Annotated in this window: 82 protein-coding genes, 1 tRNA gene and 1 rRNA gene (1 of these 84 cut by a window edge); 54 read left to right on the forward strand and 30 right to left on the reverse strand. The window is 65.9% G+C overall.

Features of this window, described 5'->3' with window-relative positions:
- From rsfS to upp, 6 genes are all read right to left on the reverse strand, one after another.
- Window positions 1-84, reverse strand: partial view of a ribosome silencing factor gene (gene rsfS / locus BME24068_RS02415; protein WP_174925043.1) — the beginning only. It extends 363 nt beyond the left edge of the window; only the first 84 of its 447 coding nucleotides appear in the window; the start codon lies at window positions 82-84; the stop codon falls past the left edge of the window.
- A gap of 4 nt (window positions 85-88) precedes the next feature.
- Entirely contained in the window at window positions 89-802 is a 714-nt protein-coding gene (locus BME24068_RS02420; RefSeq protein WP_174925084.1) for a nicotinate-nucleotide adenylyltransferase, read from the reverse strand.
- 41 nt (window positions 803-843) lie between these two features.
- Complete coding sequence (gene hemF, locus BME24068_RS02425; protein ID WP_174925044.1) at window positions 844-1,764, reverse strand: oxygen-dependent coproporphyrinogen oxidase; 921 nt, start codon at window positions 1,762-1,764, stop codon at window positions 844-846.
- A 129-nt stretch (window positions 1,765-1,893) separates the two neighbouring features.
- Window positions 1,894-3,174 (reverse strand): phosphoribosylamine--glycine ligase, encoded by a 1,281-nt coding sequence (purD, locus tag BME24068_RS02430; protein WP_174925045.1) that lies wholly within the window; start codon window positions 3,172-3,174, stop codon window positions 1,894-1,896.
- Between the two features lie 105 nt (window positions 3,175-3,279).
- Window positions 3,280-4,008 carry a YebC/PmpR family DNA-binding transcriptional regulator gene (locus tag BME24068_RS02435; protein ID WP_096507660.1) on the reverse strand — a complete coding sequence of 243 codons (729 nt, stop codon included), beginning with the start codon at window positions 4,006-4,008 and terminating at the stop codon, window positions 3,280-3,282.
- 219 nt (window positions 4,009-4,227) lie between these two features.
- The gene (upp, locus tag BME24068_RS02440; RefSeq protein ID WP_043188934.1) at window positions 4,228-4,878 is read right to left on the reverse strand and encodes a uracil phosphoribosyltransferase; all 651 of its coding nucleotides are present in this window, start codon (window positions 4,876-4,878) and stop codon (window positions 4,228-4,230) included.
- Between the two features lie 213 nt (window positions 4,879-5,091).
- On the opposite strand from upp, the gene BME24068_RS02445 reads away from it, so the two are divergent.
- Entirely contained in the window at window positions 5,092-5,871 is a 780-nt protein-coding gene (locus BME24068_RS02445; protein WP_096507659.1) for an SDR family oxidoreductase, read from the forward strand.
- A gap of 55 nt (window positions 5,872-5,926) precedes the next feature.
- On the forward strand, window positions 5,927-6,319 hold the full coding sequence (locus BME24068_RS02450; RefSeq protein ID WP_096507658.1) for a methylglyoxal synthase: 393 nt from the start codon (window positions 5,927-5,929) through the stop codon (window positions 6,317-6,319).
- Window positions 6,320-6,454: 135 nt separating this feature from the next.
- On the opposite strand, the gene BME24068_RS02455 is transcribed toward BME24068_RS02450, so the two are convergent.
- Window positions 6,455-6,922, reverse strand: a complete 468-nt coding sequence (locus BME24068_RS02455; protein ID WP_174925046.1) for a T6SS effector amidase Tae4 family protein — start codon at window positions 6,920-6,922, stop codon at window positions 6,455-6,457.
- 15 nt (window positions 6,923-6,937) lie between these two features.
- Window positions 6,938-7,291: a Rap1a/Tai family immunity protein gene (locus BME24068_RS02460; protein ID WP_174925047.1), complete on the reverse strand. Its 354-nt coding sequence runs from the start codon at window positions 7,289-7,291 to the stop codon at window positions 6,938-6,940.
- A gap of 407 nt (window positions 7,292-7,698) precedes the next feature.
- Between BME24068_RS02460 and BME24068_RS02465 the strand changes: the two genes are divergently transcribed.
- From BME24068_RS02465 to BME24068_RS02530, 14 genes are all read left to right on the forward strand, one after another.
- Window positions 7,699-8,673 carry a quinone oxidoreductase family protein gene (locus BME24068_RS02465; protein ID WP_096507656.1) on the forward strand — a complete coding sequence of 325 codons (975 nt, stop codon included), beginning with the start codon at window positions 7,699-7,701 and terminating at the stop codon, window positions 8,671-8,673.
- Window positions 8,674-9,000: 327 nt separating this feature from the next.
- Window positions 9,001-9,093: a K(+)-transporting ATPase subunit F gene (gene kdpF / locus BME24068_RS02470; RefSeq protein ID WP_006752209.1), complete on the forward strand. Its 93-nt coding sequence runs from the start codon at window positions 9,001-9,003 to the stop codon at window positions 9,091-9,093.
- The gene (gene kdpA, locus BME24068_RS02475) at window positions 9,090-10,895 is read left to right on the forward strand and encodes a potassium-transporting ATPase subunit KdpA (RefSeq protein ID WP_096507654.1); all 1,806 of its coding nucleotides are present in this window, start codon (window positions 9,090-9,092) and stop codon (window positions 10,893-10,895) included. The genes kdpF and kdpA overlap by 4 nt, the downstream gene beginning before the upstream one ends.
- Window positions 10,896-10,950: 55 nt before the next feature.
- Window positions 10,951-13,035 (forward strand): potassium-transporting ATPase subunit KdpB, encoded by a 2,085-nt coding sequence (kdpB, locus tag BME24068_RS02480; protein WP_174925048.1) that lies wholly within the window; start codon window positions 10,951-10,953, stop codon window positions 13,033-13,035.
- A gap of 27 nt (window positions 13,036-13,062) precedes the next feature.
- Window positions 13,063-13,644, forward strand: a complete 582-nt coding sequence (gene kdpC, locus BME24068_RS02485; RefSeq protein WP_174925049.1) for a potassium-transporting ATPase subunit KdpC — start codon at window positions 13,063-13,065, stop codon at window positions 13,642-13,644.
- A 142-nt stretch (window positions 13,645-13,786) separates the two neighbouring features.
- Entirely contained in the window at window positions 13,787-16,636 is a 2,850-nt protein-coding gene (locus BME24068_RS02490) for a sensor histidine kinase (RefSeq protein WP_174925050.1), read from the forward strand.
- Window positions 16,629-17,327 (forward strand): two-component system response regulator KdpE, encoded by a 699-nt coding sequence (gene kdpE, locus BME24068_RS02495; protein ID WP_096507650.1) that lies wholly within the window; start codon window positions 16,629-16,631, stop codon window positions 17,325-17,327. Before BME24068_RS02490 ends, kdpE begins: the two co-directional genes overlap by 8 nt.
- A gap of 140 nt (window positions 17,328-17,467) precedes the next feature.
- Window positions 17,468-17,752, forward strand: coding sequence for a putative hemolysin (locus BME24068_RS02500; protein WP_174925051.1), 285 nt, complete (start codon window positions 17,468-17,470; stop codon window positions 17,750-17,752).
- A gap of 201 nt (window positions 17,753-17,953) precedes the next feature.
- Window positions 17,954-18,274 carry a quaternary ammonium compound efflux SMR transporter SugE gene (gene sugE, locus BME24068_RS02505; RefSeq protein WP_096507649.1) on the forward strand — a complete coding sequence of 107 codons (321 nt, stop codon included), beginning with the start codon at window positions 17,954-17,956 and terminating at the stop codon, window positions 18,272-18,274.
- A gap of 222 nt (window positions 18,275-18,496) precedes the next feature.
- The gene (locus BME24068_RS02510) at window positions 18,497-19,114 is read left to right on the forward strand and encodes a DUF4126 domain-containing protein (protein WP_096507648.1); all 618 of its coding nucleotides are present in this window, start codon (window positions 18,497-18,499) and stop codon (window positions 19,112-19,114) included.
- 107 nt (window positions 19,115-19,221) lie between these two features.
- Complete coding sequence (locus tag BME24068_RS02515; protein ID WP_174925085.1) at window positions 19,222-21,729, forward strand: ABC transporter permease; 2,508 nt, start codon at window positions 19,222-19,224, stop codon at window positions 21,727-21,729.
- Window positions 21,730-21,771: 42 nt separating this feature from the next.
- On the forward strand, window positions 21,772-22,182 hold the full coding sequence (locus BME24068_RS02520) for a group II truncated hemoglobin (RefSeq protein ID WP_096507647.1): 411 nt from the start codon (window positions 21,772-21,774) through the stop codon (window positions 22,180-22,182).
- 103 nt (window positions 22,183-22,285) lie between these two features.
- Window positions 22,286-23,017, forward strand: a complete 732-nt coding sequence (locus BME24068_RS02525) for an alanyl-tRNA editing protein (protein ID WP_174925052.1) — start codon at window positions 22,286-22,288, stop codon at window positions 23,015-23,017.
- The gene (locus tag BME24068_RS02530) at window positions 23,014-23,631 is read left to right on the forward strand and encodes a DUF924 family protein (RefSeq protein ID WP_096507645.1); all 618 of its coding nucleotides are present in this window, start codon (window positions 23,014-23,016) and stop codon (window positions 23,629-23,631) included. Before BME24068_RS02525 ends, BME24068_RS02530 begins: the two co-directional genes overlap by 4 nt.
- Before the next feature lie 106 nt (window positions 23,632-23,737).
- Here the strand turns inward: BME24068_RS02530 and BME24068_RS02535 are convergent, their stop codons facing one another.
- The 11 genes from BME24068_RS02535 to BME24068_RS02585 form a co-directional block, all read right to left on the reverse strand.
- Window positions 23,738-25,636 carry an ArnT family glycosyltransferase gene (locus BME24068_RS02535; RefSeq protein ID WP_174925053.1) on the reverse strand — a complete coding sequence of 633 codons (1,899 nt, stop codon included), beginning with the start codon at window positions 25,634-25,636 and terminating at the stop codon, window positions 23,738-23,740.
- A 232-nt stretch (window positions 25,637-25,868) separates the two neighbouring features.
- Entirely contained in the window at window positions 25,869-26,630 is a 762-nt protein-coding gene (locus tag BME24068_RS02540; RefSeq protein ID WP_174925054.1) for an SDR family oxidoreductase, read from the reverse strand.
- 16 nt (window positions 26,631-26,646) lie between these two features.
- Window positions 26,647-27,228, reverse strand: a complete 582-nt coding sequence (locus BME24068_RS02545) for an LOG family protein (RefSeq protein ID WP_096507642.1) — start codon at window positions 27,226-27,228, stop codon at window positions 26,647-26,649.
- The gene (locus BME24068_RS02550; protein ID WP_096507641.1) at window positions 27,225-27,980 is read right to left on the reverse strand and encodes a TetR/AcrR family transcriptional regulator; all 756 of its coding nucleotides are present in this window, start codon (window positions 27,978-27,980) and stop codon (window positions 27,225-27,227) included. Before BME24068_RS02550 ends, BME24068_RS02545 begins: the two co-directional genes overlap by 4 nt.
- 181 nt (window positions 27,981-28,161) lie before the next feature.
- Window positions 28,162-28,698, reverse strand: coding sequence for a diacylglycerol kinase (locus BME24068_RS02555; RefSeq protein ID WP_096507640.1), 537 nt, complete (start codon window positions 28,696-28,698; stop codon window positions 28,162-28,164).
- Complete coding sequence (locus BME24068_RS02560; protein WP_096507639.1) at window positions 28,695-29,729, reverse strand: glycosyltransferase family 4 protein; 1,035 nt, start codon at window positions 29,727-29,729, stop codon at window positions 28,695-28,697. The genes BME24068_RS02555 and BME24068_RS02560 overlap by 4 nt, the downstream gene beginning before the upstream one ends.
- A 28-nt stretch (window positions 29,730-29,757) precedes the next feature.
- The gene (locus BME24068_RS02565) at window positions 29,758-30,696 is read right to left on the reverse strand and encodes a UDP-2,3-diacylglucosamine diphosphatase (protein ID WP_096507638.1); all 939 of its coding nucleotides are present in this window, start codon (window positions 30,694-30,696) and stop codon (window positions 29,758-29,760) included.
- A 270-nt stretch (window positions 30,697-30,966) separates the two neighbouring features.
- Window positions 30,967-31,476, reverse strand: a complete 510-nt coding sequence (locus BME24068_RS02570) for an RDD family protein (protein WP_174925055.1) — start codon at window positions 31,474-31,476, stop codon at window positions 30,967-30,969.
- Window positions 31,477-31,482: 6 nt separating this feature from the next.
- Complete coding sequence (locus BME24068_RS02575; protein WP_174925056.1) at window positions 31,483-32,250, reverse strand: DUF3106 domain-containing protein; 768 nt, start codon at window positions 32,248-32,250, stop codon at window positions 31,483-31,485.
- A 26-nt stretch (window positions 32,251-32,276) separates the two neighbouring features.
- Window positions 32,277-32,702, reverse strand: a complete 426-nt coding sequence (locus tag BME24068_RS02580) for a DUF3619 family protein (protein WP_096507635.1) — start codon at window positions 32,700-32,702, stop codon at window positions 32,277-32,279.
- Complete coding sequence (locus BME24068_RS02585; RefSeq protein ID WP_027784998.1) at window positions 32,699-33,262, reverse strand: RNA polymerase sigma factor; 564 nt, start codon at window positions 33,260-33,262, stop codon at window positions 32,699-32,701. Before BME24068_RS02585 ends, BME24068_RS02580 begins: the two co-directional genes overlap by 4 nt.
- 351 nt (window positions 33,263-33,613) lie before the next feature.
- On the opposite strand from BME24068_RS02585, the gene BME24068_RS02590 reads away from it, so the two are divergent.
- From BME24068_RS02590 to BME24068_RS02615, 6 genes are all read left to right on the forward strand, one after another.
- Window positions 33,614-35,377, forward strand: coding sequence for an acetolactate synthase 3 catalytic subunit (locus tag BME24068_RS02590; protein ID WP_096507634.1), 1,764 nt, complete (start codon window positions 33,614-33,616; stop codon window positions 35,375-35,377).
- Between the two features lie 110 nt (window positions 35,378-35,487).
- The gene (ilvN, locus tag BME24068_RS02595) at window positions 35,488-35,979 is read left to right on the forward strand and encodes an acetolactate synthase small subunit (protein ID WP_006750445.1); all 492 of its coding nucleotides are present in this window, start codon (window positions 35,488-35,490) and stop codon (window positions 35,977-35,979) included.
- Window positions 35,980-36,074: 95 nt separating this feature from the next.
- Window positions 36,075-37,091, forward strand: coding sequence for a ketol-acid reductoisomerase (gene ilvC / locus BME24068_RS02600; protein WP_006491032.1), 1,017 nt, complete (start codon window positions 36,075-36,077; stop codon window positions 37,089-37,091).
- A 127-nt stretch (window positions 37,092-37,218) separates the two neighbouring features.
- On the forward strand, window positions 37,219-37,863 hold the full coding sequence (locus BME24068_RS02605; RefSeq protein WP_096507632.1) for a phosphatidylserine decarboxylase: 645 nt from the start codon (window positions 37,219-37,221) through the stop codon (window positions 37,861-37,863).
- Window positions 37,864-37,877: 14 nt separating this feature from the next.
- Window positions 37,878-38,750 (forward strand): CDP-diacylglycerol--serine O-phosphatidyltransferase, encoded by an 873-nt coding sequence (gene pssA / locus BME24068_RS02610; RefSeq protein WP_096507631.1) that lies wholly within the window; start codon window positions 37,878-37,880, stop codon window positions 38,748-38,750.
- 320 nt (window positions 38,751-39,070) lie between these two features.
- Window positions 39,071-40,615 carry a 2-isopropylmalate synthase gene (locus BME24068_RS02615; RefSeq protein WP_096507630.1) on the forward strand — a complete coding sequence of 515 codons (1,545 nt, stop codon included), beginning with the start codon at window positions 39,071-39,073 and terminating at the stop codon, window positions 40,613-40,615.
- Between the two features lie 76 nt (window positions 40,616-40,691).
- Here BME24068_RS02615 and BME24068_RS02620 read toward each other — a convergent pair whose 3' ends face one another.
- The 3 genes from BME24068_RS02620 to BME24068_RS02630 form a co-directional block, all read right to left on the reverse strand.
- A complete protein-coding gene (locus BME24068_RS02620) occupies window positions 40,692-42,242 on the reverse strand; it encodes a SulP family inorganic anion transporter (protein ID WP_174925057.1) in 1,551 nt (516 codons plus the stop codon).
- A 39-nt stretch (window positions 42,243-42,281) separates the two neighbouring features.
- Window positions 42,282-42,923: a carbonic anhydrase gene (locus tag BME24068_RS02625; RefSeq protein WP_096507628.1), complete on the reverse strand. Its 642-nt coding sequence runs from the start codon at window positions 42,921-42,923 to the stop codon at window positions 42,282-42,284.
- 372 nt (window positions 42,924-43,295) lie between these two features.
- A complete protein-coding gene (locus BME24068_RS02630; RefSeq protein WP_096507627.1) occupies window positions 43,296-43,808 on the reverse strand; it encodes a hypothetical protein in 513 nt (170 codons plus the stop codon).
- 180 nt (window positions 43,809-43,988) lie between these two features.
- On the opposite strand from BME24068_RS02630, the gene BME24068_RS02635 reads away from it, so the two are divergent.
- The 28 genes from BME24068_RS02635 (at window position 43,989) to BME24068_RS02770 (ending at window position 70,728) form a co-directional block, all read left to right on the forward strand.
- Window positions 43,989-45,248: a branched-chain amino acid ABC transporter substrate-binding protein gene (locus tag BME24068_RS02635; protein ID WP_174925058.1), complete on the forward strand. Its 1,260-nt coding sequence runs from the start codon at window positions 43,989-43,991 to the stop codon at window positions 45,246-45,248.
- A gap of 118 nt (window positions 45,249-45,366) precedes the next feature.
- The gene (gene rpsO / locus BME24068_RS02640) at window positions 45,367-45,636 is read left to right on the forward strand and encodes a 30S ribosomal protein S15 (RefSeq protein ID WP_006398792.1); all 270 of its coding nucleotides are present in this window, start codon (window positions 45,367-45,369) and stop codon (window positions 45,634-45,636) included.
- A gap of 290 nt (window positions 45,637-45,926) precedes the next feature.
- A complete protein-coding gene (gene pnp / locus BME24068_RS02645) occupies window positions 45,927-48,074 on the forward strand; it encodes a polyribonucleotide nucleotidyltransferase (protein WP_096507625.1) in 2,148 nt (715 codons plus the stop codon).
- Between the two features lie 140 nt (window positions 48,075-48,214).
- Window positions 48,215-49,234 (forward strand): NAD(P)H-quinone oxidoreductase, encoded by a 1,020-nt coding sequence (locus BME24068_RS02650; RefSeq protein ID WP_174925059.1) that lies wholly within the window; start codon window positions 48,215-48,217, stop codon window positions 49,232-49,234.
- 140 nt (window positions 49,235-49,374) lie between these two features.
- Complete coding sequence (tpiA, locus tag BME24068_RS02655) at window positions 49,375-50,130, forward strand: triose-phosphate isomerase (protein WP_174925060.1); 756 nt, start codon at window positions 49,375-49,377, stop codon at window positions 50,128-50,130.
- Between the two features lie 72 nt (window positions 50,131-50,202).
- Window positions 50,203-50,580 (forward strand): preprotein translocase subunit SecG, encoded by a 378-nt coding sequence (gene secG, locus BME24068_RS02660; protein ID WP_096507622.1) that lies wholly within the window; start codon window positions 50,203-50,205, stop codon window positions 50,578-50,580.
- A 111-nt stretch (window positions 50,581-50,691) separates the two neighbouring features.
- Window positions 50,692-50,776 (forward strand) — tRNA-Leu (locus BME24068_RS02665).
- 155 nt (window positions 50,777-50,931) lie between these two features.
- Window positions 50,932-51,291 carry an NADH-quinone oxidoreductase subunit A gene (locus tag BME24068_RS02670; RefSeq protein WP_096507621.1) on the forward strand — a complete coding sequence of 120 codons (360 nt, stop codon included), beginning with the start codon at window positions 50,932-50,934 and terminating at the stop codon, window positions 51,289-51,291.
- Window positions 51,292-51,353: 62 nt separating this feature from the next.
- Window positions 51,354-51,833: a NuoB/complex I 20 kDa subunit family protein gene (locus BME24068_RS02675; RefSeq protein ID WP_004186402.1), complete on the forward strand. Its 480-nt coding sequence runs from the start codon at window positions 51,354-51,356 to the stop codon at window positions 51,831-51,833.
- Between the two features lie 22 nt (window positions 51,834-51,855).
- Entirely contained in the window at window positions 51,856-52,458 is a 603-nt protein-coding gene (locus BME24068_RS02680) for an NADH-quinone oxidoreductase subunit C (RefSeq protein WP_096507619.1), read from the forward strand.
- Window positions 52,459-52,467: 9 nt separating this feature from the next.
- The gene (locus BME24068_RS02685) at window positions 52,468-53,721 is read left to right on the forward strand and encodes an NADH-quinone oxidoreductase subunit D (protein WP_096507618.1); all 1,254 of its coding nucleotides are present in this window, start codon (window positions 52,468-52,470) and stop codon (window positions 53,719-53,721) included.
- 168 nt (window positions 53,722-53,889) lie between these two features.
- A complete protein-coding gene (gene nuoE, locus BME24068_RS02690; protein ID WP_096507617.1) occupies window positions 53,890-54,375 on the forward strand; it encodes an NADH-quinone oxidoreductase subunit NuoE in 486 nt (161 codons plus the stop codon).
- Window positions 54,372-55,682 (forward strand): NADH-quinone oxidoreductase subunit NuoF, encoded by a 1,311-nt coding sequence (gene nuoF / locus BME24068_RS02695; RefSeq protein WP_096507616.1) that lies wholly within the window; start codon window positions 54,372-54,374, stop codon window positions 55,680-55,682. The genes nuoE and nuoF overlap by 4 nt, the downstream gene beginning before the upstream one ends.
- Before the next feature lie 85 nt (window positions 55,683-55,767).
- A complete protein-coding gene (nuoG, locus tag BME24068_RS02700; RefSeq protein WP_174925061.1) occupies window positions 55,768-58,098 on the forward strand; it encodes an NADH-quinone oxidoreductase subunit NuoG in 2,331 nt (776 codons plus the stop codon).
- Entirely contained in the window at window positions 58,099-59,166 is a 1,068-nt protein-coding gene (gene nuoH / locus BME24068_RS02705; RefSeq protein WP_096507614.1) for an NADH-quinone oxidoreductase subunit NuoH, read from the forward strand.
- A gap of 15 nt (window positions 59,167-59,181) precedes the next feature.
- The gene (gene nuoI, locus BME24068_RS02710; protein WP_006398806.1) at window positions 59,182-59,670 is read left to right on the forward strand and encodes an NADH-quinone oxidoreductase subunit NuoI; all 489 of its coding nucleotides are present in this window, start codon (window positions 59,182-59,184) and stop codon (window positions 59,668-59,670) included.
- 104 nt (window positions 59,671-59,774) lie between these two features.
- The gene (locus BME24068_RS02715; protein ID WP_096507613.1) at window positions 59,775-60,425 is read left to right on the forward strand and encodes an NADH-quinone oxidoreductase subunit J; all 651 of its coding nucleotides are present in this window, start codon (window positions 59,775-59,777) and stop codon (window positions 60,423-60,425) included.
- Window positions 60,426-60,444: 19 nt separating this feature from the next.
- A complete protein-coding gene (gene nuoK, locus BME24068_RS02720) occupies window positions 60,445-60,750 on the forward strand; it encodes an NADH-quinone oxidoreductase subunit NuoK (protein ID WP_084904490.1) in 306 nt (101 codons plus the stop codon).
- A gap of 17 nt (window positions 60,751-60,767) precedes the next feature.
- Window positions 60,768-62,822 (forward strand): NADH-quinone oxidoreductase subunit L, encoded by a 2,055-nt coding sequence (nuoL, locus tag BME24068_RS02725; protein ID WP_174925062.1) that lies wholly within the window; start codon window positions 60,768-60,770, stop codon window positions 62,820-62,822.
- Between the two features lie 16 nt (window positions 62,823-62,838).
- Complete coding sequence (locus BME24068_RS02730) at window positions 62,839-64,329, forward strand: NADH-quinone oxidoreductase subunit M (RefSeq protein ID WP_174925063.1); 1,491 nt, start codon at window positions 62,839-62,841, stop codon at window positions 64,327-64,329.
- A 36-nt stretch (window positions 64,330-64,365) separates the two neighbouring features.
- The gene (nuoN, locus tag BME24068_RS02735) at window positions 64,366-65,820 is read left to right on the forward strand and encodes an NADH-quinone oxidoreductase subunit NuoN (RefSeq protein ID WP_172441934.1); all 1,455 of its coding nucleotides are present in this window, start codon (window positions 64,366-64,368) and stop codon (window positions 65,818-65,820) included.
- Entirely contained in the window at window positions 65,820-66,116 is a 297-nt protein-coding gene (locus BME24068_RS02740; RefSeq protein ID WP_174925064.1) for a DUF2818 family protein, read from the forward strand. The genes nuoN and BME24068_RS02740 overlap by 1 nt, the downstream gene beginning before the upstream one ends.
- Before the next feature lie 43 nt (window positions 66,117-66,159).
- The gene (locus tag BME24068_RS02745; protein ID WP_096507608.1) at window positions 66,160-66,750 is read left to right on the forward strand and encodes an NUDIX domain-containing protein; all 591 of its coding nucleotides are present in this window, start codon (window positions 66,160-66,162) and stop codon (window positions 66,748-66,750) included.
- Between the two features lie 135 nt (window positions 66,751-66,885).
- Window positions 66,886-67,308 (forward strand): DUF1178 family protein, encoded by a 423-nt coding sequence (locus tag BME24068_RS02750; RefSeq protein ID WP_174925065.1) that lies wholly within the window; start codon window positions 66,886-66,888, stop codon window positions 67,306-67,308.
- Window positions 67,309-67,362: 54 nt separating this feature from the next.
- Window positions 67,363-68,559, forward strand: a complete 1,197-nt coding sequence (locus BME24068_RS02755) for an acyl-CoA dehydrogenase family protein (protein ID WP_096507606.1) — start codon at window positions 67,363-67,365, stop codon at window positions 68,557-68,559.
- A 66-nt stretch (window positions 68,560-68,625) separates the two neighbouring features.
- A complete protein-coding gene (locus tag BME24068_RS02760; RefSeq protein ID WP_096507605.1) occupies window positions 68,626-69,759 on the forward strand; it encodes an acyl-CoA dehydrogenase family protein in 1,134 nt (377 codons plus the stop codon).
- Between the two features lie 34 nt (window positions 69,760-69,793).
- Window positions 69,794-70,255 carry a MaoC family dehydratase gene (locus tag BME24068_RS02765; RefSeq protein ID WP_096507604.1) on the forward strand — a complete coding sequence of 154 codons (462 nt, stop codon included), beginning with the start codon at window positions 69,794-69,796 and terminating at the stop codon, window positions 70,253-70,255.
- On the forward strand, window positions 70,252-70,728 hold the full coding sequence (locus BME24068_RS02770; RefSeq protein ID WP_096507603.1) for a MaoC family dehydratase: 477 nt from the start codon (window positions 70,252-70,254) through the stop codon (window positions 70,726-70,728). The genes BME24068_RS02765 and BME24068_RS02770 overlap by 4 nt, the downstream gene beginning before the upstream one ends.
- Before the next feature lie 51 nt (window positions 70,729-70,779).
- Here BME24068_RS02770 and BME24068_RS02775 read toward each other — a convergent pair whose 3' ends face one another.
- The gene (locus BME24068_RS02775) at window positions 70,780-71,472 is read right to left on the reverse strand and encodes a glutathione binding-like protein (RefSeq protein WP_096507602.1); all 693 of its coding nucleotides are present in this window, start codon (window positions 71,470-71,472) and stop codon (window positions 70,780-70,782) included.
- 173 nt (window positions 71,473-71,645) lie between these two features.
- Window positions 71,646-72,437 carry an oxepin-CoA hydrolase, alternative type gene (locus BME24068_RS02780; protein WP_096507601.1) on the reverse strand — a complete coding sequence of 264 codons (792 nt, stop codon included), beginning with the start codon at window positions 72,435-72,437 and terminating at the stop codon, window positions 71,646-71,648.
- A 210-nt stretch (window positions 72,438-72,647) separates the two neighbouring features.
- Here BME24068_RS02780 and BME24068_RS02785 point away from each other — a divergent pair, with 210 nt between their 5' ends.
- Window positions 72,648-73,304, forward strand: coding sequence for a glutathione S-transferase (locus BME24068_RS02785; protein WP_174925066.1), 657 nt, complete (start codon window positions 72,648-72,650; stop codon window positions 73,302-73,304).
- A 38-nt stretch (window positions 73,305-73,342) separates the two neighbouring features.
- On the opposite strand, the gene BME24068_RS02790 is transcribed toward BME24068_RS02785, so the two are convergent.
- Window positions 73,343-74,515: a pyridoxal phosphate-dependent aminotransferase gene (locus tag BME24068_RS02790; RefSeq protein WP_174925067.1), complete on the reverse strand. Its 1,173-nt coding sequence runs from the start codon at window positions 74,513-74,515 to the stop codon at window positions 73,343-73,345.
- A 32-nt stretch (window positions 74,516-74,547) separates the two neighbouring features.
- Entirely contained in the window at window positions 74,548-75,045 is a 498-nt protein-coding gene (locus BME24068_RS02795) for a putative toxin-antitoxin system toxin component, PIN family (RefSeq protein WP_096507599.1), read from the reverse strand.
- Window positions 75,046-75,102: 57 nt separating this feature from the next.
- Here BME24068_RS02795 and yaaA point away from each other — a divergent pair, with 57 nt between their 5' ends.
- Together yaaA and BME24068_RS02805 are read left to right on the forward strand one after the other, a co-directional pair.
- Entirely contained in the window at window positions 75,103-75,885 is a 783-nt protein-coding gene (gene yaaA, locus BME24068_RS02800) for a peroxide stress protein YaaA (RefSeq protein WP_096507598.1), read from the forward strand.
- An 88-nt stretch (window positions 75,886-75,973) separates the two neighbouring features.
- Window positions 75,974-77,128: a M14 family metallopeptidase gene (locus BME24068_RS02805; RefSeq protein ID WP_174925068.1), complete on the forward strand. Its 1,155-nt coding sequence runs from the start codon at window positions 75,974-75,976 to the stop codon at window positions 77,126-77,128.
- A gap of 83 nt (window positions 77,129-77,211) precedes the next feature.
- Here BME24068_RS02805 and BME24068_RS02810 read toward each other — a convergent pair whose 3' ends face one another.
- The 4 genes from BME24068_RS02810 to BME24068_RS02825 form a co-directional block, all read right to left on the reverse strand.
- Window positions 77,212-77,856 carry a BspC domain-containing protein gene (locus BME24068_RS02810; RefSeq protein WP_096507596.1) on the reverse strand — a complete coding sequence of 215 codons (645 nt, stop codon included), beginning with the start codon at window positions 77,854-77,856 and terminating at the stop codon, window positions 77,212-77,214.
- A 139-nt stretch (window positions 77,857-77,995) separates the two neighbouring features.
- A complete protein-coding gene (locus BME24068_RS02815; RefSeq protein WP_096507595.1) occupies window positions 77,996-78,670 on the reverse strand; it encodes an energy-coupling factor ABC transporter permease in 675 nt (224 codons plus the stop codon).
- Between the two features lie 70 nt (window positions 78,671-78,740).
- The gene (locus BME24068_RS02820) at window positions 78,741-79,577 is read right to left on the reverse strand and encodes a LuxR C-terminal-related transcriptional regulator (RefSeq protein WP_096507594.1); all 837 of its coding nucleotides are present in this window, start codon (window positions 79,575-79,577) and stop codon (window positions 78,741-78,743) included.
- 209 nt (window positions 79,578-79,786) lie between these two features.
- Complete coding sequence (locus BME24068_RS02825; protein ID WP_096507593.1) at window positions 79,787-81,004, reverse strand: DUF2863 family protein; 1,218 nt, start codon at window positions 81,002-81,004, stop codon at window positions 79,787-79,789.
- Window positions 81,005-81,569: 565 nt separating this feature from the next.
- Here BME24068_RS02825 and BME24068_RS02830 point away from each other — a divergent pair.
- A 16S ribosomal RNA gene (locus BME24068_RS02830) occupies window positions 81,570-81,861 on the forward strand; the annotation flags it as partial.

Here is an 81,861-nt window from a genome sequence, read left to right on the forward strand (position 1 = left end):
GCTGGTGTTGAACACCTTGATGTCTTGCGCCTTGATGTCTTCGAGTGCGTCGACGATCACGCGCTGCAGTTTGCGGATATCCATGGAATCAGGAATGGTAGAGACGATGTTGAAGAATATAGGCCCAGACGGCGGCCGGCACATGTTCGGCCGACGCATCGGGCATTTGCGCATGACGCGCGATGCATTCGCGCAAGTGTGCACGGATGTCGGTTGCGGCGATATCGAACGCGAGCGTCCTGTCGATCAGCAGATGGCCGCTCGGCGTGGCTTGCAGTATGTCGGCGCCGGCCTGCCGCCGCGCGATTTCCTGCGCGACGTCGGGCGGCGCCGCGTCGAGTTCGAAGCCCGGACGCGTCGACGCGCAGATGTGCGCATAGTCGAACAGCTCGCGCCAGTCGCGCCACGTGTCGAGGCGGACCAGCTGGTCCGCGCCGATCAGCAGCGACAGCGACGCGTCGGGGCCGATGCGCTCGCGCCAGCGCGCGAGCGTCTCGACCGTATAGGTCGGACCCTCGTGCTCGATCTCGTCGGTCGCGACGGTGACCGTCACGCCCGGCAGGGTCAGCGCGCCGGCGGCGGCGCGCGTCATCGCGAGCCGATGCTCGGCGGCCGACACGTCGCGCTTCTGGTACGGCTGCCCGGCGGGCAGCAGCGCGAGCTCGGTCAGGCCGAGCACGTCGGCGAAACGGCGCGCGAGTGCGAGATGGCCGTCGTGGATCGGGTCGAACGTGCCGCCCAGCAGGCCGATACGACGTAACAGCGGGCGCGGCAGCGGGGCGGAGCGGGCGGTGGTGTCCAGAAAAACGTGTCCTGTTCTTGAGACGGCGGTGCGCGGCGGGCTCAGACCCAGTCGCGCGGCACGAGGAAGTCGGTCAGGCGCGCCTCCGGCGAGCCCGGCTCGGGCTGCCAGTTGTAGCGCCAGTTCGCGACCGGCGGCATCGACATCAGGATCGACTCGGTCCGGCCGCCGCTTTGCAGGCCGAACAGCGTGCCGCGGTCGAATACCAGGTTGAATTCGACGTAGCGGCCGCGCCGGTAAGCCTGGAAGTCGCGTTCGCGTTCGCCGTACGGCAGCGCGACACGGCGCTCGACGATCGGCAGGTACGCGTTCAGGAACGCGTCGCCGACGCTTTGCATCATCTCAAACGCGCGTTCGAAATCGGGCTCGGCGAAATCGTCGAAGAAGATCCCGCCGATGCCGCGCGTCTCGTTGCGGTGCTTCAGGAAGAAATACTCGTCGCACCACGTCTTGAAACGCGGGTAGAGCTCGGCGCCGAACGGATCGAGCGCGTCCTTGCAGGTCTGGTGGAAATGCCGCGCGTCGTCTTCGAACGGATAAACCGGTGTCAGATCCATCCCGCCGCCGAACCAGAAGATCGGCGCTTCGCCCGGTTTCGTCGCGATCAGCATCCGCACGTTCATGTGCACGGTCGGGCAGTACGGATTGCGCGGGTGCAGCACGAGCGATACGCCGAGCGCCTCGAAGCCGCGGCCCGTGAGCTGCGGGCGTGCCGCGCTCGCCGACGGCGGCAGCGCGTCGCCCGCGACGTCGGAAAAGCCGATCCCCGCCCGCTCGAACACGCGTCCGCCTTCGAGAATCCGCGTGCAGCCGCCGCCGCGCAGGCGCTCTTCGGGCCCGCGCTGCCACGCGTCGGTCGCGAGCGGCGTGCCGTCGAGCGCGCCGAGCGCGTCGGCGATGCGTGTCTGCAGGTCCTGGAGGTACGTGCGCACGCGTGCCACGTCGTAGGTCGAATCGGTCATGTCTGGACTGGGCGCCCCCGCGCGAAGCGGGGGCCGTAAAAAAGGCATCTGCCGGGCATTCTATCGAACCCGGCAGAGGAGGCCGCCGCCTGCGCGGGCAGGGCGGCGGTCAGGGCAGCGACCGGGGCCTCAGGCGCTCTTGCGGTTCAGTGCGCGAAAGCCGATGTCGCGGCGGTACTGCATGCCTTCGAAATGGATCTGGTTGATCGTGTCGTACGCATGCTGCTGCGCTTCGCGCACCGAATCGGCGAGGCCGACCACGCACAGCACGCGCCCGCCCGACGTGACCAGTTTGTCGCCTTCGGCGAGCGTCGTGCCCGCATGGAACGTCACCGCCTGTTCGGTCTCGGCCGGGATCCCGTTGATGCGGTCGCCCTTGCGCGGCGCGTCCGGATAGCCGTGCGCGGCCAGCACGACGCCGAGCGCGGTGCGGCGGTCCCAGTCGAGCTCGACCGTGTCGAGCGTGCCCGCGATCGCCTGTTCGACGACCTTCGAGAAATCGCTCTTCAGGCGCGCCATGATCGGTTGCGTCTCGGGGTCGCCCATCCGGCAGTTGAACTCGAGCGTGCGCGGATTGCCGTCCTTGTCGATCATCAGGCCCGCATACAGGAAGCCCGTGAAGCGGATGCCGTCCTTCTCCATCCCGCGCACCGTCGGCATGATGATTTCGCGCATCACGCGTGCGTGCATCTGCGGCGTGACGATCGGCGCGGGCGAGTAGGCGCCCATGCCGCCCGTGTTCGGGCCGCGATCTTCGTCGAGCAGGCGCTTGTGGTCCTGGCTCGAGGCCAGCGCCAGCGCGTGCTTGCCGTCGACCATCACGATGAAGCTCGCTTCCTCGCCGTCGAGGAATTCCTCGATCACGACCCGCGCGCCGGCGTCGCCGAGCTTGTTGCCCGACAGCATCATGTCGACCGCGGCATGCGCCTCTTCCAGCGTCATCGCGACGACGACGCCCTTGCCGGCCGCGAGGCCGTCGGCCTTCACGACGATCGGCGCGCCCTTCGCGTCGATGTATGCGTGTGCCGCCGCCGCATCGGAGAGGGTTTCGTAGTCGGCGGTCGGAATGCCGTGGCGCTTCATGAACGCCTTCGCGAAATCCTTCGAGCTTTCGAGCTGCGCGGCTTCGCGGGTCGGACCGAACACCTTCAGGCCGCGCGCGCGGAACAGGTTGACGATGCCGGCCGCGAGCGGCGCTTCCGGCCCGACGAGCGTAAACGCAACGCCTTCGCTTTCCGCGAAATCGGCGAGCGCGTCGAGCGACGTGATGTCGACGTTCTTCAGACGCTCGTCCTGCGCCGTGCCGCCATTGCCCGGCGCGACGTAGACCATCTGGACGCGCGGCGACTGCGCGAGCTTCCACGCCAGCGCATGTTCGCGGCCGCCGGAACCGACGACGAGTAGTTTCATGGGATTCCCCGCAGACTAGAAAACAGGGCGGCCGGCACGCTCAGGCGCGCCGGCCGCGAAATCGGTCGGGCTGCCGTCGCAACGCTGCGCACGGCGGCCCGCATGTCATTCCTCGACGATGACGGCGTTCGTATACACCTCCTGCACGTCGTCGAGGTTCTCGAGCGCGTCCAGGAGCTTCTGCATCTTCGCCGCATCGTCGCCGGTGAATTCGACTTCGTTCTGCGGCTTCATCGTCACTTCGGCGAGTTCGGCCTTGAAGCCCGCGGCTTCGAGCGCGTCCTTCACCGCCGAGAAGGTCTGCCAGTCGCACAGCACTTCGATCGAGCCGTCGTCGTTCGTGCTGACGTCGTCCGCGCCGGCTTCGAGCGCGGCTTCCATCAGCGCGTCTTCCGACGTGCCGGGCGCGAACAGGAACTGGCCGACGTGATCGAACATGAACGCGACCGAACCGTCGGTGCCCATGTTGCCGCCGAACTTCGAGAACGCGTGACGGACTTCCGCGACCGTGCGGATGCGGTTGTCGGTCAGCGTGTCGACGATGATCGCCGCGCCGCTGATGCCGTAGCCTTCGTAACGGATTTCTTCGTAGTTCGCGCCGTCCGCGCCGCCGACGCCGCGATCGATCGCGCGCTTGACGTTGTCCTTCGGCATGTTGGCGTCGGCTGCCTTGTCGACTGCCAGGCGCAGGCGCGGGTTCGAGCTCGCGTCGCCGCCGCCGAGGCGGGCCGCGACCTGGATTTCCTTGATCAGACGGGTCCAGACCTTGCCGCGCTTCGCGTCAGCTGCTGCCTTCTTGTGCTTGATGTTGGCCCATTTCGAATGACCAGCCATACCTTTCTCCGTGCCCGGGCGCGCTGCGCGGGCGATTGTGCCAATGTGTCGTTGAATCGGCGGCCGTATTGGCGGGCGTGATGCCGCGGGGCCGCGCGTGTCGAGTGGAACGAGATTTTATCACGCGGCGACCGCCGTTTCGGGGCCGCCGCGCATGGCCGAACGGCCGGGCGGCCGTCGCGGCGCGCCGGGCCCGTACGGCCCGGCCGTGCCGGTGCGTCAGTTCTTGGTGCCGAACAGGCGGTCGCCCGCGTCGCCCAGGCCCGGCACGATGTACGCGTGCTCGTTCAGATGCGAGTCGAGCGACGCGACGAACAGCTTCACGTCCGGGTGCGCGTCCTGGAACACCTGCACGCCTTCGGGCGCGGCGACCAGCGCGACGAACATGATGTTCGCGGCCGGCACGTTGCGGCGCTTGAGCACGTCGACCGCGTGCACGGCCGAATAGCCGGTCGCGACCATCGGATCGCACAGGATGAAGATGCGATCCTCGAGATCGGGCAGGCGCACCAGGTATTCGACCGGGCGGTGATCTTCCGCGCGATACACGCCGATGTGGCCGACGCGCGCGGACGGCACCAGGTCGAGCAGGCCGTCCGACATCCCGATGCCGGCGCGCAGCACGGGCACGATCGCCAGTTTCTTGCCCGCGATCACCGGCGCGTCGACTTCCACCAGCGGGGTTTCGACCCGTTTGGTCGTGATCGGCAGGTTGCGGGTGATCTCGTAGCCCATCAGCAGCGTGATCTCGCGCAGCAGCTCGCGGAACGTGCGCGTCGACGTGTCCTTGTCGCGCATGTGCGTGAGCTTGTGCTGGATCAGCGGGTGATCGGTGATGAAGAGATTCGGGAAACGGCTGTCCTGTTTCATGACGGGGTGCCTTGGCGGCAAAAGGGGATCGGGGAGCGGCGGTGGGCGCGAGGCTGGCTGCCGCTTATGGCCGCAATTTTACCAAGGCGCGCCACGCGATCCGGATATTATCGACGTCTCACGACAATCCGCGCGCCGCGCATGCCCGTTGCCGCCCGTCCGGCGGCGCGGCCGGGCCGCGCCGGCGCGCGTCGCCATAAAGAGGAATCGACGATGGATCTCGGCATCGAAGGAAAGACCGCGCTCGTGTGCGCGGCCAGCAAGGGACTCGGGCGCGGCTGCGCGGAAGCGCTGGCCGCCGAGGGCGTGAATATCGTGATCGTCGCGCGCACGCGCGACACGCTCGAGGAAACCGCCGAGGAGATCCGCGCCGAGTCGAACGTGTCGGTCACCGCGGTCGCGTGCGACATCACGACGCCGGACGGGCGGGCGGCCGCGCTGGCCGCGTGCCCGCAGCCCGACATTCTCGTGACGAATGCCGGCGGCCCGCCGCCCGGCGACTTCCGCGATTTCTCGCATGACGACTGGATTCGCGCGCTCGAGGCGAACATGCTTACGCCGATCGAGCTGATCCGCGCGACCGTCGACGGGATGATCGCGCGCGGCTTCGGCCGGATCGTCAACATCACGAGTTCGGCGGTGAAGGCGCCGATCGACGTGCTCGCGCTGTCGAACGGCGCGCGCTCGGGGCTGACCGGCTTCGTCGCCGGGCTGTCGCGCAAGGTGGCCGGGCAGGGCGTGACGATCAACAACCTGCTGCCGGGGCTGTTCGACACCGACCGGATTGCGACGACGCTCGCCTCGTCGGCGAAAGCGCAGGGCGTGACGGTCGACGAATTGCGCGCGCGGCGCGCGAAGGAGATCCCGGTCGGGCGCCTCGGCACGCGCGCCGAATTCGGCGCGGCGTGCGCGTTCCTCTGCAGCGTGCACGCCGGCTACATCACCGGGCAGAACTGGCTGCTCGACGGCGGCGCGTATCCGGGCACGTTCTGACGTACGCGCCCGCCATTTACCCCACGACAACAATCGAAACACGAAGGAACCGGAGATGAGCAAACCCCGCATCGCATTGATTGCGCACGACGCGAAGAAGGACGAGATCGTCGCGCTCGCAGGCCAGTACCGTACGACGCTCGCGCAATGCCGGCTGGTCGCGACGGGCACGACCGGCGGGCGCATCGCTGCCGCGCACGGGCTCGAGGTCGAGCGCAAGCTGTCGGGGCCGCTCGGCGGCGACCTGCAGATCGGTGCGGAGCTGGCCGACGGCCGCGTCGACATCGTCGTGTTCCTGCGCGACCCGATGACCGCGCAGCCGCACGATCCGGACATCACCGCGCTGGTGCGCGCATGCGACGTGCACGACGTGCCGGTGGCGACCAACGTGGCGACCGCGCGGATGCTGCTCGACGATCTGGCGCGGAACATGCAGGACGTTTGCTAGGGCGTCGACCACGGATGAGCGCGCCCACTCGACGTCATCTGCCGCGTGGAGGATGCGACAGGCGACGCCGAGCATTAAGGGGGCGGTGTGTCGATATGGGTGCCGGTTGCGACGGGCGAGATCGGGGACCGGCGGTCATCGTAGCGGCCAGAACCACACGGTCGATGCCGTCCAGTAGCAATCCGAGCTGCAGAGGGCGCGTGCACCGTCAATCAGGTCGATGTGGCCGCCACGGCCGTTCATGTAGCCTGGGATATTCCAGAACGCCACTACGCCTTTTCTGCCGGCAATGCCGGCTGCCGCGTCGTCCCGCCGGAACACTTCGGCTTTGCCGAAATACGCCGGCTCTGCCAGCATTCTGGCCAGTCTGGCTTGTCCGGCTTCAATGCGCCGACCCCGGTGCAGACCTTTCTGAATCACGAGCCCGCCGCGCAATGTCATGCCGCTCCTGACGAGCGCCAGGCTGACCCGGATGGCGCAGGTATTCGCATACGACGGATTGGAGATCAGGTCCTGCCAGCCCAGTGCTTCGTAAAGCGCTTCCCGCGAAACGGTTCTGTTGCTCGGGTAGTGGCTGCTCAGCAAAGAAAAGTGTGGTTTCAAACAAATGTTCTCCGATCAACGGCAAGGATATTTTTGTCGCAGGATGCGGGTGACCAGTCCTGCTGCGTTTGCCCGCAACGCAACGTTCGGCAGCTTCCGGAGATCGCTGAGTACTTCGGAATCGATTTCTCCCGGTTTGACGCGCCCGTTGTCGCACCAGTCCTTGCCTTCGGAGGTATCGGCCACGCCGGCCAGATAACCGGTCATGGCATGACGCTCGGCGTCGGCGTACGGCGTGTTGTCGGCGCGACTCATACCGTTGAGTAGTCGGGTGCCGTCGACACGCGGTAGCGCGGCACCGTGTGCGATGCCGATGCTTGCCGACAACGACGCGAAAACAAACACACTTCGGATGACAAAGACGTTCATGGCATGGGGCTCGTGGATTCGGCGAAAAGCAAAATAGCACGGCCGTCTCCCCTTCAATTTCCTTCGACGCTCCATTGCGGGGCACGGCACACGGGTCGGCCAGGCGACAGCGCTTTGCCGTCGCTTACTTGGCGGCCATTTCATCCATCCTGCAGGTCGTGACTTGAAGGTGACAAAGTGTTGCGCTTGGCATGTGCGCCATGCACCAATAACGGCGACCAGCTGGACGTCGTACCATCCGTCTTCCGCGAAAACCCTACGGACGTGAAGGGATTTCGACGACGCGCTGCATGACCATGCGCGACGCGCGAGAATCACGCGCTGAGCCCCGCGTCTGCATGCATCGCTTTTGAGCGGCATCGACGCGTTTGCCGAACCCGATTTCCAGACAAACAAGGAGCGAAACGATGCCGAAAGCAATCCGATACGACCAGCCGGGCGGCCCGGACGTGATGAAGTGGGTCGATGTCGAGGTCGGCGAGCCGAAGACGGGCGAAGTCCGCATCCGGCAGCACGCGGTCGGGCTCAACTACATCGACGTGTATTTCCGCACGGGCCTCTATCCGCAACAACTGCCCGCCGGCCTCGGGATGGAAGCGGCGGGCGAGGTGACGGCCGTCGGCGAAGGCGTGAGCACGCTGAAGGCGGGCGATCGCGTCGCCTACGTCGGGCAGCCGCCGGGCGCCTACGCGCAGGAGCGCGTAATGCCGGCCGAGCGGCTCGTGAAGCTGCCGGACGGAATCAGCTACGACGACGCGGCATCGGTGATGCTGCAGGGCCTGACCGCGCACTACCTGCTGCGCCGCACGTACCCGGTGAAGGCCGGCGACACGATCCTGATCCACGCGGCGGCCGGCGGCGTCGGCCTGCTCGTATGCCAGTGGGCGAAGGCGCTCGGCGCGACCGTGATCGGCACGGTCGGCTCCGACGAGAAGGCCGCGCTCGCCAAGGCGCACGGCTGCGATCATCCGATCGTCTATACGCGCGAGAACTTCACGCAGCGCGTGAAGGAGATCACGAACGGCGCGGGCGTGCCGGTCGTCTACGATTCGATCGGCAAGGACACGTACATCGGCTCGCTCGACTGCCTCGCGCCGCTCGGCTACTTCGTGAGCTTCGGCAATGCGTCGGGCCCGCTGCCGGCGATCGACTCGAAAGAATTCTCGTCGCGCGGCTCGCTGTTCTTCACGCGCCCGACGCTGTTCTCGTACATCGCGAAGCGCGCCGATCTCGAAGCCGCGGCCGCCGAGCTGTTCGACGTGATCCTGTCGGGCAAGGTGAAGACGAGCATCAACCAGCGTTATCCGCTCGCCGAAGTCGCCCGCGCGCACGCCGACCTCGAGTCGCGCAAGACGACCGGCTCGACGATCCTCGTTCCCTGACGCATCCCTTCGTGCCGGCTTCACGCCGGCACGCCCCCCCGGGCGGCGCCGGCGTGCCGCCCGTCCTGTCCCCGGTCTCCTGTCCCGCCCGACGTCCCGTCCGCTGTTTCCCGCTTTACGCGTTTACACGTTTTTTATATCCGCCCGAGCACCTTTGACCTGTCCTTTACGCGCGTTCCCATAAGGTTCTAGTCGTCCGATTTCGACGACGGAGAACACAAAAATGGATGGGGTTTTCATCGGCGCACTGGTGCTCTTCACCTCGCTGATCCTCGGTTTGCTTGGCGGTTGCGAGCAGCTTTCGCAATACGGCCGCGGAGGGCGCGCATGACCTGGATGCTTTGGCTGGCGGGTGCCTCGACGGCCCTGCTGTTCGCGTATCTCGTCTTTGCGCTGTTGCGCGCGGAGGACATCGAATGAACGCGAACAATCTGCTGCAGACGCTGCTGTTCATCGTCGTGCTGCTCGCGGCGGCCGTGCCGTGCGCGCGCTACCTGACGAACGTGATGGACGGCAGCGCGCGCGTGGTGCGCGTGTTCGGGCCGCTCGAACGCGCGCTGTACCGCATCGCCGGCGTCGATGCCGGCACCGAAATGAACTGGAAGCAGTACGCGATCGCAACGATCGCGTTCAACGCGCTCGGCGCGCTGTTCCTTTACGGCTTGCTGCGGCTGCAGGGCCTGTTGCCGGGCAATCCGCAGCAATTCGGCGCGATGACGGCCGACGGCGCATTCAACACGGCGGTGAGCTTCGTCACCAACACGAACTGGCAGGACTACACGCCCGAACAAACGGTCAGCTACCTGACGCAGATGCTCGGCCTGACCGTGCAGAACTTCCTGTCGGCGGCCACCGGCATCGTCGTCGTGATCGCGCTGATCCGCGGCTTCGCGCGCCACACCGCGCAGACGATCGGCAACTTCTGGGTCGACCTCACGCGCGTGACGATGTACGTGCTCGTGCCGATGGCGATGGTGATCGCCGCGCTGCTGATGAGCCAGGGCGTGATTCAGAACATGCAGGCGTACCAGGACGTGCCGGTGCTGCAGACGAGCACCTACGCAGCGCCGAAGCTCGACGCGCAGGGCAGCCCGGTGAAGGACGACAAGGGCAACCCGGTGACGGTGCCGACGCCGCTCGCGAAGCAGACGCTCGCGATGGGCCCGGTGGCATCCCAGGAAGCGATCAAGATGCTCGGCACCAACGGTGGCGGCTTCTTCAACGCGAACTCCGCGCATCCGTACGAGAACCCGACGCCGTTCTCGAACTTCATCCAGATCTTCGCGATCCTGATCATCCCGGCCGCGCTGTGCCTGGCGTTCGGCCGCGTGATCGGCGACCGCCGGCAGGGCGTCGCGGTGCTCGCGGCGATGACGGTCGCGTTCGCGGTCGCGATCGGCGTCGAGGTGAGCGCCGAGCAGGCCGGCAACCCGGCGTTCGCCGCGCTGCACGTCGACCAGTCGGCAAGCGCGCTGCAGCCGGGCGGCAACATGGAGGGCAAGGAAACGCGCTTCGGGATCGCGCAGACCGGCATCTTCACGGTCGCGACGACGGCCGCGTCGTGCGGCGCGGTCGACACGATGCACGATTCGCTGACGCCGCTCGGCGGCCTCGTACCGATGCTGCTGATGCAGCTCGGCGAGGTGATCTACGGCGGTGTCGGTTCCGGTCTCTACGGGATGCTCGTGTTCGCGCTGCTCGCGGTGTTCGTCGCCGGCCTGATGATCGGCCGCACGCCGGAATACGTCGGCAAGAAGATCGAGTCGTACGAGATGAAGATGGTGTCGATCGTCGTGCTGCTCACGCCGCTGCTCGTGCTGGTCGGCACGTCGATCGCGGTGCTTGCCGACGCGGGCAAGGCCGGCATCGCGAACCCGGGCCCGCACGGCTTCTCGGAAATCCTGTACGCGTTCAGCTCGGCCGCGAACAACAACGGCAGCGCGTTCGCGGGCCTGACGGTCGGCACGCCGTTCTACAACTGGATGACCGCGATCGCGATGTGGTTCGGCCGCTTCGGCACGATCGTGCCGGTGCTGGCGATCGCCGGCTCGCTCGCCGCGAAAAAGCGCATCGCCGTGACGAGCGGCACGCTGCCCACGCATGGTCCGCTGTTCGTCGTGCTGCTGCTCGGCACAGTGATGCTGGTGGGCGCGCTGACCTACGTGCCGGCGCTGGCGCTCGGCCCCGGCGTCGAGCATCTGATGATGTGGCTGGGCGCGTGAACGCGCGCCCGCATGGCGACACCTTGAAAAGACTGAAGAGATTGAAGAGATCGCAATGACTCAACATTCCGCAACACGGTCCATGTTCGATCCGGCGCTGCTGCGTCCGGCGATCGTGGATTCGTTCAAGAAACTCACGCCGCGCACGCAGTTCCGCAACCCGGTGATGTTCTGCGTGTACGTGGGCAGCATCCTCACCACGATCCTGTGGATCGCGGCGCTCGCCGGCCAGGCCGAGGCGCCCGCGGGCTTCATCCTCGCGATCGCGCTGTGGCTGTGGTTCACGGTGCTGTTCGCGAACTTCGCCGAAGCGCTCGCGGAAGGGCGCTCGAAGGCGCAGGCCGCATCGCTGCGCAGCGCGAAGAAGGACGTGATGGCGAAGAAGCTCAACGAACCGCATCCGAAGTCGCCGATCCGCATCATGACCGCGTCCGACCTGCGCAAGGGGGACGTCGTGCTGGTCGAGGCCGGCGACGTGATCCCGGCCGACGGCGAAGTCGTCGACGGCGTCGCATCGGTCGACGAATCGGCGATCACCGGCGAATCCGCGCCGGTGATCCGCGAATCGGGCGGCGACTTCTCGTCGGTGACGGGCGGCACGCGCGTGCTGTCGGACTGGATCGTCGTGAAGGTCACCGCGAACCCCGGCGAGGCGTTCCTCGACCGGATGATCGCGATGGTCGAAGGCGCGAAGCGCAAGAAGACGCCGAACGAAATCGCACTGACGATCCTGCTCGTCGCGCTGACGATCGTGATGCTGCTCGCGACCGCGACGCTGCTGCCGTTCTCGATGTTCTCGGTGGAAGCGATGAAGGCCGGCCATGTGGTGACGATCACCGCGCTCGTCGCGCTGCTCGTGTGCCTGATCCCGACGACGATCGGCGGGTTGCTGTCGGCGATCGGCGTGGCGGGGATGAGCCGGATGATGCAGGCGAACGTGATCGCGACGTCGGGCCGCGCGGTGGAAGCGGCCGGCGACGTCGACGTGCTGCTGCTCGACAAGACCGGCACGATCACGCTCGGCAACCGTCAGGCGTCGGCGTTCGTGCCCGCGCCGGGCGTGACCGAGGAAGCGCTGGCCGACGCCGCGCAACTGTCGTCGCTCGCCGACGAAACGCCGGAAGGCCGCAGCATCGTGGTGCTGGCCAAGGAACGTTTCAACATCCGCCAGCGCGACATGGCGCAACTGCACGCGACGTTCCTCGGCTTTTCCGCGCAGACGCGGATGAGCGGCGTCGATCTTCCGGGTCGCGAGATCCGCAAGGGCGCGGCCGATGCGATCCGCCGCTATGTCGAGACGCACGGCAGCCGCTTCCCGGAAGAGGTGCGTCGCGCGGTCGACGAGGTCGCGCGGCGCGGCAGCACGCCGCTCGTCGTGGCCGACCTGCATGACGGCGCGGCGCGCGTGCTCGGCGTGATCGAGCTGAAGGACATCGTGAAGGGCGGCATCAAGGAGCGCTTCGCGGAGCTGCGCAAGATGGGCATCAAGACCGTGATGGTGACGGGCGACAACCGGCTGACGGCCGCGGCGATCGCGGCGGAAGCGGGCGTCGACGATTTCCTCGCGGAAGCGACGCCGGAAACCAAGCTCGCGACGATCCGCGAGCACCAGGCGGCCGGCCGGCTCGTCGCGATGACGGGCGATGGCACCAACGACGCGCCGGCGCTCGCGCAGGCCGACGTGGCGGTGGCGATGAACACCGGCACGCAGGCCGCGAAGGAAGCCGGCAACATGGTCGACCTCGACTCGAATCCGACCAAGCTGATCGAGATCGTCGAGATCGGCAAGCAGATGCTGATGACGCGCGGCTCGCTGACGACCTTCTCGATCGCGAACGACATCGCGAAGTACTTCGCGATCATCCCGGCCGCGTTCGTGACGACATACCCGCAACTGCGCGTGCTCGACATCATGCACCTCACGTCGCCGGCATCGGCGATCCTGTCGGCGGTGATCTTCAACGCGCTGATCATCGTCGCGCTGATCCCGCTCGCGCTGAAGGGTGTCACGTACCGGCCGCTCGGCGCCGCGTCGCTGTTGCGCCGCAACCTGCTGGTGTACGGCCTGGGCGGCGTGCTGCTGCCGTTCCCGTTCATCAAGCTGATCGACATGACGCTCGCCGCGCTCGGCTGGGCCTGATGCGCCGCATTTGAAGGAAGATCCATCATGAAAACGTTGATTCGCCCGCTCGTCGTGATCTTTGTCGTGCTGACCGCCGTGACGGGGCTCGCTTACCCGGCCGTGATGACCGTGTTCGGCCAGGCCGTGTTTCCGTCGCAAGCCAACGGCAGCCTGATCGAGAAGGACGGCAAGGTGGTCGGCTCCGCGCTGATCGGCCAGTCGTTCGATGCGCCGAAGTATTTCTGGGGCCGGCTGTCGGCCACGTCGCCGATGCCGTACAACGCGGCCGGCTCGGGCGGCTCGAACCTCGGCCCGCTGAACCCGTCGCTCGCCGACCAGGTGAAGGGGCGCATCGCCGCGCTGCGCGACGCCGGCACCGACCTGTCGAAGCCGGTGCCGGTCGACCTCGTGACGGCGTCCGCCAGCGGTCTCGATCCGGAGATCACGCCGGCTGCCGCCGCGTACCAGGTCGAGCGCGTCGCGAAGGTGCGCAACCTGACGCCGGACGCGGTCGCGCAACTCGTCGCCGCGAACACGACGGGCCGCCAGTTCGGCGTGCTCGGCGAGCCGCGCGTGAACGTGCTCAAGCTGAACCTTGCGCTCGACGCGGCGCAGGCCGCGCACTGAACGCCGGGGCAGCCCGGCGCGGCTGGCTGCGCGCCGGGCCCGATTCGTGACCGACGGCGCATGCGCCGTCTTTGCCTTTGCGGCGATTTGGAACAACAATGCCTGTACTCGCGCGTAACCCAGCGCACCGCCTTCCCGACGCATGAACCGCCCCGATCCAGACCAACTCCTCGACAAGCTGCAGCGAGACGAAGAAAAGCAGCGGCGCGGCCAGCTCAAGATCTTCTTCGGCGCGTCCGCCGGCGTCGGCAAGACCTACGCGATGCTGCAGGCCGCGCGCCAGCGCCTGCAGGACGGCGTCGACGTCGTCGTCGGCATCGTCGAGACCCACGGCCGCGGCGAAACCGCCGCGCTGCTCGACGGGCTGGACGTGCTGCCGCTCGCGCGCATCGACTATCGCGGCCGCACGCTCGCCGAGTTCGATCTCGATGGCGCGCTCGCGCGTGCGCCGCAATTGATCCTCGTCGACGAACTCGCGCATTCGAACGTGCAGGGCGCGCGGCACCTGAAGCGCTGGCAGGACGTCTACGAACTGCTCGACGCGGGCATCGACGTATATACGACCGTCAACGTCCAGCATCTCGAAAGCCTGAACGACGTGGTCGGCGCGATCACCGGCATTCGCGTGTGGGAGACCGTGCCCGACCGTGTGTTCGACGCGGCCGACGAGGTTACGCTGGTCGACCTGCCGGCCGAGGAACTGCTCGAACGGATGCGCGACGGCAAGGTCTATCTCGCGCAGCAGGCCGAACGCGCGGTGCGCAACTTCTTCCGCAAGGGCAACCTGATCGCGCTGCGCGAGCTGGCGTTGCGGCGCACGGCCGATCGCGTCGACGCGCAGATGCGCGAGTACCGCGCGGACCGCTCGATCCAGCGCATCTGGCAGGCGCGCGAGCGGCTGCTCGTGTGCGTCGGGCCCGGCCCCGAGGCGCCGACCCTCGTGCGCGCGGCCGCACGGCTCGCCGCGAGCGTGAAGGCCGACTGGATCGCCGTGTATGTCGAGACGCCGCGGCTGCAGCGGCTACCCGACGCGCAGCGGCAACGCACGCTCGATGCGCTGAAGCTCGCGGCCGAGCTCGGCGCGGAGACGGCCACGCTGGCCGGCGACGACGCGGTCGCCGCGCTGATCGGCTATGCGAAGGTGCGCAACGTGTCGAAGGTCGTCGCCGGCGGCTCGCCGAAGGTCGGGCTCGCGCGCCGCTTCGCGCGGCCGTTCGGCGAGAAGCTGGCCGAACGCGCGGGCGACGTCGACCTGATGCTGATCCGCGCGTCGGCGAGCGACGACGCGCGCGTGGCGCCGCTCGACCCGCGCGTGCGCGACTGGCGCAATGCGTTCGCGCAGTTCGGCACGCACCGTTCGCCGCCGCGGCACTACGCGTATGCGGCCGCGATCTGCGCGGCGATCACCGTCATCGCGAGCGTCGTGTCCGAGCGGCTCGATCTCACGAACCTCGTGATGCTGTACCTGCTCGGCGTCGTGTTCTCGGCCGTGCGGCTCGGGCGCGGCCCGGGCGTGCTGCAGTCGTTCCTGTCGGTCGCCGCGTTCGACTTCTTCTTCGTGCCGCCGCGCATGTCGTTCTCGGTCAGCGATACACAATACCTGCTGACCTTCTTCGGGATGCTGCTGACATCGCTCGTGATCAGCCACCTGACGTCGACGCTCACGCGCCAGGCGAGCGTCGCGCAGCGCCGCGAACGCCGCACCGGCGCGATCTATGCGATGGCGCGCGAACTGGGCGCCGCGCTGACGACCGAGCAGATCGTCGAGATCGGCAGCCGCCACGTCGGCGAGGTGTTCCGCGCGCGCGTCGCGTTCCTGCTGCCCGACAGCGCGGACCAGGTCCGGCAGAAGATCGAGGATCCCGACGCGGCCGTCACGCTGACGGGCGCGGAACTCGACAGCGACGTCGGCCAGTGGGTGTACGACCAGCAGAAGGCGGCCGGCCGCGGCACCGACACGCTGCCCGCGACCGCCGCGCTGTACCTGCCGTTGAAGGCGCCGATGCGCACGCGCGGCGTGCTCGCGGTGGCGTCGCGCGAGCCGCGCGAACTCGAGGTGCCCGAGCAGCAGCGGATGCTCGACGCGTTCGCCGCGCAGATCGCGCTCGCGCTGGAGCGTGTGCACTACGTCGAGATCGCGCGCGATGCGCTCGTCAACATGGAGTCCGAGCGGCTGCGCAACTCGCTGCTGTCGGCGATTTCGCACGACCTGCGCACGCCGCTCACGACGATCGTCGGCTTCTCGTCGATGCTCGCGAACGCGCGCGCGGCCGCGCCGCGCACGCAGACCGACGCCGCCGCGGCCGAGCGCGGTGCGCAGCGCGAAGGCGAGCTCGTCGATGCGATCCACGACGAGGCGCTGCGCATGACCGGCATCGTCACGAACCTGCTCGACATGGCGCGGCTGCAGGCCGGCAGCCTGCAGCTCAAGCGCCAGTGGTCGCTGCTCGAGGAAACCGTCGGCGCGGCGCTGGCCGCATGCAAGCGCGTGCTCGCGCACCATCCCGCGCGCGTGTCGCTGCCGGCCGACCTGCCGCTGTTGCGGATGGACGCGGTGCTGATGGAGCGGCTCTTCACGAACCTGTTCGAGAACGCGGCGAAGTACACGCCGTCGGGCGCGCCGCTCGACATCGGCGCGGAGTGTGTGACCGATGACGGGCAACCGTACGTGCGCGTGCACGTCGACGATCACGGCCCGGGCCTGCCGGCCGGGATGGAGGCGCGAATCTTCGACAAGTTCACGCGCGGCGAGAAGGAATCGGCGACGCCGGGCATCGGGCTCGGCCTCGCGATCTGCCGCGCGATCGTCGAGGCGCACGGCGGTAGAATCGGCGCGCTCAACCGTACCGGGCCCGACGGCCGCGTGACGGGGGCGCGCTTCTGGTTCACGCTGCCGGTCGATACGCCGCCGGCCGTGCCTGCCGTACCCGACGACGATATCGACGCGCCCGGCGCATCGTCCCCATCCGAGCCCTTGCCAGACCATGAGTGAACCGAGCCTGACCGTCGTCCTGATCGAGGACGAAAAGCAGATCCGCCGCTTCGTGCGCGCCGCGCTCGAAGAGGAGGACATCGCCGTATTCGAGGCGGAGACGGGCAAGCAGGGGCTGATCGACGCGGCGACGCGCAAGCCCGACCTTGTGATCGTCGACCTCGGCCTGCCCGACACCGACGGCCTCGACGTGATCCGCGAGCTGCGCGGCTGGTCCGAAGTGCCGGTGATCGTGCTGTCCGCGCGCACGCAGGAGGAGGAGAAGGTTGCCGCGCTCGACGCCGGCGCCGACGACTACCTGACCAAGCCGTTCGGCGTGTCCGAGTTGCGTGCACGGATGCGCGCGCAACTGCGCCGGCGCAACCAGGGCGGCGCGAGCGAGTCGCCGAAGGTGAGCTTCGGCGGCGTGACTGTCGATCTCGCGCTGCGCCAGGTCTGGCGCGACGGCGAGATCGTGCACCTGACGCCGCTCGAATACCGGCTGCTCGCGACGCTCGTGCGGCACGCGGGGCGCGTGCTCACGCACCGCCAGCTGCTGCGCGACGTATGGGGGCCGTCGCACGTCGAAAGCCATCACTATCTGCGCATCTACATGGCGCATCTGCGCCAGAAGCTCGAACGCGATCCCGCGCAGCCCGAGCACATCGTGACCGAGACGGGCGTCGGCTACCGGCTCGTCGGCGCTGCGTGACGTTCGCGGCCGGAAAGCAAGCGCGCTCGGTGTCGAAGTTGCATCGGCGCGACATCGCCGGCGCGCGCGCCGGCCGCGCACACCGGTTGCGGATTCCCCGCTATGCTGACCGTTCCGAGAACGAAACCGAGGAGCGTGCAATGTCCGTCCGTCTGGCCGTCATCTGTGCGCTGGCGCTTGCTGCGCCCGGCGCGTTCGCGCAGCCGCTTCCTCCCGGTCAGCCGCCTTCGTCGTCGCAGCCCGCGCTCGCCAATCCCGCGTCGGTCAACTGCGAGAAGCTCGGCGGCCGCCACGTGATCCGCAACCTGCCGCGCGGGCAGGTCGGGATGTGCGTGTTCAAGGATGGCCGCGTATGCGACGAATGGGCGCTGTATCGCGACGACCGCTGCGTCGGCGGCGCGGCCGCCAAGCGCGTGTCGAACTGAGCGGTTGAACCGCCGAACCGCCGCGCGCGGCAGGCGCACCGGCGCCCGCCGCGCGATGCCGCGGCCGGATTCCCCGTGCGGGCGTGGCCGGCAGCATCCGGCGCGCCCGTAAGCATCTTGTTATACTCGGCGCCGCCCGGGGACGACCCCGGGTCATTCGCTTCAACGGGGACGGCCTCATCCGATACGGAGTACGTCGAGATGGCGTGGGGATTGTTGTTGATCGCCGGTTTGCTGGAAGTGGCCTGGGCGGCCGGCATGAAATCGTCCGAGGGCTTCACGCGGCTCGGACCGTCGGTGTTTACGATCGTGACGGCGCTGGCCAGCTTCGGGCTGCTCGCGGTCGCGATGCGCCAGTTGCCGCTCGGCACGGCGTATGCGGTGTGGACGGGCATCGGCGCGGTCGGCGCGTTCGTGTTCGGCATCGTGATGATGGGCGAGGCGCTGACTGTCGCCCGCGTCGCGAGCGCATCGCTGATCGTGCTCGGGCTGATCGGCCTGAAACTGTCGTCGGCCGCCTGAGGCCGGCATGCCGGGCGCGCTCGCGCCCGGTCGCCCGGCCGTGACGCACTGCGGAATTGCGCCGGCCATCCCGATAGCCTGTCTATAATGGAACGCATTCGGGCCTGAATGCCGTTTCGCCGTCCCCGGCGGGCGGCGCCGGTCGCCACGCGCCGCGCGGCCGGTCATGCGACCCGATCCGATCAATCGGCAAAAGCGCACGGAAAGTGCAAGGAGAGGGCCATGATCGAAGCCATTTCGCTCGGCGCGGGGCTCGCGTGGGCGAGCGGGCTGCGCCTGTACCTGACGGTGCTGATCGCCGGCGTGCTCGCGCGGGCCGGCTGGCTTCATCTGCCCGATACGCTCGCCGTCCTCACGTCGCCGTGGGTCATCGGCGCCGCAGCCGTGCTCGCCGTTACCGAATTCCTTGCCGACAAGATTCCCGCGTTCGATTCGCTGTGGGACGCCGTGCATACGTTCATCCGCATCCCGGCCGGCGCGGTGCTGGCCGCCGGTGCGCTCGGCCATGCCGATCCGACCGTGCTCGCGGTCGCCGGGCTGGCCGGCGGTTCGCTCGCCGGTGCCGCGCACATCACGAAGGCCGGCACGCGCGCACTGATCAACCTGTCTCCCGAACCGATCTCGAACTGGATCGCATCGTCGACCGAGGACGGTCTCGTGTTCGGCGGCCTCGCGCTCGCGTTTTTCGTTCCGCTGGCGTTCCTCGTGCTGCTCGCCGCGTTCATCGTCGCGTCGGCGTGGGCGCTGCCGCGCTTGTGGCGCGGCGTGTCGGGCGGGTTCCGCGGGATGGCGAACCATATGGTGTCGCGGCTCAACTCGATCGGAGGCAAGCGCGATTGAAGGCGCAGTCGTCCGTCGAGCGGCAGCACGCTGATTCGTCCGCACCCGGGCCGCGCGGCCACGCCGGCCGCTTCGGCTGGCACGACCTGATCCGCCAGGCCGCGCGGATGACCGCGCGCGACTGGCGCGCCGGCGAGCTGACGCTGCTCGTGCTGGCGCTGGTGCTCGCGGTCGCGGCGCTGACGAGCGTCGGTTTTCTCGCCGACCGGCTGCGTCAGGGGCTCGAGCGCGATGCGCGCCAGATGCTCGGCGCCGATTTCGTCGTGCGCGCCGATCATCCCGTCGATCCGTCGTTCGATCGCGACGCGCGCGCACTCGGCCTGCGTACCGCGACGACCGCCATTTTCCCGAGCATGATCGCTGCGGCTGCGGGTGGTGGGCCGGCGGCCGGTGCCGCGCCCACGCGCCTCGCGGCGGTGAAGGCCGTGTCGCCCGGGTATCCGCTGCGCGGTGCGGTCGAGATCGTGCCGGCCGGCGCCGCCGCCGCGCACAAGGCGACCGCGATTCCGGCGCCCGGCACCGTGTGGGCCGATCCCGCGCTGCTCGATGCGCTGCATCTGCGAGCAGGCGACACCGTGCGCGTCGGGCTGCGCACGTTCACGGTCGCCGCATCGATTTCCCGCGAGCTCGATCGCGGTTTCTCGTTCGTCAATTTCTCGCCGCGGCTGATGATGCGCGCGGACGAACTCGCCGCGACCGGGCTCGTCGGTTATGGCAGCCGCGTCACGTACCGGCTGCTGGTTGCCGGCGACCCGCAGGCAGTTGCGCGCTTCGAGGCGTATGCGCACGGGCGCGTCGACGGCGGCAAGCTGCGCGGCGTCGGACTCGAATCGCTGCAGGAAGGGCAGCCGCAGGTGCGGCAGACGCTCGATCGCGCGCGCCATTTCCTGACGCTCGTCGCGCTTTTGACCGCGCTGCTCGCGGCGGTCGCGATCGCGATGGCCGCGCAGCGCTACATGCGGCGCCATCTCGACGGCTGCGCGACGATGCGCTGCCTCGGCGTGAGCCGCCGCACGCTCGGCGCGCTGTTCGCGCTCGAATTCGTCGGCATCGGCGTCGTCTCGGGCGTCGCGGGCGCGCTGCTCGGCTATGGCGGCCACTGGGCGCTGCTGGCGGCGCTCGGCGGCCTGATCGACGTCGTGCTGCCGCCGCCGACGCTGTGGCCGGCGCTCGTCGGCATCGGCGCCGCGCTCGTGCTGCTGCTCGGCTTCGCGCTGCCGCCGCTCGTGCCGCTCACGCGCGTGCCGCCGGTGCGCGTGCTGCGGCGCGACTGGGGCGGCGCGTCGCGCACCGCGTGGGCCGCTTATGCGATCGGCGTCGTGCTGTTCGCCGGGCTGCTGATCGTCGCCGCGGGCAACCTGAAGCTCGGGCTGATCGTCGCGGGCGGGTTCGCAGGCGCCTTGGTCGGCTTCGCGCTGATCGCCCGGCTTGTGCTGTACGCGGCGGCGCGCGCGGTGCGCAACGCGCGCGTGGCCGCGGGCATCGGCTGGCGTTATGCGCTTGCATCGCTGCACCGGCGCGGCACGGCCAGCGCGCTGCAGATCACCGCGCTCGCGCTGGGCCTGATGTGCCTGCTGCTGATCGCGATCACGCGCAACGACCTCGTCGCCGGCTGGCGGGCGTCGACGCCGCCCGATGCGCCGAATCAGTTCCTGATCGACATCCAGCCCGACCAGCGCGACGACGTCGCGGCGTGGCTGGCCGCGCACGGCGTGCGCGATGCGGTGCCCGCGCCGATGGTGCGCGGCCGGCTCGTCGCGATCAACGGCAAGCCCGTGAACCCGGACGCGTATCCGTCCGACGAAGCGCGCCGGCTCGTCGATCGCGAATTCAACCTGTCGTATACGACCGATCTGCCGTCCGACAACCGGATCGTTGCCGGCGACTGGTTCGGCACGTCGGCCACGCCGCAGATCTCGATCGAGGCCGGGCTCGCGAAGACGCTGAACGTGAAGCCGGGCGACGTGCTGCGCTTCGACGTGACCGGGCTGACGGTCGATGCGCCGATTACCAGCGTGCGCAAGCTCGACTGGGGCACGTTCCGCGTCAACTTCTTCGTGCTGATGCCGCCGCCGGTGCTGAAGGATTTCCCGGCCGTCTACCTGACGAGCTTCCATCTGCCGGCCGATCGGGCGGCGCTGCTCGACCCGCTGATCGCGCGCTACCCGAACCTGACCGCGATCGACGTTGCGCCGATCCTCGCGCAACTGCAGCGGATGATGCTGCAGGTGGTGGGCGCCGTACAGTTCCTGTTCGCGTTCACGCTCGCGGCCGGCGTGCTCGTGCTGTACACGGCGCTTGCCGGCTCGCGCGACGAGCGCGTGCGCGAGGCCGCGCTGCTGCGTGCGCTCGGCGCGTCGCGCGCGCAGGTCAATGCGGTGCAGCGCGCGGAATTCGTCGTCGTCGGTGCGCTGGCAGGCGCGCTGGCATCGGCGGGCGCCATCGCGGTCGGCTGGGTGCTCGCATCGCGCGTGTTCGATTTCCGGCTCGCGGTCGATCCGTGGCTCGTGCCGGCCGGCATCGCGGCCGGCGTCGCGTGCGCCGCTGCGGCCGGCTGGCTGAGCCTGCATAATGTGTTGCGGCGCCCCGCGCTGCAGTCGCTGCGCGACGCCTGAGCGTCGCCGGCGGCCCCGACTATCCCGTTTCCGATTATCCGTATGACCGATGTGAATGATGATGCGCCGTCACAGCCGACGGCGTTCGAGCTCGTGGGCGGCGAAGCCCGCGTGCGCGACATGGTGGACCGCTTCTACGACCTGATGGATCTCGAGCCCGAGTTCGCGGAGATTCGCGCGCTGCACCCGGCGTCGCTCGATGGCTCGCGCGACAAGCTGTTCTGGTTCCTGTGCGGCTGGCTCGGCGGCCCCGACCACTACATCAGCCGGTTCGGCCATCCGCGGCTGCGCGCGCGGCACCTGCCGTTTCCGATCGCATCGGTCGAGCGCGACCAGTGGCTGCGCTGCATGGCGTGGGCGATGGAGGACGTCGGGCTGCCCGAGCCGCTGCGCGAGCGGCTCATGCATTCGTTTTACGATACGGCCGACTGGATGCGCAACCGGCCCGGTTGATCGACCGGTACGCTGCTGTCCGGGCGCCGGACGATCTGCGTCTGGGCGCCTGTCCGATGCGGCGCGACACTGACCGTTTCCCCATCGATACGAGGTTCGCCCGATGACGACCCAGGCCCTGTTTCGCGAAGACGCCTACCTCACGCAATGCGACGCCGTCGTCGCGGCCGTCGGCGATGACGGCATCCGGCTCGACCGTACCGTGTTCTATCCGCTCGGCGGCGGGCAGGCCGGCGACAGCGGCACGCTGACGCTGTCCGACGGCAGCACGATCGTGATCGCCGACACGCGCAAGGCGAAGTTCGACGGCGCGACGCCCGACGACGCCGTGCACGTGCCGGCAGCGGGACAGGAAGCGCACCTGGCGGCGCTTGCGACCGGCGCGCGCGTGGTCGCGGACATCGACTGGCTGCGCCGTTATCGTCACATGCGGCTGCACACGGCCGCGCACCTGATGTGCGCGGTGCTGCCGTATCCGGTCGACGGCTGCAGCGTGACGGCCGACTACGTGCGGCTCGATTTCGCGACGTCCGACGCGATCGACCGGCAGGACGTCGAACGCCGTCTCGCGGCGCTGGTCCACGGCGCGCATCCGGTCACGACCGAATGGATCACCGACGCGGAGATGGCCGAGCGGCCCGAACTGGTGCGCACGATGAGCGTGAAGCCGCCGATGGGGCTGGGCCGCGTGCGGCTGCTGCGCATCGTCGGCGTCGACCTGCAGCCGTGCGGCGGCACGCACGTGCGCAATACGGCGGAAATCGGCGACCTGCGGGTCGCCAAACTTGAAAAGAAGAGCGCGCGGACGCGGCGCCTCGTACTGGAGTTTGCATGACGATCGACACCCTGACGGATGGCGCCGCGGCGCTCGATCCGCGCGCGCGAGAGATTCTCGATTTCTGGTTCGGCGCGCCGGATTCGGCCGAGTTCGGGCACGCACGCAAGGTATGGTTCAACGGCGGCGCGGCGTTCGACGACGTGCTGCGCACGCGCTACGGCGCATTGCTCGACGCCGCATGCGACGGTGCCTGCGACCGCTGGGCCGGCTCGCCGTCGGGCGCACTCGCGCTGATCGTGGTGCTCGACCAGTTTTCCCGCAACATTCATCGCGGCACGCCGCGTGCGTTCGCTGCCGACCCGAAGGCGCTGGCGCTCGCGCGCCGCGTCGTCGCGGCCGGGTGGGACGCGCAATTGCCGAGCGGCCATCACCGCGCGTTCGCGTATCTGCCGTTCGAACATGACGAGTCGCACGAGAGCCAGCGCGAAGCCGTGCGTCTGTGTGCGGGCATTCGTGATGAAGCGGGGTGCGAGAGCTATCACGACTTCGCGTTGCGGCACGCGGCCGTGGTCGAGCGCTTCGGGCGCTTTCCGCACCGGAACGCGATTCTCGGCCGTGCGTCGACCGACGAGGAAACGGCATTTCTGCGCGAGCCTGGCTCGTCGTTCTGACGCGTCTGGGCAGCGGGCGGGGCGGGCATGAAGCCGCGTGCGCGTGGCGAGTGCGGGTGAAGCCTCTGCCGAAAATGACGACGGCGCCCGTGGGCGCCGTCTTGCATTACGGTGTCGCGCGCTCTTCAGGCGTGCGCACGTACACGCGCAGCAGTTCCTCGCCGTCGCCCGGCCGCGCGCCGGTCCAGAACAATTTCCACTCGCTGCCGGGTGCGGGATCGACTGCCCGTACGCCCTGGACGATCATCCACGTGCAGCGCGTCGCCTTCGCGTCGTTGATCGGCGTGTGCTGGATGCCCGAGAAGTAGTACAGCATCGGCGCTTCCGACTCGCCGAGCCCGTGCAGGCTTGCCATGCAGTCGCCGTCGTTCCATTCGAGCGCGAGATGCGCGTTGAGGTCTTCGAACACCGACCGGTAGCTCTTCGCGACGTCGAGCCACGGCAGCAGCAGCGTGTACACGAGCCCCCACGCGACCAGCGCGCCCGCGCCCCACGACAGCGCGCCGCGCCACCGGCCGGTCGTGCGCAGCTTCGGCAGCAGCCACAGCCAGCCGACCGTCAGCACGAGCGCGCCGATCACGAACCCGGGCACGATCGGCATCGTCCAGTCGAGCGGCAGCCAGCGGCCGAGCAGTGCGAGGTTCGCGTGCGATGCGCGCGGATCGGCCATCACCGCCCAGATCCCCCACGCGAGTGCGACGACGGCGCCGAACAGCAGGCGGCTCAGGTAATCCCACGCGAGATGCAGGCCGCGCGGCAGCCGCTCGATCGCCTGTGCGGCGACCAGCGCGAGCGGCGCGAAGAACGGCAGGATGTAGAGCTGGCGCGAGGTCGCGGACACTTGCAGCACCGCGAGGCCGATACCGGTGAACAGCACGGGCAGTGCGACGCGCGGCGTGCGCCAGTCGCGCCAGGCGCCGCGCGCCAGCGCGACGATCGCGAGCGGTGCGACCGGGAAACCGACCAGCAGGAACGCACGCAGGATGAAGAACGGCTTGTCGTTTTCCGCGCCGAGTTGCGGCACGGAGAAACCGAAGAAACGGCCGACGTTGTTGTCCCAGAACCACGTCATGAACAGCGTCTCGGAGCGCAGGAACAGCGCGGTCGGCCAGATGAGCGCGAACGGCGCGCACACGAGCACGGCGACGCCGAGCGAGCGTGCGAACGCGCGGGTGCGGCAGGCCGGGTAGAGCACGAGCGCGCCCGTGAGCGTGGCCGCGAACACGAGCGGCACGAACAGGCCTTTCGCCATCAGCGCGATGCCGACGCCTGCGCCCAAGATCGGCGCGGCCCAGCAGCCCGACGGCCGTACCGGCAGCCCGTGCCGCATGTGCTGCGCGCGCGCGAGGTGCCGCATCACGAGTTCGAGCATGCCGCAGAAACCCATCGCGGTGCCGGCGAACAGCGCGACGTCCGTCATCATGTCGTGCACGTGCTTGATCACGACGAGCGTGCCTGCGCTCAGCACGACGGGGCCGATCACGCGCAGGTCGAGCCAGTTGTCCGCGCGGTTTGCGCTGCGTGCCGCGCGCGCGATGAAACCGAACCCGAGTGCCGCGAACAGCGCGCTTGCGAGTCGTGCCGCGTCGTGCAGCGGCATCACGCGCTGCAGCAGCCACGCGAGACTCGTCGCGACCCACGCGTAGAGCGGCGGCTTTTCCATGAACGGCTGGCCGGCATTGGTCGGCACGACGAAGTCGCCGGTCTCGAGCATGTGCTGGATGATGCCGAACGTATAGGTCTCGTCCTGCTTCCACGGATCGTGACCGAGCACGCCCGGCAGCGTGTAAGCGCAGACCAGCGCGGCGACCAGCAGCCACGCCTGCCAGCCGAGCCGGGAGACGCGCTCGCGCGCCGCATGCGTTGCGGCGGCGGGGCCGGCCACGGCCGGCGTAGCGGCGGCATCGAGCGTCGCGCCGAAGTCGGAATCGGCGGCTGATCGGGCATGATGAGCCGAAGCGGGCACGGACGTGCGTCGCCGGCCGGGCGCTGCGGAACCTGGCATGGAAAAGATCTCGGTCGGGTCAAGCCGGTCCGGCGACATGGGCCGGGACCGATACGGGTCGCGTCGAGGCGAAATGACAGCCGGATGATCCGGCTGTTTGATGTGGCGCTAGTAGAGCACGGAATTGTTACCGATGTTTACTGAAACTGTCGCGATATTGTGGAGATTTGTGGTGTCGTGACGATGGACGGTTTCAGTGGGCGGTTTTTGCCGCCCTGCACGGTCGGCGCGGTTAGCGGCCGCCGCCCACGTCGAGCAGGGCGCCCGTCGTGTAGGACGCCGCGTCGCCGAGCAGCCAGACGACTGCTTCGGCGATCTCCCGCGCGTCGCCCGCGCGGCCGAGCGGCGTCTGGGCGCCGAGGCGGGCCGCCCGGCCCGGCTGGCCGCCGCTCGCATGGATTTCGGTTTCGATCAGGCCGGGGCGCACCGCGTTGACGCGCACGCCGTGGGGGCCGAGTTCCTTCGCGAGGCCGATCGTCAGCGAGTCGACCGCGCCTTTCGAGCCGGCGTAGTCGACGTATTCGTTCGGCGAACCGAGCCGGGACGCGATCGACGACACGTTGACGATCGCACCGCCGCGGCCGCCGCGGTTGGTGGACAACCGGCGGGCGGCTTCGCGCGCGCACAGATACGCACCGAGCACGTTGGTGTCGAACATCCGCCGCAGCCGGTCCGCCGGCATGTCGGCGAGCGGCATCGACGGCGCGACGATACCTGCATTGTTGACGAGCGCGTCGAGGCGCCCGAACGCCGCCGCGACGGTGTCGAACATCGCGATGACGTCCGCTTCGTTCGCGACGTCGCCGGCCACGATGCAGGCGCGTGCACCCGCGTCGCGAACGGCCTGCGCGGTCAGTTCGGCCGCGGCCGCGTCGCGCGCGTAGTTGATGCCGACGTCCCAGCCGCGCTCGGCGGCGAGCACGGCGGTCGCGCGGCCGATGCCGCGGCTGGCGCCGGTGATGAGGACGGCCTTGCGATCGGACGGGGCGGTCATGGGCTTCCGATGAGCGTTACTTGGCTGCGTCGGGTGCCCACTTGTCGCGGGCGGGTGGCTGATAGCGGCGCAGCCGGTCGATCAGCGCGACGGGTTCGGACTCGACGCACAGCGCGTCGAAATAGGCCGGGCGCATGAAGCCTTCGTCGACCGTATGGCGCAGCAGCGCGATCAGCGGATCGTAGAAGCCATCGATGTTGTACACCGCGACCGGCTTGCGGTGATAGCCGAGCTGCGCCCACGTATAGACCTCGAACAGCTCCTCGAGCGTGCCGGCACCGCCGGGCATCGCGACGAACGCGTCGGAGAGGTCGGCCATCATCTTCTTGCGGTGGTGCATGTCTGGCACGACGTGCAGTTCGGACAGCCCCGTATGACCGACTTCCTTGTCGACGAGCAACTCGGGGATCACGCCCACGGCACGGCCGCCGACGGCCATCACTTCATCGGCGATCACGCCCATCAGGCCGACGCGGCCGCCGCCGTAGACGAGCGTGAGGTCCGCCTCGACGAGTGCGCGGCCGAACGCGCGCGCGGCGTCCGCATAGACCGGCCGCACGCCGGACGACGAGCCGCAATAAACGCAGACTGCCTTCATTGTTTCGTGTCCTTCGCGGCGGGCTTGGCGGCGACCGGGCTGCCCGCGGCGCGTGGCGAACCGTCGCGCGGCGGCAGGTAGTCGGTGAATTCGCGCTTGGGCAGCTTGCCGGAGACGAGATCGTCGAATAGCTGGCGCGAGCGGCCGCGCAAGTAGGGCGCCATGACGGAGATCACGTGCATGCTCACCTGGTGCAGCTCTTCGCGGATCGCATCCTGGTCGTTGTATTTGCGCGGATGCATCACGTACTGATACGACAGCCAGTACGTGGAGATCACCGCCATGTTGGTGGCGATGACTTCGATCTCGGCGGGCGTCGCGACCATTTCGGCGTCGGAGACGAGCAGCTCGCACATGTCGTGCGCGAAGCGCACCTTGTGGCTGATGATCTGCTTGAAGTGCGTCTCGAGCGTGCGGTTGCGCGCGAGCAGGTCGTTGAGGTCGCGATACAGGAACCGGTAGGTCCACATGAAATCGGCCATGTACTGCAGGTACGACCAGGTCTCGTCGATCGTCGGACGGTGATCTTCGGGAAAGCGCAGCCGCCGTTCGATCTGCTGCTCGAACTGCGCGAAGATGCTGTTGATGATGTCGTCCTTGTTGCGGAAATGGTAGTACAGGTTGCCTGGACTGATTTCCATTTCCTCGGCGATCGTCGTGGTCGTGACGTTCGGCTCGCCGATCTCGTTGAAGAGTTTCAACGACAACTCGAGAATCCGTTCGCGCGTGCGGCGGGGAGGTTTCGCTTCCATGTCGTCCGGCCCTGTGTGTGCCGGACTGGCGGGCGCTGCAATCGATGCTGCGAGATTCGTCCGGCGCGGGTTGCTGTTCTAAGTCTAGCGGACGATTATAAACCGCGGTTTCCTTACATCGGGCGCATTTCGTCATCGCAATGCGTGCGGCGCATGGTGCGCCGCCGCATGCAGGCGTCCGCTAGAAGCCGAGCCAGTGCGCGACCACCGGGCCGAGCACGAAGCCCCACGTCGTCACGCACGCGAACAGCGCGACCGTGACCGCCGCGCTGCCGAGGTCCTTCGCGCGCTTCGACAACTCGTGGCGCTCGAGCGAGATGCGGTCGATCGCGGCCTCGACGCTCGAGTTCAGCAGCTCGACGATCAGCACGAGCAGCACCGAGCCGATCAGCAGCGCGCGCGATGCGGCCGGGACCGGAGAAAACGCGCCGATCGGCAGCATCACCGCGGCGAGCGTCAGCTCCTGGCGAAACGCGCTTTCCTCGCGGATCGCGACGCGAAAACCGTTCAGCGAATGCTTGAGCGCGTACCACGCACGGGTGATGCCGCGGTGGCGCTTGTACGGGTTCGGTGCGAGCGGCGCCAGACGATCGTCGGGGCCGAGCGGCTCGTGCGGATGCACGTCCGCGTCGGCGTGCGGCTCTTCTTCGTCGAACGGCCGATGCGGTTGCGCCGCGGTGGCAGGGGGCGGGGTCTTGTCGTTCAGGTCTCGTTTCAAACGGCGGCACCTTCGGCGGGCGAGTACGCGGTCTTCGGCAGCGGCTTCAGATGCGACGCGAATTGCTCGGACGCCGCGCGCCACGAGAAGCGTTCCGCCCATGCGCGCGCGGTTTCGCGTTCGATCTTCAGCGCTTCGAGGCAGGCTTCCTGCAGATCCTCGTGCATCGCGCCGGCGTCGCCCCCGCCGAGCACGTCGATCGGGCCTGTCACGGGGTACGCGGCAACCGGCGTGCCGCATGCGAGGGCCTCGAGCAGCACGAGGCCGAACGTGTCGGTGCGACTCGGAAACACGAACACGTCGGCCGCAGCATACACCTTGGCGAGCTCGGCTTGCGACAGGACGCCGAGATAGTTTGCTTCCGGGTAGCGCGACTTCAGTTCCGCGAGCGCGGGGCCTTCGCCCGCGACCCATTTCGAGCCGGGCAGGTCCAGCCGCAGGAATGCCTCGACGTTCTTTTCGATCGCGACGCGTCCGACGTACAGGAAGATCGGTCGTGCGGTATTGAGCACTTTCGACTCCATCGGCCGGAAGATGTCGAGGTCGACGCCGCGCGTCCACAGCACGACGTTCGTGAAGCCGAATTTCTCGAGGTCCTGCTTCACGACCGGGGTCGGCGCCATCACCGCGAGCGACGGCCCGTGGAACCAGTGCAGGAAGCGGTAGGTTGCCGCCAGCGGGATGCCGAAGCGCGCCTGCACGTATTCCGGAAAGCGCGTGTGATACGCGGTCGTATACGGCAGCTTGCGGGCGCGCGCATAGCGTCGCGCGGCGAGGCCGAGCGGGCCTTCGGTCGCGATGTGCAGCGCATCGGGCGCGAACGCGTCGATCCGCGCGCGCAGCTTGCGGTACGGCAGGATCGACAGGCGGATCTCGGGATAGGTCGGGCAGGGCAGCGTGCGAAATTCCAGCGGCGTCAGCATTTCGACCCGATGGCCGAGCGCGGTGAGTTCGTGCGTCGTGCTCTTCAGCGTGCGCACGACGCCGTTGACCTGCGGTTCCCACGCGTCGGTGACGATCATGATCTTCATCGCGGCATGTGTCCTGTAAGTGGTTGTGTCAGGCGGTGGCCTTGGCCTTGCGCGACGGGGCTGCGGTCGGCGCGGTGCGCATCGCCGTCCAGTAGACGATCTTCAGTTCGCCTTCCGTCGTTTCGACGAGCGCGGACAGGCTTTCGACCCAGTCGCCGTCGTTGCAGTACAGCACGCCGTCGATGTCGCGGATCTCCGCCTTGTGGATGTGTCCGCATACGACGCCGTCGCAGCCGCGGCGGCGTGCTTCGTCGGTCATCACGGTCTCGAACTGCGAGATGAAGTTGACCGCGTTCTTCACCTGGTGCTTCAGGTACTGCGACAGCGACCAGTACTGAAACCCGAGGCGGCTGCGGATCCGGTTGAACCAGCGGTTCAGCACGAGGATCAGCGTATAGAGCGTGTCGCCGAGGTACGCGAGCCATTTCGCGTGCTGGATCACGCCGTCGAACAGGTCGCCGTGCACGATCCACAAACGTTTTCCCGCGAGCGTCGTGTGAAATGCCTCGCCGCGCACCTGGATGTCGCCGAACGCGAGGTCGCAGAACTGGCGCGCACCTTCGTCGTGATTGCCGGGGATGTAGACGACCTGGGTGCCCTTGCGCGCCTTGCGCAGGATCTTCTGCACGACGTCGTTGTGCGCCTGCGGCCAGTACCAGCCCTTCTTCAGTTGCCAGCCGTCGATGATGTCGCCGACCAGGTACAGGTATTCGGAATCGTTGTGGCGCAGGAAGTCGAGCAGGTACGGCGCCTGGCAGCCGCTCGAGCCGAGATGGATGTCGGACAGCCAGATGGTGCGGTAGCGATGGGTGGACGAGTCGGAGTCGTCGCGCTGCGACGCATGCGCGGCAGGGGGCTCATCCGACGACAGCGCGTCGGTTGTGGCCGCCCCGGACAGGAAGGCGGTGGCGGCGCGGGCGCCGAGCGGTTGACGGAACAGGGAGGTCGCGGACGTTTTCTGGCCCATGCATGACTCGCGCCGGTTGACAGTACAGGCATTGCGCCATGCGGGCGTGACTGTGCCGTGACAGTCACGAGACGTTCTTATTACCACCGTTGCGGCATGTTTAGCGGTGAGTGCGGCGGCGTTGCGTAACCTGCCGAACCGACGGATTTTTCTTCGACGGATAAGTCGCGCGCAGCGGCCGCGCAAGCGTCTTCGTGGATTTTCGTCTGATGGATGCGCGCAGGCGGCTGCGGCGGCGCGGGCCGCGCGATGCGTCGGTGCGTGAGCCGCTCAGCGTGGAATGGCGACGATGCGCGTACGGGCGAGACGGTCGTGCGGGAACTGGCGATCGCCGTGCAGACGGGCCGCGCCGGCCCACACGGCGATCCATGCGGCGGTGAGCGCGAGCGTGACGGGCACCGACAGGCCGAGCAGCGGGTGCAGCGCGAGCGGCGGCAGGAACCACAGCCAGCCGAGCACATAGCGAACGAGCGCGTGAACGGCGTTCAGCGGCCTGCCGCTCGACGACTCGAGCCGCAGCCGCCACGTCTTCATCGGCAGCGTCTGGCCGCCGTGGGTCCAGAACCAGACGAAATACGCGCCGACGACGAGCGCGATCCACGCGGCGAGGAGATTGTGGTGAACGAGGCCGTTGCGCTGCTGCGTCGCGAGACCGAACGCGAGCCCCGCGAAGAACACGATGCCGAACAGCAGCACGGCTTCGTACAGCAGCGCCGCGAGACGCCGCCGCACGGACGGCGTGGCGACGGCCGTGGCCTGGGGCGCGGGGGCGTTCGCCACGGCCGCTCAGGAACCCTTGAAGAGCGACGGCGCGTCGGCGGGCGACACGGGCGTGACGGCGGCCGGCGCCGGGGCAGCCCCCGACGTGGACGACGCGGCGGCGGGCGACGCGCCTGCACCGGCCGACGCGGGTGCAGGCGCCGGTGCGGGTGCCGGATTGCTGGCCGGATGCTCGTGCGAATTGACGAGGCGGCGCACGTCGCGGTCGGCGACGGTCGGCGGCGCACTGACGACGCTCGGCCGGCGGCGGCGCTCGGCCGCCGCGAGGCGTTCCTTCTGTTCTTCGGGCAGTTGCTGATAGGCCTTCCATGCACGCTCGCGCGCCTGCGCGGACAGTTCCTTCGCGCTCTGGTAGTTCTCGCGCGCGACGCGGCGCTGCTCGGGCGTCATCCGCACCCACTCGGACATCCGGTCCTGCAGTCGCTTTTGTGCATCAGGCGTCAATTTCGCGAAACGCGATGCGATCTTCAGCCATTTCCGCTTGCGGGCGTCGCTGAAGCCGTCCCATTGATCGGCGAACGGCGCGAGCGCCGCATGCTGCGCGGGCGTCAGGCGCGCCCACGACAGCGGGCCGTTGGCGGCCGGCAGCGGCAGGGGCAGTTGCGGGAGTTCGGGGGTCAGCCCGGCAGCGGCCGAGGTTGGCGCGGGCGCACTGCTGGCCGCGGCGGAAACCGTCGCGGGGGGCGGGTTGAATCGCGAATAGGTGGCGACGTAGGAAACGGCGATCGCGATCACGCATCCGAAAAATACGGCCAGGCCGCGCTTCTGACTCACCCGTGCGATCCCCTCGTTATTGTCTGTTAGCGTGTGTGCGAAAGATACGCGTTGAACCCGTGATCGAGGTACGCGTTCAGCGGCAGGTCGTCGCTGAGCATCGCCGCGTCGATGTCGGCGAGTTCCGCGGTCCGTTGCATGTCTTCCCAGTATGCGATGCCGACGAGCCCCGCGAGCAGCACCGCGAGCGGCCATGCGCGCAGCAGGCGGCGTGTGAACGACGCCGGCGGGCGGCTCGCGGGCGTCGTGCCGTATGCGCCGGCCGTGCCGGCGAAGGCGGGCACGAACACCGGCGCGGTCGCGGCTTCGGGCTTCTTGCGCGCGAGCGCGGCCCGGCGCGCGGCGGCCAGACGGTCGGTGGTCGCGGCAGGCAGCGCTGCGGCACGTTCGTCCAGCGCGCGGCGAACCTTCAGCGCGAATTCATGTTCTCGATTTACGGGAGCGGAGCTCATAGCGTGATTCCTTTGGCCTTGAGCGCTTGCGCCAGGGTGTGGGTGGCTCGCGAGCAGTGCGTCTTGACGCTGCCTTCGGAGCACCCCATTGCGGCGGCAGTCTCGGCGACATCCATATCTTCCCAATAACGCATCAGGAACGCTTCCCGTTGACGCGTCGGAAGTTTCTGGATTTCTTCGTCGATCAGGGCCAGAACCTGCTCGCGTTCGAGACGGTGCTCGCTGCTCTCGACACCTGCATTGTCGTCCGCGGATTCGAGCGTTTCCAGTGGATCGAAGTCGTCGTCGTCGGTGTTGTTCAGCGACGAGAAGAGCGTGACCCAGGTATTGCGGACCTTCTGCCGGCGGAACCAGTCGTGGATCGCGTTCTGCAGGATCCGCTGGAACAGCAGCGGCAGTTCGGCCGCCGGCCGGTCGCCGTACTTCTCCGCCAGCTTGATCATCGCGTCCTGGACGATGTCGAGCGACGCATCGTCGTCACGCACGGCGTACGCAGCCTGCTTGAACGCGCGCCTTTCGACGCCCGCCAGAAAGTCGGCGAGTTCCTTGTCTGATGCCATTCCGTAAAGGTATGCGCTGCGGACTGCGGCGTGTGAAAGGTCGAAAAATTTCGTAAAACCCGCGGATGCTAACAAATTTTCGCGTGACTGGGCACCGGTGGCGGCGCGCTACGTTGCGCGCGAGCCGCGTCCGCGGGCCGTGCGGCGGCGCGCATGATGCGCTGCGGGATATTTTGCTTGACGGCCCCATCATGACCCGCTATCGTCAGCGATTCGCAACATGAAGTGATGGTCTCATTTGAGGCTGGCCCAAGAAGCCCGCCCTTCAACTGGACGCGCCGCTTGAACCCGAGCCACAAGCCCGGCAGAGAGCACCCGATCAATTTTTTGCCGAAAATTCGAAAGGTCAAAATGAACATGCCCAGCGCGGAATTCTCCACGTCGGAACCCCTTTCCCCTCCCGATAGCGACTCCATTGGCGGCACCGTGCTCATGAAGGCACTGGCCGACGAGAACGTCGAATTCATCTGGGGCTACCCCGGCGGCTCGGTACTCTACATCTACGACGAGCTTTACAAGCAGGACAAGATTCAGCACGTGCTGGTGCGCCACGAACAGGCGGCCGTGCACGCAGCCGATGCGTATGCGCGCTCAACCGGCAACGTCGGCGTCTGTCTCGTGACGTCCGGCCCCGGTGTCACCAATGCGGTGACCGGCATCGCGACGGCCTATATGGATTCGATTCCGATGGTCGTGATCAGCGGCCAGGTGCCGACTGCCGCGATCGGCCAGGACGCATTCCAGGAATGCGATACGGTCGGCATCACGCGTCCGTGCGTGAAGCACAACTTCCTCGTGAAGGACGTGCGCGACCTCGCGGAAACCGTCAAGAAAGCGTTCTACATCGCCCGTACCGGCCGTCCCGGCCCGGTGCTGATCGACATCCCGAAAGACATCTCCAAGACGCCGTGCCAGTACGAGCCGATCAAGAACGTGTCGCTGCGTTCGTACAACCCGGTCACGAAAGGTCATTCGGGCCAGATCCGCAAGGCCGTGTCGCTGCTGCTGTCGGCGCAGCGTCCGTACATCTACACGGGCGGCGGCATCATCCTCGCCGACGCGGCACGCGAACTGAACCAGTTCGCCGACCTGCTCGGCTACCCGGTCACGAACACACTGATGGGCCTCGGCGGCTATCGCGCGTCGGACAAGAAATTCCTCGGCATGCTCGGCATGCACGGCACCTACGAAGCGAACATGGCGATGCAGCACTGTGACGTGCTGATCGCGATCGGCGCACGCTTCGACGACCGCGTGATCGGCGATCCGGCGCACTTCGCGTCGCGTCCGCGCAAGATCATCCACATCGACATCGACCCGTCGTCGATCTCGAAGCGCGTGAAGGTCGACATCCCGATCGTCGGCGACGTGAAGGAAGTGCTGAAGGAGCTGATCGAACAGCTGCAGACGGCCGAGCATGGCCCCGACACCGAGGCGCTCGCGCAATGGTGGAAGGACATCGAAGGCTGGCGCTCGAAGGACTGCCTGAAGTTCGACCGCAACAGCGAGATCATCAAGCCGCAGTACGTGGTCGAGAAGGCGTGGGAGCTGACGGACGGCAATGCGTTCGTGTGCTCGGACGTCGGCCAGCACCAGATGTGGGCGGCGCAGTTCTACCGTTTCAACAAGCCGCGTCGCTGGATCAACTCCGGCGGCCTCGGCACGATGGGCTTCGGCCTGCCGGCAGCGATGGGCGTCAAGATGGCGCACCCGGACGACGACGTGCTGTGCATCACGGGCGAAGGCTCGATCCAGATGTGCATCCAGGAACTGTCGACCTGCCTGCAGTACGACACGCCCGTGAAGATCATTTCGCTGAACAACCGCTATCTCGGCATGGTTCGCCAGTGGCAGCAGATCGAATACAGCAAGCGCTATTCGCATTCGTACATGGATGCGCTGCCTGACTTCGTGAAGCTCGCCGAAGCGTACGGCCATGTCGGCTTGCGGATCGAAAAGACTTCGGATGTGGAGCCGGCGCTGAAGGAAGCGCTGCGCCTGAAGGACCGCACCGTGTTTCTCGACTTCCAGACCGATCCGACCGAAAACGTCTGGCCGATGGTACAGGCCGGCAAAGGCATCACCGAGATGCTGCTCGGATCGGAAGATCTGTAACGGCGCGACGCGCGCCCGGCCCCGCGCGGCCGCCTTCACGAAGGGCGGTGCGGCATCGGGCGGCGCGCGGCGCGAGTGAATCGACACGGCACATTCTGGAAGAAGCGAACATGAGACACATCATTTCCGTCCTGCTGGAAAACGAACCGGGCGCGCTGTCGCGCGTGGTCGGTCTGTTTTCCGCACGCGGCTACAACATCGAAACCTTGACGGTGGCGCCGACCGAAGACCAATCGCTGTCGCGGCTCACCATCGTTTCCATTGGCTCGGACGACGTGATCGAACAGATCACGAAGCATCTGAACCGCCTGATCGAGGTGGTGAAAGTGGTGGACCTGACCGACGGTGCACACATCGAACGCGAGCTGATGCTGATCAAGGTACGTGCAGTGGGCAAGGAGCGCGAAGAAATGAAGCGGATGTCGGATATTTTCCGCGGCCGCATCATCGACGTGACCGAAAAGACCTACACGATCGAATTGACGGGCGCGAGCGACAAGCTCGACGCATTCATCCAGGGGCTGGACGCGAGCGCGATCCTGGAGACCGTGCGTACCGGCAGCTCCGGCATCGGACGCGGCGAGCGCATCCTGAAGGTGTGATGCCGAAAAGGCACGCCGGGTGCGCCGTCATGTCCCGGCCCGCAGTACCCAATCCGAACGAATTGTTGAATTTTTGAATTAGCGAAGGAACCATCATGAACGTTTTCTACGACAAAGACGCTGACCTCTCCCTCATCAAGGGCAAGCAAGTCACGATCATCGGCTACGGCTCGCAAGGCCATGCACACGCACTGAACCTGAAGGACAGCGGCGTGAACGTGACGGTCGGCCTTCGCAAGGGCGGCGCGTCGTGGAGCAAGGCCGAGAACGCAGGCCTGTCGGTCAAGGAAGTCGCGGAAGCGGTGAAGGGCGCAGACGTCGTCATGATGCTGCTGCCGGACGAGCAGATCGCCGACGTGTACGCGAAGGAAGTGCACGCGAACATCAAGCAGGGCGCGGCGCTGGCATTCGCACACGGCTTCAACGTCCACTACGGTGCGGTGATCCCGCGCGCCGACCTCGACGTGATCATGATCGCGCCGAAGGCTCCGGGCCACACCGTGCGCGGCACGTACTCGCAAGGTGGCGGCGTGCCGCACCTGATCGCGGTTGCGCAGAACAAGTCGGGCGCGGCACGCGACATCGCGTTGTCGTACGCGGCAGCGAACGGCGGCGGCCGTGCCGGCATCATCGAAACGAACTTCCGTGAAGAGACCGAAACCGACCTGTTCGGCGAGCAGGCCGTGCTGTGCGGCGGTACCGTCGAGCTGATCAAGGCTGGTTTCGAGACGCTGGTCGAAGCGGGCTACGCGCCGGAAATGGCGTACTTCGAGTGCCTGCACGAGCTGAAGCTGATCGTCGACCTGATCTACGAAGGCGGCATCGCGAACATGAACTACTCGATCTCGAACAACGCCGAGTACGGCGAGTACGTGACGGGCCCGCGCATCGTCACGGAAGAGACGAAGAAGGCGATGAAGCAGTGCCTGACCGACATCCAGACGGGCGAGTACGCCAAGAGCTTCATCCTCGAGAACAAGGCGGGTGCCCCGACGCTGCAGTCGCGCCGCCGCCTGACGGCCGAGCACCAGATCGAGCAGGTCGGTGCGAAGCTGCGCGCGATGATGCCGTGGATCGCGAAGAACAAGCTCGTCGACCAGACGAAGAACTAAGCATCGCGAGCTGTTCCGGCCCTTCGAGTGGAGGGTCGGTATCAAAAAGCCGCCCGAAGGCAGCAGTGCCCCGGGCGGCTTTTGCTATCCTACGGGCTTTGCAATTCACCGAACACCGAACGAACCCATGAACTATCCTCATCCGATCATCGCGCGCGAAGGCTGGCCGTTCATCGCGATCGCAGCCGTCCTCGCGTTGTTGATCCACGCCGTCGGGGGCTTCGGCTTCGCGTGGCCGTTCTGGCTGCTGCTCGTCTTCGTCGTCCAGTTCTTCCGCGATCCGCAGCGCCCGATCCCGGCGCAGCCGAACGCGGTGCTGTGCCCGGCGGACGGCCGCATCGTCGCGGTCGAGACCACGCAGGACCCGTACGCGAATCGCGAAGCGCTGAAGATCAGCGTGTTCATGAATGTCTTCAACGTTCATTCGCAGCGTTCGCCGGTCGATGGCGCGATCTCCAAGGTCGAGTACTTCCCGGGCGCGTTCCTGAACGCGGCGATCGACAAGGCGTCGACCGAGAACGAGCGCAATGCGGTCGTGATCCAGACGGCGAGCGGCAAGACCGTCACCGCCGTGCAGATCGCCGGCCTCGTTGCCCGCCGGATCCTCTGCTACGTGCGCGCGGGCGAACCGCTGTCGCGCGGCCAGCGCTACGGTTTCATCCGCTTCGGCTCGCGCGTCGACGTGTACCTGCCGCTCGGCAGCCGCGCGAAGGTGTCGATCGGCGAGAAGGTCTACGCATCGTCGACGATCCTCGCCGAGCTCGAACAGTAAGCGGCGGACGCACGATGGCCGCATTCAAACCGCGCCGGCCGCGCAACGGCGCCAACCAGACTCCGCGCCCGTTCCGCCGCAACAAGGTGATGGCGCCCGATCCGCTGCCCAGCGAAAGCCGCCGTGCCGCGCGCCAGCGGTTCCTGAAGACGCGCGGCATCTACCTGCTGCCGAACGCGTTCACGACCGCCGCGCTGTTCTGCGGTTTCTTCGCGGTTGTGCAGGCGATGAACGTGCGTTTCGAGATCGCCGCGATCGCGATCTTCGTCGCGATGGTGCTCGACGGAATGGACGGGCGCGTCGCGCGGATGACGCATACGCAAAGCGCATTCGGCGAGCAGTTCGACAGCCTGTCGGACATGGTGTCGTTCGGCGTCGCGCCCGCGCTCGTGATGTACGAGTGGGTGCTGAAGGATCTCGGCCGCTGGGGCTGGCTTGCCGCGTTCGTCTACTGCTCGGGCGCCGCGCTGCGCCTCGCGCGCTTCAATACGAACATCGGCGTCGTCGACAAGCGCTTCTTCCAGGGGCTGCCGAGCCCGGCCGCCGCCGCGCTGATCGCCGGCTTCGTGTGGCTCGCGACCGACAACCGCGTGCCGATGAAGCTCGGCTGGCTGCCGTGGGTCGCGTTCGTGCTGACGATCTATGCGGGCGTGACGATGGTGTCGAACGCGCCGTTCTACAGCGGCAAGGCGCTCGACGTGCGGCACCGCGTGCCGTTCGCGGCGATCCTGCTGGTCGTCGTCGCGTTCGTGCTCGTATCGTCCGATCCGCCGTTGATGCTGTTCTGCCTGTTCGTGCTGTACGGGCTGTCCGGCTACGTGTTCTGGGCCTACATGGCCGTGCGAGGGCGCGCGAACCCCGCGCGATCGTCGCAGCGCGATCACTGACGCGCAACCTGCTCCCGCAACGGCGGCCCCGGTTTCGAGGCCGCCGTTTTCATTTGCCCCTTTTTTGAATGACGCAGCGCGGCATCCCGGGTGTCGTCCGATTGCGCACCCGGCGGAATGTCGCTATAGTCTTCGGCATGACTGCATCTTCCCGCCTCTCCCTCCTTCTAGCCGGTGCGCCGCTACGCGCGCTAGCTTTGGCGCGCCTGCCGCGCTGACCGTTCTCGCCCTCCGTCAAGCCTCGTCTGTTGTTGAGCGTCGCCAGCGGTGGCGCGATCTCATTACGTTTGATTTCCGTATAAAGAGCCCTGGAGCCCCCCATGACAGACAAGCTGATCATTTTCGATACGACGTTGCGTGACGGCGAACAATCGCCCGGTGCGTCGATGACGAAGGAAGAGAAAATCCGCATCGCGAAGCATCTCGAGCGGATGAAGGTCGACGTGATCGAGGCAGGCTTCGCGGCCAGCTCGAACGGCGACTTCGACGCGATCCACACGATCGCCGGTCTCGTGAAGGACAGCACGATCTGTTCGCTGGCGCGCGCCAACGACAAGGACATCCAGCGCGCGGCCGACGCGCTGAAGCCGGCCAACAGCTCCCGGATCCACACGTTCATCGCGACGTCGCCGCTGCACATGGAGAAGAAGCTGCGGATGACGCCCGACCAGGTGTTCGAGCAGGCGCGCCTCGCGGTGCGCTTCGCGCGCAAGTTCACCGACAACGTCGAATTCTCGCCCGAAGACGGCAGCCGCTCGGATCTCGACTTCCTGTGCCGCGTGCTGGAAGCGGTGATCGCCGAAGGCGCGACGACGATCAACATCGCCGACACGGTCGGCTACGGCGTGCCGGAACTCTACGGCAACCTCGTGAAGACGCTGCGCGAACGCATTCCGAACTCGGACAAGGCGATCTTCTCCGTGCATTGCCACAACGACCTCGGGATGGCGGTGGCGAACTCGCTCGCCGGCGTGAAGATCGGCGGCGCACGCCAGATCGAGTGCACGATCAACGGTCTCGGCGAGCGCGCGGGCAATACGTCACTCGAAGAAATCGTGATGGCCGTGAAGACGCGCAAGGACTACTTCGGCCTCGACGTCGGCATCGACACGACGCAGATCGTGCCGACGTCGAAGCTCGTGTCGCAGATCACCGGTTTCGTCGTGCAGCCGAACAAGGCCGTGGTTGGTGCGAACGCATTCGCACACGCGTCGGGCATCCATCAGGACGGCGTGCTGAAGGCGCGCGACACCTACGAGATCATGCGCGCGGAAGACGTGGGCTGGACCGCGAACAAGATCGTGCTCGGCAAGCTGTCGGGCCGCAACGCGTTCAAGCAGCGCCTGCAGGAGCTCGGCGTGTCGCTCGACAGCGAAGCCGAACTGAACGCCGCATTCATGCGCTTCAAGGATCTCGCCGACCGCAAGGCCGAGATCTTCGACGAGGACATCATTGCGATCGTCTCCGAAGAGTCGGCGCTGGCGCAGGAGCAGGAGCACTTCAAGTTCGTGTCGCTGTCGCAGCGTTCGGAAACCGGCGAGCAGCCGCACGCGAAGGTCGTGTTCGCGGTCGAGGGCAAGGAAGTGACCGGCGAGGCACGCGGCAACGGTCCGGTCGATGCGACGCTGAACGCGATCGAGAGCGAAGTCGGCAGCGGTTCCGAACTGCTGCTGTACTCGGTGAACGCGATCACGACCGGCACGCAGGCGCAGGGCGAAGTGACCGTCCGGCTGTCGAAGAGCGGCCGGATCGTCAACGGCGTCGGCACCGATCCGGACATCGTCGCGGCTTCCGCGAAGGCGTACATCGCCGCGCTGAACAAGCTGCACTCGAAGGACGACAAGCTCAACCCGCAGCGTTCATAACCTGCGCGTCGGGCGCCGAACGCCTGAAACGCCCCGTGCGGCCTTGCGCCGCCCGGGGCGTTTTTTCATGTGCCGCTCATTCCGCGGCCGGCGCGCGGAGCAGCCGGCGGCGCGCGGCCGGGCGCGGCGCCGGGCGGCGGCGGCGGAATTCGACCGTGATGGCGCGCCGCGGCGCATCGGCGACGAATGCGTCGATCAGCTCCAGCACGTCGTGATCGATGTAGTCGGCGCGCGTCGCGTCGATGATCACGGCCGCACGGTCCGGAATGTGCCGCAGGTGATGCTTGACCTGCACCTTGCCGACGAACGAGACGTCCTTGCGGAACGACAGCAGGAAGTGATCGTCATGCTGTGCGAGCGTGACGGGGCTCTTCAGGTTCGCGACCGCGATCGCCAGCACGCTGCACGCGAGGCCGAGTGCGATGCCGAACAGCAGGTCGACCGCGAGCACGCCCGCAATCGTCGCGGCGAACGGCACGAACGCGGCCGGACCCTGCTTCAGCACCGAGCGGAACAGCGCCGGTTTCGCGAGCTTGAAGCCGGTGTGGATCAGGATCGCCGCGAGGCTCGCGAGCGGGATCAGGTTGATCAGGCCGGTGAGCGCGAACACGCTGGCAAGCAGCAGCACCCCGTGCACGATCGCCGACATCCGGCTTTGCGCCCCCGCATTCACGTTGACCGAGCTGCGCACGATCACCGACGTGATCGGCAGCCCGCCGACCGCACCCGCGACGAGGTTGCCGACACCCTGTGCCTTCAGCTCGCGATCCGGCTGGGTCGGCCGGCGCTTCGGGTCGATCTGTTCGACCGCTTCCAGGCTCAGCAGCGTCTCGAGGCTCGCGACTACCGCAATCGTGATCGCGACGCGCCACACGTCCGGGTTCACGAGCTGCCCGAAGTTCGGGCCGAGCTCCGCGTGCTTGAGCGATGCGGCGAGCGCCGCGAACGATTCGAGTTCGGGCAGTGTCACGCGATGCGCGGCGCCCGGCGCGACCGACGGCGCGATCGCGCCGAGCAGCAGCGTCGCGCCGATGCCGAACAAGACGACCGCAAGCGGCGCGGGAACCGCGCGGGCCCATGCGAAGCGCTTGAGCGCCGGCGTGTCCCATGCGGCGAGCAGCGCGACGGACACGAGCGCGATGACCGTGGCCGCCCATGCGGTCGGCAGGCCCGGCCATGACGCAAACGATTGCGCGGCCGCGCCGCCGATACCGAATGCGAACGGAATCTGCTTCACGATCAGCAACAGGCCGATCGCGGCAAGCATGCCCTTGATGACGGGCGACGGCACGTAGGCGGCGAAGCGGCCGGCGCGCAGCATGCCGAAGCCGAACTGGAGGACGCCGGACAGCAGTACCGCGAGCAGGAATGCGGAGAAGCTGCCGAGTTGTGCGATCCCTTCGACGACGATCACGACGAGGCCGGCCGCCGGCCCGCTCACGGACAGCGACGAGCCGCTCAGCAGCGCGACGACGATTCCGCCGACGATGCCGGACACCAGCCCGGCGAACGGCTCGACGCCGGATGCATTGGCGATGCCGAGACATAGCGGCAGCGCGACGAGGAAAACGACGATGCCGGCGACGATGTCGCGCGGCAGAGTGGACAGGCGCTCGTTCAGTTTCATGGTTAGGGCGTTTTCATGGGCGTTGGGGTAGGGCGCGGGTCAGCCGAATGCGACGGCCGTGGCGGTGTGCTGTGGTTCGGCCGCGACCGGCGGCGCCGTGTAGCCGGAATCGAGCTCCGTCAGGCGGCCGTCGGCGACGGAGAAGATCCAGCCGTGCACGAGGGGCGGTCGGGGGCGGCCCTGCACGATCGGCGACGCACGCAGCAGCTTCACTTGTTCGAGCACGTTCAGCTCCGCGAGGCGGTCGGCCGCCGCCGCGTCGTCGAGCCCGCCGAGCGTGTCGCGATGGCGCCGCGCAAGCGCGCGGAGCGGCGCGATGCGGCGGGCGACGTGCGGCAGGTCGGTCGGCGGCGGCAGCAGCGATGCGCGTACGCCGCCGCAGCCGTAGTGGCCGCACACGATCACGTGATCGACCTCGAGCGCGCGCACCGCGTACTCGAGCACGCTTGCGGCGTTGTCGTCGTCGGGATGGAACAGGTTCGCGATGTTGCGATGGACGAACAGTTCGCCCGGCGCGCAGTGCGTGATGGTTTCGGCCGGCACGCGGCTGTCGGCGCAGCCGATCCACAGCACGCGCGGATTCTGGCCGCGCGCGAGTGCGTCGAAGAAGCCGGGCGTGTGTTCGCGCGTCTCGCGGGCCCAGGCGATGTTGGCGACCAGCATGCTCTTGGGGCGATTCATGAGGAATCCTTTTAAATTGGGATAGACAACGCACACTCGAAATGGCGCCGCCGAATCCTTTCGGAATTGAAAGGTCTATTCCGACCGATATTAGGGGTATGCCCTAGCACTCGGTGCCACAGATACAAATTGTTTCAAATAGGAATGTCGAGGTGCGCCGCATGCATCCATGCACCGAATGACATGCATTGCGCATGCTGGTTTCCCTTCCGGTAAGGGATTCCGCTCGACGACATCGCGACAGCGAGTCGATCGGAAAGGATTGCCGATCTCTTTTCCGGATCAACCGGATAGGGCGGAAAAATGAAATGGCCATTCACGTGTTTATTCGTGAATGGCCATCGGGAAATTGCGCGGAAATTGCGTAATCGTTCAGAACAGATTGCGGCGGTCGGGGTCGTGCAGCGGGTCCGGTGTTTTCTGCGTGATGCGCAGGATGCCCTGCGGATCGAAGTAGAAGCTGTACATCATGTACCAGACGTTGTCTTCCAGATACCGGTAGGTCCACACTTCGCGCTTCATCAGCGGGAAGTAGGAAGTCTCGACCGGCCGGCCGAAATTGACGAGCACGTCGGTCTTCGTCCATTTGCCGATCTCCGCGCGATAGAACTCGCTCGGCTGCAGGACCTGGCGCACGTTGACGATCTTGTGGGCTGCGTCGACGTCGGCCGCGACGGTGGTCTCGCCCATCGGCTGGGTCGGCCACATCAGGCGCTTGCCGCCGCCGGGCAGATCGTAGATCTCGCGCGGCGGGCCCATGCGTGCGACGATCGCCGACTCGTCCTGACCGGCCTGGTATTGCTGCCACGGTTGCGCGCAACCGGCGAGCAGCGCCGCCGCACTGGCGACCAGCACCGGCAGGCGCACGGGAATGCGAATGCGCATGGGATCCTCCAGAACTCTCTGACAGTTCCGTTGTATCACGGACGGCGCGCGCCGGCGCATCGCGCCGAAAAAACCGGTGCGGGATCGCCGCCGGCGTGTCGTGTCTCGCCATGCTTGCGGGCGACGGGGCCGGCGGCCTATGATCCGCGCTTCTCGACCGGATTGAAGGGCAGGTAGCCGATGCAGCTGTGGAAGCGGTGTGCGCTCGCGTTGAGCGTGGGGTGGATGCTGGCGTCGTCCGCGTACGCGACGGGCGAGCCGGTGCGGATCGCGCTGGTCGAAGGCATGTCCGGCCCGTTCGCGAACGCGGGCGCGGCCGTCGAGCGCAACCTGCGCTTCGGTGTCGAACAGGTCAACGCGGCGGGTGGCGTGAAGCTGCGCGATGGCGCGCATCCGCTGGAGCTGGTCGTGCTCGACAGCAAGGGCAGCCCGGAAGAAGCGCTCGTCCAGTTGCGCGTGGCCGCGGACCGGCACATCGGATTCGTCGCGCAGGGCAACAGTTCGGCGGTCGCGGCGGCACTCGTCGCGGCGCTCGACAAGCTGAACGCGCGCAATCCCGACAGCCGGATGCTGTTCCTCAACTATTCGGCCGACGATCCGGCGCTGACCGGCGCGCATTGCAGCTTCTGGCATTTCCGTTTCGACGCGCACGCGGGGATGCGGATGGCCGCGCTGGCCGACGTGATGGCGCGCGATCGTACGTTGCACAAGGTTTATCTGCTGAACCAGGACTACAGCTTCGGCCACGACGTCAGCGCGCTGGCGCGGCAGGCGCTGGCCGGGCGGCGTCCCGACGTGACGATCGCCGGCGACGAATTTCATCCGATCGGCCGGATCAAGGATTTCTCGCCGTATATCGCGAAGATCCGCGCGAGCGGCGCGGACGCGGTCGTGACCGGCAACTGGGGCAACGATCTCACGCTGCTCGTGAAGGCCGCGCGCGAGCAGGGGCTCAACGCAAAGTTCTATACGTTCTACGGCAACAGCCTCGGCGCGCCGGCCGCGCTCGGCGACGCGGGCGTCGGGCGGGTGGTGGCCGTCGCGGACTGGCATCCGAACGCGGGCGGCGCGAAGTCTGACGCGTTCTACCGTGCGTTCCGGACCCGTTTCCCGGCACCGCAGGACGACTACCCGGTGCGCCGCATGAGCCTGATGGTCGAGATGCTCGCGGCCGCGATGAATCGGGCCGGCTCGGCCGACCCCGTCGCGGTGGCGCGCGCGCTGGAGGGGCTGTCGTTCGACGACGGTTTCCATGCGTCCGCCATGCGCGCGCAGGATCACCAGCTGATCCAGCCCCTTTACGTGATGGAAATGGACAAGGTCGGCACGCCCGGCGTGCGCTTCGACAACGAGGGCTCCGGCTACGGTTTCCGGACGGTTCTCGCGGTGCCCGCGCAGCGCACGCAGATGCCGTCGACCTGTTCGATGACGCGCCCGTGACAGGGGGCGGTAGGAACGGCGTGCAGTTGTGCTACAATGCCCGCCGGTTGTAAGTCACGGCACGGCCATTCTTCCGTGTCCGCCTGTTAGCTAGCAAGTAGGAAACAAAGGAAATCACATGTCTGTTGCAGATATCAAGAAGTCGGAAGTCGTTGCTCAGTTCGCCCGCGGTACCAACGACACGGGTTCGCCCGAAGTCCAGGTCGCACTGCTGACCGCACGTATCGTCGAACTGACGGGTCACTTCAAGACCCACGCGAAGGACCACCACAGCCGCCGCGGCCTGCTGCGCATGGTGAGCCGCCGCCGCAAGCTGCTCGACTACCTCAAGGGCAAGGATGCCGACCGTTACCGCGCACTGATCGAGAAGCTGGGTCTGCGTAAGTAATCGAGGCGATTGCCGCCAGCAAGATGCCTGTGTCAGTCCGCTGATGCAGGCATTTTGTTTTTGCGCGGTGCGTAGCGTCACGCGCACCGCAGGTCGTTCGGCACGTGGATGCCGGGCTGCCGGAACGGCTGATGCCGGGGTCGGGATTTGTGTCATTCCAGCGCGCTGCTCTTCGAGCGACGCACTGGAATGGCATAAAAAACACACCTTGCTCTGGTGATTCAGTCGGGACGCCGCCGCGCGGGATGGCCCGGGCGGCGAATGAAATGAATGAATTCAAAGGAGCAACCATGTCCATGTTCAACAAGGTCGTGAAGGAATTCCAGTGGGGCCAGCACAAGGTGCGCCTCGAAACCGGTGAAGTCGCCCGTCAGGCGAGCGGTGCCGTGATCGTCGACGTGGAAGATACCGTCGTGCTGGCAACCGTCGTCGGCGCGAAGTCGGCGAAGCCGGGTCAGGATTTCTTCCCGCTGACCGTCGACTACCTCGAAAAGACCTACTCGGCCGGCAAGATCCCGGGCGGCTTCTTCCGTCGCGAAGGCCGTCCGTCGGAGCACGAGACGCTGACGTCGCGCCTGATCGACCGTCCGCTGCGTCCGCTGTTCCCGGAAGGCTTCTACAACGAAGTGCAGGTCGTGATCCACGTGCTGTCCGTGAACCCGGAAATCCCGGCGGACATCCCCGCGCTGATCGGTGCATCGGCTGCGCTCGCCGTGTCGGGCCTGCCGTTCAACGGCCCGGTCGGTGCCGCGCGCGTCGCCTACATCGACAACGCCTACGTGCTGAACCCGACGCGTGACCAGATCAAGGCATCGAGCCTCGACCTCGTCGTCGCCGGTACGGAGCGCGCGGTGCTGATGGTCGAATCGGAAGCCGATCAACTGCCGGAAGACGTGATGCTCGGCGCGGTCGTGTTCGGTCACGAGCAAATGCAGACGGCGATCGACGCGATCCACGAACTCGTGCGCGAAGGCGGCAAGCCCGAGTGGGACTGGCAGCCGGCGCCGAAGAACGAGGCGCTGATCGCACGCGTGACGGAACTGGCGCAGAACGACCTGCTCGCGGCTTACCAGCTGCGCGACAAGCAGGCGCGTTCGACGAAGCTGAAGGAAGTCTACGCGGCGACCTCGGCGAAGCTCGAGGAAGACGCGCTGGCGGCCGGCACGGTCGCGGCCGACAAGGCCACCGTCGGCAACGTCCTGTTCGACATCGAAGCGAAGATCGTCCGTTCGCAGATCCTGAACGGCGAGCCGCGTATCGACGGTCGCGACACGCGCACCGTGCGTCCGATCGAGATCCGCACCGGCGTGCTGCCGCGCACCCACGGTTCGGCGCTGTTCACGCGTGGCGAAACGCAGGCGCTCGTCGTCGCGACGCTCGGCACGAAGGGTGACGAGCAGATCATCGACGCACTCGAAGGCGAATACCGCGAGCGCTTCATGCTCCACTACAACATGCCCCCGTTCGCGACCGGCGAAACGGGTCGCGTCGGCTCGCCGAAGCGCCGCGAAATCGGCCACGGCCGCCTCGCGAAGCGCGCGCTGGTCAAGTGCCTGCCGAGCGCCGACGAATTCGGCTACTCGATCCGCGTCGTGTCGGAAATCACCGAATCGAACGGTTCGTCGTCGATGGCCTCGGTGTGCGGCGGCTGCCTCGCGCTGATGGACGCCGGCGTGCCGATGAAGGCACACGTCGCGGGTATCGCGATGGGCCTGATCCTCGAAGGCAACAAGTTCGCGGTGCTGACCGACATCCTCGGCGACGAAGATCACCTCGGCGACATGGACTTCAAGGTGGCCGGCACGGAACAAGGCGTGACGGCACTGCAGATGGACATCAAGATCCAGGGCATCACGAAGGAAATCATGCAGGTCGCGCTCGCGCAGGCGAAGGAAGGCCGCATGCACATCCTCGGCAAGATGACGTCGGCGGTCGCGGGTGCGAACACGCAGCTGTCGGAATTCGCGCCGCGCATGATCACGGTCAAGATCAACCCGGAAAAGATCCGCGACGTGATCGGCAAGGGCGGTTCGGTGATCCGCGCGCTGACCGAAGAAACCGGCACGACCATCGACATCTCGGACGACGGCGTCGTGACGATCGCGAGCACGAACAGCGAAGGCATGGCCGAAGCGAAGAAGCGCATCGAGCAAATCACGGCCGAGATCGAAGTCGGCCAGGTATACGAAGGCACGGTGCTCAAGCTGCTCGATTTCGGTGCGATCGTGAACCTGCTGCCGGGCAAGGACGGCCTGCTGCACATCTCGGAAATCGTCAACGAGCGCGTGAAGGACATCAACGACTACCTGAAGGAAGGTCAACAGGTCAAGGTCAAGGTGATCCAGACGGACGAGAAGGGGCGTGTGCGTCTGTCGGCCAAGGCGCTGCTGAACGAAGCCGCTGCCGCGTCGCAGTCGGATACGCCGCCGCAGCAGTAAGCGGACAGGCGTGAAAACGGCCGGCAGTGCGAAAGCGTGCCGGCCGTTTTTTCTGTAGCATCGTTGTGCGGCGCAGCAGCGCCGGCGAGCGGCCCGTGCGGCGTACGGGCCCGTCCCCGATTCCGATCCTGGAGGCCACCATGAAAGCCATCGAAATCACCGAATTCGGCGCCCCCGACGTGCTGAAGCTCGCGGAGCGTCCGCGCCCCGAACCGAAGCGCGGCGAGGTGCTGATCAAGGTGACGGCTTCCGGCGTGAACCGGCCGGACGTATTCCAGCGCAAGGGCGCGTATGCGCCGCCGCCGGGTGCGTCGGACCTGCCCGGGCTCGAAGTGGCGGGCGAGATCGTCGGCGGCGACTTGTCGGATGTCGCGTCGAATCCGTTCGGCCTGAAGCTCGGCGATCGCGTCTGTGCGCTGCTCGCGGGCGGCGGCTATGCCGAGTATGCGGTGGCGCCGCTGCCGCAATGCCTGCCGGTGCCCGACGGGCTCACCGACATCGAAGCCGCATCGCTGCCCGAGACGTTCTTCACGGTGTGGAGCAACGTGTTCGATCGCGCGCAACTGGGTGCGGCCGAGGGCGGCGGGCAGGAAACGCTGCTTGTGCAGGGCGGCTCGAGCGGGATCGGCGTGACGGCGATCCAGATTGCGCACGCGCTTGGTTTTCGCGTGTTCGCGACGGCCGGCAATGCCGACAAATGCCGCGCATGCGAGGCGCTCGGCGCCGAACGTGCGATCGACTACAAGACCGAGGATTTCGTCGGGGTCGTGAAGTCGCTGACGCACGATCGCGGCGTCGACGTGATCCTCGACATGGTGGCGGGCTCGTATGTGCCGCGCGAATTGTCCGCGCTTGCGGACGGCGGCCGGCTCGTGCTGATCGCGCTGCTCGGCGGCGCGAAGGCCGAGGTGAACCTCAACGAGATCCTGCGCCGCCGGCTGACGGTGACGGGCTCGACGCTGCGCCCGCGTCCGGTCGAGTTCAAGGCGCGCATCGCTGCGCAGTTGAAGGCGCGCGTGTGGCCGCTGATCGCCGAGGGGCGCATCAAGCCGGTCATCTACCGCGTGCTGCCGGCCGGCGAGGCCGCGCAGGCGCATGCGCTGATGGAAAGCGGCGAGCACATCGGCAAGATCGTGCTCGATTGGGGCGCGAACGTGTGAGGGCCCGCGCAGCGGGCTTGACATGCGCGGTTTGACCGGTTCAAGTCGCGCGCAGTAAAATCGCGGGTTTGCTTCGCCAGATCCAACCTGACGGCCGGTTACCGGCGCGTTGATGACAAGATAGTGACGAGACAGACACGATGTCGAAACAAAGAACGAAGCGAGTGATCGGCAACTGGAAGATGCATGGCCGACTGGCCGGCAACCAGGCATTGCTGAACGAAGTGGTGCAGGGTGCGGGCGCGGTGGTGGCTGAAACGTCGATCGGCGTGTGCGTGCCGTTCCCTTACCTCGCGCAGGTTCAGGCGCAGCTCGGCGATGGCCGTGTCGCGTTCGGCGCGCAGGACGTGTCCGCGCACGAGCAGGGCGCGTTCACGGGCGAAGTGGCGGCCGCCATGGTTGCGGAGTTCGGCGCGCAGTATGCGATCGTCGGTCACTCGGAGCGTCGCGCGTATCACGGCGAGCGCAACGAGACGGTTGCAGCGAAGACGCAGCGCGCGCTCGCGGCAGGCCTTACGCCCGTCGTGTGCGTCGGCGAAACGCTCGACGAGCGCGAAGCGGGCGCGACCGAGCAGGTGGTCGGTGCGCAGCTCGACGCCGTGCTGGCCGTGTTGACGGCTGACGAATCGGCGCGCATCGTCGTCGCGTACGAGCCGGTCTGGGCGATCGGCACGGGCAAGAGCGCGACGTCGGCGCAGGCGCAGGACGTGCACGCATTCCTGCGTGCGCGTCTCGCGACGAAGGGCGCGGCGGACGTGTCCGTGCTGTACGGCGGCAGCGTGAAGCCGGACAACGCGGAAGAGCTGTTCGCGCAGCCGGACATCGACGGCGGCCTGATCGGCGGCGCGTCGCTGAAGGCGGAAGATTTCCTGGCGATCTGCCGGGCTGCACGTTGAGCGGCTCGGGATCGAATTGAACCATGATGGCGGCCGGTCGGTCCGGTCGCCTGATCCAATCGGGTGGGTGTGATGCTGTTATTCAAGACGCTGATTATTGTCGTGCAGGTACTGTCTGCACTCGGTGTGATTGGTCTCGTGCTGCTGCAGCACGGCAAGGGCGCCGACATGGGCGCCGCATTCGGCAGCGGCGCGTCGGGTAGCCTGTTCGGTGCGACCGGCTCGGCGAACTTCCTGTCGCGCACGACGGCCGTGCTCGCGACGGTCTTCTTCGTTGCGACGCTCACGCTGACGTATCTCGGCTCGTACAAGTCGACGCCGTCGGCGGGCGTGCTGGGCGGGGTCGCGACCGCACCCGCATCGGCGCCTGCTGCGTCGGCGCCGGCTGTTGCTGCGTCCGCCGCGACGGCTTCGGCCGCGAGCGCGCCGGGCCAGGATGTTCCGAAATAAAAAACTGAAATATTTGCCGTTGTGCGTTGAACAATTTTGAAAGTCAGGTTAGAATTTAATTCTTGAAGCGATTCGCGGGAAACAGGCAGTACGACCCGAGTTGCATGCAGTGCCGACGTGGTGAAATTGGTAGACACGCTATCTTGAGGGGGTAGTGGCGAAAGCTGTGCGAGTTCGAGTCTCGCCGTCGGCACCAAAGTTACTCAATGCCAGCCGCTTCCGAGTGGCTGGCATTTTTCATTTCTGGGGTGTGTCTTGCGATTGTCTTGTGATTGCAGGCACTCCGAAATGATTCCTTTCTCCGGAAGTGGTATTCTCCGGACGCTCAGAACTAACCGATAGAGGATTGCCTTGAACCTCGCAGCCTATTACCCCGTCTTGTTGTTCCTCCTCGTGGGCACTGGTTTAGGTATAGCGCTGATCAGCATCGGCAAGCTTCTTGGTCCCAACAAGCCGGACGTCGAGAAGAACGCACCGTACGAGTGCGGCTTCGAAGCCTTTGAAGACGCCCGGATGAAATTCGACGTCCGGTACTACCTCGTCGCCATCCTGTTCATCATCTTCGATCTCGAAACCGCATTTCTGTTTCCGTGGGGCGTTGCGCTGCGGGACATCGGCTGGCCCGGTTTCATCGCAATGATGATTTTCCTGCTCGAATTCCTGTTGGGCTTTGCCTACATCTGGAAGAAGGGCGGCCTCGACTGGGAGTGATGGGCTAATCGCCGGTTTGCATGGGCGGCCACGCTGGGTCGCCCGTCTGGAGTGGAAAGCAAATGAGTATCGAAGGGGTCTTGAAGGAAGGGTTTGTCACCACGACGGCTGACAAGCTGATCAACTGGACGCGTACCGGCTCGCTGTGGCCGATGACGTTCGGGCTCGCGTGTTGCGCCGTCGAGATGATGCATGCGGGCGCGGCCCGTTATGACCTGGACCGGTTCGGTGTCGTGTTCCGTCCGAGCCCGCGTCAGTCCGACGTGATGATCGTTGCCGGCACGCTCTGCAACAAGATGGCGCCGGCACTGCGCCGCGTGTATGACCAGATGGCCGAGCCGCGCTGGGTGATCTCGATGGGGTCGTGCGCGAATGGCGGCGGCTACTACCACTACTCGTACTCGGTGGTCCGCGGCTGTGACCGGATCGTGCCGGTCGACGTCTACGTGCCGGGTTGTCCGCCCACTGCCGAGGCGCTCGTCTACGGCGTGATCCAGCTTCAGGCGAAGATCCGCCGCACCAGCACCATCGCCCGTCAATAAAGCCCCCGAGCGTCCCCTCAATATGGCAAGCAAAATCGAGACCCTCAAGGCAAACCTCGAAGCCGCGCTCGGCGCGCGCGTGGTGAGCCTCACCGAAGCGATCGGTGAACTGACGCTCGTCGTGAAGGCGAGTGATTACCTCGAAGTCGCAAAGACGCTGCGCGACGATCCGAAGCTCCGTTTCGAGCAGCTGATCGACCTCTGCGGCGTGGACTACCAGACCTACGGCGACGGCGCCTACGACGGCCCGCGTTTTGCCGCCGTGTCGCAGCTGCTGTCGGTCACGAACAATTGGCGCCTGCGCCTTCGCGTATTCGCGCCGGACGACGATCTGCCGATCGTGGCATCGGTCGTCGACATCTGGACCTCCGCAAACTGGTACGAGCGCGAAGCGTTCGACCTGTACGGCCTGGTGTTCGAAGGGCACCCCGATCTGCGCCGCATCCTTACCGACTACGGCTTCATCGGTCACCCGTTCCGCAAGGACTTCCCGGTGTCGGGCTACGTCGAAATGCGTTACGACCCGGAAGAGAAGCGGGTGGTCTACCAGCCGGTGACGATCGAGCCGCGCGAAATCACGCCGCGCGTGATCCGCGAGGATCGCTATGGCGGTCTGAAACATTAAGGGGGCGTCATGGCAGAAATCAAGAACTACACCCTCAACTTCGGCCCGCAACACCCGGCGGCGCACGGCGTGCTGCGCCTGGTGCTCGAGCTCGACGGCGAAGTCATCCAGCGCGCCGATCCGCACATCGGCCTGCTGCACCGCGCGACTGAAAAGCTCGCGGAAAACAAGACCTTCATCCAGTCCGTGCCGTACATGGATCGTCTCGACTACGTGTCGATGATGATCAACGAGCACGGTTACGTGCTCGCGATCGAACGTCTGCTCGGCATCGAAGTGCCGGAGCGCGCGCAGTACATCCGCGTGCTGTTCGACGAGATCACGCGCGTGCTGAACCACCTGATGTGGATCGGCGCTCACGGACTCGACGTCGGCGCGATGGCGGTGTTCCTGTACGCATTCCGCGAGCGCGAAGACCTGATGGACGTGTACGAAGCGGTGTCCGGCGCACGGATGCACGCGGCGTACTACCGTCCGGGCGGCGTCTATCGCGACCTGCCTGACGCAATGCCGCAATACAAGGCGTCGAAGATTCGCAACGAGAAGGCGCTCGCGAAGATGAACGAAGCGCGCAGCGGCTCGGTGCTCGACTTCATCGACGACTTCTTCACGCGCTTCCCGAAGTGCATCGACGAATACGAAACGCTGCTGACCGACAACCGGATCTGGAAACAGCGTCTGGTCGGGATCGGCGTCGTCAGCCCGGAACGTGCGCTGCAGATGGGCATGACCGGCCCGATGCTGCGCGGCTCGGGTATCGCGTGGGATCTGCGCAAGAAGCAGCCGTACGAAGTGTACGATCGCATGGATTTCGATGTGCCGGTCGGCGTGAACGGCGATTGCTACGACCGCTATCTGGTGCGCGTCGAAGAAATGCGCCAGTCTGTCCGTATCGCGAAACAGTGTATTGAGTGGCTCCGCAAGAATCCGGGCCCGGTGATGACCGACAATCACAAGATTGCGCCGCCGTCGCGCGTCGGCATGAAGACCAACATGGAAGACTTGATTCACCACTTCAAGCTCTTCACCGAAGGTTTTCACGTGCCGGAAGGCGAAGCGTACGCGGCAGTCGAGCATCCGAAGGGCGAATTCGGCATCTACCTCGTGTCGGATGGTGCCAACAAGCCGTATCGCCTCAAGATTCGCGCACCGGGCTTCGCGCATCTCGCGTCGCTCGACGAAATGGCGCGCGGTCACATGATTGCCGACGCCGTCACGATCATCGGTACGCAGGACATCGTGTTCGGCGAAATCGATCGCTAATGGTTGCGCCGCCTGCGCGAGCGGGCGGCGAGCAGTCAGTCACACGCGATGCGCGCTGAACCGGCGCGGCTTCGCAAGCTGTCAACAGTGAGCGCCAGGTCTGCCGTGCATGCACCGCAGTGCGGCAGGTTGTTCGTTCGGTAGGAATTGAAAGAGTCGTGTCTGAAAATGATCTCAGCTGAAGGCCTGAAAGAAATCGATCGAGCGTTGACGAAGTATCCCGCCGATCAGAAACAGTCCGCCGTGATGTCGGCGTTGGCCGTTGCTCAGGAAGAGCACGGCTGGCTGTCGCCCGAACTGATGCAGTTCGTCGCGAACTATCTCGGCATGCCGGCCGTCGCGGTGCAGGAAGTCGCGACGTTCTACACGATGTACGAGCTCAAACCGGTCGGCAAGCACAAGATCACGCTCTGCACGAACCTCCCGTGCCAGCTGGGCCCGCACGGTGGCGCCGAAGCGACGGCCGACTACCTGAAACAGAAGCTGGGCATCGACTTCGGCGAGACCACGCCCGATGGCAAGTTCACGCTGAAGGAAGGCGAATGCATGGGCTCGTGCGGCGATGCGCCGGTGCTGCTGGTGAACAATCACAGAATGTGCAGCTTCATGAGCCGCGAGAAGATCGACCAGCTGCTTGAGGAGCTTTCGAAATGACGTCCCTCCACGACCGTCACATCAAACCGCTGATCCTCGCTGGTCTGAACGGCGAGAACTGGCACCTCGAAGACTACGTTGCGCGCGGCGGCTACAAGCAGCTGCGCCGCATTCTCGAAGAAAAGATCACGCCCGAGCAGGTGATTGCCGACGTGAAGGCGTCGGGCCTGCGTGGCCGCGGCGGTGCGGGCTTCCCGACCGGCCTGAAGTGGAGCTTCATGCCGCGTCAGTTCCCGGGGCAGAAGTATCTCGTCTGCAACTCGGACGAAGGCGAGCCGGGCACGTTCAAGGATCGCGACATCCTGCGCTGGAACCCGCATGCGCTGATCGAAGGCATGGCCATCGGCGCGTACGCGATGGGCATCACCGTCGGCTACAACTACATCCACGGCGAAATCTTCGAAGTGTATCGACGCTTCGAGGCAGCGCTCGAGGAAGCGCGCGCCGCGGGTTTCCTCGGCGACAACATCATGGGCTCGGAATTCTCGTTCCAGCTGCACGCGCACCACGGTTACGGCGCGTACATCTGCGGCGAGGAAACGGCACTGCTCGAGTCGCTCGAAGGCAAGAAGGGCCAGCCGCGCTTCAAGCCGCCGTTCCCGGCGAGCTTCGGCGTGTACGGCAAGCCGACCACGATCAACAACACCGAGACGTTTGCCGCGGTGCCGTTCCTGCTGTCCATCGGGCCGCAGAATTACCTCGAGATCGGCAAGCCGAACAACGGCGGCACGAAGATTTTCTCGGTCTCGGGCGACGTCGAGCGTCCGGGCAACTACGAAGTGCCGCTCGGCACGCCGTTCGCGACGCTGATGGAGCTCGCCGGCGGGATGCGCGGCGGTCGCAAGATCAAGGCCGTGATTCCGGGCGGCTCGTCGGCGCCGGTGATTCCGGGCGAGATGATGATGCAGACCGATCTCGATTACGACTCGATCGCGAAGGCGGGCTCGATGCTCGGTTCCGGCGCGGTGATCGTGATGGACGAGACGCGCTGCATGGTGCGTTCGCTGCTGCGTCTGTCGTACTTCTACTACGAGGAATCGTGCGGCCAGTGCACGCCGTGCCGTGAAGGCACCGGCTGGCTGTATCGCGTCGTGAATCGTATCGAGCACGGCGAAGGTCGCCAGGAAGATCTGGACCTGCTGAATTCGGTTGCGGAGAACATCATGGGCCGCACGATCTGCGCGCTCGGCGACGCAGCGGCGATGCCGGTGCGCGGGATGCTCAAGCACTACTGGGACGAATTCGCATACCACGTCGAGCACAAGCATTGCATGGTCGGCGGTCACGCACACGCGGCAGCGGCCTGAAGCGAAGCACCGGGTTGCGGAATTTGAGCGCACGGTCGGGCCAAGGCGCGAGCGGGCGAAAATAGGTTAAGGACCATTCACCATCATGGTTGAACTTGAAATAGACGGCAAGAAGGTCGAGGTGCCCGAAGGCAGCATGGTGATCCAGGCTGCACACAAGGCTGATACGTACATTCCTCACTTCTGCTATCACAAGAAACTGTCGGTTGCGGCCAACTGCCGGATGTGTCTTGTCGAAGTCGAGAAGATGCCGAAGGCCGTGCCTGCCTGCGCGACGCCCGTGTCGGCCGGCATGATCGTCCGCACGCAGTCCGAGAAGGCCGTGAAGGGTCAGCAGGCGGTGATGGAATTCCTCCTCATCAACCACCCGCTCGACTGCCCGATCTGCGATCAGGGCGGTGAATGCCAGCTGCAGGATCTGGCGGTCGGCTACGGCAAGTCGTCGTCGCGCTACTCGGAAGAAAAGCGCGTGGTGTTCCACAAGAACGTCGGCCCGCTGATCTCGATGGAAGAAATGTCGCGTTGCATCCACTGCACGCGCTGCGTCCGCTTCGGCCAGGAAATCGCCGGCGTGATGGAGCTCGGCATGCTGGGCCGCGGCGAGCACTCGGAAATCACGACGTTCGTCGGCAAGACGGTCGATTCCGAACTGTCGGGCAACATGATCGACCTGTGCCCGGTCGGCGCGCTGACCAGCAAGCCGTTCCGCTACAGCGCCCGTACGTGGGAACTGTCGCGCCGCAAGTCGGTGAGCGCGCACGATTCCGTCGGCGCGAACCTCGTCGTGCAGGTGAAGAACAACCGCGTGATGCGCGTGCTGCCGTTCGAGAACGAAGCGATCAACGAATGCTGGATCTCGGACAAGGATCGTTTCTCGTACGAAGGCCTGAACAGCGAAGAGCGCCTGACCAAGCCGATGCTGAAGCAGGGCGGCCAGTGGATCGAAACCGACTGGCAGACCGCGCTCGAATACGTCGCGAAGGGGCTGAAGGGTATCGCCGCGGATCACGGCGCGAACGCGCTGGCGATGCTCGCAAGCGCGCACAGCACCGCCGAAGAGCTGTTCCTCGTGAAGCAGCTCGCCAACGAACTGAAGACGCCGAACGTCGACTTCCGTCTGCGTCAGCAGGATTTCTCGGCACCGGTCCAGGGCGCACCGTGGCTCGGCATGCCGATCGCCGACCTGTCGAACGTGGATGCCGCGTTCATCGTCGGGTCGTTCCTGCGCCGCGACCATCCGCTGTTCGCCGCACGCCTGCGTCAGGCCGCGAAGAACGGCGCGCAGTTGCATTTCCTGCATGCGACCGCCGACGACTCGCTGATCCGTACCGCGAAGCGCATCGTCGCCGCGCCGTCGGCATGGCTCGACGAACTCGCTGGCATCGCTGCGGCCGTCGCGCAACTGCGCGGCGTCGCGCTGCCCGACACGCTCGCGGGCGTCACGGCATCGCCGGCCGCCCAGGCTGTCGCACAGTCGCTCGCGAACGGCGAGCGCCGCGCGGTGCTGCTCGGCAACGTGGCCGTCCGTCATCCGGAATTCGCGAAGCTGCATGCCGTTGCACAGTGGATCGCCGAGAACACCGGCGCTACGTTCGGCTTCCTGACGGAAGCGGCGAACACGGTCGGCGCGCACGTCGTCGGCGCACTGCCGGGCGAAGGCGGCCTGAACGCACGCGAAGCGTTCGCGCAGCCGCGCAAGGGCTACGTGCTGCTGAACGTCGAACCGGAATTCGACACGGCCGATCCGGCGCAGGCGCTTGCCGCGCTGAACCAGGCTGAAATGGTCGTCGTGATGTCGCCGTTCAAGCACGGCCTCGATTACGCGGACGTCGTGCTGCCGATCGCTCCGTTCACGGAAACGGCCGGTACGTACGTGAACGCCGAAGGCTCGGTGCAGAGCTTCAACGGCGTCGTGCGCCCGCTCGGCGACACGCGTCCGGCGTGGAAGGTGCTGCGCGTGCTTGGCAGTCTCCTCGGCCTGCCGAACTTCGAATACGAGACCGCGGAAGAAGTGCGTCTTGCCGCGCTCGGCGATGCCGGCGTCGCGGGCAGCCTGTCGAACAAGACGTCGGTCGCGCCGGTGCGCGTTGCGGCGAATGCCGCGAACGGCAGCTTCGAGCGTCTCGCCGATGTGCCGATCTATCATGCCGACGCACTCGTGCGCCGCGCGGGTGCGCTGCACCTGACGGCTGCCGCGAAGGCGGCGAACGTCGCAGCCCTGCCGGCCGCGCTGTTCGACAAGCTGGGCTTGAAGGAAGGCGACGCGGTGCGCGTGCGCCAGGGCGAGCGTGCGGTGCAGTTGCCGGCCGTGCGCGACGCGAATCTTGCGGAGACGGTCGTTCGCGTGTCGGCGGCAACGCCTGCCGGCGCAGCGCTCGGCAGCCTGTTCGGTGAACTGGTGGTGGAGAAGGCGTAAATGAGCTTGTTCGATACGATCAACGCGGGCGGGGCCCAGCTTCTCGGCTTCGCGTGGCCGACGGTGTGGGCACTCGTGCGCATCCTCGTCGTCGCCGTCGTCATCCTGCTGTGCGTCGCGTACCTGATTCTGTGGGAACGCAAGCTGATTGGCTGGATGCACGTGCGTCTCGGCCCGAACCGCGTCGGCCCCGGCGGCTTGTTGCAGCCGATCGCCGACGTGCTGAAGCTGCTGCTGAAGGAAGTCATTCAGCCGAGCGCCGCCAGCCGCTGGCTCTACCTGGTCGCGCCGATCATGACCGTCGTGCCGGCGTTTGCCGTGTGGGCAGTGATCCCGTTCCAGGCCGAAGCCGTGCTCGCGAACGTGAACGCCGGCCTGCTGTATGCGATGGCGATCTCGTCGATCGGCGTCTACGCGGTGATTCTCGCCGGCTGGGCGTCGAACTCGAAGTACGCGTTCCTCGGTGCGATGCGCGCAGCAGCCCAGATGGTTTCGTACGAAATCTCGATGGGCTTCGCACTGGTGCTCGTGCTGATGACGGCAGGCAGCCTGAACCTGTCGGAAATCGTCGGCTCGCAACAGCACGGCTTCTTCGCCGGCCACGGCGTGAACTTCCTGTCGTGGAACTGGCTGCCGCTGCTGCCGGCGTTCGTCGTCTACTTCGTGTCGGGCATCGCCGAAACGAACCGTCACCCGTTCGACGTGGTGGAAGGCGAGTCGGAAATCGTCGCGGGTCACATGATCGATTACTCGGGTATGGCGTTCGCGCTGTTCTTCCTCGCCGAGTACATCAACATGATCGTGATCTCGGCGCTGGCCGCGACGCTGTTCCTCGGCGGCTGGGATGCGCCGTTCGAATTCCTGTCGTTCATTCCGGGCATCTTCTGGCTGGTGCTGAAGGTATTCGCGCTGCTGTCGGTGTTCATCTGGGTTCGCGCGACGTTCCCGCGCTACCGTTACGACCAGATCATGCGCCTGGGCTGGAAGGTGTTCCTGCCCGTCACGGTGATCTGGGTGGTCGTGGTCGGCTTCTGGATGATGTCGCCGCTCAACATCTGGGTGAAGTAAAGATCGGACGAAATCATGACGGCAATCCAACACTTCTTTAAGACCTTCTTCCTGACGGAGCTGCTGAAGGGGCTCGCGCTGACCGGCCGTTACACGTTCCGGCGCAAGTTCACCGTGCAGTTCCCGGAAGAGAAGACCCCGATTTCGCCGCGTTTCCGCGGGCTGCATGCACTGCGCCGCTACGAGAACGGCGAAGAGCGCTGCATCGCGTGCAAGCTCTGCGAGGCCGTGTGCCCCGCACTGGCGATCACGATCGAATCGGAAACGCGCGCGGACAATACGCGCCGCACGACGCGCTACGACATCGACCTGACGAAGTGCATCTTCTGCGGTTTCTGCGAAGAGAGCTGCCCGGTCGATTCGATCGTCGAGACGCAGATTCTCGAGTACCACGGCGAAAAGCGCGGCGACCTGTATTTCACGAAGGAAATGCTGCTCGCAGTGGGCGATCGTTACGAGAAGGACATCGCAGCGGCGAAGGCTGCCGACGCGCCGTATCGTTGATTGTGTTTGCAGTGCCGGCCCGGCATCAACGGGCCAGCCGCCGCGACGGGTGCGGGCGTCCCGCAAGCCGCGCCTGACTATGGCCTAACGATGAACCGGTAATCATGGAATTCACGACCGTACTGTTCTACATCTTCGCGCTGCTCCTGGTGGTATCAGGGCTGAAGGTGATCACTTCGCGCAACCCGGTGGCGTCTGCGCTTTTCCTTGTGCTGGCGTTCTTCAACGCCGCCGCGATCTGGATGCTGCTGGAAGCGGAGTTCCTTGCGATCCTGCTGGTGCTGGTGTACGTGGGCGCGGTGATGGTGCTGTTCCTGTTCGTCGTGATGATGCTGGACATCAACGTCGATTACCTGCGTCGCGACTTCAAGCGCTTCGTGCCGATGGCAACGGTGGTCGGCGCGATCATCGTGGTCGAGACCGCGCTGATCCTGTGGCGCGGCTACGGCGACACGCACTCGGCGCATGCGATGGCGACTGGCGCGATGGCCGACTGGTCGAACACGCGACTGATCGGCAAGGTGATCTACACCGACTACATCTTCGCGTTCGAAATCGCCGGCCTCGTGCTGCTGGTCGCGATCATCGCCGCGATCGGGCTGACCGAGCGCAAGGGCAAGGACAGCAAGCGCCAGCGCGTGTCGGATCAGGTCAAGGTGCGTCGCGCCGACCGCGTGCGCCTCGTGAAGATGGAAGCGGAAAAGCCGCAGCCGGAAACGGCGCAGAGCGAAGCCGGTACGAGCACCAACGGCTAAGCGGAGGAAAAAGAAAACCATGTTGACTCTTGCTCACTACCTCGTGCTCGGCGCGATCCTCTTTGCGATCGCGATCGTCGGGATCTTTCTCAACCGCCGCAACATCATCATCATCCTGATGGCGATCGAACTGATGCTGCTGGCGGTGAACACCAACTTCGTCGCGTTTTCTCACTACCTCGGCGATATACACGGCCAGATCTTCGTGTTCTTCGTGTTGACCGTCGCAGCAGCGGAAGCGGCGATCGGTCTCGCGATTCTGGTGACCCTGTTCCGTAAGCTCGACACGATCAATGTCGAGGATCTCGATCAGCTCAAGGGCTAATTTCAGGTAACGCTGTTATGTCAACGACACTCAATGAAAACCTGCTGCTGGCGATTCCGCTCGCTCCGCTGGCCGGCTCGCTGATTGCGGGGCTGTTCGGGAACGCTGTAGGGCGTAAGGGCGCACACCGGATCACGATCCTCGGCGTATTGATCGCGTTTCTGCTGTCGGCGAAAGTCTTCCTCGACGTGATGGGGGGCGCGAGCTTCAACGCGACCATCTATCAATGGATGAACGTCGGCTCGCTGAAACTTGAAATCGGCTTCCTCGTCGATTCGCTGACCGCGATGATGATGGTCGTCGTGACCTTCGTCTCGCTGATGGTGCACATCTACACGATCGGCTACATGTCGGAAGAAGACGGCTACCAGCGCTTCTTCTCGTACATCTCGCTGTTCACGTTCTCGATGCTGATGCTCGTGATGAGCAACAACTTCCTGCAGCTGTTCTTCGGCTGGGAAGCGGTGGGTCTGGTGTCGTACCTGCTGATCGGCTTCTACTTCACGCGTGAAAGCGCGATCTACGCGAACATGAAGGCGTTCCTCGTGAACCGCGTGGGCGACTTCGGCTTCCTGCTGGGCATCGGCCTGCTGCTCGCGTTCGCGGGTTCGATGAACTACGGCGAAGTGTTCGCGAAGCGCGCGGAGCTCGCGAGCCTGCACTTCCCGGGCACCGACTGGGGCCTGCTGACCGTCGCCTGTATCTGCCTGTTCATCGGCGCGATGGGCAAGTCGGCACAATTCCCGCTGCACGTGTGGCTGCCTGACTCGATGGAAGGCCCGACCCCGATTTCCGCGCTGATTCACGCGGCGACGATGGTGACGGCCGGCATCTTCATGGTGGCGCGCATGTCGCCGCTGTTCGAGCTGTCGGACGCCGCGCTGTCGTTCATCACGGTGATCGGCGCGATCACGGCGCTGTTCATGGGCTTCCTCGGCATCATTCAGAACGACATCAAGCGTGTCGTCGCGTACTCGACGCTGTCGCAGCTCGGCTACATGACGGTTGCGCTCGGCGTGTCCGCTTACCCGGTCGCCGTGTTCCACCTGATGACGCACGCGTTCTTCAAGGCGCTGCTGTTCCTCGGCGCCGGTTCGGTGATCATCGGCATGCACCACGACCAGGACATGCGCAACATGGGCGGCCTGCGCAAGTACATGCCGATCACGTGGATCACGTCGCTCGTCGGTTCGCTGGCGCTGATCGGTACGCCGTTCTTCGCGGGCTTCTACTCGAAGGACTCGATCATCGACGCCGTGAAGCTGTCGAACCTGCCGGGTTCGGGCTTCGCATACTTCGCGGTGGTCGCGAGCGTGTTCGTCACGGCGCTGTACTCGTTCCGCATGTACTTCCTGGTGTTCCACGGCGAAGAGCGTTTCCGCAAGCCGAAGCATCCGGAATCGCCGATGGGCATGGCGGCCGCACACGGTCACGACGATCACGGCCATGGCCACGGTCATGACGACCACGCGCACGAGCCGCACGAGACCCCGTGGGTCGTGTGGGTGCCGCTGGTCCTGCTGGCGATCCCGTCGGTGATCATCGGTGCGATCGCGGTCGGCCCGATGCTGTTCGGCGACTTCTTCCAGCACGGCGTCGCGTTCGACAAGGTGATCTTCATCGGCGCGAATCATCCGGCACTGGCCGAAATGGCCGAGGAGTTCCACGGCTGGGTGGGCATGGGCCTGCACTCGGTGTCGGGCCTGCCGGTGTGGCTGGCGCTCGCCGGCGTGGTTGTCGCGTGGTTCCTGTACCTGAAGCGTCCGGAACTGCCGGCGTCGATCCGCCGCGCGTGCGGTCCGATCTACACGCTGCTCGACAACAAGTACTACATGGACAAGATCAACGAGGTGGTGTTCGCCCGTGGTTCGGTGGCGCTCGGCCGAGGCCTGTGGAAGGAGGGTGACGTCGTGGTGATCGACGGCCTCGTGAACGGCAGCGCCCGGTTCATCGGCTGGTTCGCCAGCGTGATCCGCTTCCTGCAATCCGGTTACATCTATCACTACGCGTTCGCCATGATCATCGGCATGCTGGGGCTCCTGACCCTGTTTGTGACGCTGGGCGGCAAATAAGACGGGGGACAACTTAATGCACGCTTTTCCGATTCTCAGTACCGCGATCTGGCTGCCGATCGTTTTCGGCCTCCTCGTGCTCGTGGTGGGTAACGACAGAAAGCCGGGGACGGCCCGCTGGGTCGCGCTGGTCGGTTCGCTGCTCGGGCTCGCGGTCACGATTCCGCTGATCACGGGCTTCGACTCGAGCACGGCAGCGCTGCAGTTCGTCGAGCATTCGACCTGGATCGAACGCTTCGACATCTCGTATCACCTGGGGGTCGACGGCCTGTCGATGTGGTTCGTGGTGCTGACCGCGCTGATCACGGTAATCGTCGTGATCGCCGCGTGGGAAGTGATCACCGAGAACGTCGCGCAGTACCTCGCGGCGTTCCTGATCCTCTCGGGGATCATGATCGGCGTGTTCTCGTCGGCCGACGGCCTGCTGTTCTACGTGTTCTTCGAAGCGACCCTGATCCCGATGTACATCATCATCGGTGTGTGGGGCGGTCCGAATCGCGTGTATGCGGCATTCAAGTTCTTCCTGTACACGCTGGCCGGTTCGCTGCTGATGCTGGTCGCGCTGATCTACCTGTACACGCAGACGCATTCGTTCGACCTCGCGACGTGGCAGGACGCGAAGATCGCGATGACGCCGCAGATCCTGCTGTTCATCGCGTTCTTCCTCGCGTTCGCGGTGAAGGTGCCGATGTGGCCGGTGCACACCTGGCTGCCGGACGCGCACGTGGAAGCGCCGACGGGCGGCTCGGTCGTGCTGGCAGCGATCATGCTGAAGCTCGGCGCGTACGGTTTCCTGCGTTTCTCGCTGCCGATCACGCCTGACGCAAGCCACTTCCTGGCGCCGGTCGTGATCACGCTGTCGCTGATCGCGGTGATCTACATCGGCCTCGTCGCGATGGTGCAGGCCGACATGAAGAAGCTGGTCGCGTATTCGTCGATCGCGCACATGGGCTTCGTCACGCTCGGTTTCTTCATCTTCAACCAGCTCGGCGTCGAAGGCGCGATCATCCAGATGATCTCGCACGGCTTCGTGTCGGGTGCGATGTTCCTGTGTATCGGTGTGCTGTACGACCGCCTGCACTCGCGCCAGATCGCCGACTACGGCGGCGTCGTGAACGTGATGCCGAAGTTCGCGGCGTTCGCGATGCTGTTCTCGATGGCCAACTGCGGCCTGCCGGGCACCTCGGGTTTCGTCGGCGAGTTCATGGTGATTCTCGCAGCCGTCCAGTACAACTTCTGGATCGCGTTCGGCGCAGCGTTCACGCTGATCCTCGGCGCCGCCTACACGCTGTGGATGTACAAGCGCGTGTACTTCGGCGCGGTTGCGAACGATCACGTTGCCAAGCTGAAGGACATCGGCCGTCGCGAGTTCCTGATGCTGGCCGTGCTTGCCGCGTTCACGCTGTTGATGGGCCTGTATCCGAAGCCTTTCACCGACGTGATGCACGTTTCCGTGGAAAACCTCCTCTCCCACGTCGCGCAGTCCAAGCTGCCGCTGGCGCAGTAATCGCGAGCGGAGGAAATCAAAATCATGAATGCTCCTATGAATGTCCTGTTGCCTGACGCGCTGGTGATGGTCGCCATCGTCGTCGCATGGCTGAACGACACCTTTACGGGTGCCGCCGGCCGCCGCCTCACCTATCTGATCGCGGTGGTTTCGTCGGTCGTCGCAGGCGTATGGTTCGCCGTGCAGGCGCTGGATCCGCAGCAGTACTACTTCTTCTCGCGGATGGTCGTCGTCGACTCGTTCGCGAGCATGATGAAGGCCGTCGTGTCGATCGGCTTCGCGGTCACGCTCGTCTATTCGCGCAAGTACCTCGAAGACCGCGACATGTTCCGCGGCGACGTGTTCCTGCTCGGCATGTTCTCGCTGCTCGGTCAGTTGGTGATGGTGTCGGGCAACAACTTCCTGACGCTGTACCTCGGCCTCGAACTGATGTCGCTGTCGCTGTACGCGATCATCGCGCTGCGCCCCGATGCCACGCAGTCGAGCGAAGCCGCGATGAAGTACTACGTGCTGGGCGCGCTCGCGTCGGGCTTCGTGCTGTACGGCATCTCGATGCTCTACGGCGCGACCGGCTCGCTCGAGCTGGGCGAGGTGTACAAGGCGGTCGGCGGCAACACCGACGCTGCCGTGCTGATGTTCGGCGTGATCTTCATCGTCGCCGGTATCGCGTTCAAGCTCGGCGCCGTGCCGTTCCACATGTGGGTGCCGGACGTCTACCAGGGCGCACCGACCGCGATGACGCTGTTCGTCGGCGGCGGCCCGAAGGTTGCCGCGTTCGCGTGGGGCCTGCGCTTCCTGGTGATGGGCCTGCTGCCGCTCGCGCAGAACTGGCAGACCGCGCTCGTGATTCTCGCCGCGTTGTCGCTGATCGTCGGTAACATCACCGGTATCGTCCAGCGCAACATCAAGCGGATGCTCGCGTACTCGGCGATCTCGAACATGGGCTTCGTGCTGCTCGGCCTGCTCGCCGGCATCGTGAAGGGCGACGCGGCCGCACCGGCGGGTGCGTACAGCTCGGCGATGTTCTACGCGATCGTCTATCTGATCACGACGCTGGGTTCGTTCGGCGTGGTGATGCTGCTCGCGCGCCGCGATTTCGAGGCGGAAACGATCGACGACTTCAAGGGGCTCAACAAGCGCAGCCCGGTGTTCGCGTTCGTGATGATGGTCATGATGTTCTCGCTGGCCGGCATTCCGCCGACCGTCGGCTTCTACGCGAAGCTCGCCGTGCTCGAGGCGACCGTCAACGCGGGTCTGACGTGGCTGGCCGTGCTGGCCGTGATCACGTCGCTGTTCGGCGCGTTCTACTACCTGCGTATCGTCAAGCTGATGTACTTCGATGCGCCGCAGGACACGGCTCCGATCACCGGCGACTTCTGCAAGCGCACGCTGCTCGTGGTGAACGGTCTCGCGGTTGTCGTGCTCGGCCTGATCCCGAGCCCGCTGCTGACGGCCTGCCTGCAGGCAATTCGTCATACGCTGCCGCTGTAATGTCGGCAGCCGGCTGGTTCATTGTGCTGTTGGCGTTCGTATGCGCCAACGTGCCGTTCCTGAACCAACGCGTCTTTGCCGTCGTGCCGATCGGTGCGGCGAAGAAGAACGCGTGGGTTCGGATCGGCGAGCTGATCGTGCTGTATTTCATCGTCGGCGCACTCGGCTTCTGGCTCGAGTCGCGCGCCGGCAACCGCTTCGAACAAGGCTGGCAGTTCTACGCGATCACGTTCAGTCTGTTCGTCGTGTTCGCGTTCCCCGGCTTCACGTTCCAGTATCTAGTCAAACGACGCTGACCGGCCTTCGGCCGTCGCGTGCCCACTTCCCCGGAGCAGCCCGATGGCCGAACTACCCAATCACGATGCCGCACTGACCGAAACCTGCGTCGAGAGCGAGGCGATTTTCGAAGGCTCGTTCCTCAAGCTCAAGCGCGATACCGTCCGCCTGCCGGACGGCAAGCAAGCCACGCGCGAATACGTCCAGCACCCGGGCGCCGTGATGGTGATCCCGCTGTTCGACGACGGCCGCGTGCTGATGGAAAGCCAGTATCGCTATCCGATCGGCAAGGTCATGGCCGAATTTCCGGCCGGCAAGCTCGATCCGAACGAAGGTGCGCTCGCCTGCGCGGTGCGAGAGCTGCGCGAAGAAACCGGCTACACGGCGCGCGAATACGTGTTCCTGGCCCGGATCCACCCGATCATTTCCTACTCGACCGAATTCATCGACCTGTACCTCGCGCGCGGGCTGACCGCCGGCGAGCGCAAGCTCGACGAAGGCGAGTTTCTCGAAACCTTCACGGCGACGCAGGCCGACCTGCAGGAATGGGTGCGCACGGGCCAGATCACCGACGTGAAGACGATCATCGGCACGATGTGGCTCGACAAGGTGCTGTCCGGCACGTGGCCGCTCGGCCCGGTTCAGAAGCCCTGACGGCACGTCAGCGGCGGGCAGGGCGCCGCGTTACAATCGTATGACGCGGCCGCCTCCGGCCGCGCGATCCTGGTTTAGCACGATCGTTCACAAAAGCGCTTTTTGCGCTACACTCGTCACACGCCCTGATTCAGCATGAAGGTCCTCGATTTACAGTGCCCGCACGGTCATCGGTTCGAAGGCTGGTTCGCTTCCGCCGATGAGTTCGAAGCGCAGTTGTCCCGCAAGCTGGTCGAATGCCCGGTGTGCGGGACGACCGAGATCAACCGGATGCCGTCGGCGCCGCGCCTGAACCTGTCTGGCGCGACGCAGGCCAAGCCGGCCGATCCGCGTGCGCTCCAGGCGCAGGCGATGCGTGCGCTGCGCGAGGTGCTGGAGAAGACCGAGAACGTGGGCGAGCGCTTCGCCGAGGAAGCGCGGCGCATCCATTACAACGAGGCGCCCGCGCGCAGCATTCGTGGCGTCACGACGCCGGCGGATGCGCAGTCCCTCGCCGAAGAAGGCATCGAAGTGATGCCGTTGCCGATTCCTGCCGCGCTGAAAGAACCGCTGCAATGACGTACGCAGCGTGTCCTCGCCGGGCCGGATGGCCGCGGCCAGGAGACACTGCGCATGGATCTGGATTATTCCCCCGCCGACGACGCATTCCGCGTTGACGTCCGCGCCTGGCTCGAGGCGAATCTGCCTCACGCACTGCGCGCCAAAGTACTCGATCACAAACGACTCGGCCGCGAGGACTTCGCGAGCTGGCACCGCATTCTCGGCCAGCGCGGCTGGTCCGCGCCTGCCTGGCCGACCGAATACGGCGGCCCGGGCTGGAACGCGACGCAGCGGCACATCTGGGACGAGGAGTGCGCGCGCATCGGCGCGCCGACCGTGCTGCCGTTCGGCGTGTCGATGGTCGCACCGGTGCTGATGAAATACGGCAGCGAAGCGCAGAAGCGCCATTACCTGCCGCGCATTCTCGACGGTACCGACTGGTGGTGCCAGGGCTACTCGGAGCCGGGCTCCGGGTCGGATCTCGCGTCGCTGCGCACGCGTGCCGAGCGCCACGGCGACCACTACGTCGTCAACGGTCAGAAGACCTGGACGACGCTCGGCCAGTATGCCGACATGATGTTCTGCCTCGTGCGTACCGACCCGGCGGCGAAGAAGCAGGAGGGCATCTCGTTCCTGCTGATCGACATGAAGACGCCCGGCATCACGGTGCGCCCGATCATCACGCTCGACGAGGACCACGAGGTCAACGAGGTGTTCTTCGAGGACGTGAAGGTGCCCGTCGAGAACCTCGTCGGCGACGAAAACCGCGGCTGGACCTACGCGAAGTACCTGCTGGGCCACGAGCGTACCGGCATCGCGCGCGTCGGCGCGTCCAAGCGCGAGCTCGTGTTCCTGAAGCGCGTGGCGTCGAACCAGCGCAAGAACGGCAAGCCGTTGCTTGCCGACCCCGTGTTCGCCGCGAAGGTCGCGGCGCTCGAAGTCGAGCTGATGGCGCTCGAGGTGACGGTGCTGCGCGTCGTGAGCCGCGAGACGAGCGGCAAGGGGCCGGGCCCCGAGGCGTCGATGCTGAAGATCAAGGGTACCGAAGTGCAGCAGGCGCTCACCGAACTGATGTTCGAGGCGATCGGTCCGCTTGCCGCACCATTCGACGTGCCGTTCCTCGAAGGCGAGCGTGAGCACGGCATCGCGGGCGACGACGATGCGGCGCCGCTCGCCGCGTACTACTTCAACTATCGGAAGACCTCGATCTACGGCGGTTCGAACGAGATTCAGAAGAACATCATCGCGCAGATGATTCTGGGGCTGTGAGCCGGCCGCGACGCATGGGGCGAGAGTCGGGCGCCAAAGCGCCGCTCTGGCCAACAGGAGACAACGATGGATTTCAGCTTTACCGATGAGCAGCAGCAATTCGCCGACGCGCTGCGTCGTTATCTCGGCGAGCAATACGGGTTCGACGCGCGCCAGGCCATCGTGCGCAGCGACGCGGGCGTGTCGGACACGCAATGGAGCGCGTTTGCGGAACTCGGGTTGACCGCGTTGCCGGTACCGGACGCGCAAGGCGGATTCGGCGGCGGTCCGGTCGACATGCTGGTCGCGATGCAGGCGCTCGGCCGCGCACTCGTCGTCGAGCCGTACTGGGCGACGGCGGTCGGCATCGAGGCGCTGCGTGTCGCGGGTTCCGGCACGGGCGACGATGCCGCGTTGCTGGAGGCCGTCGCGCAGGGGCAGAAGCGGCTGGCGGTCGCATTCCACGAACCGCGGGCGCGCTACGATCTGTACGAACTCGATACGCACGCACATGAACAGGGCGGCACGTACCGGTTGACCGGCACCAAGTCGGTCGTTCAGCATGGCGCACAGGCGCATGCGTGGATCGTGCCCGCGCGCGTCGATGGCGGCGGCATCGGTCTGTTCGTCGTCGAGCGCGATGCAGCGGGCGCGCAGGCGATCGACTACCGGACGATCGACGGGCAGCGCGCCGCGACCATCGAACTGAACGAAACGCCGGCGCGGCTGCTCGCGGGCGGTGCGCGCGATGCGGCCGCACTCGAGCAGATCGCCGACTATGCGACCTTCCTGCTGTGCGCGGAAGCGGTCGGCGCGCTCGACGAACTGAACCGGGCGACGGTCGAATACACGAAGACGCGCGAGCAGTTCGGCGTACCGATCGCGCGTTTCCAGGCGCTGCAGCACCGGATGGTCGACATGCTGATCCATGCGGAGCAGGCGCGTTCGCTGACTTACCTGGCCGCGGTGCGTTACGCGGCCGGCGACGCCGATGCACGCCGCAAGGCGGTTTCGGCCGCGAAGGCACGCGTCGGCGCAGCCGCGCGCTTCGTCGGCCAGCAGGCGGTGCAATTGCACGGCGGCATGGGCGTGACCAACGACGTTGCCGCCGCGCATCTGTTCAAGCGGCTGTCGATCATCGAAACGACACTGGGCGACACCGATCATCACCTTGCGCGGATTGCGGCACTGCCGGATTTCGCGCAAGCCGACGCGGCATGACGGCGACGCGCGAGCGCGCCACAGGAGATATACAGTGGGTATCAGTTACGAAGATCTGGCGGTAGGCAGCAACACGGAGATCGGCCGCTACACGTTCGAGGCCGACGACATCAAGGCGTTCGCGCAACGCTACGATCCGCAGCCGTTCCACCTCGACGAGGAAGCCGGCAAGGCATCGCCGTTCGGCGGACTGGTCGCGAGCGGCTGGCATACGTGTTCGGTGTTCATGAGCCTGCTCATCAAGAAGCTGGGGCCGGACTCGACCAGCATGGGGTCGCCCGGCATCGACTCGATTCGCTGGCTCAAACCTGTGCGCGCGGGCGATACGATCACGATGTACCAGAAGATCCACGACAAACGCGTGTCGGCGAGCAAGCCCGATCGCGGCATCGTGTCGACGGAGTGGGTCGGCATCAACGGCGACGGCGAGACCGTGATCACCGTGCATACCAAGGTGATCTTCGGGTTGCGTCATCCGGAAGGGGCGAACGCATGACGGACGTGACATTGCCGTTGATCGCGTCACCCGAGGCGCTGCATGCGCGGGTCGGTGCGGAGCCGCTCGCGAGCGGCTGGGTCGAGATCGACCAGCCGCGCGTGGACCGCTTCGCCGACGCAACGGGCGATCACCAGTGGATTCACGTCGATCCCGAGCGCGCACGCAAGGAGTCGCCGTTCGGCGGTCCGATCGCGCACGGGTTCCTGACGCTGTCGCTGATTCCGGCGCTGATGGTCGACGCGATGCGCTTCGAGCAGAAGATGGGCGTGAACTACGGACTGAATCGCGTGCGGTTCCTGAAGCCGGTGCCGGTCGGCACACGCGTGCGCGCGTTGTTCGCGGTGAAGGAAACCTCGGAAGCCGCGCAGGGCGGCGTACAGGTGACGTGGTCGGTGTCGGTGCAGGCAGAGCGCCCCGACGCACCGCTGCTCGTTTGTGCGGCGGAGTTCATCACGCTGCATTACTTCTGACGCACGCAGCGGCATCCACGGATGCCGCTGCGTCGTCCGGCGCATGTTCGTTCAGTGCTTCGCGTATTGCGTTGCGCCGAACAGCACCTCGCGCGCCTTGTCGTCCTGCAATGCCTTGCGCAGCGATGCGAGCACTTCGACGCCGCGCTGCACGGCCGGTCGCGCGGCGATCGCCTCGTGCCAGCGCTTCACGTTCGGCAGTTCGTCGAGCACGATGCCCTGGTTCTGCCATGAACGCGTCCACGGGAACGTCGCGATGTCCGCGATCGTATACGCGTCGCCGGCGAGATATTCGGATTCGCCGAGGCGTTTTTCCATGACGTTGTACAGGCGCTTCGCTTCGTTCGTGTAGCGATTGACCGCATATTCGATCTTCTCCGGCGCGTACAGGCGGAAGTGGTGCGCTTGTCCGAGCATCGGGCCGACGCCGCCCATCTGGAACATCAGCCATTCGAGTGTCGCGTAGCGCGCGGCCGGATCGGTCGGCAGGAACTTGCCGGTTTTTTCCGCGAGGTAGACGAGGATCGCGCCCGATTCGAACAGCGAGATCGGCTTGCCGCCGGGCCCGTCCGGATCGACGATCGCGGGGATCTTGTTGTTCGGGCTGATTTTCAGGAATTCGGGCTTGAACTGGTCGCCGGCGCCGATATCGACCGGGTGTGCACGATACGCGAGGCCGGTTTCCTCGAGCATGATGTGTACCTTGTGGCCGTTCGGGGTCGCCCAGCTGTAGACGTCGATCATCTCAACTCCTTCATGGCATGCGCGAAAACGGCGCCGACGGGGCGCCGCGACAGGCGGTCATTAGAGCATGGATCGACGCGGGCTGCAGACGGCGGGAACGTGCGGCTGCGTGGCTGCGCCTGCGTGCCGTTGCGGCAGCGTCGACGCTGTTCGAACGGCGTCGACGCGCCGGATCAGCGTTTGTAGCGAGGCTGACGCTTCTCGAGAAATGCGGTGATGCCTTCGAACGCGTCCGCATGATGCAGCGATGCGACGAAGTGATCGCGCTCGGTGCCGAGATGCGCTTCGAGCGGCTGCGCGGTTGCATCGTCGAGCAGCGACTTGATACGCGTGAGTGCGTTCGGCGAGATGCCGGCGAGCGAGTCGGCCCACGCGAGCGCGTCGGACAGCGCCGCGCCGGGTATGGCGAGGCGATTGACGACGCCGAGCGCATGCAGGCGTTCGGCCGCGACCGGTTTGCCTTCGAACAGGATTTCGGCGGCAAGCGCGCGCGGCAACGCACGGGCGAGGAACCACGAACCGCCGCCATCGGGCGTGAGGCCGACGCGCGCATACGACATCACGAATTTCGCGTCATGCGCGGCAACGATCAAGTCGCAAGCGAGTGCGAGCGAGAAGCCCGCGCCGGCGGCCGCGCCTTCGACCGCCGCGATCACGGGTTTCGTCGATGCGCGGATCGCGCTGATCCACGCAGCGAGCTGGTCGATGCTGTCGGCCTGGTAGGACGGATCCTTCGAACGGTTGTCGAGCAGCCGGTTCAGGTTGCCGCCCGCGCAAAAGAAACGATCGGCCCCCGTGAGCACGACGGCGCGAATCGCGGGATCGCGCTCGGCGGTAGCGAGCGCTTCGACGCCGGCCGCGTACATGTCGGGATGCAGCGCGTTGCGCGCACCGGGATTGGACAGCGTGAGGACGAGCGTCGATTCGCTCTCGGGCGGACGCGAAGCCAGCAGTTCAGCGCTCATGCGAGTGTGTCTCCATCGGATGGTGCGGCTGCGGTGCCGTGCATTGCGCGCGTGCCGGCGCATGCACATGAAGGTGTTGCTGCAGCGGATGCAATGTTGTCATGACGGACGCGAAACTGCTTTAGACTAGCACGAACGTGCTTTTCAGCGCGACGCATCCCGATGCGGCCGGTATCGCAGCGGCCGCGCTTCGCAACGAAGGAGACTCCGATGCTACAGCTGTGCGGTATTCCGTTGTCCAACTACTACAACAAGGTGAAGTTCGTTCTGCTCGAGCACGACATCCCGTTCGAGGAAGTGACATGCGGTCTGCCGATCAGCGATCCGGCACTGCTCGTCGATTCGCCGCTCGGCAAGATTCCGTTCGTGAAGACCGAAGAGGGCGCGCTGTTCGAATCGCAGGTGATCGTCGAGTACCTGGCCGCGCGTTATCCCGAGAAAGCCATTTTCCCGCCGAGCCCGTTTGCCGCCGCAAAGGTGCGTGAGCTCGTCGAGACGCTCGAGCTGTATCTCGAATGGACCGCGCGCGAGGTCTATACGGAGGCGTTTTTCGGCGGCAAGGTCAGCGACGGCATGAAGGCGCATGTCGAGAAGCGCTTGCCGCGCGCGATCGATGCGTTCAAGCGGATGGCGCAGTTCTCGCCTTACGTGCTCGGCGATTCGTTCAGCCTCGCCGACATCGCCGCGTCGATTCATCTGCCGGTGATCGGGATGGCGACGAAGGCGATATACGGCCGCGATTTCCTGGTCGACGCGGGGATCGACTGGAAGGCGCACGCGAAGATGGTCGGCGAGCGGCCGGCCGCGCAGCGCGTGGCGGCCGATCGCAAGGCGTATATGGAGGCGATGAACGCCGCGCGTTCGTAGTAAGCGCGGCCCGGGCGCGGCGCGGCGCCGCGCCTGACTTACAGGCGCGCGAGCCGTTCGAGTGCGGCCGCGAGCGTGCTTTCCTGCTTGGCGAAGCAGAAGCGCACGACGCCCGATTCGTGCGGCGCGTGATAGAACGCCGACACCGGAATCGCGGCCACGCCGATCTCCGACGTGAGCCACTTCGAGAACTCGGCTTCCGGCAGGTCGCTGATCGCCGAATAGTCGACACACTGGAAGTACGTGCCCGGGCACGGCAGCAGCTTGAAGCGCGTGCGCTCGAGACCGGCACGGAAGAAGTCGCGCTTCTTCTGGTAGAAGTCGGGCAGCGTCAGGTACGGCGCCGGGTCGCGCAGATAGTCGGCGAGCCCGATCTGCATCGGCGTGTTCACCGTGAACACGTTGAACTGATGGACCTTGCGAAACGCCGCGGTCAGTGCGGCAGGCGCCGCGACATAGCCGACCTTCCAGCCCGTCACGTGATAGGTCTTCCCGAAGCTCGACACGATGAAGCTGCGCGCGGCCAGTTCCGGGTAGCGCGCGACGCTCTCGTGCCGTGCGCCGTCGTAGACCATGTGCTCGTAGACCTCGTCCGACAGGATCAGTACGTTGGTGCCGCGCACGATCTCCTCGAGCTTGCGCATGTCGGCCTCGCGCCACACGGTGCCGGTGGGGTTGTGCGGCGTGTTGATCATGATCATCCGCGTCTTCGGCGTGATCGCGGCGGCGAGCCGATCGAACGGGATCGCATAGTCGGGCGCTTCGAGCGTGACGAATACCGGTTTGCCGCCCGCGAGTTCGATCGACGGCAGGTAGCTGTCGTAGGTCGGTTCGATGACGATCACTTCGTCGCCCGGATGCACGGCGCACAGGATTGCCGTCAGTAGCGCCTGCGTCGCGCCGGCCGTCACCGTGATCTCGGTGGCCGGATCGTAGCGCCGGCCGTACATCTGCGCGATCTTGTCCGCGATCGCGTCGCGCAACGGTGCGACCCCTGCCATCGGCGGATACTGGTTGTGGCCGTTGCGCATCGCGGTCGCGACCGCGTCGACGATGCGCGGATCGCAGTCGAAATCGGGGAAGCCCTGGCCGAGGTTCACGGCGCCTTTCTCGGCGGCGAGCGCGCTCATGACCGTGAAGATCGTCGTGCCGACGTTCGGCAGGCGCGAGGGGAAAACGGGAGTCGTAGGCATGTCGGAAGGAGCGTTCATCGATACGGTCGCAATCGGTGGCGCCAGGCGCGTCAGGCCGGCGTGGTGGTGTTGGCCGACGCGGCGTCGAGCGCGCAGGCCTCGGTAAACGGGGCGGGTTGCGCGATCCGGAAGCCGAAGTCGCGCGCGGTGCGCTTTGCGAGCTTGAGCAGCGCACGATCCTTCGACACGAGCCATTCGGCCTGTGCGGCGCGGGCAAGCTCGAGAAACTTCTGATCGTCGCGATCCTTGCATTTCGGCAGCGGCGGTGCGTCGGCGTCGACGGGCGGCGGCTCCACGAGGCTCGTCAGGCGGGCGACGGTCGCGAGCGCCGCGGCCTTGTCGATTGCGCGCGACTGGAACTGCGGATAGTCGAGCACGAGTTCGAGCTCGTTCAGGCAGCGGCCGTCGATCACGGCGGCCAGCGTGCCGCGTTCGAGTGCCGCCCGGATCGGGCGTGTGGCAGGGTCGTCGAATACGAGTATGTCGATCCAGACGTTCGAGTCGAGTACGACGCGATGTGCGGCGTGTGGGGCGAGGGAGCGGGTCATTCGTTACAATCGGTGGTTTTCGTCTGACCGCAAGGCACGGCGTGCCAGCGAGCCTCTATGATAATCGTTCTCTCTCCAGCCAAATCCCTCGACTACGATACGCCCGCGCACGTGCCGTCTTACACGAAGCCTGCATTCGTCGACGACGCGTCGGAATTGATCGACGGCCTGCGCAAGCTGTCGCCGCAGGATATCGCGACGCTGATGGATATTTCCGATCCGCTCGCACGCCTGAACTTCCAGCGCTACGCGGACTGGTCGCCGGTCTTCACGCCGGCCAATGCGAAGCAGGCGGTGCTCGCATTCAATGGCGACGTGTACGAAGGGTTCGACGCGAAATCGCTGTCGGCCACCGATCTCGACTATGCGCAGCAGCACGTGCGCGTGTTGTCGGGCCTGTACGGGCTGCTGCGTCCGCTCGACCTGCTGCAGCCGTACCGGCTCGAAATGGGTACCCGTTTCGCGAACGCGCGCGGCAAGGATCTGTATGCGTTCTGGGGCGACCGGATCACGCGCGCGCTCAACGAACAGCTCGAGACACGCACCGGCGCGGCGCGCGTGCTGATCAACTGTGCGTCGACCGAGTACTTCAAGTCGGTCAAGCCGAAACTGCTGGCCGCGCCCGTCGTGACGCCGGTATTCGAGGACTGGAAGGGCGGCCGCTACAAGATCATCAGCTTCCACGCGAAGCGCGCACGCGGCCTGATGGCGCGCTATATCGTCGAGAATCGCATCGCCGACCCGGCGGCGCTGAAGGATTTCGCGGTGGAAGACTACGCGTTCGATGCAGCCGCATCGAACGATTCGACTTACGTATATCGCCGGCGAGTCGGCGAGTGACCCTGCTGGCCGTTCACGAGACGGCCGGTGCATGCATGCGGCCGGGCAGGCGGCAAACAGTCCGTTCCGGCCGCACCAGGAGAGATAGATGGCCCTTTCGATCACCAGCAATTTCGACGCGGGCGCAATCGACGTCGTGTCGTGCGACAGCCCGGACGCGATCCGGCTGCGCGTGCGCGGCGACAGCCGCTCGGAATTCGCGCAATGGTTCTACTATCGCCTGACGGGCGCGCGCGGCGAGCGGTGCGTGATGTCGTTCGAGAATGCCGCCGAGTGCGCGTATCCGTCCGGATGGCGCAACTACGGCGCGGTCGCGAGCTACGACCGGGTCGACTGGTTCCGCGTGCCGACGACGTTCGACGGCAAGACGATGACCATTGACCACACGCCTGAATTCGACAGCATCTACTACGCGTATTTCGAGCCATATTCGGAAGAGCGTCATGCGGCGTTTCTCGGTGCGGTCCAGCAGTTGCCGCAAGCGAGCGTCGTCGAGCTCGGACGCACGGTCGAGGGCCGTCCGATGTCGCTGCTGACGCTCGGCACGCCCGAAGTCGACGGCGCGCCGAAGAAGAAGGTGTGGATCATCGCGCGCCAGCATCCCGGCGAGACGATGGCCGAGTGGTTCGTCGAAGGGCTCGTCAAGCGTTTGGCCGGATGGGGCGACTGGGCGGGCGATCCGGTGGCGCGCAAGCTCTACGATCACGCGACGTTCTACATCGTCCCGAACATGAATCCGGACGGTAGCGTGCACGGCAACCTGCGCACCAACGCGGCAGGCGCGAACCTGAACCGCGAGTGGATGGCGCCCGACGCCGAGCGCAGCCCCGAAGTGCTGGCCGTGCGCGATGCGATCCATGCGATCGGCTGCGACATGTTCTTCGACATCCACGGCGACGAGGATCTGCCGTACGTGTTCGTCGCCGGTTCGGAGATGCTGCCGAGTTTTACCGAGCAGCAGGGCAAGGAGCAGACCGCGTTCATCGAAGCATTCAAGGTCGCGAGCCCGGACTTCCAGACCGAGCATGGTTATGCGGCGAGCAAGTACAAGGAAGATGCGCTCAAGCTCGCATCGAAGTACATCGGTCATCAGTTCGGCTGCTTGTCGCTGACGCTCGAGATGCCGTTCAAGGACAATGCGAACCTGCCCGACGAGCGGGTTGGCTGGAACGGCGAGCGTAGCGCGGCGCTGGGTGCGGCCATGCTGGCGGCGATTCTCGTGCACGTCGAGAAGTTCGCGTAAGCGCGCTTTTGCTGAAATGAAAAAGGCCGGGGCATCATGCGATGCCTCGGCCTTTTTGCTTCTGTCGTTGCCGCTCCGTCGTATCAGGACTTCTTCGCGGTTCTCTTCTTCACGGCTTTCTTCTGGCCGCCTGATTTCTTCGCTGCAACCGCCTTCTTGCCGGTGCGGCCTGTTGCCTTGACCTTGCCGCGGTGCGATTTACCCTTGAATTTTTTCGTCGACGACGGGCGTTCAACGCGCGGCTTCAGCGGCGGAACAGGGTCGTTCCAGCTGAATGCAAGCATTTGCTGACCCACATAGCCGCAGCGAAATTTCAGCGGTGTCGGGTCGCTGCCGTCGCTATGGATGCCGAGGCCATCCACGGTAACGATGTTGTCGACCTTCACGCGCTGCTTGCCCTGATCGAACGAGTCGTTCCACGGCGTGATCGTGGCATTGCCGCTGTCGAATGCGTCCGGTGCGAAGTCGACACGATCGAAGGCCGACGACGTGCTGGCGATGAAGCTGCCGTGCGCCGCACAATCGGCAACGATCGGATCGGCATGCATCTCGTTGACGAATTTGTTGATCAGTTCGGAGCGCTGGTCGAGGAGGTCGGCGAATACCGGTGCCGGAAGCGCAAGCGACAGGCCTGCGACACAGGCCGCCAGCTTGCCGAGCGCCCGGAAAAACCGGAGCGAGGCAGGAGAGCTGTCCATCTGGTTATTGGTGAGGAGCGAATGAGGCATCGGGCACGTATAGATGCCCGATGGAGAACAGGAGTTCAATCTTAGCGTAAAAAAGATGCGCGGCAGTAGGTGCCGCACTCTGCCGCGCTGCGGGAGAGGGGCGCAGCACGCGTTGTCCGCATTTCGACACGAAGCGCGTTCACGCGCGCGGACCGCCGAGACGATAGCGCCGAACGTCGAACGTCGTGACCCATGCCGGGCGATATACGGCGATAAGCGCAGTTGCCATGCCGGTGAACCATGCTTCGCCAAGCGCGAGCAGCGCGGTGTTCAGCAGATAGCCGGCAGGAATCACGACGGGCACGCCGTCCGCGAGCGCGAGCTGCACGCCGGCTGCGGCCGCGGCGACCGTGATGATCGCGATGGCCGGCGACAGAAATCCCTGGCCGGTAATGAACGACGCGAGGTTATGCGGCAACCACGCGATCGCGGCGCGCTGCAGCAGCGCGGACACGGCGACCGGGAGCGCGCCGTAGACCAGATAGGTGAGGCCGATGCCCTGCCACGACGCATCGAAGACGATCGCGGCGACGGCCGTGACGGCGGCCATCCCGATCAGTGCGAGCGTCCAGTCGAACAGTGTGACGAGCAGCGTCGCGCCGAGCAGATGCATGACGATGCCGTCCTCGAGCCATGCATTCGAGGCCCAGAGAACCGTGATCGCGGTGACGAGCGCGAGCCACACGTGCTGAAGCGTTGCGTCCTGGAGCCGGACGAAGGGGCGTCTCCAGATCGCGAGCGCGAGCAGCGCCACGGCGGCGATCCAGCCACCGACGCCAACCCAGAACGGAAGCGGTGTGAAAAGAAAACCCATGCGTTCATATTACTCGTTGGGCATCAAAGGTGGGAATCCGCACATGCCGACCGTCGCAATATCGATACGACTAGCGCTCGCGCCGAAACCGCGGCGTCGGCTCGGCCGCGAGCGGCAGATCCGGGGTGCCGGCGTTCGCGGCAGGCAACGGGTACGGACGGTTGTTCCGTTGCGCACGCAGCGGAACCGGGCCGCGTTCGCCGATGACGGGCTTGCGTACGCGATCGCGGTTTGCCAGCAATACCTCGAGATGTGGCGACAGCCAGCCGTTGTAGATCGCAACCGCGGCGGCGCGGTTTGCCGCGCCGAGTTGCTGGAAGATGCTGGCGAGGTGGATCTTCACCGTGCCTTCGCTGATGCCGAGCGTGCGGGCGATCATCTTGTTGGTACTGCCCATATGAACGAAGCGCATGATCTGCGCCTGTCTCGGCGACAGCAGGCCGGTTGGCGGGCGGCGCGGCAGCGATCCGGCGAGCGTCTGGAAATGGGTGTCGTGGCGTGCTGCCGCTGCGGACGGCAACAGGCTGAGCGCGATGGGCGGAATGTAATGACCGCCCAGCATCACCATTTCGAGTGCGCGTACGATCAGGTGCGGCCGGGTCGAGTGCGGGATCACGCCCGCGACGCCATAGTTGTAGAAGCGCTGGATGGCTTCCGGCGTGGATTCGTCGATCAATACCGCGGCAGGCGTCGGCGAGCAGGCGCTGCAGAGCGCCTGAAGTTCGCTGAGCCGTCCGACGTCCAGCCAGTCGATCGCAACGAGGTCGAAACGCTGGGTGCGCAGCAGCCGGCGCGCCTGGAAGCCGTCGGGTGCATCGTTGATGCTGGCGTGACGGTCGATCTGCCGTAGCAAGGCCTTCAGTCCGTCACGCCGCTCGGCGTCTGAGTTCAGCACCAGGAACCGCATATTCAACCTCCATAAGGTAAGTCATTGAGCTGCCGTCGGCATGCCGTGGGCCCGATAATGACAAAGACCTTACACGATGTCTGCTTGGCTGAAAGGCTTAGGAAAAGTCTGAAATTTCCGGTGCCGGAAATACGGACGAGAAAAAAGCCGCTCCGGCTGGAACCGGGAGCGGCTTTGTGCGGGCAGGCGCTGCAGGCCCGCGGCGTGGATCAGTGAAAGTGCGGCTGCGCGGGGGAGGCGTCTTCAGGCATTTCCGCGTGGACGATTTCACCGAGCGGATCGGCGTACAGCGGCACGCCGCAGTCGTCGCAGTACTCGGGTTCGAAGCGGCCCGCGTGCCGCCGGACGTCGGTTACGCCGCATTCCTTCAGCAGACTCACGATTTCTTCGAGCGGCCCTTCCATCGGCGCTTCGCCTTCGAGCGTTGCGCTGTCGATCGATACGTCACCGTTCTCGCGGCCGTAGAGCGGCCACACGACGCCGTAGATCACGTCGTTGCTGGCGCGGCGCGTGAAGCCGACGCGATACTCGTCGATCCTGCGTTCGCCGAAGCCGGCGACCACCGCGCGCAGTTCCTGCGGCGCCGCACCAAGTGTGTCGAAAAGATAACGGATGGCTGTTCGGACGGTGTGCGGACGAATGCGTTCGTCCGCATCACGGCAAGCCGAATAGTACGCGTCCGGAAGCAGGCATTCGAACTCGCAGCCGGGGAGGGCAACCGACAGGTTCGGGCCGCCTTGGGCGGTCCACTGCTCGAGGCACTGGCCGCGTTCGATCCGGTTGCCGTGTTCTTCTTCCTGCCAGCGGAACAGCGGCGCGCCGGCCGGTGCGGCGACGACGGCGAGCAGAAAACGCGGGTCGGCCAGAATCGGCGAAGTTTCGGGCAGGTCGCCGAAGCTCAGTTTCGCGGCATGCTGACCGATTGCCGCATGCGCGAGTTGCTGCGCGAGCCGGTAAGTTTCGACGTGGTGCCGCGGCAACTGGTCGATGCTGTACAGGAACGGTGCGAGTCCGACGAGCGTGCCGCTCGCGAGCACGTGTGCCTGCAGGTGCGTACGCAGCGCGTCGGCGACGTCACCCTTGAGCGGGCCCGACGGAATCATGTAGCGCGTCCAGGCGAGAACGGGGACGGCGACCAGCAGCGCGTCATGCGGCTGACCATCGTGCTCGATCACCATCGACTCGCTGTGCGTTTCGGCCATGTCGGCGAGCGCGCCGTATGCATCGGGATGATTCTGCTGCAGATGGTCGAGTGCGGCGTCGAGCGTGGTCTGATTGCCGTTGCGAACGATCTTGGCGAGCAGCGCATCGAGCTTCGCTTCCCAGAAGCGATCCTCGATGCGGCTGCCCGAGGCGAAGAGCGCGAGCGACAGGCCGACCAGTTTGTCGGCGTCGGGGGGGAGGCGTTTGGCGATTCGCTGGCGCATATTAAATACGTATAGAAAGAGGCGAAGAACCTCACATTCTAGTCCGTTCTTTGCACCATAAGCGCTCTCGTGCTCGGGCATGGCCGGAAGGCCGAAACGAGGGTCATTGAAAAAATGCACCGAAATCTCTTGCGCGCTCGGCGGCGACTGCTTAGAATCACGCCTCTTTCGCGCTAACGGAAACGCAGCGCGGGGGAAGAAGGAAGGGAAGCGGTGCGGTGAGGTTGCTGTCGAGCCTTGGCGCATACGGAGTTGAACCCCCAGCCGTCGCGACGAAGCAGTTAAAAATGTTGTTGACGATCTGGAAAAAGCGGTTCATAATCTCGCTTCTCTGCTGCTGAAAACGCAGCGCTGCTGAGAAAGAAAGATTTCTCGCAGTCACGCTCTTTAAAAATTAACAGCCGATAAGTGTGGGCGCTTGATGGACGCGAACTGATCCTCGGATCAGATAGCGAAAGTATCAAGAGTCTCACACTAAAGTAAGTCAGGTTTATGAAGCAATTCATATTCCTGTCAGCTTTGAGTGAGCGACCGGTTCGAAAGAACCGAAAACAGTAACAGGTTTAAACTGAAGAGTTTGATCCTGGCTCAGATTGAACGCTGGCGGCATGCCTTACACATGCAAGTCGAACGGCAGCACGGGTGCTTGCACCTGGTGGCGAGTGGCGAACGGGTGAGTAATACATCGGAACATGTCCTGTAGTGGGGGATAGCCCGGCGAAAGCCGGATTAATACCGCATACGATCTCTGGATGAAAGCGGGGGACCTTCGGGCCTCGCGCTATAGGGTTGGCCGATGGCTGATTAGCTAGTTGGTGGGGTAAAGGCCTACCAAGGCGACGATCAGTAGCTGGTCT

The sequence above is a fragment of the Burkholderia anthina genome (assembly GCF_902498995.1).
GTDB lineage: Bacteria > Pseudomonadota > Gammaproteobacteria > Burkholderiales > Burkholderiaceae > Burkholderia > Burkholderia anthina.

What these genes read in the sequence shown, in the direction of transcription:
- hemF (WP_174925044.1), bottom strand. Translation starts at nt 1,764, where the DNA reads ATGACCGATTCGACCTACGACGTGGCACGCGTGCGCACGTACCTCCAG.
- purD (WP_174925045.1), bottom strand. Translation starts at nt 3,174, where the DNA reads ATGAAACTACTCGTCGTCGGTTCCGGCGGCCGCGAACATGCGCTGGCG.
- BME24068_RS02435 (WP_096507660.1), bottom strand. Translation starts at nt 4,008, where the DNA reads ATGGCTGGTCATTCGAAATGGGCCAACATCAAGCACAAGAAGGCAGCA.
- upp (WP_043188934.1), bottom strand. Translation starts at nt 4,878, where the DNA reads ATGAAACAGGACAGCCGTTTCCCGAATCTCTTCATCACCGATCACCCG.
- BME24068_RS02445 (WP_096507659.1), top strand. Translation starts at nt 5,092, where the DNA reads ATGGATCTCGGCATCGAAGGAAAGACCGCGCTCGTGTGCGCGGCCAGC.
- BME24068_RS02450 (WP_096507658.1), top strand. Translation starts at nt 5,927, where the DNA reads ATGAGCAAACCCCGCATCGCATTGATTGCGCACGACGCGAAGAAGGAC.
- BME24068_RS02460 (WP_174925047.1), bottom strand. Translation starts at nt 7,291, where the DNA reads ATGAACGTCTTTGTCATCCGAAGTGTGTTTGTTTTCGCGTCGTTGTCG.
- BME24068_RS02465 (WP_096507656.1), top strand. Translation starts at nt 7,699, where the DNA reads ATGCCGAAAGCAATCCGATACGACCAGCCGGGCGGCCCGGACGTGATG.
- kdpF (WP_006752209.1), top strand. Translation starts at nt 9,001, where the DNA reads ATGACCTGGATGCTTTGGCTGGCGGGTGCCTCGACGGCCCTGCTGTTC.
- kdpA (WP_096507654.1), top strand. Translation starts at nt 9,090, where the DNA reads ATGAACGCGAACAATCTGCTGCAGACGCTGCTGTTCATCGTCGTGCTG.
- kdpB (WP_174925048.1), top strand. Translation starts at nt 10,951, where the DNA reads ATGACTCAACATTCCGCAACACGGTCCATGTTCGATCCGGCGCTGCTG.
- kdpC (WP_174925049.1), top strand. Translation starts at nt 13,063, where the DNA reads ATGAAAACGTTGATTCGCCCGCTCGTCGTGATCTTTGTCGTGCTGACC.
- BME24068_RS02490 (WP_174925050.1), top strand. Translation starts at nt 13,787, where the DNA reads ATGAACCGCCCCGATCCAGACCAACTCCTCGACAAGCTGCAGCGAGAC.
- kdpE (WP_096507650.1), top strand. Translation starts at nt 16,629, where the DNA reads ATGAGTGAACCGAGCCTGACCGTCGTCCTGATCGAGGACGAAAAGCAG.
- BME24068_RS02500 (WP_174925051.1), top strand. Translation starts at nt 17,468, where the DNA reads ATGTCCGTCCGTCTGGCCGTCATCTGTGCGCTGGCGCTTGCTGCGCCC.
- sugE (WP_096507649.1), top strand. Translation starts at nt 17,954, where the DNA reads ATGGCGTGGGGATTGTTGTTGATCGCCGGTTTGCTGGAAGTGGCCTGG.
- BME24068_RS02510 (WP_096507648.1), top strand. Translation starts at nt 18,497, where the DNA reads ATGATCGAAGCCATTTCGCTCGGCGCGGGGCTCGCGTGGGCGAGCGGG.
- BME24068_RS02515 (WP_174925085.1), top strand. Translation starts at nt 19,222, where the DNA reads ATGACCGCGCGCGACTGGCGCGCCGGCGAGCTGACGCTGCTCGTGCTG.
- BME24068_RS02520 (WP_096507647.1), top strand. Translation starts at nt 21,772, where the DNA reads ATGACCGATGTGAATGATGATGCGCCGTCACAGCCGACGGCGTTCGAG.
- BME24068_RS02525 (WP_174925052.1), top strand. Translation starts at nt 22,286, where the DNA reads ATGACGACCCAGGCCCTGTTTCGCGAAGACGCCTACCTCACGCAATGC.
- BME24068_RS02530 (WP_096507645.1), top strand. Translation starts at nt 23,014, where the DNA reads ATGACGATCGACACCCTGACGGATGGCGCCGCGGCGCTCGATCCGCGC.
- BME24068_RS02535 (WP_174925053.1), bottom strand. Translation starts at nt 25,636, where the DNA reads ATGCCAGGTTCCGCAGCGCCCGGCCGGCGACGCACGTCCGTGCCCGCT.
- BME24068_RS02540 (WP_174925054.1), bottom strand. Translation starts at nt 26,630, where the DNA reads ATGACCGCCCCGTCCGATCGCAAGGCCGTCCTCATCACCGGCGCCAGC.
- BME24068_RS02545 (WP_096507642.1), bottom strand. Translation starts at nt 27,228, where the DNA reads ATGAAGGCAGTCTGCGTTTATTGCGGCTCGTCGTCCGGCGTGCGGCCG.
- BME24068_RS02550 (WP_096507641.1), bottom strand. Translation starts at nt 27,980, where the DNA reads ATGGAAGCGAAACCTCCCCGCCGCACGCGCGAACGGATTCTCGAGTTG.
- BME24068_RS02560 (WP_096507639.1), bottom strand. Translation starts at nt 29,729, where the DNA reads ATGAAGATCATGATCGTCACCGACGCGTGGGAACCGCAGGTCAACGGC.
- BME24068_RS02565 (WP_096507638.1), bottom strand. Translation starts at nt 30,696, where the DNA reads ATGGGCCAGAAAACGTCCGCGACCTCCCTGTTCCGTCAACCGCTCGGC.
- BME24068_RS02580 (WP_096507635.1), bottom strand. Translation starts at nt 32,702, where the DNA reads ATGAGCTCCGCTCCCGTAAATCGAGAACATGAATTCGCGCTGAAGGTT.
- BME24068_RS02585 (WP_027784998.1), bottom strand. Translation starts at nt 33,262, where the DNA reads ATGGCATCAGACAAGGAACTCGCCGACTTTCTGGCGGGCGTCGAAAGG.
- BME24068_RS02590 (WP_096507634.1), top strand. Translation starts at nt 33,614, where the DNA reads ATGAACATGCCCAGCGCGGAATTCTCCACGTCGGAACCCCTTTCCCCT.
- ilvN (WP_006750445.1), top strand. Translation starts at nt 35,488, where the DNA reads ATGAGACACATCATTTCCGTCCTGCTGGAAAACGAACCGGGCGCGCTG.
- ilvC (WP_006491032.1), top strand. Translation starts at nt 36,075, where the DNA reads ATGAACGTTTTCTACGACAAAGACGCTGACCTCTCCCTCATCAAGGGC.
- BME24068_RS02605 (WP_096507632.1), top strand. Translation starts at nt 37,219, where the DNA reads ATGAACTATCCTCATCCGATCATCGCGCGCGAAGGCTGGCCGTTCATC.
- pssA (WP_096507631.1), top strand. Translation starts at nt 37,878, where the DNA reads ATGGCCGCATTCAAACCGCGCCGGCCGCGCAACGGCGCCAACCAGACT.
- BME24068_RS02615 (WP_096507630.1), top strand. Translation starts at nt 39,071, where the DNA reads ATGACAGACAAGCTGATCATTTTCGATACGACGTTGCGTGACGGCGAA.
- BME24068_RS02620 (WP_174925057.1), bottom strand. Translation starts at nt 42,242, where the DNA reads ATGAAACTGAACGAGCGCCTGTCCACTCTGCCGCGCGACATCGTCGCC.
- BME24068_RS02625 (WP_096507628.1), bottom strand. Translation starts at nt 42,923, where the DNA reads ATGAATCGCCCCAAGAGCATGCTGGTCGCCAACATCGCCTGGGCCCGC.
- BME24068_RS02630 (WP_096507627.1), bottom strand. Translation starts at nt 43,808, where the DNA reads ATGCGCATTCGCATTCCCGTGCGCCTGCCGGTGCTGGTCGCCAGTGCG.
- BME24068_RS02635 (WP_174925058.1), top strand. Translation starts at nt 43,989, where the DNA reads ATGCAGCTGTGGAAGCGGTGTGCGCTCGCGTTGAGCGTGGGGTGGATG.
- rpsO (WP_006398792.1), top strand. Translation starts at nt 45,367, where the DNA reads ATGTCTGTTGCAGATATCAAGAAGTCGGAAGTCGTTGCTCAGTTCGCC.
- pnp (WP_096507625.1), top strand. Translation starts at nt 45,927, where the DNA reads ATGTCCATGTTCAACAAGGTCGTGAAGGAATTCCAGTGGGGCCAGCAC.
- BME24068_RS02650 (WP_174925059.1), top strand. Translation starts at nt 48,215, where the DNA reads ATGAAAGCCATCGAAATCACCGAATTCGGCGCCCCCGACGTGCTGAAG.
- tpiA (WP_174925060.1), top strand. Translation starts at nt 49,375, where the DNA reads ATGTCGAAACAAAGAACGAAGCGAGTGATCGGCAACTGGAAGATGCAT.
- secG (WP_096507622.1), top strand. Translation starts at nt 50,203, where the DNA reads ATGCTGTTATTCAAGACGCTGATTATTGTCGTGCAGGTACTGTCTGCA.
- BME24068_RS02675 (WP_004186402.1), top strand. Translation starts at nt 51,354, where the DNA reads ATGAGTATCGAAGGGGTCTTGAAGGAAGGGTTTGTCACCACGACGGCT.
- BME24068_RS02680 (WP_096507619.1), top strand. Translation starts at nt 51,856, where the DNA reads ATGGCAAGCAAAATCGAGACCCTCAAGGCAAACCTCGAAGCCGCGCTC.
- BME24068_RS02685 (WP_096507618.1), top strand. Translation starts at nt 52,468, where the DNA reads ATGGCAGAAATCAAGAACTACACCCTCAACTTCGGCCCGCAACACCCG.
- nuoE (WP_096507617.1), top strand. Translation starts at nt 53,890, where the DNA reads ATGATCTCAGCTGAAGGCCTGAAAGAAATCGATCGAGCGTTGACGAAG.
- nuoF (WP_096507616.1), top strand. Translation starts at nt 54,372, where the DNA reads ATGACGTCCCTCCACGACCGTCACATCAAACCGCTGATCCTCGCTGGT.
- nuoG (WP_174925061.1), top strand. Translation starts at nt 55,768, where the DNA reads ATGGTTGAACTTGAAATAGACGGCAAGAAGGTCGAGGTGCCCGAAGGC.
- nuoH (WP_096507614.1), top strand. Translation starts at nt 58,099, where the DNA reads ATGAGCTTGTTCGATACGATCAACGCGGGCGGGGCCCAGCTTCTCGGC.
- nuoI (WP_006398806.1), top strand. Translation starts at nt 59,182, where the DNA reads ATGACGGCAATCCAACACTTCTTTAAGACCTTCTTCCTGACGGAGCTG.
- BME24068_RS02715 (WP_096507613.1), top strand. Translation starts at nt 59,775, where the DNA reads ATGGAATTCACGACCGTACTGTTCTACATCTTCGCGCTGCTCCTGGTG.
- nuoK (WP_084904490.1), top strand. Translation starts at nt 60,445, where the DNA reads ATGTTGACTCTTGCTCACTACCTCGTGCTCGGCGCGATCCTCTTTGCG.
- nuoL (WP_174925062.1), top strand. Translation starts at nt 60,768, where the DNA reads ATGTCAACGACACTCAATGAAAACCTGCTGCTGGCGATTCCGCTCGCT.
- BME24068_RS02730 (WP_174925063.1), top strand. Translation starts at nt 62,839, where the DNA reads ATGCACGCTTTTCCGATTCTCAGTACCGCGATCTGGCTGCCGATCGTT.
- nuoN (WP_172441934.1), top strand. Translation starts at nt 64,366, where the DNA reads ATGAATGTCCTGTTGCCTGACGCGCTGGTGATGGTCGCCATCGTCGTC.
- BME24068_RS02740 (WP_174925064.1), top strand. Translation starts at nt 65,820, where the DNA reads ATGTCGGCAGCCGGCTGGTTCATTGTGCTGTTGGCGTTCGTATGCGCC.
- BME24068_RS02745 (WP_096507608.1), top strand. Translation starts at nt 66,160, where the DNA reads ATGGCCGAACTACCCAATCACGATGCCGCACTGACCGAAACCTGCGTC.
- BME24068_RS02750 (WP_174925065.1), top strand. Translation starts at nt 66,886, where the DNA reads ATGAAGGTCCTCGATTTACAGTGCCCGCACGGTCATCGGTTCGAAGGC.
- BME24068_RS02755 (WP_096507606.1), top strand. Translation starts at nt 67,363, where the DNA reads ATGGATCTGGATTATTCCCCCGCCGACGACGCATTCCGCGTTGACGTC.
- BME24068_RS02760 (WP_096507605.1), top strand. Translation starts at nt 68,626, where the DNA reads ATGGATTTCAGCTTTACCGATGAGCAGCAGCAATTCGCCGACGCGCTG.
- BME24068_RS02770 (WP_096507603.1), top strand. Translation starts at nt 70,252, where the DNA reads ATGACGGACGTGACATTGCCGTTGATCGCGTCACCCGAGGCGCTGCAT.
- BME24068_RS02775 (WP_096507602.1), bottom strand. Translation starts at nt 71,472, where the DNA reads ATGATCGACGTCTACAGCTGGGCGACCCCGAACGGCCACAAGGTACAC.
- BME24068_RS02780 (WP_096507601.1), bottom strand. Translation starts at nt 72,437, where the DNA reads ATGAGCGCTGAACTGCTGGCTTCGCGTCCGCCCGAGAGCGAATCGACG.
- BME24068_RS02785 (WP_174925066.1), top strand. Translation starts at nt 72,648, where the DNA reads ATGCTACAGCTGTGCGGTATTCCGTTGTCCAACTACTACAACAAGGTG.
- BME24068_RS02790 (WP_174925067.1), bottom strand. Translation starts at nt 74,515, where the DNA reads ATGAACGCTCCTTCCGACATGCCTACGACTCCCGTTTTCCCCTCGCGC.
- BME24068_RS02795 (WP_096507599.1), bottom strand. Translation starts at nt 75,045, where the DNA reads ATGACCCGCTCCCTCGCCCCACACGCCGCACATCGCGTCGTACTCGAC.
- yaaA (WP_096507598.1), top strand. Translation starts at nt 75,103, where the DNA reads ATGATAATCGTTCTCTCTCCAGCCAAATCCCTCGACTACGATACGCCC.
- BME24068_RS02805 (WP_174925068.1), top strand. Translation starts at nt 75,974, where the DNA reads ATGGCCCTTTCGATCACCAGCAATTTCGACGCGGGCGCAATCGACGTC.
- BME24068_RS02810 (WP_096507596.1), bottom strand. Translation starts at nt 77,856, where the DNA reads ATGCCTCATTCGCTCCTCACCAATAACCAGATGGACAGCTCTCCTGCC.
- BME24068_RS02815 (WP_096507595.1), bottom strand. Translation starts at nt 78,670, where the DNA reads ATGGGTTTTCTTTTCACACCGCTTCCGTTCTGGGTTGGCGTCGGTGGC.
- BME24068_RS02820 (WP_096507594.1), bottom strand. Translation starts at nt 79,577, where the DNA reads ATGCGGTTCCTGGTGCTGAACTCAGACGCCGAGCGGCGTGACGGACTG.
- BME24068_RS02825 (WP_096507593.1), bottom strand. Translation starts at nt 81,004, where the DNA reads ATGCGCCAGCGAATCGCCAAACGCCTCCCCCCCGACGCCGACAAACTG.